The organism is Pseudomonas sp. GW821-FHT02A11, from assembly GCF_059421985.1.
In genome coordinates this window covers 64,252-176,682 of sequence record NZ_JBWKWB010000011.1, presented here as the reverse complement: position 1 = coordinate 176,682, position 112,431 = coordinate 64,252, and the positions used below count along the sequence as shown (strand labels likewise).

109 protein-coding genes and 2 pseudogenes (2 of these 111 cut by a window edge) are annotated in these 112,431 nt (G+C 60.6%); 51 read left to right on the top strand and 60 right to left on the bottom strand.

All coding sequences use genetic code 11. The features are described 5' to 3' along the window. Positions 1-108, top strand: partial view of a ribosome modulation factor gene (gene rmf, locus AC07V9_RS17570; RefSeq protein WP_010223328.1) — the 3' end only. It extends 108 nt beyond the left edge of the window; 108 of the gene's 216 nt are visible here — the last part of the coding sequence; its start codon lies off the left edge, out of view; its stop codon occupies positions 106-108. A gap of 176 nt (positions 109-284) precedes the next feature. Here the strand turns inward: rmf and AC07V9_RS17565 are convergent, their stop codons facing one another. Then, entirely contained in the window at positions 285-1,307 is a 1,023-nt protein-coding gene (locus tag AC07V9_RS17565) for a quinone-dependent dihydroorotate dehydrogenase (RefSeq protein WP_495016927.1), read from the bottom strand. 272 nt (positions 1,308-1,579) lie between these two features. Between AC07V9_RS17565 and AC07V9_RS17560 the strand changes: the two genes are divergently transcribed. The 4 genes from AC07V9_RS17560 to AC07V9_RS17545 all read left to right on the top strand — a co-directional run bounded on the left by AC07V9_RS17560 (position 1,580) and on the right by AC07V9_RS17545 (position 6,551). Further along, complete coding sequence (locus AC07V9_RS17560; RefSeq protein ID WP_495016926.1) at positions 1,580-2,788, top strand: CmpA/NrtA family ABC transporter substrate-binding protein; 1,209 nt, start codon at positions 1,580-1,582, stop codon at positions 2,786-2,788. 13 nt (positions 2,789-2,801) lie between these two features. Continuing rightward, positions 2,802-3,377 carry an ANTAR domain-containing response regulator gene (locus AC07V9_RS17555; protein WP_495016925.1) on the top strand — a complete coding sequence of 192 codons (576 nt, stop codon included), beginning with the start codon at positions 2,802-2,804 and terminating at the stop codon, positions 3,375-3,377. Between the two features lie 250 nt (positions 3,378-3,627). Further along, positions 3,628-4,839 (top strand): nitrate/nitrite transporter, encoded by a 1,212-nt coding sequence (locus AC07V9_RS17550; RefSeq protein ID WP_495016924.1) that lies wholly within the window; start codon positions 3,628-3,630, stop codon positions 4,837-4,839. Between the two features lie 17 nt (positions 4,840-4,856). Continuing rightward, a complete protein-coding gene (locus AC07V9_RS17545; RefSeq protein WP_495016923.1) occupies positions 4,857-6,551 on the top strand; it encodes a bifunctional protein-serine/threonine kinase/phosphatase in 1,695 nt (564 codons plus the stop codon). A 206-nt stretch (positions 6,552-6,757) separates the two neighbouring features. On the opposite strand, the gene AC07V9_RS17540 is transcribed toward AC07V9_RS17545, so the two are convergent. The 8 genes from AC07V9_RS17540 to ppsA form a co-directional block, all read right to left on the bottom strand. Then, the gene (locus tag AC07V9_RS17540) at positions 6,758-7,792 is read right to left on the bottom strand and encodes an OmpA family protein (RefSeq protein WP_495016922.1); all 1,035 of its coding nucleotides are present in this window, start codon (positions 7,790-7,792) and stop codon (positions 6,758-6,760) included. Between the two features lie 107 nt (positions 7,793-7,899). Continuing rightward, on the bottom strand, positions 7,900-8,490 hold the full coding sequence (sigX, locus tag AC07V9_RS17535; RefSeq protein WP_495016921.1) for an RNA polymerase sigma factor SigX: 591 nt from the start codon (positions 8,488-8,490) through the stop codon (positions 7,900-7,902). An 88-nt stretch (positions 8,491-8,578) separates the two neighbouring features. Continuing rightward, a complete protein-coding gene (locus AC07V9_RS17530; RefSeq protein WP_495016920.1) occupies positions 8,579-9,403 on the bottom strand; it encodes a mechanosensitive ion channel family protein in 825 nt (274 codons plus the stop codon). A gap of 2 nt (positions 9,404-9,405) precedes the next feature. Continuing rightward, the gene (locus tag AC07V9_RS17525) at positions 9,406-9,669 is read right to left on the bottom strand and encodes a CrfX protein (RefSeq protein ID WP_495016919.1); all 264 of its coding nucleotides are present in this window, start codon (positions 9,667-9,669) and stop codon (positions 9,406-9,408) included. Positions 9,670-9,756: 87 nt separating this feature from the next. Then, positions 9,757-10,752, bottom strand: a complete 996-nt coding sequence (locus tag AC07V9_RS17520; protein ID WP_495016918.1) for a zinc transporter ZntB — start codon at positions 10,750-10,752, stop codon at positions 9,757-9,759. A gap of 35 nt (positions 10,753-10,787) precedes the next feature. Beyond that, positions 10,788-11,276: a ribonuclease E activity regulator RraA gene (gene rraA, locus AC07V9_RS17515; protein WP_495016917.1), complete on the bottom strand. Its 489-nt coding sequence runs from the start codon at positions 11,274-11,276 to the stop codon at positions 10,788-10,790. A 220-nt stretch (positions 11,277-11,496) separates the two neighbouring features. Further along, positions 11,497-12,489 (bottom strand): alpha/beta fold hydrolase, encoded by a 993-nt coding sequence (locus AC07V9_RS17510; protein WP_495016916.1) that lies wholly within the window; start codon positions 12,487-12,489, stop codon positions 11,497-11,499. A 213-nt stretch (positions 12,490-12,702) separates the two neighbouring features. Continuing rightward, entirely contained in the window at positions 12,703-15,078 is a 2,376-nt protein-coding gene (ppsA, locus tag AC07V9_RS17505) for a phosphoenolpyruvate synthase (protein ID WP_495016915.1), read from the bottom strand. A gap of 196 nt (positions 15,079-15,274) precedes the next feature. Between ppsA and ppsR the strand changes: the two genes are divergently transcribed. Continuing rightward, positions 15,275-16,093 (top strand): posphoenolpyruvate synthetase regulatory kinase/phosphorylase PpsR, encoded by an 819-nt coding sequence (gene ppsR, locus AC07V9_RS17500; protein WP_296185191.1) that lies wholly within the window; start codon positions 15,275-15,277, stop codon positions 16,091-16,093. 165 nt (positions 16,094-16,258) lie between these two features. On the opposite strand, the gene prpF is transcribed toward ppsR, so the two are convergent. The 5 genes from prpF to AC07V9_RS17475 all read right to left on the bottom strand — a co-directional run bounded on the left by prpF (position 16,259) and on the right by AC07V9_RS17475 (position 23,158). Beyond that, entirely contained in the window at positions 16,259-17,449 is a 1,191-nt protein-coding gene (prpF, locus tag AC07V9_RS17495) for a 2-methylaconitate cis-trans isomerase PrpF (RefSeq protein ID WP_495016914.1), read from the bottom strand. 56 nt (positions 17,450-17,505) lie between these two features. Continuing rightward, complete coding sequence (gene acnD, locus AC07V9_RS17490; RefSeq protein ID WP_495016913.1) at positions 17,506-20,100, bottom strand: Fe/S-dependent 2-methylisocitrate dehydratase AcnD; 2,595 nt, start codon at positions 20,098-20,100, stop codon at positions 17,506-17,508. Positions 20,101-20,299: 199 nt separating this feature from the next. Beyond that, positions 20,300-21,427 carry a bifunctional 2-methylcitrate synthase/citrate synthase gene (prpC, locus tag AC07V9_RS17485; RefSeq protein WP_495016912.1) on the bottom strand — a complete coding sequence of 376 codons (1,128 nt, stop codon included), beginning with the start codon at positions 21,425-21,427 and terminating at the stop codon, positions 20,300-20,302. Positions 21,428-21,548: 121 nt separating this feature from the next. Then, the gene (prpB, locus tag AC07V9_RS17480) at positions 21,549-22,439 is read right to left on the bottom strand and encodes a methylisocitrate lyase (RefSeq protein ID WP_495016911.1); all 891 of its coding nucleotides are present in this window, start codon (positions 22,437-22,439) and stop codon (positions 21,549-21,551) included. Beyond that, on the bottom strand, positions 22,436-23,158 hold the full coding sequence (locus tag AC07V9_RS17475; RefSeq protein WP_495016910.1) for a GntR family transcriptional regulator: 723 nt from the start codon (positions 23,156-23,158) through the stop codon (positions 22,436-22,438). The genes prpB and AC07V9_RS17475 overlap by 4 nt, the downstream gene beginning before the upstream one ends. Before the next feature lie 293 nt (positions 23,159-23,451). Here AC07V9_RS17475 and rloA point away from each other — a divergent pair, with 293 nt between their 5' ends. The 5 genes from rloA to AC07V9_RS17450 all read left to right on the top strand — a co-directional run bounded on the left by rloA (position 23,452) and on the right by AC07V9_RS17450 (position 28,970). Next, entirely contained in the window at positions 23,452-24,000 is a 549-nt protein-coding gene (rloA, locus tag AC07V9_RS17470; RefSeq protein WP_495016909.1) for a retropepsin-like aspartic peptidase RloA, read from the top strand. Positions 24,001-24,004: 4 nt separating this feature from the next. Continuing rightward, positions 24,005-25,555 (top strand): osmotic stress tolerance membrane protein RloB, encoded by a 1,551-nt coding sequence (gene rloB / locus AC07V9_RS17465; protein ID WP_495016908.1) that lies wholly within the window; start codon positions 24,005-24,007, stop codon positions 25,553-25,555. Further along, positions 25,555-26,523 (top strand): alpha-L-glutamate ligase-like protein, encoded by a 969-nt coding sequence (locus AC07V9_RS17460; RefSeq protein WP_495016937.1) that lies wholly within the window; start codon positions 25,555-25,557, stop codon positions 26,521-26,523. The genes rloB and AC07V9_RS17460 overlap by 1 nt, the downstream gene beginning before the upstream one ends. 232 nt (positions 26,524-26,755) lie before the next feature. Beyond that, on the top strand, positions 26,756-28,099 hold the full coding sequence (pabB, locus tag AC07V9_RS17455; protein ID WP_495016907.1) for an aminodeoxychorismate synthase component I: 1,344 nt from the start codon (positions 26,756-26,758) through the stop codon (positions 28,097-28,099). Between the two features lie 130 nt (positions 28,100-28,229). After that, positions 28,230-28,970 (top strand): phosphoadenylyl-sulfate reductase, encoded by a 741-nt coding sequence (locus AC07V9_RS17450; RefSeq protein ID WP_495016906.1) that lies wholly within the window; start codon positions 28,230-28,232, stop codon positions 28,968-28,970. Positions 28,971-29,040: 70 nt separating this feature from the next. Here AC07V9_RS17450 and cysB read toward each other — a convergent pair whose 3' ends face one another. The 5 genes from cysB to AC07V9_RS17425 form a co-directional block, all read right to left on the bottom strand. Then, positions 29,041-30,015, bottom strand: coding sequence for an HTH-type transcriptional regulator CysB (gene cysB, locus AC07V9_RS17445; protein WP_081566102.1), 975 nt, complete (start codon positions 30,013-30,015; stop codon positions 29,041-29,043). 154 nt (positions 30,016-30,169) lie between these two features. Beyond that, on the bottom strand, positions 30,170-30,664 hold the full coding sequence (locus AC07V9_RS17440; RefSeq protein ID WP_495016905.1) for a universal stress protein: 495 nt from the start codon (positions 30,662-30,664) through the stop codon (positions 30,170-30,172). A 96-nt stretch (positions 30,665-30,760) separates the two neighbouring features. Continuing rightward, positions 30,761-31,681 (bottom strand): 5'-nucleotidase, encoded by a 921-nt coding sequence (locus tag AC07V9_RS17435; protein ID WP_495016936.1) that lies wholly within the window; start codon positions 31,679-31,681, stop codon positions 30,761-30,763. Positions 31,682-31,723: 42 nt separating this feature from the next. Next, the gene (locus AC07V9_RS17430) at positions 31,724-32,680 is read right to left on the bottom strand and encodes a putative 2-dehydropantoate 2-reductase (protein WP_495016904.1); all 957 of its coding nucleotides are present in this window, start codon (positions 32,678-32,680) and stop codon (positions 31,724-31,726) included. A gap of 31 nt (positions 32,681-32,711) precedes the next feature. Next, positions 32,712-33,074: a thioredoxin family protein gene (locus tag AC07V9_RS17425; protein ID WP_495016903.1), complete on the bottom strand. Its 363-nt coding sequence runs from the start codon at positions 33,072-33,074 to the stop codon at positions 32,712-32,714. A 230-nt stretch (positions 33,075-33,304) separates the two neighbouring features. Here AC07V9_RS17425 and AC07V9_RS17420 point away from each other — a divergent pair, with 230 nt between their 5' ends. Next, positions 33,305-34,381, top strand: coding sequence for a 3-deoxy-7-phosphoheptulonate synthase (locus AC07V9_RS17420; RefSeq protein WP_495016902.1), 1,077 nt, complete (start codon positions 33,305-33,307; stop codon positions 34,379-34,381). A gap of 61 nt (positions 34,382-34,442) precedes the next feature. Here the strand turns inward: AC07V9_RS17420 and AC07V9_RS17415 are convergent, their stop codons facing one another. Further along, on the bottom strand, positions 34,443-34,724 hold the full coding sequence (locus AC07V9_RS17415) for a GNAT family N-acetyltransferase (protein WP_495016901.1): 282 nt from the start codon (positions 34,722-34,724) through the stop codon (positions 34,443-34,445). 649 nt (positions 34,725-35,373) lie between these two features. Between AC07V9_RS17415 and oprI the strand changes: the two genes are divergently transcribed. After that, positions 35,374-35,625: an outer membrane lipoprotei OprI gene (oprI, locus tag AC07V9_RS17410; protein WP_025113130.1), complete on the top strand. Its 252-nt coding sequence runs from the start codon at positions 35,374-35,376 to the stop codon at positions 35,623-35,625. Positions 35,626-35,785: 160 nt separating this feature from the next. Here the strand turns inward: oprI and AC07V9_RS17405 are convergent, their stop codons facing one another. The 3 genes from AC07V9_RS17405 to AC07V9_RS17395 form a co-directional block, all read right to left on the bottom strand. Continuing rightward, entirely contained in the window at positions 35,786-36,754 is a 969-nt protein-coding gene (locus AC07V9_RS17405; protein WP_495016900.1) for a L,D-transpeptidase family protein, read from the bottom strand. 132 nt (positions 36,755-36,886) lie between these two features. After that, a complete protein-coding gene (locus AC07V9_RS17400) occupies positions 36,887-37,180 on the bottom strand; it encodes a hypothetical protein (protein WP_495016899.1) in 294 nt (97 codons plus the stop codon). Positions 37,181-37,341: 161 nt separating this feature from the next. After that, a complete protein-coding gene (locus AC07V9_RS17395) occupies positions 37,342-37,947 on the bottom strand; it encodes an arylesterase (protein ID WP_495016898.1) in 606 nt (201 codons plus the stop codon). A gap of 10 nt (positions 37,948-37,957) precedes the next feature. On the opposite strand from AC07V9_RS17395, the gene AC07V9_RS17390 reads away from it, so the two are divergent. Together AC07V9_RS17390 and AC07V9_RS17385 are read left to right on the top strand one after the other, a co-directional pair. Continuing rightward, positions 37,958-38,641 (top strand): ABC transporter ATP-binding protein, encoded by a 684-nt coding sequence (locus AC07V9_RS17390; RefSeq protein WP_495016897.1) that lies wholly within the window; start codon positions 37,958-37,960, stop codon positions 38,639-38,641. Beyond that, the gene (locus AC07V9_RS17385) at positions 38,641-41,151 is read left to right on the top strand and encodes an ABC transporter permease (protein WP_495016896.1); all 2,511 of its coding nucleotides are present in this window, start codon (positions 38,641-38,643) and stop codon (positions 41,149-41,151) included. Before AC07V9_RS17390 ends, AC07V9_RS17385 begins: the two co-directional genes overlap by 1 nt. A gap of 39 nt (positions 41,152-41,190) precedes the next feature. Here AC07V9_RS17385 and greB read toward each other — a convergent pair whose 3' ends face one another. Beyond that, positions 41,191-41,685 (bottom strand): transcription elongation factor GreB, encoded by a 495-nt coding sequence (gene greB / locus AC07V9_RS17380; RefSeq protein ID WP_495016895.1) that lies wholly within the window; start codon positions 41,683-41,685, stop codon positions 41,191-41,193. Positions 41,686-41,888: 203 nt separating this feature from the next. Here greB and AC07V9_RS17375 point away from each other — a divergent pair, with 203 nt between their 5' ends. Continuing rightward, positions 41,889-43,004, top strand: coding sequence for an XAC2610-related protein (locus AC07V9_RS17375; RefSeq protein ID WP_495016894.1), 1,116 nt, complete (start codon positions 41,889-41,891; stop codon positions 43,002-43,004). A gap of 48 nt (positions 43,005-43,052) precedes the next feature. Here AC07V9_RS17375 and AC07V9_RS17370 read toward each other — a convergent pair whose 3' ends face one another. From AC07V9_RS17370 to AC07V9_RS17355, 4 genes are all read right to left on the bottom strand, one after another. Continuing rightward, entirely contained in the window at positions 43,053-43,844 is a 792-nt protein-coding gene (locus tag AC07V9_RS17370; RefSeq protein ID WP_495016893.1) for an ABC transporter ATP-binding protein, read from the bottom strand. Between the two features lie 17 nt (positions 43,845-43,861). Next, on the bottom strand, positions 43,862-44,599 hold the full coding sequence (locus AC07V9_RS17365) for an ABC transporter permease (protein WP_495016892.1): 738 nt from the start codon (positions 44,597-44,599) through the stop codon (positions 43,862-43,864). Between the two features lie 13 nt (positions 44,600-44,612). After that, positions 44,613-45,332 (bottom strand): ABC transporter permease, encoded by a 720-nt coding sequence (locus AC07V9_RS17360; protein WP_495016891.1) that lies wholly within the window; start codon positions 45,330-45,332, stop codon positions 44,613-44,615. Between the two features lie 276 nt (positions 45,333-45,608). Further along, positions 45,609-46,505, bottom strand: coding sequence for a LysR substrate-binding domain-containing protein (locus tag AC07V9_RS17355; protein WP_495016890.1), 897 nt, complete (start codon positions 46,503-46,505; stop codon positions 45,609-45,611). A gap of 105 nt (positions 46,506-46,610) precedes the next feature. Here AC07V9_RS17355 and AC07V9_RS17350 point away from each other — a divergent pair, with 105 nt between their 5' ends. The 5 genes from AC07V9_RS17350 to AC07V9_RS17330 all read left to right on the top strand — a co-directional run bounded on the left by AC07V9_RS17350 (position 46,611) and on the right by AC07V9_RS17330 (position 52,749). Then, positions 46,611-47,426: a HalD/BesD family halogenase gene (locus AC07V9_RS17350; protein WP_495016889.1), complete on the top strand. Its 816-nt coding sequence runs from the start codon at positions 46,611-46,613 to the stop codon at positions 47,424-47,426. Between the two features lie 215 nt (positions 47,427-47,641). Then, positions 47,642-48,499: a transporter substrate-binding domain-containing protein gene (locus AC07V9_RS17345; protein ID WP_495016888.1), complete on the top strand. Its 858-nt coding sequence runs from the start codon at positions 47,642-47,644 to the stop codon at positions 48,497-48,499. 376 nt (positions 48,500-48,875) lie between these two features. Further along, entirely contained in the window at positions 48,876-50,378 is a 1,503-nt protein-coding gene (gene proP, locus AC07V9_RS17340) for a glycine betaine/L-proline transporter ProP (RefSeq protein ID WP_495016887.1), read from the top strand. A gap of 210 nt (positions 50,379-50,588) precedes the next feature. Then, positions 50,589-52,328 carry a dipeptidase gene (locus AC07V9_RS17335; protein WP_495016886.1) on the top strand — a complete coding sequence of 580 codons (1,740 nt, stop codon included), beginning with the start codon at positions 50,589-50,591 and terminating at the stop codon, positions 52,326-52,328. A 172-nt stretch (positions 52,329-52,500) separates the two neighbouring features. Beyond that, entirely contained in the window at positions 52,501-52,749 is a 249-nt protein-coding gene (locus AC07V9_RS17330; RefSeq protein WP_495016935.1) for a hypothetical protein, read from the top strand. Positions 52,750-52,853: 104 nt separating this feature from the next. Here the strand turns inward: AC07V9_RS17330 and AC07V9_RS17325 are convergent, their stop codons facing one another. Continuing rightward, on the bottom strand, positions 52,854-53,549 hold the full coding sequence (locus tag AC07V9_RS17325) for a tRNA (adenine(22)-N(1))-methyltransferase (RefSeq protein WP_495016885.1): 696 nt from the start codon (positions 53,547-53,549) through the stop codon (positions 52,854-52,856). A 199-nt stretch (positions 53,550-53,748) separates the two neighbouring features. Here AC07V9_RS17325 and AC07V9_RS17320 point away from each other — a divergent pair, with 199 nt between their 5' ends. Next, a complete protein-coding gene (locus AC07V9_RS17320) occupies positions 53,749-54,081 on the top strand; it encodes a hypothetical protein (RefSeq protein WP_495016884.1) in 333 nt (110 codons plus the stop codon). A gap of 253 nt (positions 54,082-54,334) precedes the next feature. Here AC07V9_RS17320 and AC07V9_RS17315 read toward each other — a convergent pair whose 3' ends face one another. Further along, positions 54,335-55,768 carry an NAD-dependent succinate-semialdehyde dehydrogenase gene (locus AC07V9_RS17315; RefSeq protein WP_495016883.1) on the bottom strand — a complete coding sequence of 478 codons (1,434 nt, stop codon included), beginning with the start codon at positions 55,766-55,768 and terminating at the stop codon, positions 54,335-54,337. A gap of 135 nt (positions 55,769-55,903) precedes the next feature. Next, positions 55,904-56,197 carry an ArsR/SmtB family transcription factor gene (locus AC07V9_RS17310; RefSeq protein WP_495016882.1) on the bottom strand — a complete coding sequence of 98 codons (294 nt, stop codon included), beginning with the start codon at positions 56,195-56,197 and terminating at the stop codon, positions 55,904-55,906. A 360-nt stretch (positions 56,198-56,557) separates the two neighbouring features. On the opposite strand from AC07V9_RS17310, the gene AC07V9_RS17305 reads away from it, so the two are divergent. Next, a complete protein-coding gene (locus AC07V9_RS17305) occupies positions 56,558-58,042 on the top strand; it encodes a nucleobase:cation symporter-2 family protein (protein ID WP_495016881.1) in 1,485 nt (494 codons plus the stop codon). Positions 58,043-58,095: 53 nt separating this feature from the next. Continuing rightward, entirely contained in the window at positions 58,096-58,575 is a 480-nt protein-coding gene (locus tag AC07V9_RS17300; RefSeq protein WP_495016880.1) for an LEA/WHy family protein, read from the top strand. Between the two features lie 9 nt (positions 58,576-58,584). Here the strand turns inward: AC07V9_RS17300 and AC07V9_RS17295 are convergent, their stop codons facing one another. Both AC07V9_RS17295 and AC07V9_RS17290 read right to left on the bottom strand, forming a co-directional pair. Then, positions 58,585-59,079: a GNAT family N-acetyltransferase gene (locus AC07V9_RS17295; protein ID WP_495016879.1), complete on the bottom strand. Its 495-nt coding sequence runs from the start codon at positions 59,077-59,079 to the stop codon at positions 58,585-58,587. A gap of 85 nt (positions 59,080-59,164) precedes the next feature. Continuing rightward, positions 59,165-59,422 carry a hypothetical protein gene (locus AC07V9_RS17290; protein WP_495016878.1) on the bottom strand — a complete coding sequence of 86 codons (258 nt, stop codon included), beginning with the start codon at positions 59,420-59,422 and terminating at the stop codon, positions 59,165-59,167. A 203-nt stretch (positions 59,423-59,625) separates the two neighbouring features. Between AC07V9_RS17290 and AC07V9_RS17285 the strand changes: the two genes are divergently transcribed. After that, a complete protein-coding gene (locus AC07V9_RS17285; protein ID WP_296181903.1) occupies positions 59,626-59,943 on the top strand; it encodes an ElaB/YgaM/YqjD family protein in 318 nt (105 codons plus the stop codon). Positions 59,944-60,040: 97 nt separating this feature from the next. Here AC07V9_RS17285 and AC07V9_RS17280 read toward each other — a convergent pair whose 3' ends face one another. Both AC07V9_RS17280 and AC07V9_RS17275 read right to left on the bottom strand, forming a co-directional pair. Beyond that, positions 60,041-60,535, bottom strand: coding sequence for a hypothetical protein (locus tag AC07V9_RS17280; protein ID WP_495016877.1), 495 nt, complete (start codon positions 60,533-60,535; stop codon positions 60,041-60,043). 96 nt (positions 60,536-60,631) lie between these two features. Next, positions 60,632-60,985: an SPOR domain-containing protein gene (locus tag AC07V9_RS17275; protein WP_495016876.1), complete on the bottom strand. Its 354-nt coding sequence runs from the start codon at positions 60,983-60,985 to the stop codon at positions 60,632-60,634. A gap of 647 nt (positions 60,986-61,632) precedes the next feature. On the opposite strand from AC07V9_RS17275, the gene AC07V9_RS17270 reads away from it, so the two are divergent. From AC07V9_RS17270 to AC07V9_RS17235, 8 genes and pseudogenes are all read left to right on the top strand, one after another. Then, a complete protein-coding gene (locus AC07V9_RS17270; protein ID WP_495016934.1) occupies positions 61,633-62,265 on the top strand; it encodes a paraquat-inducible protein A in 633 nt (210 codons plus the stop codon). Continuing rightward, positions 62,262-62,876 (top strand): paraquat-inducible protein A, encoded by a 615-nt coding sequence (locus AC07V9_RS17265; RefSeq protein ID WP_495016875.1) that lies wholly within the window; start codon positions 62,262-62,264, stop codon positions 62,874-62,876. The genes AC07V9_RS17270 and AC07V9_RS17265 overlap by 4 nt, the downstream gene beginning before the upstream one ends. Continuing rightward, complete coding sequence (locus AC07V9_RS17260; RefSeq protein WP_495016874.1) at positions 62,869-64,551, top strand: PqiB family protein; 1,683 nt, start codon at positions 62,869-62,871, stop codon at positions 64,549-64,551. The genes AC07V9_RS17265 and AC07V9_RS17260 overlap by 8 nt, the downstream gene beginning before the upstream one ends. Continuing rightward, the gene (locus AC07V9_RS17255; RefSeq protein ID WP_495016873.1) at positions 64,548-65,165 is read left to right on the top strand and encodes a PqiC family protein; all 618 of its coding nucleotides are present in this window, start codon (positions 64,548-64,550) and stop codon (positions 65,163-65,165) included. The genes AC07V9_RS17260 and AC07V9_RS17255 overlap by 4 nt, the downstream gene beginning before the upstream one ends. Before the next feature lie 378 nt (positions 65,166-65,543). Continuing rightward, complete coding sequence (locus AC07V9_RS17250) at positions 65,544-66,008, top strand: helix-turn-helix domain-containing protein (protein WP_495016872.1); 465 nt, start codon at positions 65,544-65,546, stop codon at positions 66,006-66,008. An 85-nt stretch (positions 66,009-66,093) separates the two neighbouring features. Next, entirely contained in the window at positions 66,094-66,300 is a 207-nt protein-coding gene (locus tag AC07V9_RS17245; RefSeq protein ID WP_495016938.1) for a hypothetical protein, read from the top strand. Then, positions 66,254-66,620: pseudogene (locus tag AC07V9_RS17240) on the top strand (amidase family protein); the annotation flags it as partial. The gene AC07V9_RS17245 and the pseudogene AC07V9_RS17240, both read left to right, overlap by 47 nt. Beyond that, positions 66,607-66,882: an amidase family protein gene (locus AC07V9_RS17235; protein WP_495016871.1), complete on the top strand. Its 276-nt coding sequence runs from the start codon at positions 66,607-66,609 to the stop codon at positions 66,880-66,882. The pseudogene AC07V9_RS17240 and the gene AC07V9_RS17235, both read left to right, overlap by 14 nt. A 197-nt stretch (positions 66,883-67,079) precedes the next feature. Here AC07V9_RS17235 and araH read toward each other — a convergent pair whose 3' ends face one another. The 5 genes from araH to AC07V9_RS17210 all read right to left on the bottom strand — a co-directional run bounded on the left by araH (position 67,080) and on the right by AC07V9_RS17210 (position 72,536). Next, on the bottom strand, positions 67,080-68,048 hold the full coding sequence (gene araH / locus AC07V9_RS17230; protein WP_495016870.1) for an L-arabinose ABC transporter permease AraH: 969 nt from the start codon (positions 68,046-68,048) through the stop codon (positions 67,080-67,082). A 40-nt stretch (positions 68,049-68,088) separates the two neighbouring features. Beyond that, positions 68,089-69,621 (bottom strand): L-arabinose ABC transporter ATP-binding protein AraG, encoded by a 1,533-nt coding sequence (gene araG / locus AC07V9_RS17225; RefSeq protein WP_495016869.1) that lies wholly within the window; start codon positions 69,619-69,621, stop codon positions 68,089-68,091. A 96-nt stretch (positions 69,622-69,717) separates the two neighbouring features. After that, the gene (locus tag AC07V9_RS17220; protein ID WP_495016868.1) at positions 69,718-70,722 is read right to left on the bottom strand and encodes a substrate-binding domain-containing protein; all 1,005 of its coding nucleotides are present in this window, start codon (positions 70,720-70,722) and stop codon (positions 69,718-69,720) included. A gap of 167 nt (positions 70,723-70,889) precedes the next feature. Continuing rightward, positions 70,890-71,768, bottom strand: a complete 879-nt coding sequence (locus AC07V9_RS17215; protein ID WP_495016867.1) for an SMP-30/gluconolactonase/LRE family protein — start codon at positions 71,766-71,768, stop codon at positions 70,890-70,892. 75 nt (positions 71,769-71,843) lie between these two features. Continuing rightward, a complete protein-coding gene (locus tag AC07V9_RS17210; RefSeq protein ID WP_495016866.1) occupies positions 71,844-72,536 on the bottom strand; it encodes a FadR/GntR family transcriptional regulator in 693 nt (230 codons plus the stop codon). Positions 72,537-72,869: 333 nt separating this feature from the next. Here AC07V9_RS17210 and AC07V9_RS17205 point away from each other — a divergent pair, with 333 nt between their 5' ends. Both AC07V9_RS17205 and AC07V9_RS17200 read left to right on the top strand, forming a co-directional pair. Beyond that, a complete protein-coding gene (locus AC07V9_RS17205; protein WP_495016865.1) occupies positions 72,870-74,015 on the top strand; it encodes an aldose epimerase family protein in 1,146 nt (381 codons plus the stop codon). Positions 74,016-74,302: 287 nt separating this feature from the next. Continuing rightward, positions 74,303-74,527: a DUF6555 family protein gene (locus AC07V9_RS17200; RefSeq protein WP_495016864.1), complete on the top strand. Its 225-nt coding sequence runs from the start codon at positions 74,303-74,305 to the stop codon at positions 74,525-74,527. Positions 74,528-75,097: 570 nt separating this feature from the next. Here AC07V9_RS17200 and AC07V9_RS17195 read toward each other — a convergent pair. Continuing rightward, a pseudogene (locus AC07V9_RS17195) lies at positions 75,098-75,842 on the bottom strand (tellurite resistance TerB family protein). A 141-nt stretch (positions 75,843-75,983) separates the two neighbouring features. Here AC07V9_RS17195 and AC07V9_RS17190 point away from each other — a divergent pair. After that, the gene (locus AC07V9_RS17190) at positions 75,984-76,646 is read left to right on the top strand and encodes an HAD-IA family hydrolase (RefSeq protein WP_495016863.1); all 663 of its coding nucleotides are present in this window, start codon (positions 75,984-75,986) and stop codon (positions 76,644-76,646) included. A 54-nt stretch (positions 76,647-76,700) separates the two neighbouring features. Here the strand turns inward: AC07V9_RS17190 and nagZ are convergent, their stop codons facing one another. Next, positions 76,701-77,699, bottom strand: coding sequence for a beta-N-acetylhexosaminidase (gene nagZ / locus AC07V9_RS17185; protein WP_495016933.1), 999 nt, complete (start codon positions 77,697-77,699; stop codon positions 76,701-76,703). A 103-nt stretch (positions 77,700-77,802) separates the two neighbouring features. Then, positions 77,803-78,513 (bottom strand): TetR/AcrR family transcriptional regulator, encoded by a 711-nt coding sequence (locus AC07V9_RS17180; protein WP_495016862.1) that lies wholly within the window; start codon positions 78,511-78,513, stop codon positions 77,803-77,805. A 239-nt stretch (positions 78,514-78,752) separates the two neighbouring features. On the opposite strand from AC07V9_RS17180, the gene lexA reads away from it, so the two are divergent. Beyond that, complete coding sequence (gene lexA / locus AC07V9_RS17175) at positions 78,753-79,361, top strand: transcriptional repressor LexA (RefSeq protein ID WP_495016861.1); 609 nt, start codon at positions 78,753-78,755, stop codon at positions 79,359-79,361. A gap of 11 nt (positions 79,362-79,372) precedes the next feature. Beyond that, the gene (gene sulA, locus AC07V9_RS17170) at positions 79,373-79,876 is read left to right on the top strand and encodes an SOS-induced cell division inhibitor SulA (protein WP_495016860.1); all 504 of its coding nucleotides are present in this window, start codon (positions 79,373-79,375) and stop codon (positions 79,874-79,876) included. A gap of 108 nt (positions 79,877-79,984) precedes the next feature. Here sulA and AC07V9_RS17165 read toward each other — a convergent pair whose 3' ends face one another. From AC07V9_RS17165 to AC07V9_RS17135, 7 genes are all read right to left on the bottom strand, one after another. Next, positions 79,985-80,221: a hypothetical protein gene (locus tag AC07V9_RS17165; RefSeq protein WP_093467610.1), complete on the bottom strand. Its 237-nt coding sequence runs from the start codon at positions 80,219-80,221 to the stop codon at positions 79,985-79,987. A gap of 87 nt (positions 80,222-80,308) precedes the next feature. Continuing rightward, positions 80,309-80,830, bottom strand: a complete 522-nt coding sequence (locus AC07V9_RS17160; protein WP_495016859.1) for a DUF6586 family protein — start codon at positions 80,828-80,830, stop codon at positions 80,309-80,311. A gap of 141 nt (positions 80,831-80,971) precedes the next feature. Continuing rightward, entirely contained in the window at positions 80,972-83,575 is a 2,604-nt protein-coding gene (gene topA / locus AC07V9_RS17155) for a type I DNA topoisomerase (protein WP_495016858.1), read from the bottom strand. 92 nt (positions 83,576-83,667) lie between these two features. After that, positions 83,668-83,922 carry a DUF1653 domain-containing protein gene (locus tag AC07V9_RS17150; protein WP_495016857.1) on the bottom strand — a complete coding sequence of 85 codons (255 nt, stop codon included), beginning with the start codon at positions 83,920-83,922 and terminating at the stop codon, positions 83,668-83,670. A 103-nt stretch (positions 83,923-84,025) separates the two neighbouring features. Continuing rightward, positions 84,026-85,201 carry an acetyl-CoA C-acyltransferase FadA gene (gene fadA, locus AC07V9_RS17145; RefSeq protein WP_346831384.1) on the bottom strand — a complete coding sequence of 392 codons (1,176 nt, stop codon included), beginning with the start codon at positions 85,199-85,201 and terminating at the stop codon, positions 84,026-84,028. A 23-nt stretch (positions 85,202-85,224) separates the two neighbouring features. Further along, positions 85,225-87,372, bottom strand: a complete 2,148-nt coding sequence (gene fadB / locus AC07V9_RS17140) for a fatty acid oxidation complex subunit alpha FadB (RefSeq protein WP_495016856.1) — start codon at positions 87,370-87,372, stop codon at positions 85,225-85,227. Positions 87,373-87,951: 579 nt separating this feature from the next. Next, the gene (locus AC07V9_RS17135) at positions 87,952-88,389 is read right to left on the bottom strand and encodes a hypothetical protein (protein ID WP_495016855.1); all 438 of its coding nucleotides are present in this window, start codon (positions 88,387-88,389) and stop codon (positions 87,952-87,954) included. A gap of 110 nt (positions 88,390-88,499) precedes the next feature. On the opposite strand from AC07V9_RS17135, the gene AC07V9_RS17130 reads away from it, so the two are divergent. Further along, positions 88,500-88,943: a universal stress protein gene (locus AC07V9_RS17130; RefSeq protein WP_495016854.1), complete on the top strand. Its 444-nt coding sequence runs from the start codon at positions 88,500-88,502 to the stop codon at positions 88,941-88,943. 67 nt (positions 88,944-89,010) lie between these two features. Here AC07V9_RS17130 and AC07V9_RS17125 read toward each other — a convergent pair whose 3' ends face one another. After that, positions 89,011-90,930, bottom strand: coding sequence for an ATP-binding cassette domain-containing protein (locus AC07V9_RS17125; protein ID WP_495016853.1), 1,920 nt, complete (start codon positions 90,928-90,930; stop codon positions 89,011-89,013). Between AC07V9_RS17125 and AC07V9_RS17120 the strand changes: the two genes are divergently transcribed. Both AC07V9_RS17120 and AC07V9_RS17115 read left to right on the top strand, forming a co-directional pair. After that, positions 90,929-91,117 (top strand): hypothetical protein, encoded by a 189-nt coding sequence (locus AC07V9_RS17120; protein ID WP_495016852.1) that lies wholly within the window; start codon positions 90,929-90,931, stop codon positions 91,115-91,117. The genes AC07V9_RS17125 and AC07V9_RS17120 overlap by 2 nt on opposite strands. A gap of 237 nt (positions 91,118-91,354) precedes the next feature. Further along, complete coding sequence (locus tag AC07V9_RS17115; protein ID WP_495016851.1) at positions 91,355-93,283, top strand: transglycosylase SLT domain-containing protein; 1,929 nt, start codon at positions 91,355-91,357, stop codon at positions 93,281-93,283. Positions 93,284-93,380: 97 nt separating this feature from the next. Here AC07V9_RS17115 and AC07V9_RS17110 read toward each other — a convergent pair whose 3' ends face one another. Both AC07V9_RS17110 and AC07V9_RS17105 read right to left on the bottom strand, forming a co-directional pair. Then, positions 93,381-94,190: an MOSC domain-containing protein gene (locus AC07V9_RS17110; RefSeq protein ID WP_495016850.1), complete on the bottom strand. Its 810-nt coding sequence runs from the start codon at positions 94,188-94,190 to the stop codon at positions 93,381-93,383. A 120-nt stretch (positions 94,191-94,310) separates the two neighbouring features. Continuing rightward, a complete protein-coding gene (locus tag AC07V9_RS17105) occupies positions 94,311-95,237 on the bottom strand; it encodes a chemotaxis protein CheV (RefSeq protein WP_495016849.1) in 927 nt (308 codons plus the stop codon). A gap of 528 nt (positions 95,238-95,765) precedes the next feature. Here AC07V9_RS17105 and AC07V9_RS17100 point away from each other — a divergent pair. The 3 genes from AC07V9_RS17100 to AC07V9_RS17090 all read left to right on the top strand — a co-directional run bounded on the left by AC07V9_RS17100 (position 95,766) and on the right by AC07V9_RS17090 (position 98,294). Continuing rightward, entirely contained in the window at positions 95,766-96,281 is a 516-nt protein-coding gene (locus AC07V9_RS17100) for a hypothetical protein (protein ID WP_495016848.1), read from the top strand. A 466-nt stretch (positions 96,282-96,747) separates the two neighbouring features. Then, a complete protein-coding gene (locus AC07V9_RS17095) occupies positions 96,748-97,638 on the top strand; it encodes a sensor histidine kinase (RefSeq protein ID WP_495016932.1) in 891 nt (296 codons plus the stop codon). After that, complete coding sequence (locus AC07V9_RS17090) at positions 97,635-98,294, top strand: response regulator transcription factor (RefSeq protein ID WP_495016847.1); 660 nt, start codon at positions 97,635-97,637, stop codon at positions 98,292-98,294. The genes AC07V9_RS17095 and AC07V9_RS17090 overlap by 4 nt, the downstream gene beginning before the upstream one ends. A 117-nt stretch (positions 98,295-98,411) precedes the next feature. Here the strand turns inward: AC07V9_RS17090 and AC07V9_RS17085 are convergent, their stop codons facing one another. From AC07V9_RS17085 to AC07V9_RS17065, 5 genes are all read right to left on the bottom strand, one after another. Next, a complete protein-coding gene (locus tag AC07V9_RS17085; RefSeq protein WP_495016846.1) occupies positions 98,412-98,891 on the bottom strand; it encodes a VOC family protein in 480 nt (159 codons plus the stop codon). 83 nt (positions 98,892-98,974) lie between these two features. Beyond that, positions 98,975-99,730, bottom strand: coding sequence for a GGDEF domain-containing protein (locus tag AC07V9_RS17080; protein ID WP_495016845.1), 756 nt, complete (start codon positions 99,728-99,730; stop codon positions 98,975-98,977). A 14-nt stretch (positions 99,731-99,744) separates the two neighbouring features. Beyond that, entirely contained in the window at positions 99,745-100,131 is a 387-nt protein-coding gene (locus tag AC07V9_RS17075) for a DUF1987 domain-containing protein (protein WP_495016844.1), read from the bottom strand. 18 nt (positions 100,132-100,149) lie between these two features. After that, positions 100,150-100,719, bottom strand: a complete 570-nt coding sequence (locus tag AC07V9_RS17070; RefSeq protein ID WP_495016843.1) for a SiaB family protein kinase — start codon at positions 100,717-100,719, stop codon at positions 100,150-100,152. A gap of 2 nt (positions 100,720-100,721) precedes the next feature. Continuing rightward, a complete protein-coding gene (locus AC07V9_RS17065; RefSeq protein WP_495016842.1) occupies positions 100,722-101,960 on the bottom strand; it encodes a SpoIIE family protein phosphatase in 1,239 nt (412 codons plus the stop codon). A 226-nt stretch (positions 101,961-102,186) separates the two neighbouring features. On the opposite strand from AC07V9_RS17065, the gene AC07V9_RS17060 reads away from it, so the two are divergent. Next, positions 102,187-103,896: an amidase gene (locus tag AC07V9_RS17060; RefSeq protein WP_495016841.1), complete on the top strand. Its 1,710-nt coding sequence runs from the start codon at positions 102,187-102,189 to the stop codon at positions 103,894-103,896. A gap of 178 nt (positions 103,897-104,074) precedes the next feature. Beyond that, complete coding sequence (locus tag AC07V9_RS17055; protein ID WP_495016840.1) at positions 104,075-104,824, top strand: creatininase family protein; 750 nt, start codon at positions 104,075-104,077, stop codon at positions 104,822-104,824. 11 nt (positions 104,825-104,835) lie between these two features. On the opposite strand, the gene AC07V9_RS17050 is transcribed toward AC07V9_RS17055, so the two are convergent. Further along, entirely contained in the window at positions 104,836-105,699 is an 864-nt protein-coding gene (locus AC07V9_RS17050; protein WP_495016839.1) for an aldo/keto reductase family oxidoreductase, read from the bottom strand. Positions 105,700-105,824: 125 nt separating this feature from the next. On the opposite strand from AC07V9_RS17050, the gene AC07V9_RS17045 reads away from it, so the two are divergent. Both AC07V9_RS17045 and AC07V9_RS17040 read left to right on the top strand, forming a co-directional pair. After that, a complete protein-coding gene (locus tag AC07V9_RS17045) occupies positions 105,825-106,721 on the top strand; it encodes a LysR family transcriptional regulator (protein WP_495016838.1) in 897 nt (298 codons plus the stop codon). A 133-nt stretch (positions 106,722-106,854) separates the two neighbouring features. After that, a complete protein-coding gene (locus AC07V9_RS17040) occupies positions 106,855-108,048 on the top strand; it encodes an MFS transporter (RefSeq protein ID WP_495016837.1) in 1,194 nt (397 codons plus the stop codon). A 4-nt stretch (positions 108,049-108,052) separates the two neighbouring features. Here AC07V9_RS17040 and AC07V9_RS17035 read toward each other — a convergent pair whose 3' ends face one another. Continuing rightward, positions 108,053-109,048: a LysR substrate-binding domain-containing protein gene (locus AC07V9_RS17035; RefSeq protein WP_495016836.1), complete on the bottom strand. Its 996-nt coding sequence runs from the start codon at positions 109,046-109,048 to the stop codon at positions 108,053-108,055. 3 nt (positions 109,049-109,051) lie between these two features. Here AC07V9_RS17035 and AC07V9_RS17030 point away from each other — a divergent pair, with 3 nt between their 5' ends. The 3 genes from AC07V9_RS17030 to AC07V9_RS17020 form a co-directional block, all read left to right on the top strand. Next, positions 109,052-111,394 carry a putative bifunctional diguanylate cyclase/phosphodiesterase gene (locus tag AC07V9_RS17030; RefSeq protein ID WP_495016835.1) on the top strand — a complete coding sequence of 781 codons (2,343 nt, stop codon included), beginning with the start codon at positions 109,052-109,054 and terminating at the stop codon, positions 111,392-111,394. After that, entirely contained in the window at positions 111,382-112,275 is an 894-nt protein-coding gene (locus tag AC07V9_RS17025; protein ID WP_495016834.1) for a phosphate/phosphite/phosphonate ABC transporter substrate-binding protein, read from the top strand. Before AC07V9_RS17030 ends, AC07V9_RS17025 begins: the two co-directional genes overlap by 13 nt. Before the next feature lie 132 nt (positions 112,276-112,407). Then, positions 112,408-112,431, top strand: the 5' end (the start) of a protein-coding gene (locus AC07V9_RS17020) for a class I SAM-dependent methyltransferase (protein WP_495016833.1). Its footprint extends 747 nt past the window's final position; 24 of the gene's 771 nt are visible here — the first part of the coding sequence; its start codon is at positions 112,408-112,410; its stop codon lies off the right edge, out of view.

Below are 112,431 nucleotides of genomic sequence, written 5' to 3'. Positions count from 1 at the left end.
CGTCAAGCCTGGATCAACGGCTGGCGAGAAGGACGAGGCGACAACTGGGACGGTATGACCGGCACTGCGGGTATCCACAGACTCAACGAACTTCACGCGGTCGGCTGACACACCCGACTTAATAAGGTTTCTTAGGACTCAACATGGTTTCTTAACAGAGACCCGACAATCAGATTCGCTTTACACCTGAAACATGCACGTCCCATCCGGACGGCGGGCTTACGCCCAAAGAGGGGTTCCTTATCGGAACCCCTCTTTTTTATGGGCGCTATTTTGCTGGCTCTTTACCGAGGCATTGCCGCAATGGCGTCGACCGACTCGCGAATCAGCGCTGGCCCCTTATAGATGAAGCCCGAATACACCTGCACGAGACTCGCACCGGCAGCGATCTTCTCGGCCGCGTGCTTGCCTTCGGTAATGCCACCGGCCGCAATGATCGGCAGTTTCCCGCCCAGCTCACCGGCCAGCACTTTGACAATATGGGTGCTCTTCTCACGCACCGGCGCACCGGACAGACCGCCCGCCTCGTCGGCGTGGGGCAGGCCTTCGACGCCTTCGCGGCTCAGGGTGGTGTTGGTGGCGATCACCGCGTCCATTCCCGATTCCAGCAGCGCGCTGGCCACCAGCACGGTTTCTTCATCGCTCATGTCCGGGGCGATCTTGATCGCCAGCGGCACACGCTTGCCGTGGGTCTGGGTCAGGACTTCCTGTCGCAGGCGCAAAGCTTGGAGCAGTTGCTTGAGCGAGTCGCCAAATTGCAGGCTGCGCAGGCCCGGGGTATTGGGCGAGCTGACATTGACGGTGATGTAGCTGGCGTGGGCGTAGACCTTGTCCAGGCAGATCAGGTAGTCGTCAACCGCACGCTCCACGGGGGTGTCGAAGTTCTTGCCGATGTTGATGCCCAGAATGCCGTTGTAGTTGGCGGCCTGCACACGGCCGACCAGGTTGTCGACGCCCAGGTTGTTGAAGCCCATGCGGTTGATGATGCCTTCAGCGTGGGGTAGGCGGAAAATCCGCGGTTTCGGATTGCCCGGCTGCGGACGCGGCGTCACGGTGCCGATTTCGACGAAGCCGAAACCCAGCTGGGCAAAGCCGTCGATGGCCGCGCCGTTTTTGTCCAGACCCGCCGCCAAACCCACAGGATTGGGGAACTGCAGGCCCATGACCGTCACCGGAAAGCGCGCGGGCGCCTTGCTCAACAGGCCATTGAGCCCCAGCCGACCGCCTGCGCCGATCAGGTCGATAGACAGGTCGTGGGAGGTTTCCGGGGAGAGTTTGAACAGTAACTGGCGGGCCAAGTTATACATGGGCGGGCGCGGCTCGTTTGAGGCTGAAGTCAGCGGCCGATTATAGACAGCCCAAGGGTCGAGCGCGAGGCATGTCGCGAAGTTTGCATAAGGGCGGCCGGCCAATGGCATATCGCTTGCTTGAGCCTTCTTATAGAACGTGCTCCAACGGCGGAGCGCGCCTCGGACAATGACGTCGTCACTGCACAGGTAAAGGCTTGGCGCGGTGCGGCGTTTTTTTATGGAAGATCGCAGCCCTTTGAGCCTGCGGCCTTCAGGCGGAACCGAAAACCATGAACGACAGCTTCGATACGCCACAGGCGTGGATCAACGGCAGCGACGCGCCGGAACTGAGCAGCATCGATGTGGGTTTCATGCCCCTCACCGACAGCGCCTCACTGATTGTCGCCGCCACTCAGGGCTTCGCCCAGCTTTATGGCTTGAACATCAACCTGCGCCGTCAGAGCTCCTGGGCGAACCTTCGTGACAAGCTGATCAACGGCGAACTGCACGCTGCTCATAGCCTGTATGGGCTGATCTATGCCGCTCAACTGGGCATCGGTTCTCCCGCCAACGACATGGCCGTGCTCATGGGCCTGAACCAGAACGGCCAGAGCATCAACCTGTCTGCCGACCTGCAGCACGCAGGCGTGATCACTCCTGACGCACTGGACCTGCGCACGCACCAAAGCGGGACAAAACTCACCTTTGCCCAGACCCTGCCCACTGGTAATCACGCGATGTGGCTGTATTACTGGCTCGCCAGCCAGGGTATACACCCGCTGCAGGATGTCGACAGCGTGGTGGTGCCGCCGCCGCAGATGGTCGAACACCTCAAGGCCGGACGTATCGACGGCTTTTGCGTGGGTGAGCCATGGGGCGCCAGCGCTGTGAATCAGAACCTCGGTTTCACCCTGGCGACCAGCCAGACGATCTGGCCCGATCACCCGGAAAAAGTGCTGGGTTGCACCCGCGAGTTCGTCCAGCGCCACCCCAACACCGCGCGAGCGCTGATCATGGCCGTGCTCGACGCCAGCCGCTTCATCGAGGACAGCCTGGACAACCGCCGCAGCGCTGCACACATGCTCAGCGGCAGGGACTTCGTCAATGCGCAGGTCGAAGACATCGAGGCCCGCCTGCTGGGTCAATACGCCGACGGGCTGGGCAATCACTGGCAGGATCACCACGCGGTCAGCTTCCATCGTCAGGGCGAGGTGAACATGCCTTGGCTGTCCGACGGCATGTGGTTCATGACCCAGTTTCGCCGCTGGGGTCTGCTGCGCGAGGACCCGGATTATCTGGGTATCGCCAGCCAGGTGCAGCAACTGGCGCTGTATCGTCAGGCCGCCGAGGCGCTGGATGTGCCGGTGCCCGAATCGGTGATGCGCAGCAGCCAGCTCATCGATGGCAAGATCTGGGATGGCAGCGATCCGGTGGCCTACGCCCACGGCTTCAAACTTCATGCGCTGGCCGACGACACGTCTGTCACGCGCGCTCGCTGAAGGAGACGCGACGATGCTGCGAATCCTGCTGATCAACGACACGCCCAAAAAGGTCGGACGGCTGAAAACCGCGCTGACTGAAGCGGGCTTCGAGGTGATCGACGAGTCCGGCCTGGTCATTGACCTGCCCCAGCGGGTGCAGGCCGTGCGCCCGGACGTGATCCTCATCGACACCGAATCCCCCGGTCGCGATGTGATGGAACAGGTGGTGCTGGTCACCCGCGACCTGCCCCGACCCATCGTCATGTTCACCGACGAGCACGACCCGAACGTCATGCGTCAAGCCATCAAATCCGGGGTCAGTGCCTACATCGTCGAGGGCATTCACGCACAACGTCTGCAGCCGATACTCGACGTGGCCATGGCCCGCTTCGAAAGTGACCAGGACCTGCGCGCACAATTGCACGCGCGGGATCAGCAGTTGGCCGAACGCAAGCGCATCGAAACCGCCAAAGGCCTGCTGATGAAGATGAAAAACTGCAACGAAGAAGAGGCCTACACCCTGATGCGGCGCCAAGCCATGAGCCGTCAGCAAAAGCTGGTGCAGGTGGCCGAGCAGATCATCGCCATGAGCGAACTATTGGGTTGATGCCACCGTGCGGCCAACTGGCCCACGTTTTGCTACATGAATCACACAGGTAGCCAACGGCGGTTACCCACTTACGACAAAGACGTCGCACACCCCTTCGCTCAGCGCGGACAGGGTTGCGACGTTTTTTCGTTTTGGCCGCAAAAACGGGCCGGTGGAGCGCCGTTGGCTGCTCCACCTGCAAGACCCGACACGTGGCGGTGCAAGCGACTTCACCACCGACAACGATTTCCTGCAGATGAGGTGTGAGATGAATACAAGTTTCTGGAAAGCCGGCCACAAGCCCACGCTGTTCGCAGCCTTCCTCTATTTCGACCTGAGCTTCATGGTCTGGTACCTGCTGGGCCCTTTGGCGGTGCAGATTGCCGGCGACCTGCACCTCAGCACGCAACAGCGCGGCTTGATGGTCGCTACACCGATTCTCGCGGGCGCCTTTTTGCGCTTTCTGATGGGCATGCTGGCTGACCAGCTGTCACCCAAGACCGCTGGCATCATCGGCCAGATCATCGTCATCGTCGCGCTGCTCTGCGCCTGGCAGCTGGGCATTCACAGCTATGAGCAGGCGCTGCTGTTGGGCATTTTCCTCGGCATGGCCGGCGCGTCGTTCGCAGTGGCCCTGCCCCTGGCGTCGCAATGGTACCCGCCGCAACACCAAGGCAAGGCCATGGGCATCGCCGGGGCTGGCAACTCGGGAACCGTTTTCGCAGCGCTGATCGCCCCTGTGCTCGCCGCTGCATTCGGCTGGAGCAACGTTTTCGGCTTCGCCGTACTGCCGCTGGTATTCACCCTGATCGCTTTTACCCTGATGGCGCGCAACGCCCCGGAACGCCCGAAAGCCAAATCCATGGGCGACTACCTCAAGGCTCTGGGCGATCGCGACAGCTGGTGGTTCATGTTCTTTTACAGCGTAACCTTCGGCGGCTTCATTGGCCTGGCGAGCGCCCTGCCCGGCTACTTCAACGACCAGTATGGCCTGAGCCCGGTGACCGCCGGTTATTACACCGCAGCCTGCGTGTTCGGCGGCAGCCTCATGCGTCCACTGGGTGGCGCGCTGGCCGACCGTTTCGGCGGCATCCGCACGCTGTCGGGGATGTACGCCGTCGCCGCCATCTGCGTCGCCGCCGTGGGTTTCAACCTGCCCAGTTCCTGGGCGGCACTGGCGCTGTTCGTCGCAGCCATGCTCGGCCTCGGTGCAGGTAACGGCGCAGTGTTCCAACTGGTCCCACAACGCTTTCGCAAGGAGATCGGCGTGATGACCGGCCTCATCGGCATGGCGGGCGGCATCGGTGGCTTCCTGTTGGCGGCAGGTTTGGGGGCCATCAAACAGAACACCGGCGACTACCAACTGGGCCTGTGGCTGTTCGCGTTGCTCGGCGTGCTGGCCTGGTTCGGCCTGATGAACGTCAAGCGTCGCTGGAGAACCACTTGGGGTTCGGCGGCCGTCACCGCTGCCCGCGTCTGACCGATAAAGGAACGGCCATGAACCAGCCTCTGACGCTGAAGCCCACGCTGCCAGATGCGCTGCGTCTGCGCTTCGCTGAGTTCAGCGCCAGTGGGCCAAGGGCCGAGAATCAGGACGCGACGCGTCTGGTCACCCCTGCCCCGGCGCTGGCGGCGAGCAAAGGCTATCTCTTCGCGCTGGCCGACGGCGTCAGCCAATGCGCCGACGGCGGGCTGGCTTCGCGCTCGACCCTGCAATCCCTGGCGCTGGATTACTATTGCACGCCGGAAACCTGGGGCGTGGCTCAAGCCCTGGATCGCCTGTTGCTGGCGCAGAATCGCTGGCTGCAGGCCAATGGCTTGCTGACCACTCTCAGCGCGGTGGTCTTGCGAGGGCGGCGCTTCACCCTCGCTCATATCGGCGATTGCCGGATATATCGCTGGCTCGACGGCACGCTGCAACGCATCTCTGTCGATCATGTCTGGGAGCAGCCCGACATGCAGCACGTGCTCAAGCGCGCCCTGGGGCTGGATCAGCACGTGGTCATGGATTATCTCGACGGCGAATTGCGCCAGGGCGAGCGCCTGCTGGTGGTCAGCGATGGCGTCTGGTCGACATTGGGTGACGGGCGAATCGCCTCGATCCTCGGCGAACAAAACGACCTCGACAACGCCGTGCGCACGCTGGTGAACACCGCTCACCTGGCCGGCAGTCAGGACAACGCCACGGCGCTGCTGATCGAAGTTGAAGCACTGGGCGCTGACACTCTGGGCGATACCCTGGCCCGGTTGCAGCAGTGGCCGGTGCCCCCGACGCTCAAGCCTGGCCAATCCTTCGAGGGCTGGCAGGTCGAGGCGCGCCTCGGCGATTCCCGGCAATCTTTAATCTACCGGGTGCGGGACAACCAGGAGCAACCCTGGCTGCTCAAAACCCTGCCCCACAGTCGCCGCAACGAGTCCGGTGCGGCTCAGGCATTGCTGCTGGAAGAATGGTTTTTGCGCCGGGTGGCCGGGAGATTCTTTGCGCAGGTGCATCCGTTGCCCGAACGCCAACACCTCTATTACGTCATGCGCGAGTACCCCGGCCAGACACTGGCGCAAAGCTTCGTTCACGAGGGCCCGATGGAGCTGACTCGCTGGTTGAGCCTGGCGCGCCAGCTGATCGGCGCGGTTGGCCTGCTGCACAGGCGCAACATCCTGCACCGCGACATCAAGCCGGAAAACCTGCTCATCAATGACGACGGCGAGTTGAGGGTACTGGACTTCGGCCTCGCCTTTTGCCCCGGCCTTTCGGCCGACATGCCGGGGGAGGTACCTGGCACGCCAAGTTTCATCGCGCCGGAAGCATTTGAAGGCGCTGCTCCCGCGCCAGCGCTGGACCTGTATGCCGCCAGCGTCACGTTGTTTTTCCTGCTGACGGGGCACTACCCCTACGGCGAAATCGAGGCCTTCCAACATCGCCGCTTCGTTCGCCCGACGCCTGTCACCCGCTATCGCCCCGATACCCCCGAATGGCTGGAACAGCACCTGGAACGTGCGCTGCAAGCTGCCCCCGAGCAACGCTTCGAGACTGCTGAAGAGTGGCTGCTGCAACTGCAACACGGAGAACTGGCGACGCTGAACCCGCGCCCCAGACCCCTGCTAGAGCGCGAGCCGCTCAAGGTCTGGCGAACCGTTGCGCTGGTGTCGCTGGCGATCAATCTGCTGCTGTGGGTCTGGCTGATTCGACACTAGATACGCCGCTCACCTCCCATGCTTTCGACAAGAAGGCTAATTGCATCTACGCAATTCAACTGGCGAATCCGGACATTTTATTGCCACTTACCTGCGGCTCATCGGCAACACTGTCGATAGTCTGCGTGACCCTTCAGACGAAATTCTCAAGAAGCAGAAAAAGAAAAACCCGGCCGAGGCCGGGTTTTTCGTAAAGCGTGGGCTAATTACTTAGCTTCTGCTTCAACCTTCGCTTCTACGCGACGGTTCACAGCACGGCCAGCGTCAGTTGCGTTGTCAGCAACTGGGCGGGATTCGCCGTAACCAACCGAGTTAACGCGGTTAGCGCCAACACCGTACTGGTTAACCAGGACTTGTTTAACGGCGTTTGCACGACGCTCGGACAGTTTCTGGTTGTAAGCGTCAGGACCGACGGAGTCAGTGTGACCTTCAACAGTGGTGGTGGTTTGTGGGTACTGCTTCATGAAGTCAGCCAGGTTCTTGATGTCGCCGTAGCTGTTTGGCTTGACGACCGACTTGTTGAAGTCGAATTTCACGTCCAGCTCAACACGTACGACTTCAGCAACAGCTGGGCAGCCATTGGCATCAACGGTGACGTTGGCCGGGGTGTCAGGGCACTTGTCAACGTTGTCGCACACGCCGTCGTTGTCGCTGTCGGAGCACACTTCAGCCACTGGAGCCGGTGCTGCTTCAACTTTCTTCGAACCGCCGCCGAAGTTTACACCGATACCGACGCTAGGAGCCCACTCGGTGTCGCCCTGGTCGATGTTGTACTGAGCTTCAACGCCAGCACGGGCGTAGAAGTTGTCGGTGAAGTACAGCTTGGCGCCGCCGCCGATGTTGGCGAAGGTGGAACGGTTACGACCGCCCGAGCCGTTCTGACCGATGCTCTGATCGGAGAAACCAGCCGAAACGTACGGACGCAGCATGTCGCCCGGGTTGTTGAAGTGGTACAGAGCGTCCAGAGCGGTGTTAGCGCCCTTGATGTTACGACCGTCGTCGCTACGAACGTTGTGCACTTCGTCGTAACCCAGACGCAATTCAACGTCGTCGGTCAGGAAGTAGCCAACAGAACCACCGAACAGGTTGCCGTTATTTTTGAAATCACGAGCGCTGTCGAACTGTTCTTTTTTGGCGAAGCCTTCGATTTCGACTGCGCCTTGGCCTTGTGCCAGAGCGCCGAACGAAGTTGCGGCAACAATAGTACCAATGGCCAAGCCCAAGGTGTTTTTCAGTTTCATCCGTTAAATCCCCATCTGGTGATTGTGAAGCAGTCTCCGTATTCGGGAGACAACTCATCGGCAAGTCTATCAGAACTTGCCTGCCCGTTAGAGATATTTGCTCCGAGTTAAGTTTCGGTCACGCCTGCAAATTTCTCACGTAATTTATCAAGTGCCCGTTTGTAGCGCATTTTCGTGGCACTCAGGCCCATATGCATTATGTCTGCGATCTCCTGAAATTCCAGCTCTGCGACGAATCGCAGCACCAGGATCTCCCTGTCGATCGGGTTCACATGCACCAGCCAGCGATCGAGTCCGCCTTTCTCTTCCGGTTTCGGCGCCTTTTCTTCCGACGCTTCCTCAAGAGGGTCCAGACTCAAAGCATCCATCAACCGACGCTTTCGCCGCTCCTTTCTGTACTGCGTGATGCATTCGTTGTAGGTGATGCTGTAGAGCCAGGTCTTGAATTTCGATTTTCCTTCGAAATTCTTCAAGCCATACAACACCTTAAGCATCACCTCCTGACAGACATCGTCAGCATCGCGATCGTTCCCTAAATAGCGTGCGCAGACGTTAAAAAGTGTCCGCTGGTAGCGACGCATCAGCTCTTCATACGCCCGAGTCACGTGAAACAACTCGGCGTGCGAACGCGCAACCAACTCCTCATCGGAGAGCTCGCGGGGGTCGTAACGCAGTAGGTGCGGTTGGGGCTTATTCAAAACAGAGTGTGCCGACAGTCAGTTCAATATCCGCCACGGACCCGAGTACCGGGATTTTGCGGCGGCATACATTAGCAGATTTGCCGGTTCAGCGGCTGCTCACTCGCTGCTCGAGAAGGATGCGGTTCGACATCGACACCAGCTCCCCTTCGTCGGTCAGCAGGGTGGTTTTCACCGTGCCAATCTCTTCGATCTGCCCTTCGACCTCTCCAACCCGCACTTGTTGCCCTACTTGGTACAACTCCCGTACATAAATTCCTGCCAGGATCTGGCTCGCGATTTCGCGGCTTCCCAGCCCCATAGCCAAAGCAACGGCCAGACCAACGGTAATCAATCCGATCACGATAACGTGGTTCAGCAGGTCGGTTTTCACCTCCAGCTGACTGATCGCCACCGAAATGCTGATGATGATCACCAGCCATTGGGCCACACGCCCCAAGCCTGCCGCGTAATCCAGCCCGACGCCTTCAGCGGCGCCGCGCACCACACCATTGACCACCTGCGCCAGCAGCACCCCCACCAGCAGCACCAGCGCCGCGCCGAACACCTTTGGCAGGTACAACGCGAGCATGTCCAGCGTCGCGGAAACCCGCTCAAGGCCAAGGGATTCTGCCGCCGACACCAGGAAAATCAAAAGCACAAACCAATACACGATCTTTCCGATCAGGGTCGAAATCGGGACCTGGACCCCGGCGCGGCTGATCAGTTTGGTCAGGCCCGTACCGCCCATCAGGCGATCCAGACCCAGTTTTGCCAACAGTTTGGATAGCAGGGTATCGAGCAGCTTGGCCACCACGAAACCCAACAGAACAACCACCAGAGCGCCGAACAGGTTCGGGATGAAGTTCGCGACTTTGGTCCACAACGCAGTCATTGCGGTGACCAGGCTCTGGGTCCAGAGATCCAATTCCATATTCAATCAGCCTTGTCTTGTGCACCGAAAAAAGTGTTACCGGCATTCGTCGCCTTAGGACGGGAAACAGGTGAAACGTGAGCCGAACCGTTGTTGACAGCGATCATCAATCCTTGCATGCAGCGGCCAAGCAAACCGAACAGGTCACCGGCGCCCACCTGACGGTTGGCAGTCTTCAGGACACGGCCCAAAACCGCGTCGTCGTCCCGGCTGGTGGACGAAGAATTGAGCATGTCTCGCAGTGATTCTTCAAACGGGTCGTGCATGGGCACCTCACGTAATGTCACTGAAAGACGCAGGCCATTTCGCCTGAGTCACACGCCGCAGTACCACCAACAGGTTTTTTCATCCTGTCACACCCACCGCAGACGCTTGAACAACCACATCTGCCCCAGCGCGACGATCACCATCAGACCGCACGCCAGCATGAAACCGTGAGGGTTCTCGGCGCCGGGAATACCCCCCACGTTGATCCCCAGCAAACCGGTCAGAAAGCTCATCGGCAGGAAGATCCCGGTGACGATACCGAAGCGGTACATGGTCCGGTTCATCCGCTCGTTGAGGCGTCTGTCCTCAGCCTCGAGCACCAGTCCCACGCGCTCGCGGGTCAGTTCCAGCTCCTCCAGATAGCGGGTCAGGCTGTTGTTCAGCTCGTTCCAGTAATCAGCATCATCCTCGACGAACCAGGGCATCTTGCTGCGGGTCAATTGCGCGTAAATGTCACGCTGCGGCGCGAGGAATCGGCGCATGCCTGCTGCCCTTCTGCGGATGTGCACCATGTTGCCGTGCTCGGGCATATACCGTTCGTCGGCATCTATGCGCTCTTCCATGTCATCGACCAGTTCGGTCAGCTCGCTGACAACGGCCTGTACCTTGTCGGTGAGCAGTTGCGCAAGATAAACCAGCAGCTCGGACGCGGTCTTGGGGCCCTTTCCTTCCGTGAGCAAGCCGATCAGCTCGTCGGTGGCTCGCAGAGAACGCAGACGCAAGGAAATCACCCGCTGGGCCGCCGCAAAAATGCGCACGGAGACCATGTCTTCAGGCTCGGCGCCCGGGTTGAGGTTGACCCCACGCAAAAACAGCAACAATTCGTTATCCGGAAGCGGCAACAAGCGCGGCCGGGTGTTTTCTTCGAGCATCAGATCGCAGACGAACGCACTCAAGCCGCTGTCTTCGCGCAACCACGTCTGGGTTTGCGGATGACTGCGATCCCAGTGAAGCCACACGCTTTCGTGCGGCTGCAACTGCAGGCCATCGAGATCGGTTCGAGCGATAGAACGCGCCCCGCCCTGCCCATCCAGCACCAGCGCGTGCACCAGGCCCCACTGCGCGTTTGAATCGTCAACCATTCACTGTCCTATGTCCCGTATGACGAAAACGCCGGTCACTCCGGCATTTTCAGAGGGCTTGGCGAGACTATGATGCCGTTGTTGTCGGCATACACGTATTCACCAGGGCGGAATGTCACGCCGCCAAAACTCACCACCACGTTGAGATCGCCCAGACCGCGCTTGTCGGTCTTGAGCGGGTGACTGGCCAATGCCTGCACCCCGAGATCGGTCTGTGCCAGAACATCGACATCGCGCACGCATCCGTAGATGACCATGCCTTCCCAGCCATTTTTTGCAGCCTTCTCGGCCAGCAGGTCGCCCAGCAACGCGCGTCGCAGCGAACCACCGCCGTCGACCACCAGCACCTTGCCTTTGCCGTTCTGCTCCGCCTGTTCGCGCACCAGCGAGTTGTCTTCAAAACATTTCAGCGTGACGATTTCCCCGCCGAACGAATCGCGACCGCCAAAATTGCTGAACATCGGCTCGACGACCTGAACCAGCTCAGGGTAGGCGTCGCACAAATCCGGAGTGATGTAGTGCATGGGAACTCCTGTCAGTGAAGGCTGTGTTTGCAAGGAAGACCTGCATCATGCAGGTTCGGATGGCACGCACGTCTGACCGCGCTCGCCACCACAATGCTTCCTTATATAGGACAAAAACCTGACCGACGAGTGCTGCCTGTTGATCACCCTCGCTCATCACCCGATGGCAGCAAGCTTAGCCCCAAGCGCTCTACTTAGGAATGCCTGAACACCCTTGACTTCAGGAAGTTACCAACACGTTCAGCGTTGATTCAGCCTGTACGGCGCCGATTCGACGATTCAGCCAGTCCACCACACGTGGCCAGACCTGCGCCTGAGCGGCTTTGCTGACCAGCATCTGCACGTGACCGAAATCTTCGGTAAAACCGTGCTCGCGGCCCAGACAGAGAAATTCCTTGTCCTGGGAGCCAATTTGTTCAAACAGCTCACGACAGGCCCACTCGGGGTCTTGATGGTCGCCAGCGGCCGCCACGCACAAGGTCGGCACCTCGACATGACGCAATCCGGACCACCAGTCGTCCTTCTTGTCGCCAAAGCGACCGAACAGGCCATGCCAGCGCATGCTTTCCAGAATGACGCCCATCGGCTCGTCTTCCGGGCCGCGCTTGAAGCGAGGGCCTGACACATGCTCGAAGCGCTTGAGCAGCAGGCGCGTGCTCCATGTCAGCGGCGGGACCTTGAGTGGCCAGTAGCTGCGGGTGACCTGGCTGCCAAACAACGCAACCGAGGCCGCCTGTTTCGCATTGAGGTAGTGCCCGCCCAACGCGGCGGCCAGGGTCGTGCCCCCCAGAGAATGGCCGATCCAGTGTGGCGCCTGGCCGCTCTGTTCGGCGACGAAGTCGGCAATGGCCGGCAAATCGTAGCGTGCGTAGTCGGCCACGCGGTTGTGCCGATAGGCTTCGTTGCGGGCCGACAGGCCATGGCCGCGCATCTCGGGAATCCACACGTCAAACCCGGCCCGCGCCAAATGCGCGCCCAGGCCGATGCCTTTGGGGGAATACCAGAAGCGGCGATTGGAGAAGCTGCCATGCAGCAGGATAACGGGAATGCCACGGGCGTCGGGCGCGGCCACCAGCCCCAAACGGGTCACGGCCAGTTCGACCGTGAAGTCCATGCTGTTGCCCGGTTTGAGACGGTACACGTCCTCGATCAGATCGCCACGTCGCTCGGCGCTGATCAAGGCCACAGGGAAGAGGTTGCTGCTGCTCTGCATAGTGCGCTTGCTTGACTCGAAAATGGTTCGTTGCCCGGTATAGCCTGTCGTGGCTGTCCCGGCGCTGAACTATCTACCAGAAGATGTTTGCCAGACATGGCTGCCTGAATTTGTCGCATAAAAAAGGGCGGAATCATCAAGACCGCCCTTTTCAAGACAACCGGCCCGCCAAAACGGGCCAGCATCTTACTCGATTGCTCGACTATACGAGAATCAGTTTGGAGCATCCTGTTCGGACAGGAAGAACCAGGTTTCCAGTACCGAGTCAGGGTTGAGCGACACGCTCTCGATGCCCTGCTCCATCAGCCAGCGCGCCAGATCCGGGTGATCGGACGGGCCCTGGCCGCAGATGCCGATGTACTTGCCCGCCTTGTTACAGGCCTGGATGGCGTTGGACAGCAGCTTTTTGACCGCAGGGTTACGCTCGTCGAACAGGTGCGCGATGATGCCGGAGTCGCGATCCAGACCCAGGGTCAGCTGGGTCAGGTCGTTGGAGCCGATGGAGAAACCGTCAAAGAACTCGAGGAACTCGTCGGCCAGCAAGGCGTTAGACGGCAGCTCGCACATCATAATGACGCGCAGGCCGTTCTGACCACGGGCCAGGCCGTTTTCAGCCAGCAGATCGACCACCTGACTTGCCTCGCCCAGGGTGCGCACGAACGGCACCATGATCTCGACGTTGGTCAGGCCCATCTCGTTGCGAACGCGCTTGAGGGCACGGCACTCCAGCTCGAAGCAGTCGCGGAAGTTTTCGCTGATGTAACGCGAAGCACCACGGAAGCCCAGCATCGGGTTTTCTTCTTCCGGCTCGTACAGCTTGCCGCCGATCAGGTTGGCGTATTCGTTGGACTTGAAGTCCGACAGACGCACGATGACTTTTTTCGGGTAGAAAGCCGCTGCCAGCGTACTGATACCCTCGACCAGCTTCTCGACATAAAAACCGACCGGATCGCTGTAACCGGCGATGCGCTTGTCGACGCTTTCCTTGATGTCCAGCGGCAGGTTCGGGTAGTTCAGCAGCGCTTTGGGGTGCACGCCGATCATGCGGTTGATGATGAATTCCAGGCGCGCCAGGCCGATACCGGCGTTGGGCAACTGAGCGAAGTCGAAGGCACGGTCGGGGTTGCCGACGTTCATCATGATCTTGAACGGCAGTTCCGGCATGGCATCGACGGAGTTCTGCTTGATGTCGAAGCCCAGCTCGCCTTCGAAAATGTAACCCGTGTCGCCTTCGGCGCAGGAAACGGTCACGCCCTGACCATCCTTGAGCAGCTCGGTGGCGTTGCCGCAACCAACCACTGCCGGAATACCCAACTCACGGGCGATGATCGCCGCATGGCAGGTACGACCGCCACGGTTGGTGACGATGGCGCTGGCGCGCTTCATCACAGGTTCCCAGTCCGGGTCGGTCATGTCCGAGACCAGCACATCGCCGGCCTGGACCTTGTCCATCTCGGACACGTCCTTGATGATGCGCACTTTGCCCGCGCCGATGCGCTGGCCGATGGCACGGCCTTCGGCCAGAACGGTGCCCTTCTCTTTGAGCAGGTAGCGTTCCATGACGTTGGCGGAGCTGCGGCTCTTCACGGTTTCAGGGCGGGCCTGAACGATGTAGAGCTTGCCGTCGTCACCGTCCTTGGCCCATTCGATGTCCATCGGGCAGCCGTAGTGCTTCTCGATGATCATCGCCTGGCGTGCCAGGTTGCTGACTTCTTCGTCGGACAGGCAGAAGCGAGCGCGGTCGGCGGCTTCGACGTCGATGACCTTGACCGATTTACCGGCCTTGGCTTCTTCGCCGTAGATCATCTTGATTGCCTTGCTGCCCAGGTTGCGGCGCAGGATCGCAGGGCGACCGGCTTCAAGGGTGCCTTTGTGAACGTAGAATTCGTCGGGGTTGACCGCGCCTTGTACGACGGTTTCACCCAGGCCGTAGGCGCCGGTGATGAACACGACGTCACGGAAGCCGGATTCGGTGTCCAGGGTGAACATCACGCCTGCGGTGCCGGTTTCGGAGCGCACCATGCGCTGAACGCCAGCGGACAGGGCCACCAGCTTGTGGTCGAAGCCCTGGTGCACGCGGTAGGAAATGGCGCGGTCGTTGAACAGCGAGGCGAAGACTTCTTTCGCCGCGCGGATCACGTTGTCGACGCCGCGAATGTTGAGGAACGTTTCCTGCTGACCCGCAAAGGAGGCGTCAGGCAGGTCTTCTGCGGTGGCGGAAGAACGCACGGCAACGGCGATGTCCGGGTTGCCTGCCGACAGCGTGGCGAAGGCAGTGCGGATTTCAGCGTTGAGCTGCTCGGGGAACTCAGCCTCCATGATCCACTGACGAATCTGCGCACCGGTTTTGGCCAGTGCGTTGACATCGTCGACGTCCAGAGCATCGAGTGCCTTGTGAATCTGATCATTCAGACCACTTTGCTCAAGAAAATCACGATAGGCCTGAGCTGTAGTGGCGAAGCCACCGGGAACGGACACGCCTGCGCCCGCCAGGTTGCTGATCATCTCGCCGAGGGATGCGTTCTTGCCCCCCACATGCTCAACATCATGTTTGCCGAGCTTATCGAGGGAAACTACGTACTCTACCAAGGTGATCTCTCCACTAACCGGTTTGTTGTTGGGAAAAGCTTTGGCGCTGGAACCACAGGTATAAACGGATTCTGCGCGCTTGTGGTCTGGATCTTGAATCCTGCCGCGTAAAAATCGTTAGAATGCGGCCAGTCCAGGCACGCAAGCGCGCCTATGATATCCAAGAATCGTCACCAGCTTAAGGCCCAGGGCGCAAATGAAACGATCCGCTTTCTTTATCTCCGACGGCACCGGCATTACTGCCGAAACCCTGGGCCAGAGCCTGCTAGCGCAATTTGAAAACATAACCTTCAACAAGTTCACGAGGCCCTACATCGACAGCGTCGAGAAAGCCCGTGCAATGGTTGCGCAAATCAACAAGGCCGCCGAGAAGGACGAAGTGCGCCCGATCATCTTCGACACCATCGTCAACCAGGACATCCGCGAAATTCTTGCAACGTCCGACGGCTTCATGATCGACATCTTCTCGACCTTCCTGGCCCCGCTGGAGCAGGAGCTTAGTTCACACTCCTCCTACTCGGTGGGCAAATCGCACTCCATCGGCCACAACTCCAATTACATGGAGCGCATCGAGGCGGTGAACTTCGCGCTGGACAACGACGACGGCGCCCGCACCCATTACTACGACAAGGCGGACATCATTCTGGTGGGTGTATCGCGCTGCGGGAAGACCCCTACCTGTCTATACATGGCCATGCAGTTCGGCATTCGTGCGGCCAATTATCCGCTGACCGAAGATGACATGGAGCGGCTGACATTGCCGGCCGCACTGAAACAGCATCGGTCGAAGTTGTTCGGGTTGACCATTGATCCCGACCGTTTGACCGCCATTCGCCATGAACGCAAGCCCAACAGTCGGTATTCGAGTTTCGCGCAGTGTGAGTTCGAAGTGCGCGAGGTGGAAAATCTGTTCCGCAAGGAAAACATTCCGAATATCAATTCCACCCATTTTTCGGTCGAGGAAATCTCGGCGAAAGTGTTGGTAGAAAAAGGTGTGGAGCGGCGGTTTAAGTAAAATCGAATCCGATGCCGATCAACCTGTGGGAGCGAATTCATTCGCGATGCGATGGGACATGCGATGGATTTATATCGAATGTACCGACCTCTCGCGAATGAATTCGCTCCCACAGATATGGCCCGCGCAGGTCCATCGGCGATTGGTCACAGAATAAGCCAGTGCTTAGAAACAATCCCCCGGCACCCTTACGAAGCCTTCCATCAACACCCGCGCGCTGCGGCTCATGATGGCTTTCTTCACCTGCCACTCATCCCCCACCAACACAGCCTCAGCGCCGACACGCAACGTGCCGGACGGATGCCCGAAACGAACAGCGCTGCGCTCGCCACCCCCTGCAGCCAGGTTGACCAGCGTCCCCGGAATGGCCGCCGCCGTGCCGATCGCCACCGCCGCCGTGCCCATCATCGCGTGATGCAGCTTGCCCATGGACATCGCCCGCACCAAAAGATCGGTGTCGTCGACTGACACGTGCTTGCCGCTGGACGATACGTACTCCCTCGGGCTTGCGACAAAAGCGACCTTGGGCGTGTGCTGACGCTTGGCCGCTTCATCGACGTGAGCGATCAACCCCATACGCACAGCGCCGTACGCACGAATGGTTTCAAAACGGTTCAGGGCCTGCGGATCGCTGTTGATTGCGTCCTGCAGTTCGGTGCCGGTGTAGTCGATGTCGCTGGCATTGACGAAGATCGTCGGGATGCCAGCGTTGATCATGGTTGCCTTCAAAGTGCCGACACCCGGCACTTGCAGGTCGTCCACCAGATTGCCCGTGGGGAACATCGAGCCTGCAGCGCCCTCTTCTTCTGCGGCCGGGTCCATGAACTCCAATTGCACTTCGGCCGCCGGGAAGGTCACGCCATCGAGTTCGAAATCGCCGGTTTCCTGCACCGCGCCGTCGGTGATCGGCACGTGAGCGATGATGGTCTTGCCGATGTTTGCCTGCCAGATGCGAACCACCGCCACGCCGTTGTGCGGCACTCGGCTGGCATCGATCAAACCGTTACTGATCGCAAAAGGCCCGACCGCTGCCGACAGGTTGCCGCAGTTGCCGCTCCAGTCCACGAACGGCTTGTCGATGGACACCTGGCCGAACAGGTAATCGACGTCGTGATCGGCCTTGATGCTTTTCGACAGGATCACGGTTTTGCTGGTGCTCGACGTCGCGCCGCCCATGCCGTCGATCTGCTTGGCGTACGGGTCGGGGCTGCCGATGACGCGCAGCAACAGTGAATCACGGGCCGGGCCTGGGACTTGCGCCGCTTCGGGCAGGTCCTGCAGGCGGAAGAACACGCCCTTGCTGGTGCCGCCGCGCATGTAGGTCGCGGGGATTTTGACTTGCGCTGCATGAGCCATGAAATCGTTCCTTTATAGAAGCCCGGGCACCACCTGCTGGTGGCACCCAGAGTCCGTCACGCCACGGCGGACGATTCGAGGAAGTCCTGAGCAAAGCGCTGCAACACGCCGCCCGCCTCGTAGATCGACACCTCTTCGCCCGTGTCCAGACGGCAGGTGACCGGCACTTGCACACGCTCGCCGTTCTTGCGCTGGATCACCAACGTCAATGTGGCGCGCGGTGTCCGCTCGCCGATCACATCGAAGGTTTCTGTGCCGTCGATGCCCAGCGTGGTGCGGTTGGTGCCCGGTTTGAATTCCAGCGGCAGCACGCCCATTCCGACCAGATTGGTGCGGTGAATGCGCTCGAAGCCTTCGGCAACGATGGCCTCGACCCCGGCCAGACGCACGCCTTTGGCCGCCCAGTCGCGGGACGAGCCCTGACCGTAGTCGGCGCCTGCAACAATGATCAGCGGCTGCTTGCGCTCCATATAGGTTTCAATGGCCTCCCACATGCGCGTCACCTTGCCTTCCGGCTCGATGCGCGCCAGCGAACCCTGCTTGACCTTGCCGTTTTCCTGAACCATTTCATTGAACAGTTTCGGGTTGGCAAAGGTGGCCCGCTGGGCGGTCAGGTGATCGCCGCGGTGGGTGGCGTACGAGTTGAAGTCCTCTTCCGGCACGCCCATTTTCGCCAGATACTCGCCCGCCGCGCTGTCGAGCATGATCGCGTTGGAAGGCGACAGGTGGTCGGTGGTGATATTGTCCGGCAGCACTGCCAGCGCACGCATGCCCTTGAGCGTGCGCTCCCCGGCCAGCGCGCCTTCCCAATAGGGCGGACGACGAATGTAGGTGCTCATCGGGCGCCACTCGTACAGCGGCTCGACTTTCGGGCCGGTGTCTTCGTGAATGGTGAACATCGGAATGTACACCTGGCGGAACTGCGCAGGCTTGACCGATGCCTTGACCACTGCGTCGATTTCTTCATCGCTGGGCCAGATGTCCTTCAGGCGGATTTCTTCGCCATTGGCGCCGATACCCAGCACGTCCTTCTCGATATCGAAGCGGATGGTTCCGGCAATCGCATAGGCCACCACCAGCGGTGGCGAGGCGAGAAACGCCTGTTTGGCGTAGGGATGGATGCGCCCATCGAAATTGCGGTTACCCGACAAAACCGCTGTGGCGTACAGGTCGCGGTCGATGATCTCCTGCTGGATCACCGGGTCCAGCGCGCCGGACATGCCGTTGCAGGTGGTGCAGGCAAAGGCCACGACACCGAAACCCAGCTGCTCGAGTTCGGACGTCAGCCCTGCTTCGTCCAGGTACAGCGCCACCGTTTTCGAGCCTGGCGCCAACGAGGATTTCACCCACGGCTTGCGTGTCAGGCCGAGTCTGTTGGCATTGCGCGCCAAAAGCCCTGCCGCGATGACGTTGCGCGGGTTGCTGGTGTTGGTGCAACTGGTGATGGCGGCGATGATTACTGCGCCGTCGGGCATCAGGCCGGGGGTTTCTTCCCAGGCGCTGGCGATGCCTTTGGCGGCCAGATCGGAGGTCGCCACGCGCGCGTGCGGATTGGACGGCCCGGCCATGTTGCGCACGACGCTGGACAGATCGAAGTTCAGCACGCGCTCGTATTCGGCCGTGGTCAGGCTGTCGGCCCACAGGCCGGTGTGTCTGGCAAAGGTTTCGACCAGCTTGACCTGCTGATCGTCGCGACCGGTCAGCGTGAGGTAGTCGATGGTCTGCTGATCGATGGCGAACATCGCAGCCGTTGCGCCGTATTCCGGGGCCATGTTGGAAATGGTCGCGCGATCGCCCAGGGTCAGTGCCCGGGCGCCTTCGCCGTAGAACTCCAGATACGCGCCGACGACCTTCTGTTTGCGCAAGAACTCGGTCAGCGCCAGCACCACGTCGGTGGCGGTGATGCCAGGCTGCGGACGGCCTGTCAGCTCGACGCCAATAATGTCCGGCAGGCGCATCCAGGAGGCACGACCGAGCATGACGTTTTCCGCTTCCAGGCCGCCAACGCCAATGGCGATCACGCCCAGCGCATCGACGTGGGGCGTGTGGCTGTCGGTGCCGACCAACGTATCCGGAAAGGCCACGCCGTTGAGGGTCTGGATGACTGGCGACATCCGCTCCAGATTGATCTGGTGCATGATGCCGTTGCCCGGCGGGATCACTTCAACGTTCTTGAACGCCTGCTTGGTCCAGTTGATGAAGTGGAAACGGTCTTCGTTGCGACGGTCCTCGATGGCGCGGTTCTTGGTGAACGCGTCGGGGTCGAAACCGCCGCATTCGACGGCCAGCGAATGGTCGACGATCAGTTGCACCGGCACCACTGGGTTGACCTGCGCCGGGTCACCGCCCATGTCGGCGATGGCGTCGCGCAGGCCTGCGAGGTCCACCAGCGCGGTTTGGCCGAGGATGTCGTGGCAGACCACACGGGCCGGAAACCACGGAAAGTCGAGGTCGCGCTTGCGTTCGATCAGTTGCGTCAGCGAGGCCTTGAGGCTCGCCGGATCGCAGCGGCGCACCAGGTTTTCGGCGAGCACGCGTGAGGTGTAAGGCAATGTGGCGTAGGCGCCTGCCTTGATCGCATCGACCGCCTCGCGGGCGTCGAAAAAGTCGAGCGAAGTACCGGGCAGCTGTTTGCGATATTCAGTGTTCATTGTCAGGACTCGGTCACGGTTTGTTTCAAGAGGCAGGCCCGCTGCTGAATCCGTACACCCCCCGCCCCTGTAGGAGTGAGCTTGCTCGCGATGGCGTTCGTTCAGTCACCGTTGATGTGTCCGAAAAATCGCTATCGCGAGCAAGCTCACTCCTACAGGGCGTGCGGCGTATCCAGATCCGGTACAGGCCTCTCACCATTCAGCGGCGTTGGATTGGCACGAACTTGCGCTGCTCGACCCCGATGTACTCGGCGCTTGGGCGGATGATGCGGTTGTTGGCGCGCTGCTCGAAGACGTGAGAAGCCCAGCCGGTCAGGCGCGAACAGACGAAAATCGGCGTGAACAGCTTGGTCGGGATGCCCATGAAGTGGTAGGCCGATGCGTGATAGAAGTCGGCGTTGGGAAATAGCTTCTTCTGCTCCCACATGGTCTTGTCGATGGCCTCGGAGACCGGGAACAGCACCGTGTCGCCCACCTCGTCAGCGAGCTTTTTCGACCAGCCCTTGATCACCTCGTTGCGCGGATCGTTGTCCTTATAGATCGCGTGGCCGAATCCCATGATCTTGTCCTTGCGCGCCAACATGCCCAAGGTGCCCTGAACCGCGTCTTCGGCGCTGGAGAATTTCTCGATCATGTCCATCGCCGCCTCGTTGGCGCCGCCGTGCAGCGGGCCGCGCAGGGTGCCGATGGCCGCGGTGATGCAAGAAAACAGGTCCGACAGGGTCGACGCGCAGACTCGCGCGGTGAAGGTCGAGGCGTTGAATTCGTGCTCCGCATACAGGATCAGCGACACGTCCATGACCTTGCGGTGCAGCTCGCTTGGGGTCTTGTCCAGCAGCAGTTTGAGGAAATGCCCGCCGATGGAGGTTTCGTCGGTCACGCAGTCGATGCGCTTGCCTTCGTGGCTGAAGCGATACCAATAGCACATGATTGCCGGGAAGGCGGCCAACAGGCGGTCGGTGGAATCGCGCTGCTGGTCGAAGCCGGTTTCCGGCTCCAGATTGCCAAGCATCGAGCAACCGGTGCGCATCACGTCCATCGGATGGGCATCGGCAGGGATGCGTTCCAGCACTTCTTTCAGCGCTTGCGGCAGGTCGCGCAGGCCCTGGAGTTTTTTCAGGTAGCCGTCGAGTTGGGTCTGGGTCGGCAGTTCGCCGTACAGCAGCAGGTAAGCAACTTCTTCGAAACGCGCATCGGCGGCCAGCTCGCGCACGTCATAACCGCGGTAGGTCAGCCCGGCACCGGCCTGGCCCACGGTCGACAGGGCAGTCTGTCCGGCCACCTGGCCACGCAGGCCAGCGCCACTCAATACTTTTCCTTCAGCCATTGCTCTCTCCAAATCTTGTCGTTTTAAGGGAATCGGCAATTCATTGTGTCGCGACATAGTCCTGCGACAACGCCCCCTATCTGTGGGAGCCGGTGTTCATCCGCCAATCTGGCGCGTGCCTTCAGCCCTTCTTCTGCGCAAACAGCGCGTCCAGTTTCTGTTCGAAGGCGTGGTAATCGATGCGTTCATACAGCTCCATGCGGGTCTGCATGGTATCGACCACGTTCTTTTGCGTGCCGTCGCGGCGGATCGCCGTGTACACGTTTTCAGCGGCCTTGTTCATGGCGCGGAAGGCTGACAGCGGGTACAGCACCAGCGAGACTTCAGCCGATGCCAGCTCGTCAGTGGTGAACAATGGGGTTGCGCCGAATTCGGTGATGTTGGCCAGGATCGGTGCCTTCACCCGCGAGGCGAACAGTTTGTACATCTCAAGCTCGGTGATGGCTTCCGGAAAGACCATGTCGGCACCCGCCTCGATGCACGCGGCGGCGCGGTCCAGTGCCGATTCGAGGCCTTCGACGGCCAGCGCATCGGTGCGCGCCATGATCACGAAGCTGTCATCGGTGCGCGCATCGACGGCGGCCTTGATGCGATCAACCATCTCCTGCTGCGAAACGATTTCCTTGCCCGGACGATGGCCGCAGCGCTTGGCGCCAACCTGATCTTCGATGTGCATGGCCGCCGCGCCGAACTTGATCATCGACTTCACCGTGCGCGCCACGTTGAACGCCGACGCGCCGAAACCGGTGTCGACGTCCACCAGCAACGGCAGATCGCAGACGTCGGTGATGCGGCGCACGTCGGTCAGCACGTCATCCAGACCTGTGATGCCCAGATCCGGCACCCCCAGAGAACCGGCCGCCACACCCCCGCCAGACAGGTAAATCGCCTTGAACCCGGCGCGCTGGGCGAGCAGCGCGTGATTGGCGTTGATCGCGCCGACCACCTGCAGCGGATGCTCGCTGGCCACGGCGTCACGGAAGCGTTGGCCGGGAGTCGTTCTTGAAGTCATTGTTCACCTCGGGCAGTAGTAGCGTGATGATCTTGTGCTTGATAGCGCTGTTCGATGTTGCGCTTCGATGCGCCGATATGTCGGCGCATCAACAGTTCCGCCAGCTCGCCGTCACGATCGGCGATGGCGTCCAGAATGCGATGATGTTCGGTAAAGGCCTGACGCGGCCGGTTGGGCGTCGTGGAAAACTGGATGCGGTACATGCGCACCAGCTGATACAGCTCGCCACAGAGCATCTGGGTCAGGGTACTGTTGCGCGCGCCCTGGATGATCCGGTAATGGAAGTCGAAATCGCCTTCCTGCTGGTAGTAACCGACCCCGGCCTGGAACGCCGTATCGCGTTCATGGGTTTCCAGCACGTGACGCAGCTCTTGAATCTCCTCGATGGTCATGCGCTCGGCCGCCAGCCGACAGGCCATGCCTTCGAGGGATTCGCGGATTTCATAAAGCTCCACCAGTTCAGCGTGGCTGAGGGACACCACTCGAGCACCGACGTGAGGCACGCGCACCAGCAGGCGCTGGCCCTCCAGGCGGTGGATGGCCTCGCGCAACGGCCCGCGGCTGATGCCGTAGGTGCGCGCCAGCTCCGGCTCGGAAATCTTGCTGCCCGGGGCGATTTCACCCTTGACGATCGCGGCCTGGATGCGCCGAAACACGTTCTCCGAAAGGGTTTCGGCATCGACGGGTACAACGGCTGCGATTTCGGTGACATCCAACATTGTCGACACCTTGCGTTTGAATAACGCTAAACCTAGCCAATACGCGCCTTTTCGTCAAAGACAAATTCATGACTGTCGACAATCGTCTAATAACGCCTGAGCATGACGCGCTTTCCTACAAACCACGTCAGCAGTGCCGCTCGCTGGCGCCATGAAACCTTCATGCTAGAATGCCGACCGCATCAGCCTGCCCTGTCAGGCCACCCAAGGACGTCCGTACTGGTCGTGGTCAAACCAAATTCCCGAGTTGACGTCAAAGCAGCTCCTCGTACTTTTTCACCACACCAGGACCTATGAGCCGCCATCCTCTATTCTTCGTTTTATGCCTGTATTTGCCCGGCCTGCTCTTCACCGATCTCTGCCAGGCCGCGGACAAGACCGTTTATGGCCTGAACGAATACGCGGACTTCGCCGGCATTGACCTGCAGGTCGCGGCAAAACTCGACACCGGTGCCAAGACCGCCTCCCTCAGCGCCCGCGACATCAAGCGTTTCAAGCGTGATGGCGAGTCCTGGGTACGCTTTTATCTGGCCATCGACGACGCCCACGAACACCCCATCGAACGCCCCCTGGCACGGCTCAGCAAGATCAAGCGCCGGGCCGGCGATGTCGATCCGGACGACGAAAAGAAGTACACCTCACGGCCGGTGATCAGCCTTGAGGTGTGCATGGGCAAAGTTTCTCGAACCATAGAAGTGAACTTGACCGACCGAAGTGCATTCCAATACCCGCTTTTGATTGGCTCCGAAGCCCTGAAACGCTTCGACGCGCTGGTCGATCCAAGCCTTAAATATGCAGCGGGCAAACCTGCCTGCATCACTGATGCTCCAACCGCAGAGTAATCCAATGCGCTCTCTTACCCTCCATCTGAAAATCCTGATCGCGACCCTCGTCACCCTGGGCATCGCGATCACGGCTTATCAGATATTGGTGCTCGGCATCCCGGTGACCGAAGACGAAACCGACGACCTGTGGAACATCGACGCCAAGGTCGAGTTCGTCGCCAACCCCAAGGATTCGATCAAGGTGCAGATGTTCGTGCCGCCGCTGTCGCGGGACTACATCAGCCTCAACGAAAGCTTCATCTCCAACAATTACGGCGTGAACGTCAACCGCGCCGATGGCAATCGCAAAGTCACCTGGTCGGCGCGTCGCGCCACCGGCAACCAGACGCTCTACTATCGCCTTGTACTGACCAAGCGTTACAGCGGCGAAAAAGCCAAGGTCAAAGGCCCGATCTTTCGCGACAGCATCGCCGTCGAAGGCCCGGAAAAGATCGCCGCCGACGCCCTGCTTGCCCCCATCCGCCAGCATTCGGCCGACGTTGAAACCTTCGTCAGCGAGGCCATTCGGCGTGTCAACAATCTGAGCGACGACAACGTCAAGCTGCTGCTGGCGGGCGATCCGTCGGTACAAAACAAAGCGCGCATCACCGAGATTCTGCTGTCCATCGCCCACGTTCCGGTGGAAAAGGTCCACACCATCCGCCTGGTCGCCGACCAGCCGCAGACCCCGGAGCTGTGGCTGCGCAGCTTCAACGGCAAGGACTGGCTGTACTTCAATCCGGAAACCGGTGAAGCCGGCCTGCCCCAGGACCGTCTGTTGTGGTGGATCGGCGACGACAACCTGATCACCGTCGAAGGCGGCAAGAAGGCCATGGTCAGTTTCAGCCTGAACAACAGCGAGATGAACGCCATCCGCCTGGCCAAGCTGACCGACGAAAACACTGACGCCGACTTCCTCGAATACTCGCTGTACGGCCTGCCGCTGCAGACCCAGCAGACCTTCATGATCATGGTGATGATCCCCATCGGCGTGCTGGTGATCCTGATCCTGCGCAACCTGATCGGCCTGCAAACTCTCGGGACCTTCACCCCAGTGCTGATCGCCCTGGCCTTCCGCGAGACGCAACTGGGCTTCGGCATCGTGCTGTTCACCATTATCACGGCGCTGGGGCTGTCGCTGCGCTCCTACCTTGAACACCTGAAACTGCAGATGCTGCCGCGCCTGTCTGTAGTGCTGACCTTCGTAGTGGTGCTGATTGCCGCCATCAGCCTGTTCAGCCACAAACTGGGGCTGGAGCGCGGGTTGTCGGTGGCGCTGTTCCCGATGGTGATCCTGACCATGACCATCGAACGCCTGTCGATCACCTGGGAAGAGCGCGGCGGCGGCCACGCCATGAAAGTCGCCATCGGCACGCTGTTCGCGGCCTCTCTGGCGCACATCATCATGACCGTCCCGGAGCTGATCTACTTCGTGTTCACCTTCCCGGCCGTCTTGCTGATTCTGGTCGGTTTCATGCTGGCGATGGGGCGCTATCGCGGTTACCGTCTGACCGAACTGGTGCGCTTCAAGGCTTTCCTTAAGGAAGATGCCGAACGGGAAAACGCCAAATGATCGGCTGGTGGAAAACCTGGAAGGCCCTGGAGGCCAAGGGGATCATGGGCATCAACCGGCGTAACGCCGACTACGTGCTCAAGTACAACAAGCGCAGCCTGTACCCCATCGTCGATGACAAGATCATCACCAAGGAACGGGCCATCGCCGCAGGCATTCACGTGCCGGAAATGTACGGGATCATTTCCACCGAGAAGGAAATCGATAAGCTCGACGAAATCATCGGTGGGCGCAGCGACTTCGTGATCAAGCCGGCCCAGGGCGCGGGTGGGGATGGCATTCTGGTGATCGCCGACCGCTTCGAGGAACGTTTCCGTACGATTTCCGGGCGCATCATCAACCATGACGAGATCGAGCATCAGATTTCCAGCATCCTCACCGGCCTGTATTCCCTGGGTGGTCATCGTGACCGCGCGCTCATCGAATACCGCGTCACCCCCGACCAGATCTTCAAAAGCATCAGCTACGAGGGTGTTCCCGACATTCGTGTCATCGTGCTGATGGGTTATCCGGTGATGGCCATGCTGCGCCTGCCGACCCGCCAGTCGGGCGGCAAGGCCAACCTGCATCAGGGCGCCATTGGCGTGGGCGTCGACCTGGCCACCGGTGTGACCCTGCGCGGCACCTGGCTGAACAACATCATCAGCAAACACCCGGACACCACCAATGCCGTGGACGGCGTGCAACTGCCCAACTGGGACGGTTTCATGCGGCTTGCCGCCGAGTGCTATGAGCTGTGTGGTCTGGGCTACATTGGCGTGGACATGGTCCTCGATCAGGATCGCGGCCCGTTGATCCTCGAACTCAACGCCCGCCCCGGCTTGAACATCCAGATCGCCAACGACTGCGGCCTGACCCATCGCACCCAAGCGGTGGAGCAACGCCTCGAAGAACTCGCCGCCGAAGGCCGTCATGACAACCCCGATGAGCGGGTGAAATTCGTTCAGGCGTTGTTCGGGCACGTTTGACGGCAACCACAGAAATCAGTGCCGAAGTGATTTCCTGTGGGAGCGAATTCATTCGCGAGACGTACGTACGGACAACACATGTGTATCGCCTGCTCCGCCCATCGCGAATGAATTCGCTCCCACAGGGTTGCTGCAGACGGCGCACAGCCGTCGAATTCCGACACACCTCTAGGAGCCAGATCGCCGGAGGACTACAATCGCCGTCCGCGCGCCACGACTGTTTTCTGCTCCCATGCCAATCTGTTCCGTACACCCGCTCGCTTACCACGTTGACCCGATCGGGTATTTTTCCATCATTCGCTACGCACCCGGCGCCGTGCTGCTCGACAGCGGCCGCCCGCAAGCCGATCGCGGCCGTTTTGACATCCTCAGCGCCTGGCCGCTGAAAACTTTTGCTCCGGATACTAACGAAAGCGGTGCTGCCTTCCTGCAACGTCTGCGCGACAGCCTGGTCGAGCTGGGTGACGCACAACTGCCCGACAACAGCCCCCTGCCCTTTGCGGGCGGGTTGATCGGCTATCTGGCATATGATTTCGGTCGTCTGCTGGAGCCGCTGCCCAACCAGTCCATCGACGACCTGCATTTGCCTTCGGCCCGACTGGGCCTGTACGGGTGGGCATTGATCAGCGATCACCTGCAACAGACCTCCCAGCTGGTGTTTCACCCCTTGCTGAACGCTAAAGAGCGCCAGCGCCTGATCGACCTGTTCGAGCAACCCAAAGCTGCCGAGCAGACGAGCTTCAACCTGACCCGACCCTTCGCCCCGGACATCAGCGCCGAAGCCTATCGGCACGCTATCGAACGCATCCATGCTTATATTCAGGCGGGCGACTGCTATCAAGTGAACTTCGCCCAGCGTTTTCGCGCGCAGTACGACGGCGATACCTGGGCGGCGTATCAGGCATTGCGTGTCGCCTGCCCGACGCCGTTTGCCGGTTACCTGAGCTTGCCCCAAGGCGATGCGGTGTTGAGCCTGTCGCCGGAGCGTTTCGTCAGAGTCAGCCAGCGCCGGGTCGAAACCCGCCCGATCAAGGGCACCCGCCCTCGGGGCCAGGACACTACCCAAGACAAGGCCTACGCTGACGAGCTGTTGGCGAGCAAGAAGGATCGCGCCGAGAACCTAATGATCGTCGACCTGCTGCGCAATGACCTGGGGCGCACCTGCCGCATCGGTTCGGTGCGCGTTCCGGAGCTGTTCAGCCTGGAAAGCTACCCCAACGTGCACCACCTGGTGAGCGCGGTGACGGGCGAACTGGCCGCCGACAAGGACGCCCTTGACCTGATTGGCGGCAGCTTTCCCGGTGGCTCGATCACCGGCGCCCCCAAGATCCGCTCGATGCAGATCATCGACGAACTGGAGCCCACCCGCCGCGCGCTGTATTGCGGCTCCTTGCTGTACCTGGACGTGCGCGGCGAGATGGACAGCTCCATCGCCATCCGCAGCCTGCTCGCTCAGAACGGCCAGATCGCCTGCTGGGGCGGTGGCGGCATCGTCGCCGACTCGGACTGGAACGCCGAATATCAGGAATCCATAACCAAGGTGCGGGTGCTGCTTCAAACCCTGGAAGCACTGTGAAGGCCCCCCGGGTATGGCCGCAGGTTTCAGGTAAATCGACAGAGGTTTTTGTTACCATCTGCGCCATTACGAGCGCCCGAGCGCCGCGACCCAAGAGCGCCCAAGCGCCACCACGATTAGGAAGCCCCTGATGAGCCATCCCTTTGACGTCGCCGAGATCGCCGCGACCTACGCCAACAAATCTGCCCAAGACATTCTCAAGTTCGCTTTTCAGCATTTTGGCGATGAGCTGTGGGTCTCCTTCAGCGGTGCCGAAGACGTCGTGCTGGTGGACATGGCGTGGAAGATCAACAAGAACGTCAAGGTGTTCAGCCTCGACACCGGGCGGTTGCATCCGGAGACCTACCGCTTCATCGATCAGGTGCGCGAGCAGTACAACATCGCCATCGACATCGTGTCGCCGGACCGCGAGAAGCTTGAGCCATTCGTCAAAGAAAAAGGCCTGTTCAGCTTTTACAAGGATGGTCACGGCGAGTGCTGCGGCGTGCGCAAGATCGAGCCGCTGCGTCGCAAACTGCTGGACGTCAAGGCCTGGGCAACTGGCCAGCGTCGCGATCAGAGCCCTGGCACCCGCAACCACGTGGCGGTGGTGGAGATCGACGGCGCGTTTTCCACGCCCGAGCGGCCGTTGTACAAATTCAACCCGCTGGCGCAGATGAGCAGTGCCGACATCTGGAACTACATCCGCATGCTGGAACTGCCGTACAACAGCCTGCACGAGCGCGGTTTCATCAGCATTGGCTGTGAGCCCTGCACGCGCCCGGTCCTGCCGAATCAGCATGAGCGTGAAGGTCGCTGGTGGTGGGAAGAAGCTACGCAGAAGGAGTGCGGGTTGCATGCGGGGAATTTGATCACTAAAAGCAGCCTCTAGCTGCAAGAGGAAGCAGTCCGAGTGAGGTCTGCTTCCCTTGAAGCTTGCTGCTTAAAGCTTATGGCTGCCCTTAGTGCTCCGGCAGCACAACCCCTTCGAACAGCTCTTCGAGCTCCTGCTTGTTGTGGCACTGGATCGCCTTGGCCATGACATCACGGGTCAAGTGCGGGGCGAACTTCTCGATGAAGTCGCACATGAAACCGCGCAAGAACGTGCCGCGACGGAAGCCGATCTTGGTGATGCTGGCTTCGAACAATTCGCTGGCATCCAGTACCACCAGGTCGCTGTCCAGTTTCGGGTCGACAGCCATTTTGGCGACGATGCCCACACCCAGGCCCAGGCGAACGTAGGTCTTGATCACGTCGGCGTCGGCAGCGGTGAACACCACCTTTGGCGTCAGGCCGCGATGGCTGAAGGCTTCGTCGAGTTTGGAGCGGCCGGTGAAACCAAACACGTAGGTCACGATCGGGTATTCGGCGAGGATTTCCAGGGTCAGCTTCGGCAGCTTGGTCAGCGGGTGGCCCTGAGGCACGACCACGCAGCGGTTCCATGTGTAGCACGGCATCATCACCAGGTCGCCGAACAGCTCCAGCGCTTCGGTGGCGATGGCAAAATCGACCGTGCCGTCAGCGGCCATCTCGGCGATCTGCATCGGCGAGCCCTGATGCATGTGCAGGGCGACGTCCGGGTACTGTTTGATGAAATTGCTGATCACCGGCGGCAGCGCATAACGGGCCTGGGTATGGGTGGTGGCGATCGACAGGGTGCCCTTCTTCTCGTTGGAAAACTCCTGAGCGATCTGCTTGATACTCTCGACCTTACGCAGGATTTCGCCGGCCGTGGTGATGATGCGCTCCCCCGCGGGCGTCACTCGCGTGAGATGCTTGCCGCTACGGGCGAAGACCTCGACCCCCAGCTCGTCCTCCAGCAGACGGATCTGTTTGCTGATGCCCGGCTGCGAGGTGTACAGACTCTGCGCCGTCGCTGAAACGTTGAGGTCGTGGTGCGCCACTTCCCAGATGTAGCGCAATTGCTGAAGCTTCATATGTATCCCTCAAAGCCGGAAGACGCCACGGGCATCAGCGACGGTATATAACTGGATTAATGGTCAGGAAGGCAAAGATAGAACTTTTTATCACTTTTATTCGGTAATGGCACGCTGCTTTTTGCACGCAGTCGACGATTAACGTTTTTATTACTTACCGACCTCCGCGGTTCTGAATCATCGGCACCATGTACACCGGCACCTCTGACAGTTGCAGAACACGCGCGGCCGTGCGACCGATTGGCGTATCCCCCTCTGCACCGTGGCTGTGGCTGCCGACCACCAGCAAATCGACCTCAAGACGCAGCGCCTGCTCCAGGATCACATTGGATGGGTCCCCCTGGACCACTCGGACGCTGCGAATCAGTTGCATATCCGGGTTATCCTCCCCCATTTCGTCGCGGAAACTGGCCAGCACCCGCCGTTCTATGCCCTCGATCACGGTGTTGACGCCTTCGCTGTGCAATTCGCGCAACACCTCTTCAGCCAGATAGCTTTGCAGGACTGACTCGGCGAACAACCCCATTGGCTCAACTACATGGATCACGTGCAGTTCGGCGTCGAACGTGCGGGCCAGGGCCAAGGCATGCTGCAGGACGAAAGGCGCATAAAGACCGAGGTCCGTGGCGTACAGCATCGAGCGAATCATGTGACCTCCAGGCAACCCATGACAGGCGCAGACACATTGAGCGTAGCAGCGCACGGACAAATCAGCGTCCTGGATACAGCTTTCCGGTCTAAAGGTTCAGGGTTTTAGCTCATTGCTGATGCCGTGGGGTACGTGGCCAGTGGCAACGACCTCCCGCGCTTTCTCACAATGGCCGGGCTGATCATCGAAAAACACGTCGGCGGCGAACGCCTCGAGAAAGGCCGACTTCTCCAGACCGCCAAGAAACAGCGACTCGTCCAGACGAATGTCCCATTCGCGCAAGGTGCGAATCACCCGCTCATGGGCCGGAGCCGAGCGAGCGGTGACCAGTGCCGTGCGAATCGGGCAGGATTCTTCGGCAAACTCGCGTTGAAGCAGGTTCAATGCGGCGAGAAACGGCTTGAACGGGCCACCGGGCAAGGGCTGTCTGGCGGCTTCACGCTCACTGGCCTGAAAGGCCTCAAGGCCCCCGGATTGATAGACCCGTTCGGATTCATCGGAGAACAACACGGCATCGCCATCGAACGCGATGCGCAGCTCGGCGCTGGCGGCACGTCGTGCCCCGCCCGACAGAATCGTCGCGGCGGCAAACCCGGCATCCAGCGCGCTGCGCACGTCCTCGGCGTGAGTAGAGAGAAACAGGTGGCTGCCAAACGCCGCCAGATAGGGAAACGGGCTGCGTCCGCCGACAAAGGCCGCGCGGGAGATGTCCAGCCCGTAGTGCTGGATGGAATTGAACACCCGCAGCCCCGTGTCAGCGCTGTTGCGCGACACCAGCACCACCTCGACTCGCGACTGGGTCAGGCTGGCGTTGAGGCTCAGGAGTTTCTCCACCAGCAGGAACGCGTCCCCCGGCTCCAGCACCTCGTCCTCGTGATCGATCTGGTACTTGCGATAGGCCGCCACGCCGTCAGTCATATAGATAGCGTGACTTTCCCGCAGGTCGAACAGCGCCCGCGAGGAGATCGCCAGCACCAGTTTGTTACCTGCAGTCTTGATGCTCAGGTCATTGGCCATCGGCATTTCCCCATTCCGTCGGACTTACATGTGGCCACACGCTCAACGATTGCTGCGATCGATGAACGCCAGTGCATGGTACAGCGCTCGAATCTTCGGCATGTCGCAACCGGCGGCCAGCGCGACCTCAAGGGGCCTGGCGTAGATGGCCTCCAGTTCCAGCGGGCGCTTCTCGATGAAGTCGTGATGCATGCTCGGACGATAATCCGGCATGTGCCCGGTGACCTTGAACAGCTGCTCGGCGTAGCCGTCCGGCAAGTCGTGGCCACAGGCTTTGGCGCCCTGCACCACTTCGGCCATCAGGCCTTGAATCAGCGCGCGGCTGTCCGGGTCGGCCATCAGCGGCGTGGTGCTGGCATCGAGCAGCACCGACAGGCCGTTGTAGGGCACGTTCCAGACCAGCTTTTGCCAGCGCGCCTTGTCCAGGTTGTCCATGGCAACCGACTCGATACCGGCGGCATGAAACAGCGCCGCGCCCTCTTCGACCAGCGCAAGACTCGCCTGAGCATCAGCAGCCGGGCCGCTGTGGTAACCGATATTCACTGCGCCAAAGGCCTGATGGGCGATCTGCCCAGGACCGGTGCGATGAACGCAAATGAAGCACAGGCCGCCCAATAAATGCAGCGAATCGGGCAGCAGCGCACGCAGTTCGTCTTCCACGCCCAGGCCGTTCTGCAGCATCAGCACCTTGGCGCCGGGTGCGGCGGCCTGAGCGATGGCAGGTGCGACGCCGTTGTTGCCGGTGGTCTTGGCGCCCACCAGCAGCCAATCACAGGCCGGCATGTCGGCGGCCGAGGAATAGGCCTGAACGTTTTCCAGGGTCAGCAGACCATGCACCTGGCTGTCGATGCGCAGGCCATGCTGCGAAACGGCGCTGAATTCGCTGCGCAGCAGAAAGTGTACGTCGAAGCCGGCGCGGGCCAGCATCAGGCCGTAAAATCCACCAATGGCGCCGGTGCCGATAATGCCGATGCGCGGCTTTTCAGGGGTTTGGCTCATGCTGTCCTCATCAATGGCTGCAGGATTGGGTTCACGGCAGATCGTCCGGGGCGCGGCTCAGGGCCTGATCGAGGCCCGCGACGAGGTCGTTTGCCGACAGCTTGCTGCGCAGCGCGCCGTAGAATTCGCCATCGCGGACCACGAACAGCGTCGGCAGGTGAAACACGCCATAACGCTGCACCGCCCCGCCGTTCTCTTCGGCATCGATCCAGCACAGGCGATCGACCGGCAGCGTCAGGCCAGGCATATGCTGGCGCGCCCAGCGGCAACTGGAGCAACCTGTGCTGGTGAATATAAGCAGTGAAACACCGGGCAGCGTCAGCAGTTGCCGGTCGACGTCAAAATCCGTCAGTTGCACTTGATCCACGCCGCTCTCCCCCAGGGTCTGGCGCACACTATATCCGCACAGGCGCGTCGCTTTGCAAACTTCAGGCGGGTAAGCCGGGCCGGGAAGCCGCCAAAGCCCTCTATCACGCCGCGCCTGTTGGAGGAAAGCCACGTTTACCCATTGTCGAAGTACGGGCTAACGCGCTAAGGTTCCGCTCCCCGTCGCTCTCAATCATGCTGGGCTCCGCCGCACGGGGACCGTTGGCGGCCAGCACCCGTGACCTGATGAGTAACACGATGGCTGATTTACCGATTGACGACCTTAACGTCTCCTCCAACGAGACCCTGATCACTCCGGATCAGCTCAAGCGCGAAATTCCCCTCACCGCAGCCGCCCTGGCCACCGTGAGCAAGGGTCGCGAAGTGATCCGCAACATCCTCGACGGCAAGGACCACCGCCTGTTCATCGTGATCGGCCCCTGCTCGATCCACGACATCAAGGCGGCCCACGAATACGCAGAACGCCTCAAGGCCCTGTCTGCCGAGCTGTCCGACACGCTGTATCTGGTCATGCGCGTGTACTTCGAGAAGCCACGCACCACGGTTGGCTGGAAAGGCCTGATCAACGACCCGTACCTGGACGACTCCTTCAAGATCCAGGACGGCCTGCACATCGGTCGCCAGCTGCTGCTGGACCTGGCTGAAAAAGGCTTGCCGACCGCCACCGAAGCGCTGGACCCGATCTCCCCGCAATACCTGCAGGACCTGATCAGTTGGTCGGCTATCGGCGCGCGCACCACCGAATCCCAGACCCACCGCGAGATGGCTTCCGGTCTGTCTTCGGCCGTAGGCTTCAAGAACGGCACCGACGGCGGCCTGACCGTCGCGATCAACGCCCTGCAATCGGTCTCCAGCCCTCACCGTTTTCTGGGTATCAACCAGGAAGGCGGCGTGTCCATCGTCACCACCAAAGGCAACGCCTACGGTCACGTGGTGCTGCGCGGTGGTAACGGCAAGCCCAACTATGATTCGGTCAGCGTTGCCCTGTGCGAGCAGGCCCTGGCCAAGGCGAAGGTCAAGCCCAACATCATGGTCGACGCCAGCCACGCCAACTCCAATAAAGACCCGGCGCTGCAGCCACTGGTCATGGAAAACGTCGCCAACCAGATCCTGGAAGGCAACGAGTCGATCATCGGCCTGATGGTCGAAAGCCACCTGAAATGGGGTGCGCAGTCGATTCCAAAAGATCTGGCCGACCTGGAATACGGCGTGTCGATCACCGACGCCTGCATCGACTGGGAAACCACGGAGAAGACCTTGCGCAGCATGCATGCCAAGCTCAAGGACGTGTTGCCCAAGCGCAAGCGCGGCTGATCCAGACTGCACAAATAAAAACGCCGAGCTAATGCTCGGCGTTTTTCATTACAGCGTCAGATCAGATCTTGGCAGCCTGACGCTGATTGCGTTCCATGTAGCGTTCGACGTAAGAACAAGACGGAATCACGGTGTAGCCATTGCGTTCGGCGTAATCGAGCGCGACTTCAGTCAAGGCCGCTGCGATGCCCCGCCCCCGCAATGCGTTGGGGACGAATGTACGGTAGATGTCCAGGGTCTGTTTCCCCAGGTCCATGTACGTCAGATAGGCACGATGACCGTCGATATTGATTTCGAACTGGTGACCGGTCTCGTCATGGTGGATGGACAACGCCTCGCTCATCACTACTCCTCGCGGGTCTTGGAATTTGACCCCTACCTTACCCATCTTTACTCGGCGAAGGAACCTCTACGCCACCCCGTGCCAGATTTGGACACCGAGAAGGGCATTGCTTCTCCATCAAATGAGCACCTGCAAATAGTAGGCGCCATTCTCGGATCTGCTCAAGTGAATCAAAGGCAAATGCACTGCCGCACATCTGGCGCCTTTGTCTGTTGAACCTGAGGTCGCCTGCGGATGTCCGAATGTCGTTGAGAGGTGAGACGTCAGCGGCCGTGCAAAGTCACGCAAAGCACAGCCGGACAAGCATCACCAGCGATCTTCGTCTATAAACAGAAAGCTGGATTGCGGTTCATGACACGCAGGCACTGGATCCGAGCGGATGTATTGGGCGCTGTCGATGAGGTCGAATGCATGTTGCGAGGGCCGTCTGCTTCCCACCTGTCGACGGACGTATTTGCCTGAAAGGGCTGGATTTTTTCTGTAGAAGAAACGTGAGGATTTGCACGGAACACGTTCAAAGCAAAGAATTTTATGTGGTTCTTGCGCTGAGTCCGTTTACTTACTACAAACAATGAGTACTATGTACGCCGGTCATTTTCTCATTTTCGAGAGATGATTAACTTGAAAGAAGTCCTTTAAGGGGAACACGATGAACAACGTTCTGAAATTCTCTGCTCTGGCCCTGGCCGCCGTTCTGGCTACCGGTTGCAGCAGCGCATCCAAAGAAACCGAAGCTCGTCTGACTGCAACTGAAGACGCTGCTGCTCGTGCACAAGCTCGTGCTGACGAAGCCTACCGTAAGGCTGATGAAGCTCTGGCTGCTGCTCAAAAAGCTCAGCAAACCGCCGACGAAGCCAACGAGCGTGCTCTGCGCATGCTGGACAAGGCTAGCCGCAAGTAATAATCCCTCGGGGTTATTCATAAGCCGGTCCGGTTTCGGACCGGCTTTTTTATTGCCTGAAGTTCCTTGAGAAGCACAACGGGCCGTGTTCAGGCAATAAAAAACCCGCTCGCCCAGCCCCGTTTAAAGGGTCCGGTGAGCGGGTTTTCGCGTCACAGACCTACTGCAGGGTTACCGGCGCATTGTTCACGGCAGGCGCCTGCACGCCCGGCACCGCGATCTCGACCGGCATGCCATCTTCGGCGGCCACGACGTCACGCACTTCATCCCAATTGATGCGCAGGCTGTTGGCGAGATCCTCACGCTTGAGCAGCGCGTTGATGACCGCCGTGTGCTTGTCGACCACCGAAGGGTTGCCGCTTTCATCCAGCGGAGTGTGCGCCTCCAGATAGACCTTGCCGCCGCTGACGCCGAACTTGTACGGCTCATTCATGATACGCACGGTGGTACCCACAGGCACCATATCGGCCATTTCCAGTACGTTGTTGTTGTACATGCGGAAGCAGCCGTGGCTGGTGCGCATACCGATGCCGAACTTCTTGTTTGACCCGTGAATCAGGTAGCCCGGCAGACCCAGGCCGAATTTGAACGGGCCAAGCGGGTTGTCGGGACCCGCTGGCACGACGTTGGGCAGGATGTCGCCATCGGCGGCGTGCTCGGCCTTGACCGAAGCCGGCGGCGTCCAGGTCGGGTTCGGCGTCTTGGCGGTCACCTTAGTGGTCGACACCGGCGAGCCCCAGCCTTCACGACCGATGCCCAGCGGGAAGGTGTACACCACATTCTTGCCTTTGGGGTAGTAGTACAGGCGGTACTCGGCCAGGTTGATGACGATGCCTTCACGCGGGCCCGGCGGCAGGATGAAACGGGTCGGCAGGATCACCTGGGTGCCAGCACCGGGCAGCCAGGCGTCAACGCCAGGGTTGGCCGCGATCATCTCCAGATAGCCCAGATCGTATCGGGTGCCCAGGTCCGCAAAGGTGTCTTCGTACCTGGCGGTGACGGTCTGCACCTGGCCAATGATGTCTTCGCCAGGCGGTGGCAACGGAAACTCCAGAGCGGAGACAGGGCCGGCCGCACACAGTGCAGCGAGCGACAGACAGCGGGCGAAAGCTGGAATGCGCGACAACATCCGGGAGAATCCTTGGATAACGAGGGGCGTGAATAGCGCGATTGTACACGCCCGCCTGCCCCTTCGGGAGTAGGCGCGACGGCATGTTCATGTTGCGTTCAGCCGGTGCATCAGCGGGGTGATTCAGCCCTTTCAGACCGTTTGGTCCAGCTCCGGCCAGATAGGCTGCCAGCCTCGGCGCTGGGCATCGATGATCGCCCTGCACAACGGGCACAGTCGTTCGTCGCTATAGATGGCCTGTTCGACGGCCGACCAGCGCGGTTGCGCTGGCAACAGCGAGCCACACAGCGTGCGGTCGGCGGAACCGGCCAGTTCCAGCTGCCGCGCAGCCAGGTGCACACGAACTTCCTGGCACGCGAACAGGTCGAGCTGCTCATCGGGCTCGATCAGTTGATAGGCATAAAGAGACCAGGCAGGGCGGCGCATCAGGGGGCTCCGGACAGGGGGCGCCACATTAGCCGAAAGGCATCGTTCAGAAAAGGGCTGGAGGCCTTTAATTTTCAGGGTTGGGGTGTTTTTTGGAGTTGGCTTGGGATCGCTACATGGATGCCCTGTCGGGCAACAGAGTAAGAATCCAGAGCCAAACCCTAAAGCAACGGTTTCAATTGGGGCCAGACGTTTTCCAGCAACATCGGCTGCGCATTGGCCGCCGGATGCAGACCGTCGGCCTGGGTGTACTCAGGCCTGCCGCCCACCCCCTCCAGCATGAACGGCACCAGCGCCACTTTTTTCTCTGCCGCCAGATTGGAGTAAACCGCCTTGAACGCGTCGGTATACCGCGCGCCATAATTCGGCGGAATCTGCATCCCCAGCAGCAGCACCTTCGCCCCGGCCGCCCGGGAGCTGTCGATCATCGACGCAAGATTTTGTTGCAATTGCGCCGGGGGCTGGCCGCGCAGGCCGTCATTACCACCCAGTTCGAGGATTACCAGGTCCGGCTTGTGCTCTGCAAGCAGCGCAGGCAAACGCGCCTGGCCGCCGGCGCTGGTGTCGCCGCTGACCGACGCATTGACCACTTTGTCTTTGTAGCCCTGCTCTGCCAGGCGCCTTTCCAGCAGACTGACCCAGCCCACACGGGTATCCAGGCCGAAAGCCGCGCTGATACTATCCCCCACGATCAGCACCGTGCCTGCCATCGCTCCTTGAGACACCAGCAACACACCCAGGCCAGCACTTAATAACCACGCACGCATCGGATTCTCCATGAGCGAAAGTATTCTCAGTGCCCGGAACCTCAGCAAAGTGGTCTCCAGCACCGAAGGTGACCTGACCATCCTGCACGAACTCTCGATGGAACTGAACAACGGCGACACGCTGGCCATCGTGGGTGCGTCCGGTTCGGGCAAATCCACCTTGCTGGGCCTGCTGGCCGGGCTGGACCTGCCCAGCGCAGGCTCGGTGACGCTGTCAGGACGCAACCTGAGCGAGCTGGATGAAGACCAGCGCGCCAGGGTTCGCGCCGAACACGTGGGCTTCGTATTTCAATCCTTTCAACTGCTGGACAGCCTCAACGCGCTGGAAAACGTCATGCTGCCCATGGAACTGGAAGGCCGCAAGGACGCCCGCGAGCAGGCTCGTCATCTGCTGGAGCGGGTGGGATTGGGCCAGCGCCTGACCCACACGCCGAAACAATTGTCCGGAGGCGAACAGCAGCGTGTTGCCATTGCCCGCGCCTTTGCCGCCGACCCCGACGTGCTGTTCGCCGACGAGCCCACCGGTAACCTCGACAGCCACACCGGCGAGCGCATCAGCGACCTGTTGTTCGAGCTGAATCAGGAGCGCAATACTACGCTGGTGCTGGTGACCCACGATGAACGTCTGGCCCACCGCTGCCGACGCCTGATCCGTCTTGAAGGTGGCCGTCTGGTCACCCCCATGGAGCCTTGATGGCACGCCTGCCGTTTGCCCGCCTGCTCAGCCTCGCCGCCCGCCAGTTGATGCGCGATGCCCGCGCCGGCGAGCTGCGCGTGCTGTTTTTCGCCTTGGTGGTCGCCGTGGCCGCCAGCACGGCCATCGGCTATTTCGGCTCTCGGCTGAACAGCGCGATGCTGCTGCGAGCCACTGAATTCCTGGGGGCTGACCTTATCCTCAGCGGCTCGACCCCCGCCAAACCCGAGCAGATCGAGGCCGGCACGGCGCTCAAACTCGATCACTCGCAGATCGTGATCTTCTCCAGCGTGGTCGCCACCGATAACGGCATTCAACTGGCGAGCGTCAAGGCGGTGGATGCGGCCTATCCCCTGCGTGGCGAACTGAAAAGCGCCGAGGCGCCCTATCAACCCGAGGTCAGCGGTGGCGAACCCGGCCCCGGTGAAGCCTGGGCCGAAACGCGCGTGCTGGTGGCGCTGAACCTCAAGGTCGGCGACAGCATCGACGTCGGTTCCACCACCCTCAAGCTCACCCGCGTGCTGACCTACGAACCCGATCGCGCCGGCAATTTCTACAGCCTGACGCCGCGGGTGATGATCAATATGGCCGACCTTGCGGCCACCAAAGTCGTGCAACCGGGTAGCCGGGTCAGCTTTCGTGACCTGTGGCGCGGCACGCCGGAAAACCTCGCGGCCTATCGCAAGGCGATCGAAGCCGAACTGGCTCCGAATCAGAAGATCGACGACGCCCGTGATGGCAACCAGCAGATCGGCGGCGCCTTGGGCAAGGCCGAGCGCTACCTGAATATGGCCAGCCTCGTGGCGGTATTGCTGGCAGGGGTTGCCGTGGCCTTGTCGGCGGCGCGCTTTGCGGTTCGGCGTTTCGATGCCAGCGCTCTGCTGCGCTGCCTGGGTCTGTCGCGCAATGAAGCGCTGGTACTGTTCAGCCTGCAACTGGCGATGCTGGGCATTGCCGCCAGCGTCACCGGCGCCCTGCTCGGCTGGCTCGCGCAACTTGGCCTGTTTCACCTGCTGGAAAACCTTTTGCCTGCTCAGGTCCCTCCGGGGGGCTGGCTCCCGGCGCTGGCGGGTATCGGCACAGGTCTGGTCGCGCTGGCCGGTTTCGCCCTGCCGCCGCTGGCCGCGCTGGGCCGCGTGCCACCTTTGCGGGTGTTGCGCCGCGACATGCTGCCGATTCCCGCCAGCAGTTGGCTGGTCTACGGCGCGGCGCTGTTGGCACTGGGTTTGATCATGTGGCGATTGAGCCTGGATCTGGTGCTCACATTCGCCCTGCTCGGCGGCGGGCTGATCGCGGCCATCGTGCTTGGTGGGGTGCTGCTCCTGGCGCTGCAGAGTCTGCGCCGCTTGCTGGCAGGCGCGTCGTTGCCCTGGCGTCTTGGCCTGGGGCAGTTGCTCCGTCACCCCATGGCAGCCGCCGGGCAATCCCTGGCGTTCGGGCTGATCCTGCTGTCGATGGGGCTGATCGCACTGCTGCGCGGCGAACTGCTCGACACCTGGCAAAATCAGCTGCCCAAGGATGCGCCGAACTATTTTGCCCTGAACATACTGCCCACCGAGCGCGATAACTTCGCCCAGCGCATGAGCCAGCTGTCGACCCACCGCGCGCCGCTCTATCCGATGATTCCGGGGCGTCTGATGAGTATCAACGGCGAACCGGTGAGCAAGTTCGTCACCAAGGACTCGCGCGGCGAAAACGCCACCCAGCGCGACCTCAACCTGACGTGGTCGGCCCATCTGCCGGAAGGCAACAGCATCACCGAAGGCCAGTGGTGGAGCGATCAGCCCCCTGCCGTCGGTACCATGCCCGGCGTGTCGGTAGAAACCAAACTGGCCAAGAGCCTGAACATGAAGCTGGGCGACACCTTGAGTTTCGTCATCGGCGGCGCCAACCACGAGGTCAAGGTCACCAGCCTGCGGGACATCAACTGGGACACCTTCCAGCCGAACTTCTTCATGATCTTCCAGCCCGGCACGCTGCAGGACGTACCGACCACGTACCTCACCAGCTTCTATCTGGCCTCCGGGCATGACCAGCAGATCGTCGAGCTGTCCCGCGCCTTCCCGGCAGTGACGATCCTGCAGGTCGAAGCCCTGCTGGAACAACTGCGCAGCATCCTCGACCAAGTCACCCTGGCGGTGCAGTACGTGCTGCTGTTCGTGCTGGCTGCAGGCATGGCCGTGCTGTTCTCGGGCTTGCAGGCCACCCTCGACGAACGCATTCGCCAAGGCGCATTGCTCAGGGCGCTGGGCGCCAACCGGGCGTTGTTGACCAAGGCTCGTCGCATTGAATTCGGCCTGCTGGGCGCGGTGAGCGGCGTATTGGCAGCCCTGGGTTGCGAGCTGGTGAGCTTCGCCCTGTACCGCTACGCCTTCAATCTGGAGTGGTCGCCGCATCCATGGTTGCTATTGCTGCCGCTGATTGGCGCCTTGCTGGTGGGCGGCGCGGGCGTTTTCGGCACGCGCCGCGCGTTGAACGCGAGCCCGCTGACGGTGTTGCGCGAGGGGTAAAACATCGTCCATGCCGACACTTCAGAGGTCGGCATGGGCTCAAGACGGCGTATTGACCTGGTATTCGATTTTCGTCACCCACCACAGTTTTTCCCCGGCGGGCACCCTGACGGTCACCTCGTCTCCGACCTCCTTCTTGAGCAGCGCGCGGGCCATGGGAGCGTCGATGGAGATGTAATCCATGCGGCCGTAGATCTCGTCATAGCCGACAATCCGGAAACGCTTGGTTTCGCCCTCTTCGTCTTCGATTTCGACCCACGCCCCGAAGAACACACGGCCTTCCTGCTCTGGGGAATACGCCACCACGCGCATGTCTTCCAGACGCTTGCGCAGGTAGCGCACGCGCCGGTCGATCTCGCGCAGCAGCTTTTTGTTGTATTGGTAATCGGCGTTCTCGCTGCGATCGCCGAGAGAGGCTGCCCAGGCGACTTTTTGCGTGATGTCCGGCCGATGCTCGCGCCACAGGTAGTCCAGCTCCTTTTTAAGCGCTTCATGGCCTTCGGTGGTGATGATTTTTGTACTCGACTCGGACATCCGCAGCTTCCACATAACGATCGGGTATCGGTCGCCCAGTCACGCTGAACGACACAGGGCGTCACTACACTACAGCGTGGCGCCGACAGCAAGCCTTGCACTCACTAGCCAGTGTTCGCTGTCATTTCGCTTGCCTGTGCAGGCCAAGTCCCGTCAGCATGGCGCGCCAATCCCGATGCCCGACCATTTACAGGAGTTTCGCTGTGCAGGGTTCAACTTTTCCACATTCGTTCGCCCGTCATTTTTCTCGCGCGTTGATCGCACTGGTTGCCCTCGTGCTCGCCTCGCTTGTCAGTGCCGGCGAGCCGCCAGAGGTCTATGGCGAGATCAGTGTGGAAGGCTTCGACAACCTGGAAAAAAGCACCTACACCCTTGCGCAGTTCTCGGATCGCTACAAGGCAACGCTCGAGATTGCCGATCAGGACGACGTGTTTCGCCCCGGTATCGTCAGCGTGCTGGACAAGAGGACCGGCGCCACGCTGATTCAGGTGAAGTCCGATGAGCTGGTGCTCGACACCGACGCCCGGACCGGCGAGGTCTCCACTAACGTCCACGAGCTGCCCTATGGCGAACAGAGCGTGCTGATCCATGAGGATTTCAACTTCGACGGCATCAAGGACCTCGCCGTGATGGATGGCCAGAACAGCTGTTATCACGGGCCGTCGTTCCAGGTTTTTCTCGGCACGGCCGATGGCTTCGAGCACAGCGATGCCTTTACCGAGCTTGCGCAGAACTACTGCGGGATGTTCGCCATCGACGCGCAGAGCAAGCAGTTGAGCACAATGACCAAGGACGGCTGCTGCATCCATGAGATGGCCACTTACGTGATTCAGAAAGGTGAGCCAGTGATGCAAACCCAGACCGTGGTCGATCAGACCGGGGCCTCGGGCCTGATCGAGGAAACCGACTCGGAAAACCGCAACGGCAAAATGGTTTCGACGACCCGTACCCTGTGGAGCGACGACGATGAGCGGCAGGTTCTGCTGGCGTTCAAGCTCGCGCCGTCGGGCAAGCGCGTCGTGCTGTTCACCCCGGGTGGCAGCGTCGGCGTGTATTACGCGGCCGTGGATGACAAGGATCAGGTGAATCTGGTCTACCCGCAGGCCGAAGGCGAGCAGTTCGCTTATGACAGTGCGCGGCATGTGCTGAGCTTTGCGCGCGGCGACACCACGTATCGGATTCTGGGCGACGATCAGGGTCAGGCTAAAGCCATGCAGGTGGACATTCGCGGCAAGGTCATTGACCTCAAGCTGCAACCCGGCAAACCCGAAGGGTCGCTGCTCAAGGTGGCAAAAGCGCTGGAGGCCAGCGCGGAATAAGCGCCAGCCTGAACGCTCCTCACTGCGCGACTTTCAGGGGGCTTCGGGTCAATCGGTGGTGCGCTGATGGTGGCTGGCGACGAACTGGCGAAAACGCTCGGTCGGCAGCCCTTCGAACAGCTCATCGGGGGTGCCTTGGGCATCGATCACGCCCTGGGCCATGAACACCACGCGATTGGACACATGGCGGGCGAAGCCCATTTCGTGAGTCACCACCAACATCGTGCGCCCCTCTTCTGCCAGCGAGCGCATCACGCGCAGCACTTCGCCCACCAGTTCGGGGTCCAGGGCCGACGTCGGTTCGTCGAACAGCATCACCTGGGGGTTCATCGCCAACGCACGGGCGATGGCCACGCGCTGCTGCTGACCACCGGACAAGTGCGCCGGATAATAGTCGCGGCGATCGTAAAGGCCGACCTTGTGCAGCAGCTGTTCAGCCTCCTCGATGCACTCGGCGCGGGAGCGTTTGAGCACGCGCATCGGGCCCTCGATGATGTTCTGCAGCACGGTCATGTGCGACCACAGGTTGAAGCTCTGGAACACCATGCCCAATTTGCTGCGCATCGCTTCGACCTGACGGGTGTTGCTCGGCAGCAGGCGACCGCTGGAATGCTGCTTCATCTCGATGGCTTCGCCATCCAGGACGATGCGCCCTTCGTCCGGGGATTCCAGCAGGTTGATGCAGCGCAGAAAGGTGCTCTTGCCCGATCCGCTGGCCCCCAGAATCGAGATGACATCGCCCCGGTGGGCGTCCAGGGAAATGCCCTTGAGCACCTGCACCGAACCGAACGACTTGCAGATGTTGCTGACCGACAAGGCGGCCTCGACGTGTTGATTCATGGCTGTCTCCGGTGCAATCAAAGGGAGGAAGGCGTTTCGGGGGCCGGTGTGGCCACGCGCTGTACGGGACGTTCGCGCAGGTGCGGCGAGAGCTGGTACTCGATCCACGACATGAAGCGCACGATGAGGAAGTTGAGAACCAGATAAATCAGTGCCGCGCAGAGGAAAACCTCCATGGTGCGGTAGGTGCGCTGAATGATCTGCTGGGCGATGCCGGTCACGTCCCACACCGTCACCAAGCTGGCGATGGCCGTGGACTTGACCATCAGCACGGCTTCGGTCGAATAGGCGGGCAACGCCTGACGCAAGGTAACCGGTGCGATGATCCGACACAGCAGCGTCCAGCGGCTCATGCCGACTGCCAAGCCCGCTTCGATCTGGCCATGGGGCACGCTTTGCAGGCCGCCGCGAATGATTTCGGCGGTGTAACCGGCGGTGCACATCGCCAGCGCAACGACCGCGCAGCCGTAAGGCGAGCGCAGGATTTCCCACATGACGCTGCTGCGGATCGCGGTGAACTGACCCAGGCCGTAATAGATGAGGAACATCTGGATCAACAGCGGCGTGCCGCGAAACAGCCAGATGTAGAAACGCGCCGGGTAGCTGAGAAACGGCCAGCGGCTGACACGCATGGCTGCCACGCCAATGGCCAGCAACAAGCCGATGGACAGGCTGGAGAAGAACAGGCTCAGGGTGGTGGGCAGCGCCGCCAGGAGTTTGAGCAGGGTGTCGCTGAGAAAGGCAAAATCGATCATGAGTGGTCCCCTCTCAGGCGTTCGGGTTGCGACGCTGGGTGCGCTGCACGCGGGTTTCGGCGATGTTGAACAGGCGCCCGGAGAGGCCCGTGAGGATCAGGTAGCAGGCGCCGCCGACGATGTAAAAAGTGAAGTACTGGCGAGTGGAACCGGCCGCCACCTGGCTGGCGCGCATCAGTTCGACCAGGCCGATCACCGAGATCAACGCCGAATCCTTGAGGGTCATCTGCCAGACGTTACCCAGCCCCGGCAACGCGTAACGCCAGACCTGCGGAATCAGCACGCGGCGCACGCGCATGCTCTTGGTCATGCCAATCGCCAGGGCCGCCTCCAGCTCGCCCTTGGCCACCGCCAGATAGGCGCCGCGATAGACCTCGGCCTGATAGGAGCCCGAAATCAACCCCACCGCCAACGCGCCCACCAGGAACGGCGGGGTGTCGATAAATCCTTCGCCGCCGAACCAGTGGTTGACGGCGCCCAGAATAGTCGCGCCGCCGAAATAGAACAGGTAGATCACCAGCAGCTCGGGAATGCCGCGAAACAGGATCGAGTAAGCGTCACCGAGGTAACGAAACAGCCGACGCCGCGACAGCTTGGCCGCTGCGACGGTACTCCCGGCCACGGCCCCCACCAGCAAGGCTGACAGGGTCAGCAGCACGGTCATGCCCGCTGCCTTGAGCAGGGCCGCGCCCCACCCGTTGTTTCCGAAGCTGAGCAGCTGTAACAGATCCATAGCGTTTTTTCCGCCGCGAACAGTGAAACGTCCGGTGCCTGACGACACCACCCCACTCATACATACTTGTCTTTACAAGCATATGCAATTTGATTGCCAGTTCGTTTGCGTCGGCCATCAGAGCCATCCGCAACCCCTCTGTTCAGGCGATCAGGCACGCATAAGGTTCCACCGGATGCGCGTAGGAAGGCGTGACAAATGACTGTAGGACGCATCACCTTGGGGCGGTCAGAAACATCCGGCCCCATCCAAGTGCGTCGAGGTGTAACAACTGGATCAGCGATTGCCCAGCAGTTCGACGAGGCTCTGCACATTGGCGCGCTTGCGCTTTTCAGGCGGCACGAATGCGCAATACGGGTGGCCCAACGGCAGTGAGCGGGATGACAACACGATCAACCGACCCGCCGCGAGATCCGCCTGAGCAATCAGCTTTTGCCCCAAAGCAATGCCGCAACCTTGCCGAGCGAGGGTGATGGACAGGCTCGACAACCCGGAGCGGCGCCCCAAGGCGGGGTCAGGGGGCGGCAGGCCGATGTCACTGGCGTACCAGTCGCTCCAGGTCGGGTGCGAAGCGTAGTTCTGCCCCCACTGGGTGTGAATGAACAGGCTCTGGTGGATGCGCGTGAGGTCGAAATCGCTGTTGCCGTGGCGGTACCACAACTCCGGCGCACACAGCGGGACCACCTGATCGTGAGCGAGGGGAATCGCCTCCAGCGTCGGGTAATGGTAATCGCCGTAGCTGACGCGGATATCGATGTCGTGGCGAGCCAGATCGACAGGGTCATCCTCGACCCGCACGTCCACCGACAACTGCGGATGACTCTCCAGCAAGACCGCCAGCTTCGGTGCCAGCCACACCTCGGCCAGGGAGAACGGCACGCTGATGATCAGGCGCGTGCGCATCTCCCCTTCGAGCAGGCGCAGGGTCATGGCGGCGATGTCGTCCAGGGCACGGGAGGTCTGCGGGTAGATGGCCAGGCCCGCGTCCGTCAGGGACAGCCTGTTGCCATTGCGCACGAACAGCTTCTTGCCAAAGTAGTCCTCCAGATGACGAACCTGCTGGCTGACTGCGGCGGCCGACACCCCCAATTCCTTACCCGCCGCAGCAAAGCTGGCCAAGCGTGCAGCCACCTCAAAGGTTCGTACTGCGTTGAGCGGCGGCAGCTTGTTCATGAAGGCCTTCCCTAAGATTTTCTGGGGGGAGGCTAACAATTTTTGCCGTTGTTGCGAAGATTTTCGCAGGTTAGGTTAAGCGCACATCTCATCGGGAGGGCCGACATGAACACCGTCATCAATCTTCAGCGCTATCCACTGGACCGACCCGGCAGCGCCGAGTGGCAGGCACTGGTCGATGCTTCGCGAGCAGAACTGGCGCGCAACGGCATGTTCAGCCTGGAAGGCTTTATCCAGCAGGCCGATGTCGCACAGGCCGCCCGGCAGATTCAGCCGACCATGGACGCCGAATCCCACACCCACAAGCGCTCCCACAACATCTACTTCAAGCCAGACATCCCGGAGCTTGCGGCCGATCACCCGGCGCTGAAGAAGGTGGAAACCGTCAGCCACACCCTGTGCGCCGACCAGCTCAAAGCCACCCTGGTCACCTCGGTCTACGAGTACCCGCCGCTGGTGAATTTCCTCAGCGCGGTGATGGACAAGCCCGCGCTGTACGTCATGGCCGATCCCCTGGCGCGCGTCAATGTGATGAGTTATCGCGAGGGCGAAACCCTCAACTGGCATTTCGACCGCTCGGAGTTCACCACCACCCTGATGCTGCAGGCCCCCGACGCGGGTGGCGAGTTCGAATACCGCACGGACCTGCGCACGGCCGACGATCCCAATTACGACGGCGTGGCCGCACTGTTACGCGGAAACGACCCATTGGTGCAGAAACTGCGTCTGAGCGCTGGCACTTTGAATGTGTTTCGTGGGAAAAATACCGCGCACCGCGTCACCCCGGTACAGGGACAACGCGAACGAATGGTCGCCGTGTTCTCGTACTACGAAAAACCCGGTGTGATGTTCACCCCCGAGGAGCAGACCGGCTTCTACGGAAGGGCCGCGCAGCTGACCTCTGACCACACAGCGGCATAATAAAAATCAGCGAATCGCACCTTTTGATCTAAGGTGTGCTTGAAAAGTCGGTGAGCGAAGATCAGGCAAGGCAAAAACAGGCGAGGAAGCGGAGTTTAGGGACCTAAATGAGCATTCCGAGCCTGTTTTTAACGCAGCATGGTCGAGCGCAGCCACTTTTCGGGCAAAACCTTGTTTGACCCTGCCAGTCCTTTTTTAATTATTTGGGGAAACACATGGGCCACACTTACAAATTCACTAAAAAAATCCTCGCCTGTGCGGTACTGGGCGGCAGTCTGATGATGGCCGGCACTGCTTTCGCCAAAGAATGGACCTCGGTGCGCGTCGCCACCGAAGGCGCCTACGAACCCTGGAACATCACCTTGCCCGGCGGGGAAATTTCCGGCTTCGAACCCGAGCTGCTCAAGGACGTCTGCGCCCGGATCAAGCTCGAATGCAAGCTGCAGGCTCAGGACTGGGACGGCATGATCGCAGGCCTCAATGCCGGCAAGTTCGACGTGCTGATGGACGCCATCGTCATCACCCCGGAACGCCAGAACGAGATCGCGTTTTCCATCCCTTACGCCAACACCCAGGCCGTGTTCGTCAGCGCCGATCCCAAGCTGATCGTCAGCATGCCGAGCAATGAAGTGATCAAACTCAGCGGCGATCCGACCAAGGACAAGGCGGCCATCGACAAGATGAAGGAACTGGTCAAAGGCAAGACGCTGGGGATTCAGTCCGGCACGGCGTACACCGAGTTCGTCGAGAAGAACTTTCGCGACATCGCCACCATCCGCGAGTACAAGAAATCCGCCGAACACCTGTTGGACCTGAACGCGGGGCGGATCGACTTTGCGTTTGACGACGTGACCTTCTTCACCTCAGCCCTCGAAACCCCGGATAACAGCGCCGTGAAAATGATCGGCCCGAAAATCGGCGGCGACATCTGGGGCCCGGGTGAAGCGCTGGGCTTTCGCAAAGCCGATAACGACCTACGCGAAAAATTCGACGGCGCCCTCAAGGAAGCGCTGGCTGACGGCACGGTGAAGCGTCTGTCCGAGAAGTGGTTCAAGGCTGACATTCGTCCGTGATGCACTGAATGCGGTGTGTCAGACACACCGCTGATCCTGTGGGGCTTTCGGTGGTTAACACGGTGTCTCAGGCACACTGCAAACCCTGGGGGAGCTTCCGGAGGTTACGACGGTGGCGAATGCGGTGGATCAGGCAGAAACTCTGTCACTGACACTCCGTCATCGCTGCCGTCGTAACCTCCGACGTCTCCTACAAACATCGCGGTACGCCGGGGATTTTCGTACCTCATCCCCCCGCGACACCCTCACTCGCCGCGAAAAATCCTGGCCGGCGCTGAATTATTTCGTGTCCTCATGTATCTGATCGCAAAGAGCGGTGCCATTAAAACAATGGCATCGACGTCAAGCAACACCGATTGGAAACTGAGTGACCCGTATGAAATCAAGCAAGAAAAAAGTCCAGCCCATCGGGCTCAAAGACATCACCATCGTCGACGACGCCAAGATGCGCAAAGCCATCACGGCCGCAGCGCTGGGCAACGCCATGGAGTGGTTCGACTTCGGCGTGTACGGCTTTGTCGCCTATGTGCTGGGCAAGGTTTTCTTCCCCGGTGCCGACCCTGGCGTGCAAATGATCGCAGCGCTCGCCACCTTCTCCGTGCCCTTCCTGATCCGCCCGCTCGGAGGCCTGTTCTTCGGCGCCCTGGGTGATAAATACGGCCGACAGAAAGTCCTCGCCGCGACCATCGTGATCATGTCCCTGAGCACCACCGCCATCGGCCTGATCCCCTCTTACGCCTCCATTGGCATCTGGGCGCCGATCCTGCTGTTGCTGGCGAAGATGGCTCAGGGCTTCTCGGTGGGAGGCGAATACACCGGCGCCTCGATCTTCGTCGCCGAATATGCGCCGGACCGCAAGCGCGGTTTTCTCGGCAGCTGGCTGGACTTCGGTTCCATTGCCGGTTTCGTGTTGGGCGCAGGCGTCGTCGTCTTGATCTCCACGGTCATCGGCGAAGACAAATTCCAGGAATGGGGCTGGCGCCTGCCGTTCTTCCTCGCCCTGCCGCTGGGCATGCTCGGGCTTTACCTGCGTAACGCCCTGGAAGAAACCCCGGCCTTCCAGCAGCACGTGGAAAAACTCGAACAGGGCGATCGCGAAGGCCTGTCCCATGGCCCGAAAGTCTCGTTCAAAGAAGTCGCCACCAAGCACTGGCGCAGCTTGCTCACTTGCATCGGCATTGTGGTCGCGACCAACGTGACCTACTACATGCTGCTGACCTACATGCCGAGCTACCTGTCGCACAACCTGCACTACAGCGAAAACCGCGGCGTGCTGATCATTATCGCGATCATGGTCGGCATGCTTTTCGTTCAGCCGCTGATCGGCTTCATCAGCGACAAGATCGGCCGCAAACCCTTCATTATCGTCGGCAGCATTGCGCTGTTCATCTTCGCCATCCCGGCGTTCATGTTGATCATCAGTGGCAAAATCGGCCTGATCTTCTCAGGCCTGTTGATCCTCGCCGTGGTGCTCAACTTCTTCATCGGCGTCATGGCCTCGACCCTGCCGGCGATGTTCCCCACCCACATTCGCTACAGCGCGCTGGCCAGCGCTTTCAACGTCTCGGTGCTGATCGCAGGTGTTACCCCCACCGTGGCCGCCTGGCTGGTGGAGAGCACGGACAATCTGTACATGCCCGCGTATTACCTGATGGTGGTGGCGATCATCGGCCTGATCACCGGCGTGACCATGAAGGAAACCGCCAATAAACCCCTGCGCGGTGCAGCGCCTGCGGCCTCGGACATGCAAGAAGCCAAGGAGCTGCTCCAGGAGCATCACGACAATATCGAGCAGAAAATCGAAGACATCGACGCACAAATCGCCGAGCTGGAGGCCAAGCGCAAGGAGCTGGCGCAGCAGCATCCACGCATTGATTAAGCAGTGAAGCAGCTGAGCCGTTCAATCGGGAACGGCTCTGCCACGGCCTTTTCGTTGAAATAATTTTTCACATCTGCGCCGCTTTCCCCTGACATCGCGACACATTCTCCCTTCAGGGTTCCCCACCCTTTCCCGCGATGTTAGGTTGCAGATCTTTCTGGCTAAACGATCAGAATTCTTTCAAATCCGCTGCAAAGGAATGCTTCATCCATGAAATTTCCCCTCAAGCCCCTGGCGATGGCCACGCTGGCTATCGCCGGTTTCTCCTCGTTCGCGATGCCTGCCTGGGCCAACCTTTCCGCGCAACAGAGCGACGTCATTCTCAAGACCTTCAACGACGCATCGGTGACCGACTTCAGGCAGTTCCTGACTCGCGTAGCCAAGAGCGACGTGGCAAAAGCTGACCACCTCGGCGCTGGCATCCAGGCTTTCCTCGACAACAAGACACTCAACGCCGAGCAGCAGAATGAGATTCATCGCCTGCTGGGCCTGTATGCGCGAGTGAAATACGGCAGTGCCGCCACTGAAACCCTGCGCGAGCTGGTCGAGATTCCGACCTATCGCAAAGATGGCGTCCCACAGCATGAGAACCCTGAATTCCTGAAGATTGCCGAGAAAATCAAAAGCCTCGCGCAATCCTTCAACCTTGATTTCCGCAACATCGATAATCGCGTCTACGAAGTGTCGCTGGACGGCGCGGGCAAGGAAGTCGTCGGCATTCACGCCCACGCCGATGTGGTGCCGGTGACCCCGGAGAATTGGGTGCTGCAGGACGGCACGAAGCTCGACCCGTTCAAGGTGACGCTGATCGGCGATCGCATGTACGGGCGTGGCACCGAAGATGACAAGAACGGCATCGTCGTGGCGCTCTATGCGATGAAGATCATCAAGGAAGAGAAGCTGCCGCTGGCGCGTCATTTCAAGCTGCTGATCGACACCACCGAGGAAACCGCAGGCGACGCCATTCCCTATTATTTCGAGCGCAACCCTACGCCGGACTACAACCTGGCACTGGACGGCAGTTATCCGGTGGTGATTGCCGAAAAAGGTTACGGTACGGTAATGGCGACCTTCCCTCGTCGCGCCGCCGAAGGTAAGGGCGCAGAAGTCACGTCGATGACCGGCGGCATGGCGACCAACCAGATTCCGTCCCGCTCGGTCGCGACCCTGGTCACCGACAACCCCGCCGAGCTCGCTGTGGCGCTGCAAAAGGCAGGCGCCGAATACGTCAAAAGAAACGGCGGCGACTTTCAGATCGAGGCCAAGGTCATCGGCAAGGATGTCAACCTGACCGTGACCGGCGTGTCGGCGCACTCCTCCGAGCCACAATCAGGGGTCAACCCGGTGGCGCGGATGCTGGACTTTCTCAACGCTCTGGACGGCAAGGTCGCATTCAAGCACAACGCGATCACCGATGCCGCGCGTTACGCGGCGGATAACTGGGGGCTGGATTATCTGGGCGGCAAACTGGGGATCGGTTTTTCCGACGCGTTCATGGGCCCGCTGACCACCTCGTTGACCTACGTCGCGCAGGATGACAAGGCGTTCAAGCTCGCCGTGAACCTGCGTGTGCCCAAAGGCAAGTCCCCTGAGACGCTCAAGTCCGAAATCGCTGGCAAGCTCGACGCCTGGGGCAAGAACACCCACATCGCGCCGGCTTTCGATTACTCCATCGCCGAACCGATGTACCGCAACCCTGAAGGCGAGTGGGTCAAGGCGCTGCTGGCCGTGGCCAGCGAGAACCTGAACATGAAACACACATTCGGCACCTCGGCCGGCGCGACGTCGGTGCATGAGCTGCCCAACGGCGTGCAGTTCGGCCTGGCGCGACCGGATGTGAAATACACCGGCCACACCGACAGCGAGTTCAAGACCACCGGGCAATTCCTTTTGGACTTGCAGATCGTCACCGAAATGATGGGACGCATCGGGCAGTTGCCCAAGCTCTGATAAGCGTTAGCGAACCCGCTCTTGCAGCGGGTTCTTTTTTGCCTGATACGCCCAGGCGAACCTTGGGCCACTCGCCCCAGCAAAAAGATTGAACCGCTTCTGAAAGCTTTCGCCTAATGATCAGCTTGTGGATATTCCCCAGGCTCTGTGCCAATACGGGCACTTTCAAGAGGTGGTTGACGTGGCTAAAGACGACAAGAAAAGCAAGAGTGACGCTTCGAAATCCAGTAAGGACTTGAAAGACAAAAAGGCCTCACCGGCCAAGAAGTCGGAAGCGGCGTCGGCCCTTTCAAAGTCTTCCGAGAAGAAAAGCAGCAAGAAGGACGCTGAACCCAAGAAGTCAGCGAAAAAAGCGGACAGCAAACCCGAGAAAGCCAAGAAATCGGACAAAGCCGACAAACCTGCAAAAAAGAAAAAGTAACACCCGCTGCCCAACTAGGGCGTTACGCCCTAGTCTCTCTTCCTGCGCGACGGCATCGAATTCAAAAGAGCCGACGCCGCACGCGTTGATCCTGTTTGACACCCTCATGCCAGCAGTTCAGTGATCCACTTCACCTGGCGGGCGATGTCTTGCACTTTTTCCTCGGGCACCGGCTGTCGAGCGTGGGCAAAACCGGCCAGGGTGCGCTGCCTCAAACGCAGAAGACGCTGCCACTTGAGCAGGAACGCCGGGCTGCGGGTTTGCATCTGCACCGGGCCGAAGTACAGCTGCTCAGGGGTGTAGCAGACCGGGCCGCAGGGCTCGGCGACGATGATCTCGTAATCGAAACGGTTTTCCCGCAGCACTTCTTCACAGGTGATGCCATAGCCGTTTTCCATCAGCCATAAACGCAAGGGCTGCTCGCCGCCGTTGGGCTGCAGGATCAGGTGCTCATGGCCCTTCAGGCGGGTTTTGTCGCGTCTGAGAATGTCGCGGATGGTCTCCCCGCCCATGCCGCACAGGCTGATCGCAGTCACCCCATCCCCCGGTTCGATGGCCTGCAGGCCGTCGGCCAGACGCACGACAATCGACTGCTCAAGCCCGGTCTCGCGCACTGTACGCTCAACAGCCTTGAACGGCGTCAAGGCCACCTCACCCGCCACCGCCCACTCGATAAGCCCGCGACGCATCAATGCCACCGGCAGGTAGCCATGATCGGAGCCGATATCGGCCAGCCGCGCGCCCGGCGGCACATGGGCAGCAACCCGCTCAAGCCGCCGCGACAATGTCTGTTCGTTCAACTGCTGCCTCTGTGGTGGGCTGGGTCGGGACGCGATTCTGGCGAAAGGTCGGGCGGCCGCGCAAGCGCAGGACACCTGAATGTGGTGTGATTTTTGTTGACCCTTTACTCAACGTTTACGGAGTCTGGACGTTCCTTTACACCGATTCGGTGTTTCATAGCTCCATGGCGAACCCAAACACATCGCCTGAGGAGACACCATGATTTCGAAGATGACTAAAGCCTTGATCCTGTCCGGTTGCCTGGTCGCTGCGGGAGCAGCGTCGGCGAGTGAACGCGATGTGATAGTGCCGGTCATCGCCGGGGCGGCGGTCGGTGCAGTGCTGGCGACCGTGATCAGCGGGTCCGGCCATGACCACCATCGTCCTCAGTATCAGGAGTACCGGCCACAGCCGCGTTATCAGCCGGCGTATTACCAACCGGTGGCCTATGTGCCGGTAGCGCCCCGCCGCTTCGCGCCACCACCGCCGCATCGGTATTACGACCGTGGCTATGACCGCCACTGGGATCATCGCGAGGCTGGGCGTTGGTGATTCGGGTTGTTGATTTTTGATGACCGCCGTCAGGGATGATGGCGGTCTTTTTATAGTGCCGAAGCAGGTACGGGCCCAGCCGCAGGTGGCGAAAGCAGGCGTCGCACCTGTGGGAGCGAATTCATTCGCGAGGCGCCTGCACAGCCGATACATCTCCACCGCCTGAACCATTTAACGCGAATGAATTCGCTCCCACAGGTATGGCTAGCCGACGGATCTTCGCCGGAACTCAAACGCCACCCAACTCAAACCATCAAAGATTGAACACCGTCACCAGCTTGGTATTCAGATAAGCCTCGATCGCCTCAGTCCCGCCTTCAGACCCATACCCCGAATCCTTGATCCCGCCGAACGGCACCTCCACCAGCCCAATGCCCTGATGGTTGATCGACAGCATCCCCGCCTCGATCCGGGTGCTGAGGATATGCGCCGTTTTCATCGACGTGGTGAACGCATACGACGCCAGGCCAAACGGCACACGGTTGGACTCCTTCACGGCGTCCTCCACGGTATCGAACGGCACGATCAATGCCAGCGGACCAAAGGGCTCTTCACTCATCGCACGCATGTCCGTGGTCAGGCCGCTCAACACCGTCGGCTCGAAGAAATAGCCAGGGCCCTCCACCGCCTTGCCGCCGGTTTCCAGCTTGGCGCCCTTCTCGCAGGCATCCTTGATCAACGCCGCCAGCGCCGGAGCCCGGCGTTCGTTGGCCAGCGGGCCCATGGTCACGCCCTGCTCCAGACCATTGCCGACTTTTACTTCATGGGTAAAGCCGACGAACTTCTCGACAAAGGCGTCGTACACCCCACGCTGCACCAAGATACGCGTCGGAGACACACAGACCTGCCCGGCGTTGCGGAACTTGGCGCCTGCCAGGGTACGCGCAGCCAGATCGATGTCGGCGTCGTCGAACACCAGCGCCGGGGCGTGACCGCCCAGTTCCATGGTCGCGCGCTTCATGTGCTGACCGGCCAGTGCAGCCAGTTGCTTGCCCACTGGGGTGGAGCCGGTGAAGGTGACTTTCTTGATGATCGGGTGCGCGATCAGGTAGCTGGAGATCTGCGCCGGATCGCCAAACACCAGACCGATCACGCCTGCTGGTACGCCAGCATCGATGAACGCGCGGATCAGTTCGGCAGGCGATGCCGGGGTTTCTTCCGGGGCCTTGACGATAATCGAGCAGCCAGCGGCCAGTGCCGACGACAGCTTGCGCACGATCTGGTTGATCGGGAAGTTCCACGGGGTGAAGGCGGCAACCGGGCCAACCGGTTCCTTGATCACTTTTTGCTCCACCGACACATTGCGCGACGGCACCAGACGGCCGTAGGCGCGGCGGCCTTCCTCTGCCAGCCAGTCGATGATGTCGGCCGCAGCGAGGGTTTCCATGCGCGCTTCGGTCAGCGGCTTGCCCTGTTCCTGGGTCATGATGCTGGCGATGTGATCGGCACGATCGCGCAACAGGTTGGCGGCTTTCTGCATGATCTTGTAGCGATCATACGCCGGGGTGCTGCGCCAGGTTTCAAAGCCGCGCTCAGCGGCGGCGAGGGCCTTGTCCAAATCGGCGATGTCGGCATGGGCCACGGTGCCCAGGGTGTCACCGGTTGCCGGGTTGATCACGGCGAGGGTGCGGCCGTCTTCACTGGCGCGCCATTGGCCATCGATATACAGCTGAACATCTGGGTACATAAGAAACTCCGAGTGCGCCTGTGCAAAGGCGGGAGGATGGGAGAGCGAGGGCAGCCAATTTACAGGCATATACCTGCGACTATCAAGACAAGGTCGTACGATGTCTTATAAATATAATCCTATGCCGCTTGCTGCTCAGATCTGCATCAGTTGCTCGGCATAAGCGCGCAGTGTTTCACGCTGGATCCTGAAGCTGGCGTACTTGCCTTCGCGCAGCGTGGTGATCAGCCCTGCCCGCTCCAGCTCCTTGGTGTGATGGGACACCGTGGCGGCGCTGACGGGGTGGACCTTGAGCAGCTCGGCGCAGGGAACGGCATCCGGGCTGGCGCCGATCTGCAACAGAATCTGGTAACGCCGCTGATCGGCCAGGGCCCTGGAAATGAGCGCCACCTGCTGATCAGTCATCGGAAAGCGTTGTGCCGTGCTCATGAAGGTCGGTTCGCCTCAGTAGAAACCTCCTTGTCGAAATCAGGCCCGTCGCGAACGGGTGTTGCGAAGAACAGCGCCAGTTTCGACGCCCCTGGGCGCCTGAAGGTTCAGCCGCAACAGAATAAGCGGCCAGCGCAGACCCGCGAAGCATTTTCTGGCATTCTGCGCGCCCTTTTATTTCCGGCGCCACACCCCGCCCATGGCAGTTTTTTGTACACAATTTTCAAATGAATTGTTTTTCGGCGTGTCGACATGTTGTACAGTCGCAAAACCTGACCGGCTAGACAGCTTTTGTATACAGGTCAGTACAGCGTCAACTGCAAAGCCCACGACCGAATAAAAACAATTGGCAGGCTAACCATGACCACACCTCAAAGCAGTTCCTCCCAGCGCCCTGCTGCGCGCAAGACCGACCTGATCTACGGCCTCAACGACCGACCGCATTTCACCGCCGCCATCTTTGCGGCCCTGCAACACGTACTCGCCAGCTTCGTCGGCATCATCACCCCGACCCTGATCGTCGGCAGCGTGCTGGGCCTGGACAGTGAGGTGCCCTACCTGATCAGCATGGCGCTGTTCGTGTCGGGCCTTGGCACCTTTGTTCAGGCCAAACGCTTCGGCCCCATCGGCTCGGGCCTGTTGTGTCTGCAAGGCACCAGCTTCTCGTTTCTCAGCGTGATCCTCAGCGCCGGTTTTCTGGTGAAGAGCCGAGGCGGCGGCACCGAGGAAATTCTCTCGACCATCTTTGGCGTGTGCTTCTGCGCAGCTTTTGTCGAAGTGGTACTGAGCCAGTTCATTGGCAAGCTGCGCAAGCTGATCACCCCGGTGGTCACCGGCACCATCATCACGTTGATGGGCCTGTCGCTGCTCAAGGTGGCGATGACCGACATGGCTGGCGGCTTCGGCGCGCCAGACATGGGCTCGGCCGCCAACCTGGGGCTGGCCGCGCTGGTGCTGGGCACGATTGTGCTCCTCAATCGTTTCAATATTCCGTTGCTGCGCCTGAGCGCGATCATCATCGGCCTGACCCTGGGCTTTGCCGTGGCCTGGTACATGGGCCGCGTGGACTTCGCGCAGATGCCGCAGGTGCCGGTGATGAGCATTCCGGTGCCGTTCAAATACGGCTTCTCCTTTGACCTGCTGGCGTTTATCCCGATTGCAGTGATCTTTCTGGTCTCGCCGCTGGAAGCCGCGGGCGATCTGACTGCCAACTCGATGATCTCGCAGCAGCCGGTGAGCGGGCCGGTGTACATCCGCCGCATCAAGTCGGGTCTTTTGGCAGACGGGCTCAATTCGGCCATGGCGGCAACCTTCAACAGCCTGCCGATGGTGACCTTCGCTCAGAACAACGGGGTGATTCAGCTGACCGGCGTGGCCAGCCGCTACGTCGCGTTTTTCATCGCCGGGATTCTGGTGTTGCTGGGGCTGTTTCCGATCATTGGCGCGGTGCTGCAACTGATGCCCAAACCGGTGCTCGGCGGCGCGACGCTGATCATGTTCGGCACCGTGGCGGTGGCCGGGATCAAGATCCTCTCCGAGGCCGGGCTGCATCGGCGCAACATGCTGATCGTGGCGATCTCCCTGGGGATGGGCCTGGGTGTGGCGGCGGTCCCGGAAGTGTTGCGCGAGCTGCCCAAGGCGCTGCACAACATCTTCGAGTCACCAATCACCGTGGGCGCTTTCTGCGCGATCATCCTCAACATCTTCCTGCCCGAAGAGCACATAGAGGAAGAGATCACCGAATTCGACCCGGAAGCCTCTACCGTCAAGGTGCTGCAGGACCCGGCGAAAAGCGCCGAAACAGAACCTCTCTCCCCCCATGCGGTCGCACAGTTGGAACGCTAGGCTTTACCGAGCGGGAGCCCTCTCCCGCTCTGCCTCGCCACTGGAGCACCGTGATGCCGCAACGCCCGATCCGCACCCTGCTCACCTGTCTACTGTTGCTGGCCTTGAGCGCCTGCGCGCTGTTTCCCAATCGCGACCCGCTGAACATCAACGTGGTCGGCATCGAGCCGCTGCCAGGGCAGGACCTGGAAATCCGTTTCGCGGTGAAGCTGCGTCTGCAGAACCCCAACGACACTGACATTCAATACGACGGCGTGGCGCTGAATCTGGACGTCAATGGCAAGTTGCTGGCTTCAGGCGTCAGCGATCAGAAAGGCACCATCACCCGGTTTTCCGAAGGCGTGCTGACAGTGCCGGTCACCGTCTCGGCGTTCGCGGCGTTGCGTCAGGCGGTGGGGCTGACCGAAAAACAGAGTCTGGACAATCTGCCGTACGAACTGCACGGCAAGCTGGCGGGCGGCCTGTTCGGCACCATGCGCTTCTACGATAGCGGCACGTTGAGCCTGCCGCAGCCTGCCAGCGGGAGTTGGTGATGCCTGTGTTTACAGGCTCAAAGCGTAGAAGCGCGTATCAACCACCATCAGCGGGAAGCTCGCAGGCAGGGCCTCCTGCTCGATCAGCTCGAAACCGTGGCGTTCGTAGAAGCGGTGCGCTGCGAGGAATTTCGCGGTAGTGCCCAGGTAAATCCGCTTCACCCCACGCTCGCGCGCGGCGTCGATCAGGTGCTCAAGCAGACGTTTGGCAACCCCATGCTCTTTCCCGCGCCAGGGGGCGGCGACGAACATCTTGCGCAGGGCCACTTCGTGATTGCCGATATCTTTCAGGGCGATGGTGCCGATGACCTTGGCATCGCCACGGGCCACCCAGAAATCACCTGCGCCGGTCTGATAGAACCGGGCAATGTCCATCAAGTCAGGCTGATCTTCAGCCGAGATGTCGATGCCGAATTCTTCGCGCTGGATCGGCACGATCAGCTTGATGATGCCTTGCTCGTCCCCAGGTGCGTAACGATGGATACTGACGTCGTGCATGTTCAAACAGGCTCACGGTGATCAAGATCGGTGAATTCTGCCCGTGAGCGGCCGTTGGGTAAACCCGGCAGGCATCCGGGTTCGCTGGCGATCAGGCGCGAGCGGCGGCAACCAGGCGGTTGACTTCGGCGCGCACCATATTGGCGTATTCGGGGGGCGACATGGCGTCCAGTTCCGAGCGCACCCACTCCGACCACTTGCCCTTGCGCTTGGCGCGCTCGCCCATCAAGCGGGCCGCTTCGCCCTTGGCCTTGCCCAGGTTGCTCTGCCACAGCTCGAACAGACGTGATTTTTCGTCCTCGATCTCGGCGCGCTCGGCAAGGGTTTTGTTGGCCAGGTTAAAACTCATGACGTTTACCTCTGTGTGCAAAAACAGGACGCGGCGCGCAGGACTGATGCCGCCCCGGACGCGTCAGCATCTTACACCGCTGCTCCGGGATACCCGATTACATTCGTCGCACTTTTTGCGCCGACCTCGAAATACGCTGCAACTTTTCCCGGCCCAAGCGACTCCATTGCTCACTGCCATCATCAACTGAAAGGAAATTTGCCATGGCTCGTAAAACCGCTGCCCAAAACGCCGCCGAACAGATCCAGGATCAAGCATTCAGCGAATTGGCGGCCCTCATCGAAGAGTCCGACAAACTGCTCAAGGACAGCGCTTCGCTGGTCGGCGAAGAGGCAGAAACCGTACGCGCGCAGCTGAGCCTGAAGCTCAAGCAGGCCGTGGATTCCCTGAGCAGCGTGCGTGACAAAACCAAGCCCGCCGTGCAAGCCACCGAAACCTATATCGGCGGCCATCCATGGCAGACCGTAGCGGTGTCCGCCGGGTTCGGTCTGGTGGTCGGCCTGTTGTTGGGTCGTCGTTGAAATATTGAGGCATACCCACATGTAGGTATGCGCAATTGATCTGTGGGAGCTGGCAAGCCCGGCTCCCACAATGTCGCGTCCGCTGCGATCTTCTTGCTCAACCCTGCCGCTGCGGCACAACGCCCTGCAGTAACTTGCCGAAATAATCCGCTGTAAATGTCACGGGCTCTGAGTCTTTCACGCCCACCGTCTTCTTCAGCAGCCAATCGCGCTGCCCGGCCTCGCGATACAGGCTGTATTTCTCCTGCCCGTGCAGGCTCACACCCCCCACCGATACACTCACCTGCCCTTTAGGGCCCATGGCATCAGGCACGAAGGCCACTTCATGGGCGCCCAGAAAAAAGCCCATGCGGCGGGTCATGAACGGTGAGTTTTCGTCGGGATAGCCCTTGCCTTGGGCCAGATGCGGCTCGTACTCGAAGCGGGTCTGACCCGCGTCCAGCAACGGCTTGAGCCAGCCTTCGACGGTCTGATACAGGGCTTCGATGCTGGCATTCCATTGCGCCAGATCGTCGATAAAGCGTTGTTGCTTCTGCTCTTCATAACGCTGGTTGGCGCTCAGCAGGTCACTGAGGCGTTGAATCTCGTCCATAGCGGCGATTCCCGGTTCACGCACTCGAGTATTCGAGCGCGTGAACGAAGGGTGGCACAGCCTTGCCAGGGTGTCGCGTTACATCGCGGGCCAGGCTCAGGATTTGGGCGCGATGACTTCCAGTTGCGACAGGCGATGGCCCTTGACCAGCGCGGCGTCGATGTCGATCTTGGCCTTTTCGGCGGCCTCCTGGTTGTCGAACGGGCCAATCATGACCACTTCCTTGCCGTCGACCTTGACCACGTAAGACGGGTAATGGTGCTCGACCAGCCAATAGGTCATGTCGCTCAGGGCTTCTTTCAAATGAACGCGAATGGTCCACTGCGGCGAAGCCGGGGTCGGTGCTTCTGCGACCGAATCGGTCGCCGGAACCTTCGCGGGCGTTGCCGGTTTACCGCCGTCACAACCTGCCAGCATCAGTACCGCCACCATCATTGCCATCTTGCGCACGTCTGTTGCTCCTCGTCTGAAGTGGCGAGAGTCTACCACCGCCCATCCCCACGAGTTGTAACACGAGAATTCACGCAAGGACGGGGCGTCGGCGCACGCCACCAGCGGCCTGCTCTGCGCCTCAGACCTGCGACTTTCCGACGCGGACCACTGTGAGAGGATCGATCACCCATGAGTTAGCGCTGCTCGTCATAAGTACGGCCATGGCTCAGCCAGTTGCCGGTTCTTGACCGGCGGCAGCAGTGGCATTATCAGCCGTGAGGGCGATACCCAGCGCCACGGCAGTGAACAACAGCGAATTATAGGGGCTCAGCGTTTCTTATTAGAACCGGAAGCGTCCGTGCCCCGGCTGCAAAGCCGTGGAGCAAGCTGTGCCACGCCCATGAAACATTGTTTTTTCAGGGGGTTATGACGATTTCTATACGCGCAACACCCCTGTATCGCGCTACACTTGTTGCGTTTGCGACGACACAGGTCGCAACACCTCATCTCCCGGTACAACAGCAAACGTGCTTTGATTCAATGGTTTCTTCATACCGCCTGATGCGGCATCGAACGCGATGCTGGCATTGTGGTCAATGTCCTCACACGCACGCCTTTGAAGCCGAACTATCGTGAACACCCCCACCCCCTCGCCGACGGCGCCGATGACTCGTCATTCGAGCCCCCTGACCGATCCCGATCAGTGGATCATCTGCGAGCATTGCGATTCGCTCTATCACGCCGAGCCGCTGAACAAGGGCGAGTCGGCGTATTGCCTGCGTTGCGCCGCTGTTCTCGACCGAGGACACCGCATGAGCATCGAACAGATGCTCGCCTTAAGCATCGCCGCCGGCATCATGTTCATCTTTGCCAATGTGTTCCCCGTGATCAGCATCAGCATGAAAGGCCTGCACAACGCGGTCACCCTGTGGGGCTCGGTCCAAGCGCTGGCTCAGGGGCAGATCACGCTGATCGCGCTGGTCGCAGGGCTTGCCATCATTCTCGCCCCGGCCTTGCAGATCGCCCTGCTGTTCTGGGTGCTGGTGCATGCCCATCGCAACGAAATCGCTCCCGGCTTCAAGACCTGCATGCGCACCCTCGAACACCTGCGCCCCTGGAGCATGCTCGAAGTCTGTCTGCTGGGCATTCTGGTGGCGATCATCAAGCTGGCAGGCATGCTCGACGTGCACCCCGGCACTGGCCTGTGGGCCATGGCCATGCTGATGGTGCTGATCCTGCTGATTGCCGGCAAGGACATCCGCAGGCTGTGGGATGAATTGGGAGTGGAGCCAGAATGAACGGCATCCCTTTCGCCCGCGAATATAAAGTCACGCTGTGCCATGTGTGCAGTTACGTCTGCCCCGAGGATGCCCACGACTGCCCGCGCTGCGACTCCCCGGTCCACCGACGCAAGCCCAATAGCCTGACGCGAACCTGGGCGTTTCTGATTGCCGGGCTGATCTTCTACATCCCCGCCAATGTCCTGCCGGTGATGTTCACCACGCTTTTGGGCAGCGCCAGCGAAAACACCATCATGAGCGGTGTGATCGAGTTCGCCGAAAGCGGCTCGTGGGACATCGCCATCCTGATTTTCATCGCCAGCGTGCTGGTGCCGTGCGTCAAGTTCCTGGTGCTGGGCATGCTGCTGATCACCTGCCAGCGCCGCAGCCAGTGGGCGACGCGTGAGCGTTCACGGCTCTATCGTTTCATCGAGCTGATCGGCTACTGGTCGATGCTCGACGTGCTGGTGGTCGCCCTGGTGGCGGCGCTGGTCCAGTTTCGCGGCCTGAGCACCATCGAGCCGCGGCTCGGCATCCTGTTTTTTGGTTTGGTGGTGGTGATGACGATGTTTGCCGCCATGAGTTTCGATCCCCGGTTGATCTGGGACGCAGAGGTTGAAGATGCCTGATAACACCCTACCCCCATCGGCACCCGAGCCGGTAAGACCCAAGGTCAAGGCGCGCAAGGCGCGTGTCTCGCTGGTCTGGCTGGTGCCGATCGTCGCCGGTGTGATCGGCTTGTCGATGGTCATCCACGACTTCCTCAACGTCGGGCCCAAGGTGGTGGTCAGCTTTCTGACCGCTGAAGGCCTGGAAGCCAAGAAGACCCAGGTCAAGTACAAGAACGTGGTCATCGGCACCGTCACCGACATCACCCTGAGCGAGGACCGCACGCACGTTCTGGCGACCATCGAACTCAACCAGTCAGCCACGCCGTTCACCCGCGCCGACTCGCAATTCTGGGTGGTGCGCCCGCGCATTGGCGCCCACGGCGTGTCGGGAGTCGACACATTGCTGTCCGGGGCCTTTATCGGCGCCGACGCCGGCAGCTCGGAGAAGACCGAGAAGAACTTCACGGGGCTGGAAAACCCGCCGCCGGTGACCTTCGGCGAAAAAGGCAAACGCTTCATCCTGCACACCGACGACCTTGGCTCGCTGGACATCGGCTCGCCGATCTACTTCCGTCGCATTCAGGTCGGCCAGGTGGTGGCCTATGAGCTGGCCAAAGACGGCAAAGGGGTGGATATCGAGATTTTCATCAACTCGCCGAACGATCAATACGTGCTGACCGACTCGCGCTTCTGGAATGCCAGTGGCGTTGACGTCAGCCTGGGCGCCGCGGGCCTAAAGGTGTCGACCCAATCGCTGACCTCGATCATTTCCGGGGGTATTGCCTTTCGCGAACCCAAGTACAGCCCGGACGCCAAGCCCGCCGATGGCAATACGGAGTTCAAGCTGTTCGAAGACCAGGCCACCGCCCTGGCGCCGCCTGATGGCGAGCCCAAATACATTCGCATGCGTTTCAACCAATCGTTGCGCGGCCTCGTCGTCAATGCGCCGGTGGATTTCCTCGGCGTGAACATCGGCCGTGTCGTCTCCGTGGACCTGGATTATGACCCGGCCACCGGCACCTTCCCCGGTGTAGTGGGCGCGGTGATCTACCCGCAGCGCCTCGGCGCGGCCAACGACAAGCTCAAGGAACAGGCCGGCGGTGGCGATGAAGAAGAGCAGACCTCGCGTATTCTCGGCCGCTTCGTCGAACGTGGCCTGCGTGCGCAGATTCGCACCGGCAACCTGTTGACTGGCCAGCTGTACGTGGCCATGGATTTCGACCCCAAAGCCCCTCGGATCACTTACAACGCCAAGGCCCGTCCGCTGGACATCCCGACCGTGGGCGGCAGCTTCGACAAGCTGCAGGAGCAACTGCAGGCGTTCGTCGACAAACTGGGCAAGATCCCGATCGACGAACTGGCCAACAACCTCAATGGCAGCCTGATCGAACTGCAAAAGACCATGAAGAACGTCAACGGGCAGGTCTTGCCGCAAGTGACCGGTACTCTGCAGCAGGCGCAGAAAACCCTGGGCAATGCCAACGCGACGCTTTCGGATGACTCGCCAGCCCGTCAGCAATTGGGCCAGGCCATGGAAGAAGTCCAGCGCACCGCGCGTTCGGTGCGTGCATTGACCGACTTCCTCAGCCGTCATCCTGAATCGTTGATTCGGGGTCGCACTGGCGATGCAGCGCCCGGCTCGTATAAAGGTTCGTCCTCTTCCCGTGAAATCGCTCCGGAGCCTGCCCAATGACCTTGCGCCCTCACCTCTTGGCATCGACTGTCGCGCTGGCGCTGACCCTCAGCGCCTGCTCTACGGCACCGACCCATTACTACACCCTGATTGCCCCCGCGACCCAGGCGCCGGCCACTGTCGGGCGGGCTGCGTTTCAATTCGAAATGCAGCCGGTGCTGATGGCCGTGCAGGTCGATCAGCCGCCGCTGGTGGTGCGTCAAGGCGACGGCAGCCTGGCGATTCTGGAGAACGAGCGCTGGGGCGCGCCGCTGGGCGATGAATTCCACGACGCGCTGACGGGCGAACTGGAGCGCCGTTTTGGGTCGCGGGACCTCGCTGGCCTGCCCAAACAGAGTGATCAGCCAGTACTTTCCATCCGTACGGATGTACGCCGTTTCGAGTCTGTACTCGGTCAATATGCCTTGATCGATGTGGTATGGAACTTGAGCCTGCGTGGCAATGGCAATCAGCGCCAGACGCTGACCTGCAGCAGCGTGATTCGCCAATCTGCGGGCATCGGCACGGAAAACCTGGTATTAGCGCACCAAAAGGCCGTTTCTAGTTTGGCCGATAGCATCGCTAGAACGGCAACTGAGTGGGCGCGACAAACTTCGGCGCGTTGCCCTTCCTGATATCCACTGTGCAGCCTAGGGTGTCAGAAGACTTAACCGCCGAAGTTAATGACACCCTCAAAGAGTTACCCTCAAACAAATACCTTCAAACGAGTGAAGACGAATATTAACTTTGTATAGGTATTAAAACCTTTACAAGTTCTGTCTTTCCTGCCCATACGAGTGTTTAATAAAATTTCATCACGCCGATTGGATCCCCTTCACACTCCGATCAATTATTCTGTATTGTCATGTCGTGCACCACCACAGTGCTCAGTGATGAGAGCTCAATAGTCAGACTATTTCTTATTTAGCATCGTAGTAAACGCTTGGCGTTTGTGGGGAGTCATCGCTGGTTGAGTAGATCGGCATTCAGCTACAAGGAACTGGGAGAGAAACATGACAGGGATTGGTCCTAGGCTTCGAGAGGAGCGCACACGTCTTAAATTGTCACAAAGCGCCATGGGCGCCATTGGCGGCGTCGAAACCAACGCTCAAGGCAACTATGAAAACGGTTCACGCTCTCCCAAGGCAGATTATTTACTACGTATTACCGGAGCTGGCGTTGATATCAATTACGTACTGACCGGAACTCGGCAGAAAAAAGATGATATCAATTTGATTTCATCTTTCCTGCCTGATCCCGCTAAGGAAGAATATTTTGCGAAAGTTACTCATCAACTGCATCACAATCTTCATGGACTAATTGACGCTCTCTACCAAATGGTCCTGCTGATCGAACTGCGCGCCAATGACGCCCCTGACGACAATGCAAAAACCGAGTTGCAAACCATCCGTTCTCAGGCACAGGAATTGGCCCAGGCATCGGTTCGATTAATCTTCGACACCTCGAAACTGATCTGATATCGGCGCTTCATGCTGCACAAGTGTTGATTTCCCGGGCATGATCAATGCTCTCGATCCAGCCATCCGGACATGACCGTGCCCCTTGGCCGCTAGCGCCGCCACCCGCCTTCTGCAACGCAAGGAACAGACCGCACAAGCCTTGCTCGGCGCTTGCCTGGACGTGATTGAACACCGTGAACCCGAAGTACAGGCCTGGCGCGAATACGACGCCAAGGCCGCGATGGCCCACGCAAAGCTGCTGGATCAGGGCCCGCTTCGCGGCCCCTGCACGGTTTGCCGCTGGCCGTGAAAGACCTGTTCACACCCGTGATTTCCGCTCCGGATATGGCTCGCCCCGCTATCAGGAACACCGACCGCCCCTTGACGCAGCGGCCATGGCGCTGTGCCGGAACGCCGGAGCGATCGTGCTGGGCAAGACCGTTACCACCGAATTTGCCACCTTCACCCCCGGCCCTGCGCGCAACCCACAACCCTGCCCACACACCCAGCGGTTCCTCCAGTGGTTCGGCTGCTGCGGTGGCCGCGCACATGCTGCCGTTAGCGCTGGGTACACAAACGGCAGCGTCGATCATTCGCCCTGCTGTCTTTTGCGGCATTGTCGGTTTCAAGCCCAGTTTTCGGGTTGATTTCTCGCGCAGGCGTAAAGAGCCTAAGCGAATCGCTGGACACCGTAGGTGGTTTCGGCCGCTGCGTCGAAGACGTGGCATTGCTGACCTCGGTCATGGCCAACGCGCCACAGTGGCGCCAGCTACCGAATGATCATAAACCTCGCATCGGCGTCTGCCACACGTCCTCGTGGGGCAAGGTGAGCCCCGCGGCTCAAGCGAGTTTTGAATCCACGGTTCGACGGCTGATCGCCAAGAGCGTGTAGATGGTCGATGTGACACTGACTGACAGCGTGTCGGCAATGTGCGCCGAAGCTTTCAAAGCGCTGGCTGTGGTAGTGAGCTTGCTCAGGAAGAAGCCTGTACAGCCATAAGATCTTCTTCGGCAAACACATGGCTTTCGTGAGCAAGCTCACTCCCACAAGTTAGGGGTATTGCTTCACATCGTGAACAACGAACGCTGTTACCGGCGTTTCAACCGGTCAATGATCACCGCCAGCAGCAGGATCGTGCCGCGAATCACGTATTGGTAGAAGGTGTCGATGTTCTTCAGGTTCATGGCGTTCTCGATGATCGCCAGAATCAACACCCCGGCGATCACATGACGAATCATGCCGATGCCGCCGCTCAGGGACACGCCACCCAGCACACAGGCAGAAATCACTGTCAGCTCGAAGCCCTGGCCGATCATCGGCTGGCCCGAGGTCATGCGCGAGGCCAGCACCACACCGGCGAGCGCACCGATCAGGCCGTGCACCGCGAAGATGATGATCTTGGTGCGATCAACGTGGACACCTGCCAGCAACGCCGCTTCCTGGTTGCCGCCGATGGCCAGCGAATTGCGGCCATAGGTGGTGTAGTTCAGCAACCAGCCGAAGAAAACGAAGCAGACGATGGTGATCAGGATCGGCACCGGGACGCCGAACAGCTGGCCATTGCCGAACACGAAAAACCCCTCGTCGCCCACGCCCACGGCCTTGCCGTTGGAGAAGATGTAAGCCAGGCCGCGCACGATCTGCATGGTCGCCAACGTCGTGATCAGCGCATTGATGCGCAGTTTGGCAATGACAATGCCATTGATCAGCCCCACCACCAAACCCATGGCCAGTGCTGCCGAGACGCCGAAAAACACGCTGTCGGTGTCGCGAATCACGATCCCGGCGATCACCCCCGAGCACGCCAGCACCGAACCGACCGACAGGTCGAAATGCCCCGATGCCAGGCAGAACAGCATGGTGCACGCGGCGATACCGACGGTGGAAATCGCCAAGCCCAGACCGCGCATGTTCAGGGGCGACATGAAGTTGTCGATGAGCAAGGCACAGAGCACGAAGATGCCCAATGCGGCCAGAAGCATGGCCCAGTCGTCGATGAATCGACGCATGTTCATGCCTTGGCGGGGAGCCGTCAGGCTGCTGGTTTCGGTAGTCATACGCACCTCGTTTTTATTTTTCACTGTCTTGTGCCAGATATCAGCCGCGGGTACGCGGCAATGCCAATTGCAACAACCGTTGTTCATTGGCCTCATCGCGAGAAAGCTCGCCGGTGATGGCGCCTTCGCTCATGACCAGGATGCGGTCGGAAATGCCCATGACTTCCATCAGATCGCTGGACACCACGATCACCGCGATGCCGTCGGCGGCGAGGTTATGGATGATGTCGTAGATTTCCGATTTGGCGCCGATGTCGATGCCCCGGGTGGGTTCGTCGAGCAGCAGCACCTTCATCGGCATCGACAGCCAGCGACCGAGAATGGCCTTCTGCTGATTGCCACCTGAGAGAAACAGCATTTGCTGTTCCGGCGAAGGGGTTTTGACGTTCATCGCGCGAATCTGATGCCTGGCGTTGTCGCGTTCCCACCGGCCCTGAATCAGGCAACCCAAGTGCACATGACGAGGCCGCGCACCGATGTTGATGTTCTCGGCGACGCTGGACAGCGGCACGATGCCTTCCTTCTTGCGGTCCTCGGGGCACAGCAGCACGCCGGCAGAAATCGCGTCCCGTGGGGATCTGAGATTCAGCGGCTTGCCGTCCAGCTGCAGCGTTCCGGCCTGACTGCGGGTCAGCCCCGACAGCAAGCGGAACAGCTCGGTACGACCGGCCCCGACCAGACCGAAAAAGCCCAGCACCTCGCCCTTCTCCACCGCAAAGCTCACCGGCTCCTGCAAGCCCGGCCCCATTAGGCCGGTGACGCGCAAGCTCGGGCCCTGATGCTGGCGTGGGCGGTAGTTGTAGATGTCCTGGATGTCGCGGCCCACCATGCAGGTGACCAGACGATCATGATCCAGATCGGCCATGTTTTCGAACGTACGCACGAAGCGGCCGTCCTTGAACACGGTGACGGCGTCACACACGCGGAAAATCTCTTCCATGCGGTGAGACACATACAGAATCACTCGGCCTTCGTCGCGCAGCTTGACGATGATCGCCATCAAGCGATCGATCTCCCGCGCCGACAGACTGCTGGTGGGCTCGTCAAAGGCGATGACGTGAGCGTTGCGCGACATGGCCTTGGCGATTTCCACCAGTTGCCGTTGCCCCAGCGACAGGTCACCGAGGCGGGTGTTGGGGTCGATTTCATCGGCCAGGCCCTTGAGCAGTTCGCGGGCACGACGCACCATCGCGCGCCGGTTGACCATGCCCCAGCGGTTGGGCATGTGACCGAGCAGCAGGTTTTCCGCCACCGACATTTCCGGGACCAGATGCAGCTCCTGATGAATCACCGCGACCCCGGCCGCGATGCTGTCGGCAGTGGACTTGAACGCCAGGTGCTGATCGCCGATCTGCAGATCGCCGCTGTTGGGCTGGTACGAGCCGCCAAGGATCTTCAGCAGGGTCGACTTGCCCGCGCCGTTCTCGCCCATCAGCGCATGAACGCTGCCGGGACGCGCTTCGAAATTGATGTCCGACAGCGCTTTCACGCCAGGAAAGGTCTTGCCGATCCCGTTGAAGCGCAGACTGCCGCCGGTGAGTTGTTGCGTGTGTAACGCAGGAGCCTGTTGCATGAACCACCTCCTCCTCGCCCCACCTTGTGAGTGCAGCGAGGCCTTGCAGATGTAGGCCCGACGTCACCGGTCAGGCCTGCCGATGTGCGCCGCGGATTACTTGTACAGACCGATCTTGGTCAGCACGTCCTTGAAGTTCTCGCGGGTGATCAGGGTCACGTCGTCCATGGCGGTGTACTTGGGCGGCTCCTTGCCGGTGCTGACCCACTCGTACATCTGCAGAGCGGTGTTGTAGCCCTCTTTGTCCGGGCTTGGCAGCATCGAGCCGAAGAAGCCGCTTTTTGTTTTTTTCAGTTCATCGATGGCGTCAGTACCGTTGATGCCGATGCCGATCACGTTGTCCGGCGCAAACCCTGCGCCTGCGGTGGCGCGCACGCCGCCCAGGACCGTGTTGTCGTTCATTCCGCCGACGATGAGGTTTTTCGCGCCGCTGGGCAGTTTTGGCAGGGCCGCGTTGGTGGCGTCCATGCTGCCTGGCACGTCGAGGGTTTTCTGCGGAGTGAAGAGGATGTGGTCTTCCGGCAGACCGGCTTTTTTCAGGGCATCAACCGAACCGTCGGTGCGCTTCTTGCCGGTGTCCAGCTCGTTGTAGGTGTTGATGATCGCGTAGGTTTCTTTCCAGTCCCACTTGCGATGCTGGGCTTCGGTGGCCATGGCCGCGCCCTGTTTCTGGCCGACCTCGAACGCCGCCATACCCAGGTACGGCACGTCCTCCATGAACTTGCCCTTGGCGTCGACAAAGCGGTCGTCCACGGACATGACTTTCAGATCGTTCGCTTTGGCCTTGGCGACGATGGCCGGGCCGAGGGAAACATCAGGGGGGCAGATGACAAAGCCCTTGGCGCCATTGGCGGCCAGGTTGTCGATGGCAGTGAGGGTTTTCTCGCCGTCTGGCACGGCGATCTTGATCACTTCGAAGCCGTGATCCTGACCCGCTTTTTCAGCGAACTGCCATTCGGTCTGGAACCAAGGCTCTTCAGCCTGCTTGACCAGAAAACCAATCTTGACCTTGTCGGCGGCAGTCACGCCACCGCTCATTCCAACGATTGCAGTGGCAACAGCGGCACAGCACAGGGAACGAATCCCGTGGCGACTCAACATAGCTAACTCCTTATTTTTATTGACTAGCTACAGCGTCCAGCAGTGAGTGTCGTAGCAGCCTGGGCGTGAAAAACGCGACAGGCCAATCGACTGATTACAGTCTTATCATATTATCAATGGCGTCTATGTAACCGAGTGTCACACCTCCTGTAAGCGGCTGATACACCTCAGCCGGAAAACCGCTGCAAGGCCAATCCGCGAACGCCGGTTTCGACCTGCAACACCCCGCCATCCCACGCCAGCGCATCGCTGTCGGGGCGAGCACTGGTGACGAACAGCGTGGTCATGTCAGGGCCACCGAACACGCAGCTGGTGGGATGGCTCAGCGGCAACTCGATGATGCGATCAACGCTGCCGTCCGGGGCAAAACGGATCAGACAATGGCCACCCCAGCGGGCATTCCAGACGTAGCCTTCGGCGTCCATCGCCGAGCCGTCGGGCACGCCGCGCTCATGCTGCGCCGCCCAGATTCGCCGGTCGCCGAGCGAGCCATCGGCTTGGATCGGGTAGCGATAAATCACGCCGTCCAGGCTATCTGCGGACAGCAGCGCCGTGTCGTTTTCGGCCCAGAGCAAGGTGTTGACGATGCCCTGACCGCTGAGCAACGGCGTGACCTGCGCATTGGCGTCGATCCGAAAAAGGCCGCCGGAACGGCGCTCCAGTGGCAGGTCGCCCCCCTCGGCATCGAGGTTGTTCTGCATGCTGCCCAGCCACAGGCGGCCGCGACTGTCGCAACGCGCTTCGTTGGCGCGATTGCCTTCCACGGGGTCGGCCACGCACAGCAACGTCAGTTCGGGATGCCCAGCGGGAGAGTTGAGGTTCAGGCGGTACACGCCACTGGCCAGGGTGACCAACGCATCGCCTTTGACAGTGGGAATGAAGGCTGACACTGGCTCGTTGAACTGCCAGTGACGCACCTGCCTCTGATGCAGACGCAGGGCGCGAAACCCGGCGATGTCCACCCAGTAGAGGCTCTGATGGATGTCGTCCCAGAACGGCCCTTCGGCCAATTTGAAACGCTGGTCACTGACCGGCTGCCATTTCATAACGATTGTCCTGTTTTTATTCTTGTTCAGGGCGCGGGGCCCCGATTGCCTTGTTGCTGTACTGTTCTGCAAATCTCACTGCGCCAGCGAGCGGGAAATCACCTCGCTGGCGTTTTCGATCAGGCTCATGCAGGCCCACACCCCGCGCGCCGAATCCCGCGTCGCGATCGCGTCCGCCAGATCCTTGTGCAGCGGCAGCGTGCGACCCAACTCGCCCGGCACCGCCGACGACACCTCGAAAGAGATCGCCAGCAGCGCGCCCATCGCCGGCAGCATCTGCTCGATGAAGCGGTTGTGACTGGCCGCCAGCACCGCCTCGTGAAAACGCTGGTCGGCGTGGTTGTAATCGCCCTTGTCAGCGACGCTGGCCGCCAATTGCAGATACGCCGCCTGAATCTCGACGATCTGCTCCCGGGTCGCGCGCTCACAGGCCCAACGCACGGCCATGGGCTCGATGGCCCGACGCAGATCCAGCAGGTCCATCACAAAGCTTTTCGGCAGCCCCTTGTCCGCCAACCACCCGACCACCTGCGGGTCGAACAGGTTCCAACTGCGCAGTGGCAATACCCGCGTACCGACCTTGGGGCCGACTTCGAGCATGCCCTTGGCCACCAGGGTCTTGATGGCCTCGCGGATCACGGTTCGACTGACCCCGAACTCCTCACCCAATGCCGCTTCGACCTTCAATGACTGCCCCGGCGCCACGCTGCCGTGAGCAATCCAGGCGCCCAGACGGTCTACCGTCGACGCGTGAAAACTGTTGCTCATCAATACACCCCTTTTCGCGGTCCGCTCGTGTCAACCGCTCCGCGAATCGAGGCTAATCATCATATGATTGCGTGTCAAACGCCTGTACAACCGCTAAAAGCTGGGCTAAACCTGTTTGGCAGCTGCTCAGGGGCTTGAGCATCGTTAAATAGTATTACAATTAATTTTTAAATCGAGAGGTTTTGTCGTTTACACGCGAATTTAGACCGTTAAAGCCATAAATTAGTAATACCAATCTTCAACACCAAGCTGACGACAAACGTCAAGTCGACCCACTTGCAGCTTGAAGCTTGAAACTTGCCGCTGCTTCTAAAAACAAAAAGGAACGACGTAATGAGGAAGACGCTTATCCCTGCTATCGGACTTTCGTTGCTGGTCAGCGCACTGCAAGCCAGTGCCGCCGCCGGCCTCTCCACTGAACACGCCACTTTCGGCAAAATGCCGGATGGCACGACAGTCGAGAAGTACACCCTGCGCAACAGCCTCGGCATGCAGGCCACGGTCATCACCTACGGCGGCACGCTGCAGTCACTGCTGATCCCGGACAAACACGGCAAGACCGAAGACGTGGTGCTGGGCTTCGATGATCTGGAGGGCTACCTCGACGGCACGTCGTATTTCGGCGCCACCATCGGCCGCTTCGGCAACCGCCTGGCCGACGGCAAATTCACGCTGGACGGCAAGACCTATCAGGTGCCGCAGAACGACAAGACCAACGCCTTGCATGGCGGCACCAAAGGCTTCGACAAACAGGTGTGGAAAGCCGAGCAGGTCAAGGACAAGGGCTGGGTGGGCGTCAAGCTGACCTACGTTTCGGCTGACGGGGAAATGGGCTTCCCAGGGACGCTGAAAACCGAAGTGACCTACAGCCTCAACGAGAAGAACGAGCTGCGCATTCAGTACCACGCCACCACCGACAAGCCGACGGTGCTGAACCTGACCAACCACAGCTATTTCAACCTCGCAGGCGCAGGCAATGGCGACATCCTCGATCAGGTGGCCATCGTCCACGCCAGCCACTACACCCCGGTCAACGAAAAGCTGATTCCCACAGGGGAGCTGCCTACAGTGACTGGCACGCCATTCGATTTCCTCAAGCCTGTGGCGTTTGGCAAACGCATTCGTGAGGACAACCAGCAGCTCAAGTTCGCCGAACCGACTCAGGGCGGCTACGACCATAACTGGGTGCTGGACAACAAAGGCAAGGTGTCGACGCTGGCAGCGGATGTGGTCGACCCGAAATCCGGGCGACGCCTGCAGTTGTTCACCAGCGAGCCAGGGGTGCAGCTGTACACCGGCAACTTCCTCGACGGCACGGTGAAGGGCAAGGCTGGCAAGATTTACCCGCATTGGGGCGCTTTTACCCTGGAGACCCAGCACTACCCGGATTCGCCAAACCAGCCGAAATTCCCGTCCACCCGGCTCGACCCAGGCAAGGCGTACAGCCAGACGACCGTGTTCAAGTTTTCCAGTCAATAAACTCAATCAACGCACGCTGTAGCAGCACGGCTTGCGGCGGTAGCGCTCGAAAGATCGCAGCCGCCTGCAAGCCCTGCTGCTATCAGGGATGAGGGTTGAATTAAAGCCAGTCGAAGATTCGCCTCCCGAAGCTGACTCGCCCATCCATTTGTTCACATCTGCACGCCCCAGGATCACCCTTCTGTACTGCGTGTATCCGTTTGGTAGCAAAAGCGTTAATTCGAGTGAATTTTCCCGTCGGCAGCGACTCAACGAACTGTGAGCGACTGATAGGGAGGTTTGCAAGAGTGGGACAGTACAAGCATTTCAGAATCGATTACCTGCTGCACGGTAAGTACAAAAGCTTCTATATCAGCGCCGAAACCATGGACAACGCCTCTGCCTGGCATTGGGCCTCCGTGGACGCAGGATTCGGGCAGATACCGAAGTACCGTTCGGACAAAGTGCCGAAAGTCAGCAAGCCCAAGGCCGAACAACTCGGTCTGACCGATGTGGAGTGGGCCGAATCCTGACTGGATCGGGCCCGCTTAAGCCGGAAAAAATCGCCCCGTCGAAGCGCCCTTGCAGCGCGTTGACCGGGGCGATCTTCGTATCGACGTAGTCCTTTTAGCCTTTCTGGCCGGGCGAGAGTCCATTCCTGTCATGACCTGCCGCCTCAGAGCCAGAACGAGCACTGAACCCTTCCTCCGAACTCGCCCCCTCGCGGCATCGTGCCCCGAAACCTCCTTTGGCAGGTCTTGTTCTGAACCACTTTCTGACAATTGGCGAGCCGCATCGGCGCCATTGAAAGAACTGATCATTAAACGATCATTGTGAGTAAGCCCTTGCATTTAAGGGCTTACAGAAAGTTATCCACAGAGATATTCACGCTTTTCGTGGACAACTTTTTGAACCATTTGGCGTTGACTTTCAGGGACTTCCGAGCGTAGCCGCTCCTGCCCTCCTGCATCTGTCCACGCTCACGCCGTCGATGCCAGAACAGGGCCTGCGCTGGCAATCGACTAAAGCACAAAAAGTGATGAAAGAGTGATCCCGCGCAACGGATTTGCGCGCTGGACACTGACGCAGGTATTGAGGGCCGTTCAAGCACCGCCCTTGGCCTGCTGCTCGAGATGGACTTGCAGACCCGGGTCAATGTTGAGCGCCACTGCCAGTTCATCCAGATAATTGCGCTCGGCCTCCTGCTGGTCATCCACCAGCAGGACGCTGACCAGGTACATCTCCGCAGCCATGCCCGGTTCGCCAATCGCCGCCTGAGCAACCTCGATGGCATCCAGCGGCTTGGCCACCTCGGCTTTGAGCCACGTCTGCAAATCCGGATCGTCAGCATGCTGATCGATTTCCTTTCCGATCAGCGCCTGTTCCCGCTCATCGATCGTGCCATCGGCCTTGGCCGCTGCGATCAACGCGCGCAGGATCGCGTGGCTGTGCTCCTCCACATCCGGCCCGGCCAGCAGATCGACCGTGCGCTACGGAGGTCTGCTGCGGCGCTGCAGGCTGCTGAGGAACCGATGCCTGCTGCCGTTGCCAGGCTTGATACGCTTGAAACGCCATCATGCCCAAGGAAGCCAGCATCGCGTAATTCGTCCCGCCTGAGCGGGATTGTGATGACCCGCCACCCGGTCCCCCCGACCTACCGCCACTCAACAGACCACCCAGCAGACCGCCCAGTCCGCCCGCCCCGCCAGATCCGGAACGGGAAGAGCCCGCGCCCAGCAAACCACCGAGCAAACCGCCCAGCCCGCCCTGTCCCGCACCACCCGCGTGTTGCGTCGCCGACCCCTGACTGGCGCGCAAGAGTTGTTCCAGCAGATCGCTGGTGTTCATGAGTTCGTCCTCAGCCGATGAATGCCACTCCCGAGTTCAAACAATAGACTTCGAGGAGGCGCGCGCCATGACCGTCTGGCCGACGCACGCCAGGCGCGTGCTAGGATCGCGGGCCAACCGATCACTCAGGGAGCCACCTTAATGCTTGAGCAGCACACCTTCGCCGCCTTTCTGTTCGACATGGACGGCACGCTGACCAACTCCATCGCCGCTGCTGAACGCGTCTGGACGCAATGGGCGCAGAGCAAGGGGCTGGATGTCGAGGAGCTGCTTTCGACGATTCACGGTGTGCGTTGCGTCGACACCCTGCGGCGTCTGAACCTGCCGGGCGTCGACCCGATACGTGAGGCAGAGCTGCTCGCACAGAGGGAGACCGATGACGTCGAGGGCGTGATTTCAATCGAGGGCGCGGCGAAGTTTCTCGCCGCCTTGCCTGACGACCGCTGGGCTGTGGTGACCTCTGCGCCGCGGCTGCTGGCCGAGCGACGGATTCAGGCGGCAGGCCTGCCGCTGCCGAAAATCATGGTCGCAGCAGAAGACGTCGAACGCGGCAAACCGGCGCCGGACTGCTTTGAACTGGCCGCAAAAAAACTCGGCGTCCGGGCTCACGATTGTCTGGTGTTCGAAGATGCGCCGGCGGGTATTGCAGCGGCAGAAGCGGCGGGCGCCAAGGTCATGGTCATCGCCGCCACACACAAACACGGGATCGACACCCCGCACCCTTCGCTCATCAGTTACGACGAATACCGCGTGGCGCTGAACACTGAAGGCTTGTTGCAGCTGAGCCTGCGCCCAGGGGTATAAGCCCGAGCCAGACAGGCGCGAAGCATGATGCCCGCGCCTGGAGGGTGATCCAGCTTAATCGATCAGTTGAGCTTCACGTAGCGCGCTCAAGGCCGCCAGCCAGCGTGGGTGCTGCCGATACTCGGTGGTCGCCAGACCCCGACCGCGCATCCGCGCGATTCGCGCGTGCGGTGTGATCTTCATCCGTTGAGCAGCGCTCAGGGCCAGCTCGGCGGCCGCACGGTCGTTGCACACCAGGCCCATGTCGCAACCGGCCGTCAGCGCGGCCTCGATACGACTCGCTGCATCCCCCACCACGTGAGCACCGGCCATTGACAGGTCGTCGCTGAAGATCACGCCATCGAAACCCAGTTCGCCGCGCAGAATGTCTTGCAGCCAGCGACGGGAAAAACCGGCCGGTTGCGAGTCGATTTGCGGATAGATCACGTGGGCAGGCATCACTGCAGCCAGCAGCTTGCTCAGGCGCGCGAACGGCACCAGGTCATTGGCGCGAAGGGTTTCCAGGCTGCGCTCGTCGGTGGGAATGGCGACGTGAGAGTCCGCTTCAGCCCAGCCGTGCCCCGGGAAGTGCTTGCCGGTGGCGGCCATGCCAGCGTCGTTCATGCCCTTGATGAAAGCACCGGCCAATACCGCTGCGCGCTCCGGATCGCCCTCGAACGAACGCGTGCCCACGACAGCGCTGCGCTGGTAATCCAGATCCAGCACTGGCGCGAAGCTCAAATCCAGACCTGTGCAAAGCACTTCAGTCGCCATCAGCCAGCCACAGTGCTCGGCCAGAAACTCAGCGTTGGGGTTATCGGCAATCGCCCGCATCGCCGGCAGACGCACAAAGCCCTGACGCAGACGCTGGACGCGACCGCCCTCCTGATCCACGGCCAGTAACAGATCGGGCCGAATCGCCCGGATCGAGGCGCTCAGCTCGCGGACCTGCCGAGGGCTTTCAATGTTGCGGGCAAAAATGATCAGGCCGCCCACTTCGGGCTGACGCAGAAACTGACGGTCTTCGGAAGTCAGCCACGTACCGGCGATATCCACCATCAGGGAGCCTTGCAGGCCAGAACGCATAGAAAGATCCTTCAACAAACCATTGCTCAGTGCGGCATGGTGAGGGATCGTCGGGTGCGATGCAAATGCGCGGCACCCGAGGGTGGGGCAGTCAGGCCTTGGCCGCGGCTGGCGCGGCGCTTTTGCTGCGGGGCTTGAGCTGGGCGCTGATCATCGCGGTGTCGGTGACCCCGGTTTCGGCGCGCATGCCTGCGGCGAGGAATGGCACCATCAGACGCATGACCTGCTCGATGGAGGTGTTCACACCGAAATCGGTTTCGGCAATGGCGCGCAGGGCCTTGATGCCGGACATGCTGAACGCCGCGGCGCCGAGCATGAAGTGCACACGCCAGAACAGCTCGATGGGCGGAATACGCGGCGCCGCTTCGTTGACCAAGAGCATGTATCGGCGAAAGACCTTGCCGTACATGTCCTCCAGATAACGACGCAAGTGGCCTTGGCTCTGGCTGAATGCAAGGCCCAGCAGGCGCATGAAAATGGAGAGATCGTTGCCGCTGCGAGGCTGAACCACCAACGCCTGCTCGACGAGGATTTCCAGCAGTTCTTCCAGCGTGGGTTTGTGCTCGGGTTTGCCTTGACGGCGTTCGAGCTCTTTGTCGAGGCTGGCGCAGAATGGCCCGAGGAACCGCGAGAATACGGCCTGGATCAGCGCCTTCTTGGAACCAAAATGATAATTGACCGCCGCCAGGTTGACCGACGCCTTGCTGGTGATCAGCCGCAACGACGTTTCCGCGAAACCCTTTTCCGCGAAGAGCTGCTCCGCAGCATCGAGAATTCGTTCAACTGTTTCCGACTGAGCCATGGTTATCCGCCTGACAAACACTTGTTTGAAACATACGTTTCAGCCGACCGCCTGTCAACCCTGGCTGTTCGCTTTCTGTCTGATCAGTCACGCCATTTAACCATACAAATCACGGCTTTTATCCACTGCGCCTGTATGCGCATCACCCTTGTGAATCAGCCTCTGTAAAAAGGAGCATTGCCAAGTGGCGATCACTGTATATAATCCCAGTCACTGTATAAAAAGACAGAGCGATGCACATGATCAAACTGACGTCACGCCAAGCCGAAATCCTGGACTTCATAAAACGCTGTCTGGAAGACAACGGCTACCCACCAACTCGTGCGGAAATCGCTCAAGAGCTGGGGTTCAAATCCCCCAACGCCGCTGAAGAACACCTCAAGGCCCTCGCCCGTAAAGGCGCCATCGAAATGACCCCGGGCGCGTCCCGCGGCATTCGCATTCCGGGCTTTGAAGCCAAGGCCGAAGATAGCGGCCTGCCGATCATCGGACACGTCGCAGCCGGTGCGCCGATCCTGGCGCAACAGCACATCGAAGAATCCCTCGCCATCAACCCTGCCTTCTTTCATCCGAGCGCAGACTACCTGCTGCGCGTCCACGGCATGAGCATGAAGGACGTCGGCATTCTCGACGGGGACCTTTTGGCCGTGCACACCACCCGCGAAGCCCGCAACGGCCAGATCGTGGTGGCGCGTATCGGCGACGAAGTGACCGTCAAGCGCTTCAAGCGCGAGGGCAACAAGGTCTGGCTGATCGCCGAGAACCCTGAATTCGCCCCCATCGAAGTCAACCTGAAAGATCAGGACTTGGTCATCGAAGGGCTGAGCGTCGGCGTGATTCGCCGCTAAGGAGAACGTTTATGCAGCTCCCGCACACACCGCAACAACATGCTCAACTGCCGCTGTTCGAAGCATTCATGATGCCCGGCACGCAGCTACTGGACGTTCCACTGCGCCAGATCCCGGTACTCGACGAAATCGTCGAAGCGCCCTGGAGCATCGAACCCGACGTCTTCAGTGAATTGTCATTGCGCGGCGCTGCCGGGAACTGCCTGAACCTCCTGGCGCCCATCCTGCGCGACCTCAGCCAGGACTGTAACGATCGCTGGCTCACCCTCATCGCCCCACCCTCCAGCGTCACACAGGCGTGGCTGCGGGACGCAGGTCTGAACCGGGAACGCATTATCCTGATGCATCCTCGGGGCACCCAGACCGCGCTGGAGCTGACCCGCGAGGCTCTGCGCCTTGGCCGCAGCCACACCGTGGTCAGCTGGATCAACCCGATATCCGCCAGCGCCAGGCAACAACTGATCAGCGCGGCGCGTACCGGGGACGCACAAAGCCTGAACATTCGCCTGGGCTGATGTCCGCCGGGTGAACAGGAGTTTTAAGAGGGGTGCAGCAACAGGCCAGGCTTTTCTCACTCGAGAAGCCATCAGATAGAGATAATGCCGGGCTGATCCAGAACAGGATCAGTGCAGAACGCGAGGCCCCTCTTCTTCCTTGGTCAGCTCGCCTTCAGCCAGGCGACCCGCCATTTGCACACCCACGCTGAGCATCGCCTTGGCGACTTCAACGTGTTGGCCTTGCAGAAATGCCTTGGCATCCTCAGAGAAGTTCAAGGTCACGAGAGACCCTTCATCTTCAGCGCGGCGCAGCTCGATGCGGCCGTCAGGCAGTTCGACAATTTCCAGAAAAGAGGTTGGCATCAGGACAGTTCTCCACGAAAGGCGGGCATTGTAACAGCCTGATGACCCAGGCCCTAGCCCACCGATCACTCTATCACCAGGCAAGTATCAGCACTCGCTCAACCCTTCACGGAAACGAATCGCCAGGCCTTTGAGCTGCTGGCGCCAGCTTTCCATCTCTTCGCGAGTCAGCTCGGGCTCGACCTCCTCTTGTGCCCCCACCGCAATGATCAGCGGCTGCGTGACGTCGCCCTTGGGCTTTTTCGGCTCGCGCGGCGGCAGGAACAGTGCGTGGTAGGACGCCAGCAGCTGCGCCAGCCAGGTTTCCCGTTGTTGCGCCAATTCGACCAGTTCGCCCATTTCAGGGATCGCGATGGCCTCCAGCACCTTGGGGGTCAGCAGGTCTTCAGCGCGGGCCGTGCTGGCGTTGGGCAGGCGATAGAAACCTGCGATCTCGTGGCACAGGCCCAACAACGCACCGTACAGATGAAACACGGCTGACTCGCGCTCGGCCTGGACCAGGCCCTGGGCGTTCATGGCCCGGCTTTCCGTGGCCTTGGCCATGGCTTCCAGCGCCAGGCCTGCAAAGAAAATCTTCTGGTTGGTGCGGGTGTAGAGTTCGTGGGCCATGACAGCGGCCTCCCCATCAATGAAAGTTGAAACGAGCACGGCGGGCAAAAAAATCCCTCGATGCACAGGACGGCCACCGAGGGATTCTTTTAGCGCAAAGTGCCTGTGCTTACCAGCCGCTTTCAGTGCGGCCAGTGGCAATCAACGCTTGTCTTCGACCTTCCAGGTGCCGCCGTCGTAGAACGCGCGCCAGCCGGTCGGCTTGCCGTCCACTTCGGTCTGCACATATTGCTCCTTGGACTTGCGGCTGTAGCGGATCACCGCCGGACGGCCATCGGGGTCCTTTTGCGGCGCCTCGCACAGGAAGTGGTACTTGGGATCGATCTCGGACTTGTGCGGCACGATTTCCAGCACCAACGGTGCACGGGTCTCGCGGTTTTTCGGGAACTGGCTGGCAGCCAGGAACAGACCCGAGGCACCGTCACGCAGAATGTAAGTGTCATCGACCTTTTCGCACTTGAGTTCCGGCATCTTCACCGGGTCCATCTTCGGCGGCGCCGCTTCGCCGTTTTTCAGCAGCTTGCGGGTGTTCTTGCAATTGGTGCAGCCAAAGAACTTGCCGAAACGGCCGGTCTTCAATTGCATCTCACCGCCACACTTGTCGCACTCGACGCTCGGGCCTTCGTAGCCCTTGATGCGGTAGGTGCCCTCTTCGATTTCGTAGCCTGCGCAATCCGGGTTGTTACCGCAGATGTGCAGCTTGTGCTTCTCGTCGAGCAGGTAGGCGTCCATTGCGGTGCTGCAGATCGGGCAGCGATGCTTGCCACGCAACACGCGCGATTCCGATTCACCCTCGTCGTCTTCGGCAATTTCATCACCGGGCGTGAGGTTGACCGTGGCTTTGCAGCGCTCTTTGGGCGGCAGGCTGTAACCCGAGCAACCGAGGAACACGCCAGTGGAGGCGGTGCGGATCTGCATCGGACGGCCGCAGACCTTGCACGGAATGTCGGTCATCACCGGCTCGTTGGCACGCATGCCGCCGCCAGTGACTTCGGCCACCTCAAGCTTTTTCTTGAAGTCGCCGTAGAACTCGTCGAGCACGTTTTTCCAGTCGCGTTCGCCCTGGGCCACGTCGTCGAGGTTCTCTTCCATGCCGGCGGTGAAGCCGTAGTCCATCAGATTGGAGAAACTCTCGGACAAACGCTCAGTGACGATATCGCCCATTTTCTCGGAGTAGAAGCGGCGGTTGTGCAGCGCCACGTAGCCACGGTCCTGAATGGTCGAGATGATCGCGGCGTAGGTCGAAGGACGGCCGATGCCGCGCTTTTCCATTTCCTTGACCAGACTGGCTTCCGAGTAACGCGCAGGCGGCTTGGTGAAGTGCTGGCTCGGGTCGAGCTTGATCAGCTTCATCACGTCGCCCTGAGCCATGTCAGGCAGCACGTCGTCGTCGCCCGGCTTGCTCATCTGCGGCAGCACACGGGTGTAACCGTCGAACTTAAGGATGCGGCCCTTGGCGCGCAGCTCGAAGGTGCCGGCTGCGACACTGACAGTGGTCGACAGGTACTGCGCAGGCGGCATCTGGCAGGCGACGAACTGGCGCCAGATCAGCTCGTACAGACGCTCGGCATCACGCTCCATGCCCGACAGCTTGCTCGGGTGAGTGTTGACGTCGGAAGGACGAATCGCTTCGTGAGCCTCCTGAGCGCCTTCCTTGCTGCTGTAGACGTTGGGCGACTCCGGCAGGTACTTCTTGCCGAACTCGGTTTCGATGTAGGTGCGCGCCATGGCCACCGCGTCGGCCGACAGGTTGGTCGAGTCGGTACGCATGTAGGTGATGTAACCGGCTTCGTACAGACGCTGGGCCATCATCATGGTTTTCTTCACGCCGAAGCCCAGGCGGTTACTCGCGGCCTGCTGCAGGGTGGAGGTGATGAACGGCGCCGAAGGCTTGCTGCTGGTCGGCTTGTCTTCGCGCTTGGCGATGCTGTACGAGGACGCCTTGAGTTTTTCCAGCGCAGCCATGGCCTGCGCTTCGTTTAACGGCTTGAAGGCTTCGCCGTTCTCGCGAGCCACTTCAAAGCGCACACTGGCGCCCTTGGCCGTACCCAGGTCGGCGTGGACTTCCCAGTATTCTTCGGGATTGAATGCGCGGATTTCGCGTTCACGCTCCACCACTAGCTTCACGGCCACCGATTGCACACGACCAGCGGACAGGCCACGGGCGATCTTCTGCCACAACAGCGGCGAGACCATGTAACCCACGACGCGATCGAGGAAACGGCGCGCCTGCTGGGCGTTGACGCGGTCGATGTCCAGTTCGCCCGGCTTGGAGAAGGCTTCCTGGATGGCTTTCTTGGTGATTTCGTTGAACACCACGCGCTTGTAGCGCTCGTCATCACCGCCGATGGCTTCGCGCAGGTGCCAGGCAATGGCCTCCCCTTCGCGGTCCAAGTCCGTTGCGAGATAGATGGTGTCGGCGTCCTTGGCCAGACGGCGCAGCTCTTCGATCACCTTCTCCTTGCCGGGAAGGATCTCGTACTTGGCTTTCCAGCCGTGCTCCGGGTCGACACCCATGCGAGCCACGAGCTGACGCTTGGCCTTTTCCTTGGGCGTCAGTGCGGGCGCTTCGGAAGCGGTCTTGCCTTTTTTGGCGGCAGGTTCTTTCGCAGCGCTAGCCGAACCGCTGGTGGGCAGGTCTCGGATATGGCCGATACTCGACTTCACCACGTACTGGCTGCCCAGATACTTGTTGATGGTCTTGGCCTTAGCCGGGGATTCCACAATGACCAGCGATTTGCCCATGGATCGGAAAATTCCTAATGCAAGAAAAAAAGACGTTGGAGCTGTCGAGGCCCCGCTATATATAGTGGCTACAAGGTGAGGTCAAGCACAGGCTACTGCAAGGTCTCGCCAGAGGACCGTGAAAAAAGGTCAGGTTCAGCCGTGACCAAAGCAAAGCGTGGCACTTGCTCGCCGTCAACCTCGACTGACTCCAGAAACATCGTCAAAGGACGAACCCACAGGCCATATTCGCCGTACAGCGCCTGATAGAACACCACTTCCTCTTCAGTCTCCGAATGCTTCGCGACACCGAATACACGGTACTCGGGGCCTTTATAGTGACGGTAAAGACCTGGCTTCAACTGCATGTTGCGGACCTCACGGATTGACGCGAAAAAAAACTTTCAAAAATCGTTTCCCGACAAAAACAAAAGCCGGGGCACGTGGCCCCGGCTTGAACACTCACACCGATTAAACGCGTTCGAATACGGTGGAAATGCCTTGGCCCAGGCCAATACACATCGTGGCGACGCCCAGGGTGCCGCCCTTCTGCTTCATGACGTTGAGCAACGTGCCGGAAATACGCGCTCCCGAGCAACCAAACGGGTGACCCAAAGCGATAGCGCCGCCGTGCAGGTTAACCTTCTGGTCCATCTTGTCGAGTACTTTCAAATCTTTCAGTACTGGCAAGGCCTGGGCAGCGAAGGCTTCGTTGAGCTCGAAGTAGTCGATGTCAGCGATGCTCAAACCCGCGCGCTTGAGCGCTTTCTGGGTCGCCGGAACCGGGCCGTAACCCATGATGGCAGGGTCGACACCGGCCACCGCCATGGAACGGATGACGGCCATTGGCTGAATGCCCAGATCCATCGCGCGCTGGCCCGACATGACAATCATGCAGGACGCGCCGTCAGTGATCTGCGAAGACGTACCGGCGGTCACGGTACCACCTTTTGGGTTGAACGCCGGTTTCAGGGCGGCCAGGCTTTCCAGGGTGGTTTCCGGGCGAATGGTCTCGTCGAAGTCGTACATCTTCAGGAAGCCGTTCTCGTCATACCCTTGCATCGGGATGATTTCGTCCTTGAAGTTGCCTTCCACGGTCGCCTGATGGGCCAGACGGTGCGAGCGCACGCCGAACGCGTCCTGGGCTTCACGGGTGATGCCGTGCATCTTGCCGAGCATTTCAGCGGTCAGACCCATCATGCCCGACGCCTTGGCGGCGTACAGCGACATGTGCGGGTTCGGATCGACGCCGTGCATCATGCCCACGTGGCCCATGTGTTCGACACCGCCGATGACGAAGACGTCACCGTTGTTGCTCATGATCGCTTGAGCTGCGGTGTGCAGCGCGCTCATGGACGAGCCACACAGACGGCTGACGGTCTGCGCCGCCGAGGTGTGCGGGATCTGAGTCATCAGCGACGCCATGCGTGCGATGTTCCAGCCCTGCTCCAGGGTCTGGTTGACGCAGCCCCAGATCACGTCCTCGACTTCCGCCGGGTCGACCTTGCTGTTGCGCTCCAGCAGTTTGCTGATCAGGTGCGCCGACATGTCTTCGGCGCGAGTGTTGCGGTGCATGCCACCCTTGGAGCGGCCCATCGGAGTACGACCGAAGTCGACAATCACGACGTCTCTCGGATTCAAGCTCATATTCTCACCTGTTCGTTGGGCACTTATTCGAAGAAGCGCTGGCCGTTCTTGGCCATTTCACGCAGCTTCGCAGTGGGGTGGTACAAAGCGCCCAGATCAGCGTATTGGTCAGCCAGGGCAACGAATTCAGCGACACCCACGGCGTCGATGTAACGCAGCGCACCGCCACGGAACGGAGGGAAACCGATACCGTAAATCAGGCCCATGTCGGCTTCGGCTGCGGTCTCGACGATGCCGTCTTCCAGGCAACGCACGGTTTCCAGGCACAGCGGAATCATCATCCAGTTGATGATGTCTTCGTCAGTGACTTCACGCTGCTCGTAAACGATCGGCTTGAGCACCTCCACCACGGAGGCGTCGACGACTTTCTTCGGCTTGCCCTTCTTGTCGGTCTCGTAGACGTAGAAGCCCTTGCCGTTCTTCTGGCCCAGGCGATTGGCGTCGTAGAGGGCATCGACAGCGGAGCGGCGGTCGTCTTTCATGCGGTCCGGGAAGCCTTCGGCCATCACGTCTCGGCCGTGGTGGCCGGTGTCGATGCCGACCACGTCCATCAGGTAGGCGGGGCCCATCGGCCAGCCGAACTTTTCCATGACTTTGTCAATGCGCACGAAATCCACACCGGCGCTGACCAGCTTGGCGAAACCGCCGAAGTACGGGAACAGGATGCGGTTGACCAAAAAGCCCGGGCAGTCGTTGACCACGATCGGGTTCTTGCCCATCTTCTTGGCGTAGGCCACGGTGCTGGCAACAGCGACTTCGCTGGACTTCTCGCCACGGATGACTTCAACCAGCGGCATCATGTGCACCGGGTTGAAGAAGTGCATGCCGACGAAGTTCTCGGGACGCTTGAGCGCCTTGGCCAGCAGGCTGATGGAGATAGTGGAGGTGTTGGAGGCCAGGATGGTGTCTTCGCCCACCTGCCCTTCCACTTCGGCCAGCACGGCCTGCTTGACTTTCGGGTTCTCGACGACCGCTTCGACCACCAGGTCCACGTGACCGAAATCGCCGTAGGACAGGGTAGGACGAATCGCATTCAGCGCTTCGGCCATCTTCGCCGGAGTCAGACGACCCTTCTCGACGCGCTTGCCCAGCAGTTTGGACGCCTCGTTCAGGCCCAGTTCGATGGCCTCTTCACGAATGTCCTTCATCAGGATCGGCGTGCCTTTGACCGCCGACTGATAGGCAATGCCGCCGCCCATGATACCGGCGCCCAGTACCGCGGCCTGCTTCACGTCCTTGGCGACTTCATCGTAACGCTTGGCTTTCTTTTTCAGTTCCTGATCGTTCAGGAACAGGCCGATCAAACTCTCGGCAGCCGAGGTCTTGGCCATTTTCACGAAACCGGCGGCTTCGACTTCCAGCGCTTTGTCGCGACCGAAGTTGGCAGCTTTCTGGATGGTCTTGATCGCTTCGACCGGCGCCGGGTAATTCGGGCCGGCCTGGCCTGCCACGAAACCTTTTGCGGTTTCGAAAGCCATCATCTGCTCGATGGCGTTGAGTTTGAGCTTGTCCAGCTTCGGCTGACGCTTGGCCTTGAAATCGAACTCGCCGGAAATGGCGCGCTTGATCAGGTCCAGGGCGGCTTCCTGCAGCTTCTCGGGAGCGACCACGGCGTCGACAGCGCCCACTTTCAGGGCATCTTCGGCGCGATTGTCTTTGCCCGACGCGATCCACTCCACGGCGTTATCGACACCGATCAGGCGGGGCAGGCGTACGGTGCCGCCGAAGCCTGGGTAGATGCCCAGTTTGACTTCAGGCAGACCCACCTTGGCGGTGGCGGACATGACGCGGAAATCCGCAGCCAGGCACATTTCCAGACCGCCACCCAGGGCGATGCCGTTGATCGCGGCCAGGGTCGGCACGTTGAGGTCTTCGAAGTCGCTGAAGATCTTGTTGGCTTCAAGGTTACCGGCGACCAGTTCGGCATCCGGCAGCTTGAAGTTGTCGACGAATTCGGTGATGTCGGCACCGACGATGAACACGTCCTTGCCGCTGGTGACGATAACGCCCTTGATCGACGCGTCTGCCTTGATGGCATCGACGGCCTGACGCAGGTCGTTGAGAGTGAGGCGGTTGAACTTGTTGACGGACTCACCCTTGAGGTCGAACTTCAATTCGACGATGCCACTTTCAAGAGCCTTAACCGTGATGGCTTTACCTTCGTAAATCATCAACTGATCTCCACGATATGGAAGCTGAACAATACGCGTCAGACGCTGAAATCCGGCGCAAATCACGATGTTTTCGTGGTTGCGAACACCAAACGCCAGTTACCCCGTCGACGCGATTCGAGCGTCTGTCAGAGCATTCCTACGGCAAACGCTCAATTCATACGCCCGTTTGATTTGGGTGCGCCTACCTTCTGCCATATTCCAGCAATTGTCAATTCGTCCGACAGCGGACAAAACCGGCAAATCACAGGTAGAAGACACATTTGATAGACGACCATTCAGCAAAATGATCGCGCTCGGTGAACGAGGATGTGACTAAACACGCGAAGCGACGACCGGTGCGCAAATCCGGAAAAATAATGGGATCCACGGCAGACAACTGCACCAATAAGGTCTACATTCAGCGCACTTGCATCAAGACGGGTCGTTTTCAGAAATGCTGTGAAACGAATCGGGACGTCTTTTGCGGCATTGCACCGCAAAGCAACACGAATTACGGCCTGCCTGGCCAACCCCCAGCCCGATGTTGTTATCGGGCTTTTTAATGCCCGCGATTTGGCAAACGCTGCGCCTCACCGGTTACGCTAAGGCCTTCAGAACCGCAGCAATGCGCTGCAACACATTTTCATCACCGCGCTCGGCCCAATACAGGGCAATCAACTGCTTGCCGGCTTCGAGCTTGTAAACGTCTGCGGGCAACGTTTGAAGATGTGGCAACAGACGCGAGTCTTCGCAGGGTTCGCGCCACTGATTGACCCAGTTGCCGGGCGTCATCTGCCAGTACACCCAGACGTCAGGCTCGCGCGCCGTACGCGGCCTGTGATACTGCGCGCACGGGCTAGGGGGCTCGACCGGCAGCCAGTGCGGCCACTCCTGAGGGATCAACTGCATGACCAGGCCCATGCGCCGCGCGGCCATGCGCATGGCCATTCGTCCGCTCTGGGAGCGCGACGGTCGCAGCCATACCAGAGGGCTCAAGACAACCGCAACGATTGACAGCACTATCCACACCGTCATATCTGTATGCCCCTGTCGCGGGGAGCGACGGGCAAAACAAGACGGCGTGCCATGAGGCGCGTGAAAAGAGCCATAATCAAAACCATCGCAGACCTCAGAAGGAACATCCCATGTCCTATGAACATATTCTGGTAGCCGTGGACCTCACTGAAGAGTGCGATCCGGTCATCAAGAAAGCCATGAAACTGGCTCTGGGCACTAACGCCAAGCTGTCACTGGTGCACATTGTCGAACCCATGGCCATGGCCTTTGGCGGCGACGTGCCAATGGATCTCTCGCAACTGCAGCAACAACAGTTCGACCAGGCCAAGGAGAAGCTTGAAAACCTGAAACTCAAATACCCTGAAGTCAAAACCGGCGACAGCCACCTGACCTACGGCCAGCCGCGTCAGGAAATTCACAATTTGGCCAAAGAGCACAAGGTTGACCTGATCGTCGTCGGCAGCCATGGTCGTCACGGCCTGTCGCTGCTGCTGGGCTCCACTGCCAATGATGTGCTTCATGGTGCGCCGTGTGACGTATTGGCCGTGCGCCTGGTCAAACGCGCTGAATAAACCCGGCACAAGCACAAATGCCCGGGCCGTTGAAGGCTCGGGCTTTTTTATGTCGGCAGATCGGCGATCACTCGTCCAGTTCGGCCCAGCGCTCGACCAGGGTATCCAGCTCTTTGTTGAGTTGCTCAAGCGACGCCAGCACCTTGGCGGTCTCGGCAGCCGGACGCTGATAGAAGCCTGAATCGGCGATTTCAGCTTCAACGGCGGTGATCTGCTGCTCTTTGGCGTCGATTTCTCCCGGCAGCGCTTCCAACTCGCGTTGCAGTTTGTAGCTGAGCTTCTTCTTCGCGGCAGGCGCTTCCTGCATCGGAGCAGGCGCAGCGGCCACCGGCTCGACGATGGCCGAGTTCAGGTCGGCCTTGCCCGATTTGCTTTCGGTCACGCCCAAAAGACGCGGCGAGCCGCCCTGTCGCAGCCAGTCCTGATAGCCACCGACGAACTCGCGAACCTTGCCCTCGCCTTCGAACACCAGGGTACTGGTGACCACGTTATCGAGGAATGCCCGGTCGTGGCTGACCATCAGCACAGTGCCCTTGAAAGTCAGGAGCACTTCTTCGAGTAGTTCGAGGGTTTCAACGTCCAGATCGTTGGTCGGTTCGTCGAGGACCAGCAGGTTGGCCGGTTTGCTGAACAGCTTGGCCAGCAGCAGGCGCGCACGCTCACCGCCCGACAGCGCCTTGACCGGCGTGCGAGCACGCTGCGGGCTGAACAGGAAATCACCGAGATAGCTCAAAACATGGCGGCTTTGACCGTCAATGTCGATGAAGTCGCGACCTTCGGCGACGTTGTCGACCACGGTCTTTTCCAGGTCGAGCTGGTGACGCAACTGATCGAAATAGGCGACCTCAAGGTTCGTCCCGACGTCCACCGAACCGCTGGTGGGCTGGAGGTTGTCGAGCATCAGCTTGAGCAGCGTGGTCTTGCCGGTGCCGTTGGCGCCCAGCAGACCGATGCGGTCTTCGCGCTGCAGCACCATGGAGAAATCCTTGATCAGCATCGGCCCGCCCGGGTGAGCGAAGCTGACGTTTTCCAGGACCATGACCTGCTTGCCGGATTTATCGGCGGTGTCCAGCTGGATATTCGCCTTGCCGGTCCGCTCGCGACGCTCGCCGCGCTCGACGCGCAGTGCCTTGAGGGCACGCACGCGGCCTTCATTACGGGTGCGACGGGCCTTGATGCCTTGCCGTATCCACACTTCTTCCTGCGCCAGGCGCTTGTCGAACAGCGCGTTGGCGGTTTCTTCGGCCGCCAGCATCGCTTCCTTGTGGACCAGGAAACTGGCGTAGTCGCCGTTCCAGTCGATCAGGCCGCCTCGATCGAGCTCCAGGATGCGGGTCGCGAGGTTTTGCAGGAAAGAACGGTCGTGCGTGATGAACAGCACGGCGCCCTGGAATTCCTTCAGCGCTTCTTCCAGCCAGGCGATGGCACCGATATCCAGGTGGTTGGTGGGCTCGTCGAGCAGCAAGAGATCCGGCTCGGACACCAGCGCCTGGGCCAGCAGAACGCGACGACGCCAGCCGCCGGACAGCTCGGCAAGGGTCTTGTCTGCCGGGAGTTGCAGGCGGCTGAGGGTGCTGTCCACCAGTTGCTGGAGGCGCCAGCCGTCACGGGCTTCGAGGTCTGACTGCACGTGCATCAGCTTGTCCAGGTCTTCGGCGGTGACGATGTTCTGGCTCAGGTGGTGGTATTCGGCCAGCAAAGCCCCCACGCCATCGAGGCCTTCGGCAACGACGTCGAATACGGTACGGCCATCCGCCACAGGCAGTTCCTGGGGCAGCTCGCCGATCTTCAGGCCCGGGGCGCGCCAGACGTTGCCGTCATCAGGCAGCTGCACACCCTTGACCAGCTTGAGCATGCTGGATTTGCCGGTGCCGTTGCGACCGATGATGCAGACCCGCTCTCCACGGGCGATCTGCCAGGACACCTTGTCCAACAACGGCATGGCGCCGAACGCAAGGGACACATCGCTTAATTTGAGCAGGGTCATGAGCTTCTCCAAAAACCGGGCGCGCATTCTACCTGAGATAGAGGGTGGGTTGGCTTTAAATCGTTACTTTGATGCCCTGTCGGGCGCATTCGCCGGCAAGCCAGCTCCTACATTTTTTGCAACGTGCCATGGCCTGATGGACCGCGTTGGCAGTTTTGGTGCCTGGCGAGAAATTGCATCGCTTTAAAAGGCTGACAACTCGGACCCTCAGGATGCGGTACGTTGCAAAAAATGTAGGAGCTGGCTTGCCGGCGATTAGGCCCGCAGGGCAACAGAGTAAGAATCCCAAGCCGACCCAATCCCTCCACCCCAACTGCAAGCATTTGTTTCCATCACCCACCCACCTGCACCTTCGCCCTTCAACCCGCGCCGGCAAAAGGCTAAGCTAGCGGCACTTTTCACGGTTCATCTGCACGGAAGTCTCATGCGCAGTCGTTTGTTCAGCCTTTTGTCCTGCCTGCTTCTGTCGGCCACCGCTGCCCAGTCTGTCCAAGCGGTCGATATCACCACTCAACGTCAATACTACGACCAGGCCAAGCGCGCGCTGGCCAAGGGCGATGCGGGACCGTACCGCATGTACGCCTCGGCACTGGCCGACTATCCGCTGGAGCCGTATCTGGCCTATGACGAACTCACTGCCCGCCTGAACAGCGCGAGCAACGAGGAGGTCGAGAAATTCCTCGCCGAGCATGGCGACTTGCCCCAGGCCAACTTCATGAAGCTGCGCTGGCTGCGCCTGCTGGCGTCACGTGGCGACTGGCAGCCGTTCGTTCAGTATTACGACCCCAAGCTCAACTTCACCGAGCTGGACTGCCTCAACGGCACCTATCAGCTCAGCCACAACCTGCGCTCGGAAGGCTACGCCAACGCCGAAAAGCTGTGGATGACCGGCAAGACCCTGCCCGCCGCGTGTGACACGTTTTTCACCCAATGGGCAGTCGAAGGCCAACTCACCGAACAGAAACGCTGGCAGCGCGCCAAGCTGGCAGCTCAAGCGCGCAACTATGCGCTGGCCAATCAACTGGTCAACAGCATGACCACCCTCGCCCCTCAGGGTCGGCTGCTGATCGCCGTGGCGCAAAAGCCCGAGATGGTCAACAACCAGGGCCAGTTCATGCCGGCCGATGAGGCAATGTCCGATGTGGTCGGCCTGGGCCTGCGTCGCCTGGCCAAGCAGGACCCGCAACGGGCCATGGAGCTGCTCGACAGCTACGCGCCGGTGCTGCATTTCTCCCACGAAGAACAGGTGCAGATCGCCAAGGAAATCGGCCTGACGCTGGCACGCAGCTACGACGATCGCGCGCTGGGCCTGATGACCAAATACGATCCGGACCTGCGCGACAACACGGTCACCGAATGGCGCCTGCGCTTGCTGCTGCGCCTTGGCCGCTGGGGTGATGCCTATGAGCTGACCCGCCGCCTGCCGCAGGACTTGGCCACCACGAACCGCTGGCGCTACTGGCAGGCACGTTCGCTGGAGCTTTCGCAACCGAACAACCCTCAGCTGCCGGCGTTGTATCGCGCGGTGTCCAAAGAACGCGACTTCTATGGCTTCCTCGCCGCCGATCGTACGCAAACCCCGTACATGCTCAACAACAAGCCGTTGATGCTGAGCCAGGCGACCCTCAACAAGGTGCGCAATACGCCGGGCGTGCGTCGGGCGCTGGAGTTCTACCAGCGTGGCGAAGTGGTGAACGGGCGACGCGAGTGGTATCACGTGACTCGCCATTTCACCCGCGACGAGATGGTCGCCCAGGCAAAACTGGCCTATGACATGGGCTGGTATTTCCCGGCGATTCGCACCATCAGCCAGGCGCAATATTGGGATGATCTGGATATCCGTTTCCCCATGGCCCATCGCGACACGCTGGTGCGTGAAGCGCAGATCCGCGGCCTGCATTCGAGCTGGGTGTTCGCCATCACACGTCAGGAAAGTGCGTTCATGGACGACGCCCGCTCCAGCGTGGGCGCCAGTGGCCTGATGCAGTTGATGCCCGCCACCGCAAAAGAAACGGCCCGCAAGTTCAGCATTCCACTGGCCTCCCCTGCCCAGGTGCTCAACCCGGACACCAACATCCAGCTGGGCGCGGCGTATCTGAGCCAGATCCATGGGCAGTTCAATGGCAACCGGGTGCTGGCGTCAGCGGCGTACAACGCAGGCCCCGGCCGTGTGCGGCAGTGGCTCAAGGGCGCGAACCACTTGGGGTTCGATGTATGGGTCGAGAGCATTCCGTTTGACGAAACCCGGCAATACGTTCAGAACGTGCTGTCTTACGCGGTGATCTACGGACAGAAGCTCAATGCGCCACAGCCGCTGGTGGACTGGCATGAGCGGTTTTTCGATGATTTGTAACCGCTGATCAAGCCCGCGGCGGGAGAAACTGTGGGGGCCGGCTTGCTGGCTCCCACAATAATCGCCCATGACTCACGACCGCGAACGGTATGAGTCATCACTCCAGCACCTCTACCTCCATCCCCACCTTGACCCTACCCGGCCCGTCGTTGACCATGTTCTGGCCGAACCAGATCTCGCCCTCTTTCTCCCGATAACGCTTGAGCGTGTTCAGCGGCTCGCGGTCTTCGCTGCGCTCGCCAGTCGCCGGATCAATGGTGGTGAGGATGCAGCGGGCGCAGCCCTTGAGCAGGCGGAATTCCAGAGTGCCGATGCGAATGCGTTTCCAGCCGTCTTCAGCGAAGGCTTCGGCGCCTTCCACCACCAGATTGGGGCGAAAGCGCAACATTTCCTGGGGGTGCCCGATCCGGTTCGACAGATCGTCCAGCGACGCCTGGCCGATCAACAGCAGCGGAAAGCCATCGGCAAAGCCCACCTTGTCATCCACCGTGCCAAAGCCCGAGGGCAGCCAGCGGGCACGTTCCTTGGGGACGTGCACCACGCGTGTCGGTTTGCCGATGAAGTCGCTGACCCAGCGCGCCGCTTCATCACCTGCATCCGGGACACGCAAGGTATCGCGCCAGACCGTGACGCCGCGCAGGTTGTCTTCGATGTTGTCCGGCAACGCCACATCGAGCGGCGAAAGCCCAGGGGCCGAGAGCGTGACTCCGCCCCGCTCGTTCCACAGCACCGAGAGCTGAGACATGTGCGGCATGGCGCGCTGGCTATAGAAACGCCCGGTGGTCTCGTCCACCAGCATCCAGCGTCGGTCTCCAGTGAGCCCCAATTCATCGAAACTGGCCTGTTGCAGCGACTCGGCCTTGCAGGATTTGAGGGGATACCGGTACAGCGCGCTGAGGTGCAGCATGGACGCGTCCTTGGAGTGAGCAAATGGGAAGGCCACACTTTATACGAGCCATCAGCGCTGCGAACCGTACAGATACAAAAAAGCCCCTCCATACAGCGAGGGGCCTGAAAGCGTGAGCGGTCAGTGATCGAGCATCAGGCGCTCGCGCACAACGTCCACCAGCTTGTCCGGCTGGAACTTGGACAGGAAGTTGTCGCAACCGACCTTCTTGACCATCGACTCGTTGAAGCTGCCCGAAAGCGACGTGTGCAGCACCACGTAAAGCCCACGCAGGCGTGGGTCGTTGCGGATTTCAGTGGTCAGGCGATAGCCGTCCATTTCCGGCATTTCGGCGTCGGTGAAGATCATCAGCAGCTTGTCGGTCATGACCTCGCCGGTGTCCGCCCACGCCTTGAGCATGTTGAGCGCCTTGAGGCCGTCGCTGGCCACGTGCATCTTCACACCGAGCTGGCCCAGGGTGTCGCGCAGCTGCGACAGCGCGACATTGGAGTCATCCACTAGCAAGACTTCACGACCGCGAGCGCGGCCCAGCACCGGATCGTCGAGCTTGTCGCGGGACACCTTGGCGCTGTACGGCACGATTTCGGCGAGTACCTTTTCGACGTCGATGATTTCCACCAACTGGTCATCGACCTTGCTGATGGCCGTCAGATAATGCTGACGCCCTGCACTGCTGGGCGGCGGCAGAATGGCTTCCCAGTTCATGTTGACGATGCGGTCGACACCGCCCACCAGAAACGCCTGAACGGAGCGGTTGTATTCAGTGACGATGATGGTGCTCGACGCTTCGGGCACCAGCGGGCGCATGCCGATGGCCTGGGACAGATCGATCACCGGCAGGGTCTGGCCGCGCAGGTTGACCACGCCGCACACGAACGGATGACGTTGCGGCATCAGGGTCAGCTTGGGCAGTTGCAGCACCTCCTGAACCTTGAACACGTTGATCGCGAACAATTGTCGACCAGCCAGGCGGAACATGAGAATTTCCAGGCGGTTCTCACCCACCAGCTGTGTACGTTGGTCTACTGTGTCGAGAATGCCAGCCATCGGGTGCTCCTGGAGCAGGGTTCAAGTAAGTCCGCACTTGGGTTATCGGCAGCGCAGTCGCAGACCTTAATCGTGACAACGACGTGTGCCGCGCCAATTGATATCACATTAACATCATGCTTTACTGCCGTGTATCTGAAACGAACGAACATGCGCCAGTAGTGGCTATTTGATCTCCCACTATCAGCACTCAGGCATTCCCCTAGGGGTATTCCTTAAACCCGATCAGGGCAAACCTGATATTCGTGCTTTCTTTTAGCCATTATTGTGACGCCATTCTCATTGAGTGAATGGAGTCAGCTACGTGGTCGCGTTCGTGGAATTCCCCGATCCCCTCGTCAATAAAGAGATCGCCGATATTCGGCTGCCCTCGCGCACGCGAGTGGCAAACGATTGCGTGCCAACGGCTACCTACCAATCAAAATATTCAGAAACGCCCTACAGACTTTTTATTGCCTTCAACATTAACTTTGGGCCACTCGCCCCACGCGCTTGCGGATCGCGTTCCATGAAGAGTGGAGGTTTGACATGCTGAACGGCAATGAATGGCATGAGTTGCACGGCAATTTCCTCGCTGAAACCCAAGTCCTGATGACCCGTGCAGACGAATGCCTGAGCCATCTGGACCTGATCAGTGACGACAGGGACGCCATTGAATGCCTGCTCGGCACCCTTCAAAAGGTCGCAGGCCTGGCCGATACGGCATCGGTGCAAGCCATTGCCGGGTTCGCGCGGCAGTTACGCTACCTGCTTTATTTCGCCAGCGCCGCCGGGCGTCTTCAGCCCAAGGCCCTGCTGACCCTGCGCCAGTGCCTGTCGTTGTTGTCCTGGCAGGTCGAACTGGTGGACCCACTGTCAGGCCTGCTTCCATTGGACGACAATGAACAGCAGGAACTGCTCGAACAATTCGGCTGCTGCTGTGGAGTTGGCCAGCTCGACAGCAGCCATTCGGTCGCCGTTGAATGGACCGCGCCGATGGCCACCGCGCTCCCTCCTGTCGAATCTGCCGTGGGCGAACACCTGGACCGCCCTGCGTCACGCTGATCCGGCGTCCGCTTCCATGCCCTGCCAGCAGGGCAGCCTTTCGGACTGCCACGACTGCGTCCGGCTCAATCGCAAGCATGATCAAACGCGACAGGCTCGCCAGCTCTCGGTTGCATCGGCGTGCGGCATGCGGCAGGCTCGTTGTGCAATGCCCTCTTCTCAAACAGAGGAGGCGACTTGCCACTTGATTAGCACCATCGTTCCATTATTACTTCCTGACGGTTCAGACAACTATCGCACGTCACTTATTTACAGTAGGCACTTAATAAAGCCGGTATTTAAGGTAATATCTGCGCCCGCGATCGAGAAGGTAAGTCTGCAATCGCATCCCTTTGTTGAACATCGCCCCCTGGTTCTTGTACACACGTAAAAAGTGAGCTGCATGTGCGTCATGCTGACTCGCTTAAGTGGCCTGACACTTCGCTGTTCAGGTATCCGCAATAATTATCCGATGGCTTCATCCGCTATGCATGGCAGCAACAAGACCTTCAAGTTACGGACTATGGGCGCAAACAGGATGCTTCGGTGGGTGGCTATATTGTGTCTGGCAACATCGGCGTGTAATGCCATTGCCTGGTTTTTCGACAATGGCGTGCCGAATGGCCTGGCACTGCTCAATGTTCTGGCATTTGTAACAGTTGCCTATGGCCTGAGTCGCCCCAGCCAGACCATTCAGTTCCAGCCTCAGGAACTGGCCGATCACATGCTGCAGGTTCAGGAAACCGAGCGTCATCGTTTGAGCCGTGAACTGCACGACGACATCGGCCAGATGCTGACTGCCGCCAAGCTGCAGAGCGAATGGATGCAACGCCGAGCCACCGAGGACCTGCAGCCTCACTGCACGATGCTCAACAACATCCTCGACGAAACCCTGGCCAAAGTGCGGGACGTCTCGGCCATCCTGAATCCGCGCCAACTGACCAGCCTGGGTCTGGAAGCCAGTCTGCGCGCGCACCTGCTGCGCACGCTGGCCGACACCTCGATCCTCTGGAGCCTGGAATGCCATCAGCGGCTGGCCGGGATTCCCGAGGAAATGGCTGTCGCGGCGTTTCGCATTACCCAGGAAGCCGTCACCAACATGCTTCGCCACGCTCAGGCGAAGAACCTGCTGGTGCGCATCCAGCGCCGCCCGGACGGCTTGGCCTTGAGCGTTACCGACGACGGCGTGGGGTTTTCTCCGGCTGCCGATCCGGGTCAGCAAGGCCAGCGCGGCATGGCCGGCATGTCCGAACGCGCCGCCCTGCTCGGCGGCCATCTGACCGTCGACAGTCAGCCCGGCCAGGGCACGAATATTCATGCCCTGTTCCCCTGGGCGCCCCGCGCCCGCGAACGCGCCGAGATAAATAAGCACTCATGATCTGCAATCTTCTTCTGGTCGACGACCATGCATTGATCCGCGCTGGCGTCCGCGCTCTGGTCTCCGACATTCCCGGCTATCAGGTGATCGGCGAGGCAGCCGACGGCAATCAGTTGCTGGAAATGACCCTGGACCTGAAACCGGACATCATCCTGCTCGATATCTCCATGAAGGACAGCAACGGCCTGGATGCCCTGGAGCGCCTGCACAGGGCATTGCCCCACAGCAAGGTGCTGATCCTGTCGATGCACACCGATCCGCAGATGATCATGCGCGCGCTGGAAGGCGGCGCTCATGGCTACCTGCTCAAGGACGCCACGGCGACTGAAATCGAACAGGCGCTGCAAGCCCTGCGCAATGACGAACGCTACCTGAGCCCGGCGATTGCCCACACAGTGATCAATCAGGCACTGATCAGCGCGCACTCGAACAAACCTGACACCGTGGAAAACCACAACCTGACCGCGCGCCAGCTGGAAATCCTGCGCCTGATCGTGCGCGGCAAATCCACCCGGGAAATTGCCAACGGCCTGAACCTGAGCGTCAAGACCGTCGAGACCCACCGCTCCCAGATCATGAAACGCCTGCAGATCTACGATGTGGCGGGTCTGGTGCTGTTTTGCGTGCGTGAGCAGATCATCAGTCTGGATGATTGAGATCTGAAGCGCCACCTACGTTGACACAGGCCGTCATTGGTATCGAGCATGTGCGGGGCTGTCATGGGCCGTCCTGAATCTTCGCCATCATGGTGATGAAGACCCCGCCTACGCCCGCTAGCCTCTGACGGCGGCCTCAATCGCGGCGATGTCGATTTTGGTCATGTTCATCATCGCCTCGAAGGCCCGTTTGGCCACCGCTTTGTCCTTGTGGGTGAAGGCCTCGGTCAATACGCGCGGGGTGATTTGCCACGACAGCCCCCACTTGTCTTTGCACCAGCCGCAGACGCTGGCTTGGCCGCCGTTGTCGATGATGGCGTGCCACAGGCGGTCGGTTTCTGCCTGATCGTCTGTCGCGACCTGAAACGAGAACGCCTCGCTGTGCTTGAATTCCGGGCCGCCGTTGAGGCCGATGCAGGGGGTGCCCATGACCGTGAATTCCACCGTCAGCGCATCGCCTTCCTTGCCGGACGGGTAATCGCTGGGGGCTTTGTGAACGGCCTGGACCGCGCTGTCCGGGAAGGTCCTGGCGTAGAAGTTCGCGGCATCCAGCGCGTCACCGTTGTACCAGAGACAGACCGTGTTCTTGCTGACCATTTCAGTTCTCCAGAGTCGGGAGGTGAAGAGATCAGTCTAGTCCCGGGATCGGTACGCTGGGGGCGGCTCAGACGGGCTGCCCGTCAAGCTCCTTGTTCGGCGACTTCCACGCGATTACGCCCTGCCCGTTTGGCCTGATACAGCGCCGAATCCGCCAGACCGTATGCCGTGTCGAAACCGGTGCCCTGAGGGTTGGCGCTGACGCCGAAACTGGCGGTGATGGAGCGATTGACCGGATGACCGAACACGTGATCGGCGATGGCTTGGCGCATCGCTTCGGCCATGCGCAGCCCCGCTTGGAGTTGCCCGGCCGGGATCAATACGGTGAACTCCTCGCCGCCTACCCGCCCGATTGCGCCGTCGTCGCCGACGATGCGTCGCAGGCAGGCGACGATGCCTTGAATCACCGCATCGCCCGCCGGGTGGCCGAACTCGTCGTTGACGTGTTTAAAGTGGTCGATGTCGAGCACGATCAGCACCGCCCCTCTGCTGAGCAACGCTTGAGCGGTCATGTCGATGATCGCGCCACGGTTCAGCACGCCGGTCAGGGCGTCATGGGTGGCGCGGTATTCGAGCTGGCGGGCGAGGGTCTGCAGCTGCGCGTTGAGGGCGTTCATCTCGCGCTCTGCACGGTCGCTGCGACCGATCAAACGTCGCGTTTCGCGCATCAGGCGTTCGTAATGGGTTGCCAAGCCTGACAGCGACTGGCGATAGACCTGCGCGTGCGCCTCGGGCAAGGCCAGAATCGAACGCACCTGCTCCAGGGCTTCGGCTTCGCTGGTGAACAAGTCCGGAGCCGGTTCGCTGGAAACGCCTCGAGAAGCGACGGAAGCTGCCATCTCCAATACCCTCTTCACGTGGTGATCGGACAGTCGTTGAAGACGATCGAGGTGAAGTCAGCCTTGAGCTCCTCACCGAACTCGAAAATGGTTTCGTCTTCTTCGTCGTAATACCAGTTCACTTCAATGCGGTTGCCGTCCTCGGCGGCCTGGTCCAGCGCATCGAAAATACTGAACAGCATCTTGGTGCTGGAGCTGTTGAAATAGGCCAGTGCAATGTTCGCGGTAATCGCCGCGCTTTCCTTGCTCGCCAGGTAGGTGCGCAGTTGCTGCACGATGGGCGCATAAAAGGCGGCGGCGTTTTCCGGGTAGGACTCGCCTTTCATCGACAGCAGATTCTGGTCGAAACGAAAGTCGATTTCCGGCGAGGTGGCCGTTGCTTCGATGTAGAAGTTGTCCATGGCTAAGCGTCGCTCAATTCAGATAGTGGCTTTAAGGCAAAACAGCGTCGTGTCAGGGTCATCGGCGCGGGGATGAAAGTCGAACTCCAGCGGCGCACTGGCATCCCGGGCCATGGTCAGGAAACCCAGGCCTGCGCCCTTGCTGTCCTCGGGCGTTTCAGAGCGCAGGGTGACTTTGTAGGCTTGTTTGATTTCATCAAGGGACATATTGCGCAGCGGTTCGAGTTTCTCCCGCAAACGCTCTATGTCGGCAGTGGCAATCGGGTTGGCGCAGAGCATCAGGTGGCGCTCGCCGTCGGTGCTGATGCACACCGCGCCCTGACGCAGACCGGATGCCTCGGACACCGACGCACTGAGGGCATCGGAGGAGTAATGAATGATGTTCTGCGAAAGCTCCACGAACGAGGAAAACAGCTTGCGCCGCGTAGGGCCGCTGACCCCGGAAATTTCCAGCTGCAGCTTCACCACTTCGGCCATGGCCGAGATGATGTGATGGGTGAAATAGCCCATGTGGTAGAAGATCACATTGCGCTGTTGGGCCAGATCGAAAAATGTGCAGTCCTGTTGGGCGGTCGCTGAGTTAAGCATCATCATTCCTGAATACGGGCACAGAAGAGGGTCAGGTCGTCGCGACGGGTCTGTTCGGCCTGCCACACCACCAGCGCCTGGCGCAGGGCTTCGCAGATGGTGGTCGAGGGCTGGTCGCGGCGCTCGAGAAGAATGTCGAAGGCCTTGCGCTTGCCGAAGGCAATGCGTTTGGGGCCGCCGATCTGGTCGATCAGCCCGTCGGTGGCCACGAACATCAGGCTACCCGGCTGCATCTGCACGGTGCTGAGCGACCACTGATAATCGAAATCGCTGCCCACGTAGCCCACGCCCATGCGCCGCCCGGCCAACGTATCCAGCTGATCGGCACCGGGGTTGAGCACGTGCAGGGCCATGCGCGCGCCGGCGAAGGTCAGCACGCGGGAGGCGTTGTCGAACCAGAAGAACGCAGCGTCCAGGCCATCGTCGGACTCCGGCGTGCCATCGAGGCCGTTGACCTGACCGAGCATCTCCTTGACGCCGCGATTGACCGCCGACAACAGCCGCGCCGGATCACGCGGGCCGATCTGCCCCAGGGCTTGAGTGAGCGAAGACGATGCGATCAAGGTCATGAAAGCGCCCGGCACGCCATGCCCGGTGCAGTCGGCGATAGCGCCGAACCAGCCTTCGGGGTAGGCGCTGAAATGATAGAAATCGCCGCCGACCACATCCCGCGGCTCCCACAGCAACGAGGCGTCGCCCAGGGTTGAGGTCAGCGCCTCGCGGGACGCTCGCAGCATGGCGCGCTGAATGACGCTGGCGTATTCGATGCTCTGCATCATCTGGCGGTTTTTCTCGGCCTGCATCGCCGCGACCACCGCCATCAGCTCCAGACCGTTGCCAAGTCCTGCGAAACGGCCATCGCGGGTGACGATGAAACCGTCGGCCAATGCCTTTTCGCCGAACTCCACGGTCTTGAAGGTCAGCGCTTCGATGCTCATTTGGGCATCGACCACCAGCGGTTCCTTGTCCATGAAAGCGATGCAGCTTTTCTTGTCGTAAAGCTCGCGATGAAACGGCTTGGCCATCTGCGAAAGGAAGATATTGCGGTTGATCAGGCCGATCGGACGATCCCCCTCGAGCACCGCCAGGCAGGCCCGCTCCCGGTGCGCGCTGAAGATCTCCATCACACGATTGTTGGTGCAGTCCGACTCGATGCCGGGCACCTCGTTGCACAGATCACCGGCACAACGGTGATCTCTGGGCAGCTTGGGCCGCGTAAAGGTGAAATGTTCTGCCTGCATGTCCGTACTACCGAGCCAGACCAAAGCAAGCACGGTAGCAACGTGATGTTAAGATGATGTTACAAAAACCCGCCTCTGCCTCCATTGTCCGACTTGGTGTTAAATACAGCACCCGGATTACACCTACAGCCTGTTCCAGCCCTCATCAGAGAACAGGCCATGAAACGGAGAGCACAATGAAAAGCCCATCCAAGACCTCTCACATTTTTACTCTGGCGGTGAGCGCATGATCGAAGTCACCGAAGTTTCCATCGCTGACCTGCGCGCCGCACTGGAGTCGGGCAAGACCACTTCGGTGGAGCTGGTCAAAGCCTATCTGGCGCGCATCGACGCCTACGACGGCCCGAACACCAGCACAGCGCTCAATGCCGTGGTGGTGCGCAATCCCGAGGCGTTGAAAGAAGCCGAAGGCGCCGACGCACGTCGTGCCAATGGCCAGACCCTCGGCCCGCTGGACGGCATTCCCTACACTGCCAAGGACAGCTATCTGGTCAAGGGCCTGACCGCAGCCTCGGGCAGCCCGGCCTTTGCCAAACTGATCGCTTACCGTGACGCCTTCACCATTGAGCGCCTGCGCGCTGCCGGGGCTATCTGCTTGGGCAAGACCAACATGCCGCCCATGGCCAACGGCGGGATGCAGCGCGGCGTCTACGGCCGCGCAGAAAGCCCGTATAACGCTGATTACCTCACCGCGCCCTTCGCCTCAGGCTCCTCCAACGGCGCAGGCACAGCGACCGCTGCCAGCTTCGCGGCGTTTGGCCTGGCCGAAGAAACCTGGTCCAGCGGACGGGGGCCTGCATCCAACAACGGCCTGTGCGCTTACACCCCGTCGCGAGGTGTGATTTCGGTGCGCGGCAACTGGCCACTGACGCCGACCATGGACGTGGTCGTGCCCTTCGCGCGGACCATGGCCGACTTGCTGGAAGTGCTCGACGTGGTGGTCGCCGAAGACACCGACACCCGTGGCGACCTGTGGCGTTTGCAGCCCTGGGTGCCGATTCCGCCGGTTGCCTCGGTGCGCCCGGCGTCCTACACCGAGCTGCTGGTGAACAGCGAGGCATTGGCTGGCAAGCGTCTGGGCATCCCGCGCATGTACATCAATGCCGACGCTGAGGCCGGCACCAGCGAAGCCCCGGGCATTGGCGGCCCCACCGGGCAACGCATCCACACCCGCCCGTCGGTGATCGGTTTGTGGCAAGCAGCTCGCAAAGCCCTGGAAGCGGCAGGCGCGCAGGTGATCGAAGTGGACTTCCCGCTGGTGTCCAACTGCGAAGGCGATCGTCCCGGCGCGCCGACCGTGTTCAATCGCGGCATCGTCTCCAAGGAATTCCTGCACCACGAACTGTGGGACCTGACCGCTTGGGCATTCGATGATTTCCTGCGCGCCAACGGCGACCCGCAACTGAACCAGCTGGTGGACGTCGACGGCCCGAAAATTTTCCCCCACGACCCCGGCACCCTGCCGAACCGCGAGGGCGATCTGGCGGCGGGCATGGACGAATACGTGCGCATGGCCGAGCGCGGCATCACCCCGTGGAGCGAGATTGAAACGTTGCCCGACGGCCTGCGCGGGCTGGAAAAAACCCGCAAGCTGGACCTGGAAGACTGGATGGACTCTCTGGGGCTGGACGCGGTGCTGTTCCCGACCGTGGCCGATGTAGCGCCTGCCAATTCGGACGTCGATCCGGCCTCTGCCGACATCGCCTGGAGCAACGGCGTCTGGGTCGCCAACGGCAACCTCGCCATCCGCCACCTGGGCGTGCCGACCGTGACCGTGCCGATGGGCGTGATGCCCGACATCGGCATGCCCGTGGGTCTGACGTTCGCCGGCCGCGCCTACGACGACTCGCAACTGCTGCGCCTGGCCGCGGCGTTCGAGTCCACCGGCAGCAAGCGCCAAGTGCCGCCACGCACGCCGCCGCTGTCGTCCCGGTAATCGCGCAGAACACCGAAGCCTCCCACAGGCGCAGCATCACCTGTGGGAGCACGGCGGGAGCAACGCTACCGGCCCATACACCCGAGGTGTTTTTTGCACCCTCCTCCCCGCCTGTGACATTCTCCCTCGACCTGCCTTGCCGTCATCAACAACGGCCCTGCCTGAACGAGGACCTGACATGCTTCTCCATCTGTCGACATGGCGCGAGATCGAGCACTTCCTGACGCGCAGCCGCACCATCGTTGTTCCCATCGGTTCCAACGAGCAGCATGGCCCCACCGGCCTGCTGGGCACCGACTGGATGTGCCCGCAGATCATTGCCGAAGAAGCCCAGAAAGACGCCGACATCCTCATCGCGCCGACCTTCAACATCGGCATGGCCCAGCACCATCTGGGCTTTCCCGGCACCATTTCCCTGCGCCCCTCAACCTTCATCGCCGCCATTGGCGACTGGACGCGCTCGCTGGCGGGCCACGGGTTCGAAAAAATCCTCTTTCTCAATGGCCACGGCGGCAATATCGCCTCGATCGAAGCCGCATTCTCGGAGCTGTACGCCGAAGCGAGCTTTGCCCGCCGCCCCGCAGGCTTTGCGCTGAAGCTATACAACTGGTGGGATCTGGAAGGCGTCGGCAAGCTCGCCCACGAGCAATTCCCCGTCGGGCACGGCTCTCACGCCACGCCATCGGAAATCGCCGTGACGCAATGGGCCTACCCCGACGCAATCAAGTCGGCCGACTACTCCCCGCCAATCGCCCCGACCGGGCCGATCCGCGAAGCGCGCGACTTCCGTGCGCGCTTCCCCGATGGTCGTATGGGCTCGGACCCTGCACTGGCGACCCCGGAAAAAGGCGGCGAACTGGTGAGACTGGCGGCTAAGGGCCTGGTGAAGGAAGTGCAAGCGTTCAGCCGGGAATCGCTGCCCGGCTGAATCGCAGCGCCTCAAGCCACAGCGTCGAGCTCGGCCACCCACTCGGGCGCGATCTTCAGCTCGCTGGCGGTGAGGTTCTCGCGCAAATGCGCCACCGAAGACGTGCCCGGAATCAGCAGAATGTTCGGCGCCCGTTGCAGCAGCCAGGCCAGCGCCACGTTCAATGGCGAGGCGCCCATGCGCTGAGCCACGCTGGCCAGCACGTCCGATTGCAGGGGCGAGAAACCACCCAAGGGGAAGAACGGCACGTAGGCGATGCCCTGTTTGCCGAGGTCGGCGATCAGCTGTTCATCGGCGCGATGGGACAGGTTGTAGTGGTTCTGCACGCAGGCCACGTTCGCGATGCTCTGGGCCTCAATCACCTGCAGGCTGCTGACGTTGCTCAGGCCCAGATGACGAATCAACCCCTGCTGCTGCAGCTCGGCCAGCGCGGTGAAACCCTCGGCAATCGACTCTTCACCTGGCGAATGCAGGTTGCCCCACACCCGGAAATTCACCACGTCCAGCACGTCCAGCCCTAGGTTGCGCAGGTTGTCGTGCACCGCACTGGTCAGTTCGGCAGGGCTGTGCGCCGGGTTCCACGATGCATCTTCCCCACGCACCGCGCCGACCTTGGTGACGATGGTCAGGTCGTCAGCGTAGGGATGCAGCGCCTCGCGAATCAATTGATTGGTGACGTGGGGGCCGTAGAAATCGGACGTGTCGATGTGGTTCACGCCCAATGCCAGGGCCTCGCGCAGCACGGCGATGGCGGCTTTCGGGTCCTTGGGCGGGCCGAACACGCCGGGGCCGGCCAGTTGCATGGCGCCGTAGCCCATGCGGTTGACAGTCCGGTCGCCGATCTGAAATGTGCCTGCTTTGCTGGCGTCGCTCATGTCGTGTGCCTCTATGAAAGTGAGTCCAGCCACTATAAGCGTTGACCCGCCGCGCGATAATGGGGTGCAATCGGCACAGGTTGTACGGCTGATCGAACAATCGGCATCCACATCGGGCGGCAAGCATGGCAGCGGATATTCAGGATTTGATGGCCTTCGTGGCCGTGGTCAAGGCAGGCGGCTTTCGTGAGGGCGCGCGGCTCAGCGGCAAATCGGCATCGAGCCTGAGTGATGCAGTGCGGCGCATCGAATCGGGCCTGGGCGTGCGCCTGCTCAACCGAACCACCCGCAGCGTGGCGCCGACCGAGGCCGGGGCGCGATTGATGGAACGCATCGTGCCCGCCCTGGCTGAAGTGGAATCGGCACTGGACGTCGTCAACGATTTTCGCGACCGCCCCTCCGGCACCCTGAAACTCAACGTCCCCGCCAGCGCCGCCCGCCTGGTGCTGCCGGCGATCATTACGCCCTTTCTGCAGGCCCATCCCGACATCCAGCTGGAAGTCATCGTCGAAGAAAGCTTCGTCGACATGCTCGCCGCCGGTTGCGACGCCGGCATTCGCTACGACGAGCGCCTGGAGCAAGACATGATCGCCGTGCCCATCGGCCCGCGCTTTCAACGTTTTGCCACAGCAGCCTCCCCGGCCTACCTCGCCGCCCGAGGCGTCCCGCAACACCCGCGCGACTTGCTCGACCACGCCTGCCTGCGCGGCAAATTCCCCAGCGGCTCGATGCCCCTGTGGGAATACGAAAAGAACGGCGAAACCGTCCGCGTCGACCCCACAGGCCCCCTCGTCATCCGCATCGCCGGCGCCATCGACCTCGGGATCCAGGCCGCCCTCGATGGCCTCGGCGTGATCCACCTGTTCGAAGACTGGCTGCGTCCGCACCTGGACAGCGGCGCCCTGGTGCCCATCCTTGAACCCTGGTGGCAGACCTTCAGCGGCCCCTTCCTTTATTACCCCGGCCGACGCTATCTGCCCTCGCCGTTGCGGGCGTTTGTGGATTTTGTAAAGGCGCGTTGATACAAGCGACAGAGTTGCGGGTAGACGCCTACAGCGAGACCAGAGCCTTCCCACCTGGGTGTTTATTGACCCGCCGACCGAGCGGGGTACGCTGCAGATACCCTCTTATCACACCAAGGCAAAGGAACTGCCCATGTCGGACACGCTGGCCCAAGCCCGTCCTCATCACAAAAATGCTGTGCTGCTTTTACTGCTATCGATGGGCCTGCTCAGTGTATTCCCACTGGACGTCATCCTTCCGTCCTTCCCTGCCTTGTCCACACGCTTCAATACACCCTCCGCCAGCATCGCGCTGTCCATCAGCCTCTTCGCCATCGGTTTTTCACTATCGCAATTTTTTCTCGGGCCGCTCTCGGACAGGCTGGGCCGCAAACGCCTGTTGATCATCGGCATGCTGGTATCACTCGCAGGTGCTGTGGGTTGTGCATGCAGCGCGGCGTTTTCGAGCTTCATCTTTTTCCGCATCGTGCAGGCTATTGGCTGCGGTTGTTTCGTGTTGAGCAATGCGTTGGTTCAGGACCTTTTCAGCAGCGACGAACGTGATCGCGTGAGGATCTTGATGACAACGGCGAGCGGTGTGTTTATCTCGACGTCCCCTTTGCTGGGCACGCTGCTTGAACGCGTGTTCGGCTGGACCGGCAGCTTTTATCTGTTTGCGCTGATCGCAGGGTTGGTCCTGATCCACGCGGTTTCAGTATTGCCTGCCTCGCTCACCAATCCTTCGGCAGCGCGATTCTGGGCGTCCTGCGGTGGCATTATCTCGAACGGTCGATTTATGGGATTTTCCTTGATCGCCGCCATTGCCTTCACCTGCCACTTTTCCTTCATTGCCATTTCGCCGGTCGTCTTTCTCGTCGACTTCGGCCTCACGCAACTTCAGTTCTCTTTGGTATTGCTCGTCTACGGCGCCGCTTATGTTGTGGGCGGTGTGATGGCCAGCCGTTTGCAGAAGGTCATCAGTCACGGGCAACAACTGAAAACGGGGCTTGCGCTGATTGCCCTTGCCGGGCTGGTGCTGATGGCTTTGCATGTCGCCAGCGAGGGCAGTTATCTCACCCTTCTGTTGCCCATGGTGATCTGCACCACCGGAACGACCATCGCTCGCCCTGCTGCAACCTCGCGGGCGATGGAGATTTTTGCCCATCAGTCAGGCGCAGCCGCGTCGATACTCAACACAACGGTCTTTGTCATCGGCGGGATCATGAGCGCGCTGGCAAGCGTCGCGGTCGCCAATTTCGAAACGGTGCTCGCAGGCGGGTTTTTGGTGATGAGCGGGGTTGGCTGGGTGATCGTTCGACAGCTCTATCGGTCTGGAAAACAGCCATAACCCATTATTCCCGACGCCTCGCCCCTATCATCTCGTACAATTGCTGGGCCGCCGCCGACAGCACCCGCCCTCGCCGGCGTATCAGCCCCACCGTGCGGCTGACGACCGGGTCTGTGAGCGGGACGCTGACCAGTATCGGGTGATCGTCGTCGGGCATCGCCAGGCGCGGGACGGCGGCGATGCCGACGCCGGCTTCGACCAGGCTGACGACGCTCATCACGTGGCGCACTTCGCAGAACGAACGTGGCAACTCGGGGCTTTGCGCCAGGGCCAGGTCGAGCAGCAGGCGATTGCCGCTGGCTTTGGCGACGCTCATGTAGTCGTACTCCTTGAGCTCAGCCCAACTGACCTGCGGGCGCTTTGCCAAAGGGTGATCGCGGCGGCAGGCGACGACGAAAGCCTCTTTGAGGACGGGCTCGAATTCAATGTTGGCTTCCTGCACGCCGATGTAATTCAGGCCGAAATCCGCTTCGCTGCGCACCACACTCGAGAGCACGTCACTGGCGCCGTCGTCCATGATGCGGATGACGATGCGCGGGTATTGTTCGTGAAAAGCGCGCAGCACCTGGGGCAGGAAATAGCGCACCACCGATGGCACGCAAGCCACGGTGACTTCGCCACTCATGTGCCCGGCCACTTCGCCCAGGCCGATCAGCGACTCATCGAGGCTGTTGAGGATGTTCCGCGCCTTGCGGGCGAACTCGCGGCCGAATGCGGCTGGGCCAACACCGTCAGCACCAAGCAGGACTATCGCGAGATCACCGAGGGCCTCGGGACTCGCTACGAGGCGGCATTGAACACCTACAAGCCCTTCGCCTGCGGCATCGTGATTCACCCGGCGCTGGATGCGGCGATCCAACTGCGCAATCAGAACACGCTGAGCAACGATCAGATTGTCTACGCCGGGCAGTTGATCGACAGGTGCAGACGGCGCCTGGACAGTCACGAAGTCGTCACAAACTAGTATTATTCTGCCACTACTTTGCGGCAGGAAATTCATGCAGTGATCCGCCGATCTTTCTCCTCTCTGAGCTTTCTGCAATGGCTGCTGATGTCGCTGTGCGCCGCGACGCTGGTGTTTCTCTGGGCGTTGTATTTCCAGCAGAAAGCCACCTCCCGTCACGAAGCCCTGGCTGCCAAATCCGCTGAACACCTGAACCTGGCCACTATCGCTGCGGAAAATCTGCGTCAGCTGGTCGACCGCGCCCAGGCCATTGGCCGGGTGACCCGGGGTGACATGGACGACCTCGGCCAGCGCCATCGCGGACTGGTGCGCATGCTCGCCGAAGACCCGGTGTTCAAGCGCATGAGCCTCTACGACAGCGACGGCGCGCTGTTCTCGGCCAGCCATTTCGACGAACCTCAGCAATTGCCCCGTGAGTGGCTGGCGCAGTTGCAGCAACACGCCGAACACTTCGGTTACAAGGCACTGCTGCCCAACGCGCTGCCCGCGCAGATCAACCCCGCCCTGCCCAGCTGGCGCCTGCCGTTCCTGTTGCCGCTGGTCGACTCTTCCACCGGGAAAATGGACAGCATCCTCGTCGTGCAGCTGGATGTGGGTTATCTCGCAGCGCTGTTCGAGCACATCGATCTGGGCCAGAGCGGCATGATGCGTCTGCTCGACAACGAAGGCCACGAGCGGCTGCGCATCAGCAACAGCGGCGTGGTCGTGGCGGGCGCGACAATGACGCCGGAATTGAGCAGCGGCGGTGAAGTGACCGGCATGCTGGCTCAGCGCGGCGGCGCCAGCGATTACCAGAGCATGTTCCTGCGGGTGCCTCAGCGCGGCTTCAGCGTGATCGTCAGTCAGACCCACGACGAAATCCTCGCTTCATCGCGGCTCACCTACGAGCGCCAGCTGTGGCTGAACCTGTGCATGACGCTGTTGATTCTTGGCAGTCTGATCTGGACTCTGCGTGTTTTGCGCAAACGCCAGGAAGCCTTCAACGCGCTGGAGCAGGCTCAGCAGGTCAATCAGGAACTGATCGATCGTCTCGAAGACGAACACCGCCGCAGCAGCCACGCCGCCGCGACCGACCACCTGAGCGGCCTGCACAACCGTCGCCAATTCCTCGAAGTCGCCGCCAGCACCCTCTCCAGCCAGCGCGGCAAGCGGCGGCTGATGGCGATTCTGTTCATCGACATGGACCGCTTCAAATCCATCAACGATTCGCTCGGCCACAAAGTCGGGGACATGCTCCTGCAAGCGGTGGCCGGCCGCATTCAGCGCATGCTCGACCCCGATGACGAAGCCGCACGCTTTGGCGGCGATGAGTTCGTCGTGCTGCTGGCCGGCGAGCGTTCCGAAGAGCAGATCGATGCCTGGGTGCGCTTGCTGGTGCACAAGCTGTCGGCGATCTACTCCCTGGGCGAGCACGAAATCACCACCAGCCCCAGTGTGGGCGTGAGCATCTGCCCGCGCGACGGCCAGGATGTCGAGGACTTGATTCGCAGCGCCGATGCCGCGATGTATTCAGCCAAGCGTGCGGGCCGGGGTCAGTACCGTTTCTTCGACCCGTCGCTGAACGTCGCCGACGTCGAGGAATTCATTCTCGAACAAGCCTTTGGCAACGCCTTGAGCGAGCGTCAGTTCGTGCTCCATTACCAGCCGCAGGTTCGTCTCGATGCCATGGTCGTCGACGGTTACGAAGCGCTGGTGCGCTGGGAGCACCCCGAGTTCGGCCTGCTGTACCCGGACCGCTTCATTTCCCTGGCCGAACGCAGTGGTTTCATCATCGAACTGGGTTGGGAGGTGCTGCGCCTGGCCTGTGAAACTCTTGAACAGTGGCAGGTTCAGGGCCGCCTGTTGCGCCTGGCGGTCAACGTCTCGGCGATCCAGCTGCATCAGGCCGATTTCAGCGACCGTGTGCTGAAAAAACTCGTACGCCATGGCATCGCGCCGCACTGGCTGGAACTGGAGATCACTGAAACCACCCTGCTGGATCAGGAAGGCCGCGCCATCGAACACCTGCAGCGCCTGCGCGATGCCGGCATGAACATCAGCCTCGACGATTTCGGCAAAGGCTACGCCGGTTTTGCTCACCTGCAGTCGCTGCCGCTGACCAAGCTGAAGATCGACCGCACGCTGATCGCGCCGCTGTCCAACAGCCCGGACGACAGCCCCATCGTGTCGTCCACCATCATCCTGGCCAAGCGCTTGGGGCTGATTGTGGTGGCTGAGGGCGTGGAAACACGCGAGCAAGTGGTGTGCCTGAAACTCGCCGGCTGCGACGTGGCTCAGGGGTATCACTTCGCTCGCCCGCTCGCCCCCGCGCAACTCGCCGAATACCCCCCCTTTATGGACGCCGCCCACATGGATGCCGCGCAAACCCCATGCCTGCTGTAAGACGCCTTGCCGCCGTGCTGATGGGGGTGATGCTCAATACCGTGCTCATGGCCGGCAACGTCCAGGCGCAATGCGCGCATCAGCAAAGCCTGCGCATCGCCGTCATTCCCAAGAAAAGCATGGACGAGCTGTTCAAGGAGCAGAAACCCCTGCTCGACCGGCTCAGCCGCGCCACTGGCCTGCCCGTGGAAGTGGTGCCCTCCTCGTCCTACGAGAGCGTGGTCGATGCCATTGTCTCTGGCGGCGTCGACATCGCCTGGCTGGGTCCGGCGTCGTACATGCTGGCGTACCAACGTGACTCGCGCATCGAGCCGTTCGCCAGCCTGACCATCCGCCACGGCTTCTTCACCCCTGCCGGTCATCACTATCAGGCGCTGTTGCTGGCACGCAGCGACGTCGCCAACGATCTCAACGCCCTGCGCGGCAAGCGAGTGGCGCTGACCGACCCGGCCAGTACCTCAGGCAGCGTGATCCCCAACGCCGAGTTTTCCGCCCAAGTCGGTATGCCGCTGGCGCAGTTCTTCAGTTCGATTGCGTATTCCGGTTCTCACGACAAATCCCTGGACGCACTGATCAGCCGCAAGGCCGATGCTGCATTCGTCTCCAGCGTGCGCGCCGACGAGTACCTGAACAACGGTCTGATCACCCGCGACACCTTCAAGGTTCTGTGGCGCTCGGAGCCAATCTACTACGACCCGTTCGTGTTCAGCGGCAGCCTCTGCCCGCGCCTGAAGACTCGCATTCGCGCCGCGATGCTCAACGATCAGCAAGGCCTGGCGCAATTTCTCGAAGCTCAGAAAGCTTCCGGCATCGTGCCGGTCAGCCACGCTGAATATGCGCCGTTGTTGCGCATGATGCAGGCCACGCCGGGCTTGCAGTAACTGAGTTCCAACACCCGTCGCAACCTTTACCGGTTAAATGAAGATTGCGACACCAACGCTTCTGCGGGCTGATCAGCGCCAGAATTTACCGCATAATGTGCCCGCCACTTTTCCACGAAGAGGATGCTGGGCATGTCGGTCGTTCACAAAGCAGCG

What these genes read in the sequence shown, in the direction of transcription:
- AC07V9_RS17130 (WP_495016854.1), top strand. Translation starts at nt 88,500, where the DNA reads ATGTCCTATGAACATATTCTGGTAGCCGTGGACCTCACTGAAGAGTGC.
- rloB (WP_495016908.1), top strand. Translation starts at nt 24,005, where the DNA reads ATGCGCTCTCTTACCCTCCATCTGAAAATCCTGATCGCGACCCTCGTC.
- AC07V9_RS17165 (WP_093467610.1), bottom strand. Translation starts at nt 80,221, where the DNA reads ATGCCAACCTCTTTTCTGGAAATTGTCGAACTGCCTGACGGCCGCATC.
- AC07V9_RS17210 (WP_495016866.1), bottom strand. Translation starts at nt 72,536, where the DNA reads ATGAGCAACAGTTTTCACGCGTCGACGGTAGACCGTCTGGGCGCCTGG.
- AC07V9_RS17090 (WP_495016847.1), top strand. Translation starts at nt 97,635, where the DNA reads ATGATCTGCAATCTTCTTCTGGTCGACGACCATGCATTGATCCGCGCT.
- prpF (WP_495016914.1), bottom strand. Translation starts at nt 17,449, where the DNA reads ATGGCTCATGCAGCGCAAGTCAAAATCCCCGCGACCTACATGCGCGGC.
- pabB (WP_495016907.1), top strand. Translation starts at nt 26,756, where the DNA reads ATGCCAATCTGTTCCGTACACCCGCTCGCTTACCACGTTGACCCGATC.
- rloA (WP_495016909.1), top strand. Translation starts at nt 23,452, where the DNA reads ATGAGCCGCCATCCTCTATTCTTCGTTTTATGCCTGTATTTGCCCGGC.
- prpB (WP_495016911.1), bottom strand. Translation starts at nt 22,439, where the DNA reads ATGACTTCAAGAACGACTCCCGGCCAACGCTTCCGTGACGCCGTGGCC.
- AC07V9_RS17255 (WP_495016873.1), top strand. Translation starts at nt 64,548, where the DNA reads ATGACCTTGCGCCCTCACCTCTTGGCATCGACTGTCGCGCTGGCGCTG.
- AC07V9_RS17045 (WP_495016838.1), top strand. Translation starts at nt 105,825, where the DNA reads ATGGCAGCGGATATTCAGGATTTGATGGCCTTCGTGGCCGTGGTCAAG.
- AC07V9_RS17350 (WP_495016889.1), top strand. Translation starts at nt 46,611, where the DNA reads ATGAACACCGTCATCAATCTTCAGCGCTATCCACTGGACCGACCCGGC.
- AC07V9_RS17430 (WP_495016904.1), bottom strand. Translation starts at nt 32,680, where the DNA reads ATGAGCCAAACCCCTGAAAAGCCGCGCATCGGCATTATCGGCACCGGC.
- AC07V9_RS17215 (WP_495016867.1), bottom strand. Translation starts at nt 71,768, where the DNA reads ATGAAATGGCAGCCGGTCAGTGACCAGCGTTTCAAATTGGCCGAAGGG.
- AC07V9_RS17190 (WP_495016863.1), top strand. Translation starts at nt 75,984, where the DNA reads ATGCTTGAGCAGCACACCTTCGCCGCCTTTCTGTTCGACATGGACGGC.
- AC07V9_RS17390 (WP_495016897.1), top strand. Translation starts at nt 37,958, where the DNA reads ATGAGCGAAAGTATTCTCAGTGCCCGGAACCTCAGCAAAGTGGTCTCC.
- AC07V9_RS17270 (WP_495016934.1), top strand. Translation starts at nt 61,633, where the DNA reads ATGACTCGTCATTCGAGCCCCCTGACCGATCCCGATCAGTGGATCATC.
- AC07V9_RS17260 (WP_495016874.1), top strand. Translation starts at nt 62,869, where the DNA reads ATGCCTGATAACACCCTACCCCCATCGGCACCCGAGCCGGTAAGACCC.
- AC07V9_RS17250 (WP_495016872.1), top strand. Translation starts at nt 65,544, where the DNA reads ATGACAGGGATTGGTCCTAGGCTTCGAGAGGAGCGCACACGTCTTAAA.
- AC07V9_RS17110 (WP_495016850.1), bottom strand. Translation starts at nt 94,190, where the DNA reads ATGCTGCACCTCAGCGCGCTGTACCGGTATCCCCTCAAATCCTGCAAG.
- sulA (WP_495016860.1), top strand. Translation starts at nt 79,373, where the DNA reads ATGCAGCTCCCGCACACACCGCAACAACATGCTCAACTGCCGCTGTTC.
- AC07V9_RS17035 (WP_495016836.1), bottom strand. Translation starts at nt 109,048, where the DNA reads ATGAATTTCCTGCCGCAAAGTAGTGGCAGAATAATACTAGTTTGTGAC.
- AC07V9_RS17080 (WP_495016845.1), bottom strand. Translation starts at nt 99,730, where the DNA reads ATGGCAGCTTCCGTCGCTTCTCGAGGCGTTTCCAGCGAACCGGCTCCG.
- topA (WP_495016858.1), bottom strand. Translation starts at nt 83,575, where the DNA reads ATGGGCAAATCGCTGGTCATTGTGGAATCCCCGGCTAAGGCCAAGACC.
- AC07V9_RS17520 (WP_495016918.1), bottom strand. Translation starts at nt 10,752, where the DNA reads ATGGTTGACGATTCAAACGCGCAGTGGGGCCTGGTGCACGCGCTGGTG.
- AC07V9_RS17070 (WP_495016843.1), bottom strand. Translation starts at nt 100,719, where the DNA reads ATGCTTAACTCAGCGACCGCCCAACAGGACTGCACATTTTTCGATCTG.
- AC07V9_RS17100 (WP_495016848.1), top strand. Translation starts at nt 95,766, where the DNA reads ATGCTGAACGGCAATGAATGGCATGAGTTGCACGGCAATTTCCTCGCT.
- AC07V9_RS17360 (WP_495016891.1), bottom strand. Translation starts at nt 45,332, where the DNA reads ATGGATCTGTTACAGCTGCTCAGCTTCGGAAACAACGGGTGGGGCGCG.
- AC07V9_RS17385 (WP_495016896.1), top strand. Translation starts at nt 38,641, where the DNA reads ATGGCACGCCTGCCGTTTGCCCGCCTGCTCAGCCTCGCCGCCCGCCAG.
- AC07V9_RS17440 (WP_495016905.1), bottom strand. Translation starts at nt 30,664, where the DNA reads ATGATTCGCTCGATGCTGTACGCCACGGACCTCGGTCTTTATGCGCCT.
- AC07V9_RS17525 (WP_495016919.1), bottom strand. Translation starts at nt 9,669, where the DNA reads ATGCACGACCCGTTTGAAGAATCACTGCGAGACATGCTCAATTCTTCG.
- AC07V9_RS17365 (WP_495016892.1), bottom strand. Translation starts at nt 44,599, where the DNA reads ATGATCGATTTTGCCTTTCTCAGCGACACCCTGCTCAAACTCCTGGCG.
- AC07V9_RS17395 (WP_495016898.1), bottom strand. Translation starts at nt 37,947, where the DNA reads ATGCGTGCGTGGTTATTAAGTGCTGGCCTGGGTGTGTTGCTGGTGTCT.
- lexA (WP_495016861.1), top strand. Translation starts at nt 78,753, where the DNA reads ATGATCAAACTGACGTCACGCCAAGCCGAAATCCTGGACTTCATAAAA.
- AC07V9_RS17435 (WP_495016936.1), bottom strand. Translation starts at nt 31,681, where the DNA reads ATGGCCAATGACCTGAGCATCAAGACTGCAGGTAACAAACTGGTGCTG.
- AC07V9_RS17555 (WP_495016925.1), top strand. Translation starts at nt 2,802, where the DNA reads ATGCTGCGAATCCTGCTGATCAACGACACGCCCAAAAAGGTCGGACGG.
- AC07V9_RS17450 (WP_495016906.1), top strand. Translation starts at nt 28,230, where the DNA reads ATGAGCCATCCCTTTGACGTCGCCGAGATCGCCGCGACCTACGCCAAC.
- AC07V9_RS17335 (WP_495016886.1), top strand. Translation starts at nt 50,589, where the DNA reads ATGAAATTTCCCCTCAAGCCCCTGGCGATGGCCACGCTGGCTATCGCC.
- cysB (WP_081566102.1), bottom strand. Translation starts at nt 30,015, where the DNA reads ATGAAGCTTCAGCAATTGCGCTACATCTGGGAAGTGGCGCACCACGAC.
- AC07V9_RS17400 (WP_495016899.1), bottom strand. Translation starts at nt 37,180, where the DNA reads ATGCGCCGCCCTGCCTGGTCTCTTTATGCCTATCAACTGATCGAGCCC.
- AC07V9_RS17055 (WP_495016840.1), top strand. Translation starts at nt 104,075, where the DNA reads ATGCTTCTCCATCTGTCGACATGGCGCGAGATCGAGCACTTCCTGACG.
- AC07V9_RS17025 (WP_495016834.1), top strand. Translation starts at nt 111,382, where the DNA reads ATGCCTGCTGTAAGACGCCTTGCCGCCGTGCTGATGGGGGTGATGCTC.
- AC07V9_RS17530 (WP_495016920.1), bottom strand. Translation starts at nt 9,403, where the DNA reads ATGGAATTGGATCTCTGGACCCAGAGCCTGGTCACCGCAATGACTGCG.
- AC07V9_RS17305 (WP_495016881.1), top strand. Translation starts at nt 56,558, where the DNA reads ATGACCACACCTCAAAGCAGTTCCTCCCAGCGCCCTGCTGCGCGCAAG.
- AC07V9_RS17550 (WP_495016924.1), top strand. Translation starts at nt 3,628, where the DNA reads ATGAATACAAGTTTCTGGAAAGCCGGCCACAAGCCCACGCTGTTCGCA.
- AC07V9_RS17280 (WP_495016877.1), bottom strand. Translation starts at nt 60,535, where the DNA reads ATGGACGAGATTCAACGCCTCAGTGACCTGCTGAGCGCCAACCAGCGT.
- AC07V9_RS17415 (WP_495016901.1), bottom strand. Translation starts at nt 34,724, where the DNA reads ATGAGCGAGGCGTTGTCCATCCACCATGACGAGACCGGTCACCAGTTC.
- AC07V9_RS17265 (WP_495016875.1), top strand. Translation starts at nt 62,262, where the DNA reads ATGAACGGCATCCCTTTCGCCCGCGAATATAAAGTCACGCTGTGCCAT.
- prpC (WP_495016912.1), bottom strand. Translation starts at nt 21,427, where the DNA reads ATGGCTGAAGGAAAAGTATTGAGTGGCGCTGGCCTGCGTGGCCAGGTG.
- fadA (WP_346831384.1), bottom strand. Translation starts at nt 85,201, where the DNA reads ATGAGCTTGAATCCGAGAGACGTCGTGATTGTCGACTTCGGTCGTACT.
- AC07V9_RS17150 (WP_495016857.1), bottom strand. Translation starts at nt 83,922, where the DNA reads ATGCAGTTGAAGCCAGGTCTTTACCGTCACTATAAAGGCCCCGAGTAC.
- AC07V9_RS17060 (WP_495016841.1), top strand. Translation starts at nt 102,187, where the DNA reads ATGATCGAAGTCACCGAAGTTTCCATCGCTGACCTGCGCGCCGCACTG.
- AC07V9_RS17125 (WP_495016853.1), bottom strand. Translation starts at nt 90,930, where the DNA reads ATGACCCTGCTCAAATTAAGCGATGTGTCCCTTGCGTTCGGCGCCATG.
- AC07V9_RS17290 (WP_495016878.1), bottom strand. Translation starts at nt 59,422, where the DNA reads ATGAGTTTTAACCTGGCCAACAAAACCCTTGCCGAGCGCGCCGAGATC.
- AC07V9_RS17205 (WP_495016865.1), top strand. Translation starts at nt 72,870, where the DNA reads ATGAGGAAGACGCTTATCCCTGCTATCGGACTTTCGTTGCTGGTCAGC.
- AC07V9_RS17040 (WP_495016837.1), top strand. Translation starts at nt 106,855, where the DNA reads ATGTCGGACACGCTGGCCCAAGCCCGTCCTCATCACAAAAATGCTGTG.
- araH (WP_495016870.1), bottom strand. Translation starts at nt 68,048, where the DNA reads ATGACTACCGAAACCAGCAGCCTGACGGCTCCCCGCCAAGGCATGAAC.
- greB (WP_495016895.1), bottom strand. Translation starts at nt 41,685, where the DNA reads ATGTCCGAGTCGAGTACAAAAATCATCACCACCGAAGGCCATGAAGCG.
- AC07V9_RS17565 (WP_495016927.1), bottom strand. Translation starts at nt 1,307, where the DNA reads ATGTATAACTTGGCCCGCCAGTTACTGTTCAAACTCTCCCCGGAAACC.
- AC07V9_RS17220 (WP_495016868.1), bottom strand. Translation starts at nt 70,722, where the DNA reads ATGTTGAGTCGCCACGGGATTCGTTCCCTGTGCTGTGCCGCTGTTGCC.
- rraA (WP_495016917.1), bottom strand. Translation starts at nt 11,276, where the DNA reads ATGCACTACATCACTCCGGATTTGTGCGACGCCTACCCTGAGCTGGTT.
- AC07V9_RS17540 (WP_495016922.1), bottom strand. Translation starts at nt 7,792, where the DNA reads ATGAAACTGAAAAACACCTTGGGCTTGGCCATTGGTACTATTGTTGCC.
- AC07V9_RS17085 (WP_495016846.1), bottom strand. Translation starts at nt 98,891, where the DNA reads ATGGTCAGCAAGAACACGGTCTGTCTCTGGTACAACGGTGACGCGCTG.
- AC07V9_RS17345 (WP_495016888.1), top strand. Translation starts at nt 47,642, where the DNA reads ATGGGCCACACTTACAAATTCACTAAAAAAATCCTCGCCTGTGCGGTA.
- AC07V9_RS17065 (WP_495016842.1), bottom strand. Translation starts at nt 101,960, where the DNA reads ATGCAGGCAGAACATTTCACCTTTACGCGGCCCAAGCTGCCCAGAGAT.
- AC07V9_RS17320 (WP_495016884.1), top strand. Translation starts at nt 53,749, where the DNA reads ATGATTTCGAAGATGACTAAAGCCTTGATCCTGTCCGGTTGCCTGGTC.
- AC07V9_RS17545 (WP_495016923.1), top strand. Translation starts at nt 4,857, where the DNA reads ATGAACCAGCCTCTGACGCTGAAGCCCACGCTGCCAGATGCGCTGCGT.
- AC07V9_RS17095 (WP_495016932.1), top strand. Translation starts at nt 96,748, where the DNA reads ATGCATGGCAGCAACAAGACCTTCAAGTTACGGACTATGGGCGCAAAC.
- AC07V9_RS17300 (WP_495016880.1), top strand. Translation starts at nt 58,096, where the DNA reads ATGCCGCAACGCCCGATCCGCACCCTGCTCACCTGTCTACTGTTGCTG.
- acnD (WP_495016913.1), bottom strand. Translation starts at nt 20,100, where the DNA reads ATGAACACTGAATATCGCAAACAGCTGCCCGGTACTTCGCTCGACTTT.
- AC07V9_RS17120 (WP_495016852.1), top strand. Translation starts at nt 90,929, where the DNA reads ATGAGCTTCTCCAAAAACCGGGCGCGCATTCTACCTGAGATAGAGGGT.
- fadB (WP_495016856.1), bottom strand. Translation starts at nt 87,372, where the DNA reads ATGATTTACGAAGGTAAAGCCATCACGGTTAAGGCTCTTGAAAGTGGC.
- AC07V9_RS17135 (WP_495016855.1), bottom strand. Translation starts at nt 88,389, where the DNA reads ATGACGGTGTGGATAGTGCTGTCAATCGTTGCGGTTGTCTTGAGCCCT.
- AC07V9_RS17510 (WP_495016916.1), bottom strand. Translation starts at nt 12,489, where the DNA reads ATGCAGAGCAGCAGCAACCTCTTCCCTGTGGCCTTGATCAGCGCCGAG.
- AC07V9_RS17075 (WP_495016844.1), bottom strand. Translation starts at nt 100,131, where the DNA reads ATGGACAACTTCTACATCGAAGCAACGGCCACCTCGCCGGAAATCGAC.
- AC07V9_RS17370 (WP_495016893.1), bottom strand. Translation starts at nt 43,844, where the DNA reads ATGAATCAACACGTCGAGGCCGCCTTGTCGGTCAGCAACATCTGCAAG.
- oprI (WP_025113130.1), top strand. Translation starts at nt 35,374, where the DNA reads ATGAACAACGTTCTGAAATTCTCTGCTCTGGCCCTGGCCGCCGTTCTG.
- AC07V9_RS17355 (WP_495016890.1), bottom strand. Translation starts at nt 46,505, where the DNA reads ATGAACAAGCTGCCGCCGCTCAACGCAGTACGAACCTTTGAGGTGGCT.
- AC07V9_RS17160 (WP_495016859.1), bottom strand. Translation starts at nt 80,830, where the DNA reads ATGGCCCACGAACTCTACACCCGCACCAACCAGAAGATTTTCTTTGCA.
- ppsR (WP_296185191.1), top strand. Translation starts at nt 15,275, where the DNA reads ATGAAACGATCCGCTTTCTTTATCTCCGACGGCACCGGCATTACTGCC.
- AC07V9_RS17050 (WP_495016839.1), bottom strand. Translation starts at nt 105,699, where the DNA reads ATGAGCGACGCCAGCAAAGCAGGCACATTTCAGATCGGCGACCGGACT.
- AC07V9_RS17405 (WP_495016900.1), bottom strand. Translation starts at nt 36,754, where the DNA reads ATGTTGTCGCGCATTCCAGCTTTCGCCCGCTGTCTGTCGCTCGCTGCA.
- AC07V9_RS17420 (WP_495016902.1), top strand. Translation starts at nt 33,305, where the DNA reads ATGGCTGATTTACCGATTGACGACCTTAACGTCTCCTCCAACGAGACC.
- AC07V9_RS17105 (WP_495016849.1), bottom strand. Translation starts at nt 95,237, where the DNA reads ATGGCTGGCATTCTCGACACAGTAGACCAACGTACACAGCTGGTGGGT.
- AC07V9_RS17115 (WP_495016851.1), top strand. Translation starts at nt 91,355, where the DNA reads ATGCGCAGTCGTTTGTTCAGCCTTTTGTCCTGCCTGCTTCTGTCGGCC.
- AC07V9_RS17560 (WP_495016926.1), top strand. Translation starts at nt 1,580, where the DNA reads ATGAACGACAGCTTCGATACGCCACAGGCGTGGATCAACGGCAGCGAC.
- proP (WP_495016887.1), top strand. Translation starts at nt 48,876, where the DNA reads ATGAAATCAAGCAAGAAAAAAGTCCAGCCCATCGGGCTCAAAGACATC.
- AC07V9_RS17315 (WP_495016883.1), bottom strand. Translation starts at nt 55,768, where the DNA reads ATGTACCCAGATGTTCAGCTGTATATCGATGGCCAATGGCGCGCCAGT.
- AC07V9_RS17310 (WP_495016882.1), bottom strand. Translation starts at nt 56,197, where the DNA reads ATGAGCACGGCACAACGCTTTCCGATGACTGATCAGCAGGTGGCGCTC.
- AC07V9_RS17285 (WP_296181903.1), top strand. Translation starts at nt 59,626, where the DNA reads ATGGCTCGTAAAACCGCTGCCCAAAACGCCGCCGAACAGATCCAGGAT.
- araG (WP_495016869.1), bottom strand. Translation starts at nt 69,621, where the DNA reads ATGCAACAGGCTCCTGCGTTACACACGCAACAACTCACCGGCGGCAGT.
- AC07V9_RS17475 (WP_495016910.1), bottom strand. Translation starts at nt 23,158, where the DNA reads ATGTTGGATGTCACCGAAATCGCAGCCGTTGTACCCGTCGATGCCGAA.
- AC07V9_RS17180 (WP_495016862.1), bottom strand. Translation starts at nt 78,513, where the DNA reads ATGGCTCAGTCGGAAACAGTTGAACGAATTCTCGATGCTGCGGAGCAG.